This is a genomic window from Dyadobacter luteus (assembly GCF_003383615.1).
GTDB classification, from domain to species: Bacteria; Bacteroidota; Bacteroidia; order Cytophagales; family Spirosomataceae; genus Dyadobacter; species Dyadobacter luteus.
The window spans coordinates 1-115,343 of the sequence record NZ_QNUL01000004.1 but is presented as its reverse complement, the minus strand read 5'-3'; the positions used below and the strand labels follow the sequence as shown (position 1 = coordinate 115,343).

The 115,343-nt window shown below is 43.8% G+C and carries 92 protein-coding genes and 1 tRNA gene (1 of these 93 running past the window's edge); 34 read left to right on the top strand and 59 right to left on the bottom strand.

The annotated features are described in order from the left end of the window. Nucleotides 1-616, top strand: partial view of an amidohydrolase family protein gene (locus DSL64_RS07215; RefSeq protein ID WP_115830003.1) — the 3' end only. It extends 707 nt beyond the left edge of the window; the window shows 616 of its 1,323 coding nt (coding positions 708-1,323); its start codon lies beyond the left edge, outside the window; its stop codon occupies nucleotides 614-616. 75 nt (nucleotides 617-691) lie between these two features. Here DSL64_RS07215 and DSL64_RS07210 read toward each other — a convergent pair whose 3' ends face one another. From DSL64_RS07210 to DSL64_RS07160, 11 genes are all read right to left on the bottom strand, one after another. Further along, entirely contained in the window at nucleotides 692-1,525 is an 834-nt protein-coding gene (locus DSL64_RS07210) for a CvfB family protein (RefSeq protein WP_115830002.1), read from the bottom strand. Between the two features lie 48 nt (nucleotides 1,526-1,573). Next, a complete protein-coding gene (locus DSL64_RS07205; RefSeq protein WP_115830001.1) occupies nucleotides 1,574-3,967 on the bottom strand; it encodes a TonB-dependent receptor in 2,394 nt (797 codons plus the stop codon). A gap of 157 nt (nucleotides 3,968-4,124) precedes the next feature. Next, nucleotides 4,125-4,874, bottom strand: a complete 750-nt coding sequence (locus DSL64_RS07200) for a sugar phosphate nucleotidyltransferase (RefSeq protein WP_158547892.1) — start codon at nucleotides 4,872-4,874, stop codon at nucleotides 4,125-4,127. Nucleotides 4,875-4,897: 23 nt separating this feature from the next. Continuing rightward, nucleotides 4,898-6,046 (bottom strand): aminotransferase class I/II-fold pyridoxal phosphate-dependent enzyme, encoded by a 1,149-nt coding sequence (locus DSL64_RS07195; RefSeq protein ID WP_115829999.1) that lies wholly within the window; start codon nucleotides 6,044-6,046, stop codon nucleotides 4,898-4,900. Next, complete coding sequence (locus tag DSL64_RS07190; protein ID WP_115829998.1) at nucleotides 6,039-7,025, bottom strand: NAD-dependent epimerase/dehydratase family protein; 987 nt, start codon at nucleotides 7,023-7,025, stop codon at nucleotides 6,039-6,041. Before DSL64_RS07190 ends, DSL64_RS07195 begins: the two co-directional genes overlap by 8 nt. Beyond that, nucleotides 7,026-8,183 carry a glycosyltransferase family 4 protein gene (locus DSL64_RS07185; protein ID WP_115829997.1) on the bottom strand — a complete coding sequence of 386 codons (1,158 nt, stop codon included), beginning with the start codon at nucleotides 8,181-8,183 and terminating at the stop codon, nucleotides 7,026-7,028. It lies immediately after the preceding gene. 267 nt (nucleotides 8,184-8,450) lie between these two features. Beyond that, entirely contained in the window at nucleotides 8,451-9,779 is a 1,329-nt protein-coding gene (locus tag DSL64_RS07180) for a TolC family protein (RefSeq protein ID WP_115829996.1), read from the bottom strand. A gap of 49 nt (nucleotides 9,780-9,828) precedes the next feature. Next, on the bottom strand, nucleotides 9,829-12,927 hold the full coding sequence (locus tag DSL64_RS07175) for an efflux RND transporter permease subunit (RefSeq protein WP_115829995.1): 3,099 nt from the start codon (nucleotides 12,925-12,927) through the stop codon (nucleotides 9,829-9,831). A 35-nt stretch (nucleotides 12,928-12,962) separates the two neighbouring features. Then, nucleotides 12,963-14,066 (bottom strand): efflux RND transporter periplasmic adaptor subunit, encoded by a 1,104-nt coding sequence (locus tag DSL64_RS07170; RefSeq protein ID WP_115829994.1) that lies wholly within the window; start codon nucleotides 14,064-14,066, stop codon nucleotides 12,963-12,965. 148 nt (nucleotides 14,067-14,214) lie between these two features. Next, nucleotides 14,215-15,453 carry a chorismate-binding protein gene (locus DSL64_RS07165; RefSeq protein WP_115829993.1) on the bottom strand — a complete coding sequence of 413 codons (1,239 nt, stop codon included), beginning with the start codon at nucleotides 15,451-15,453 and terminating at the stop codon, nucleotides 14,215-14,217. A 56-nt stretch (nucleotides 15,454-15,509) separates the two neighbouring features. After that, nucleotides 15,510-15,935 carry a hotdog fold thioesterase gene (locus tag DSL64_RS07160; RefSeq protein ID WP_115829992.1) on the bottom strand — a complete coding sequence of 142 codons (426 nt, stop codon included), beginning with the start codon at nucleotides 15,933-15,935 and terminating at the stop codon, nucleotides 15,510-15,512. Between the two features lie 85 nt (nucleotides 15,936-16,020). Here DSL64_RS07160 and DSL64_RS07155 point away from each other — a divergent pair, with 85 nt between their 5' ends. From DSL64_RS07155 to DSL64_RS07140, 4 genes are all read left to right on the top strand, one after another. Then, on the top strand, nucleotides 16,021-16,665 hold the full coding sequence (locus tag DSL64_RS07155; RefSeq protein ID WP_115829991.1) for a histidine phosphatase family protein: 645 nt from the start codon (nucleotides 16,021-16,023) through the stop codon (nucleotides 16,663-16,665). A 108-nt stretch (nucleotides 16,666-16,773) separates the two neighbouring features. Continuing rightward, the gene (locus DSL64_RS07150; protein WP_115829990.1) at nucleotides 16,774-17,835 is read left to right on the top strand and encodes a sensor histidine kinase; all 1,062 of its coding nucleotides are present in this window, start codon (nucleotides 16,774-16,776) and stop codon (nucleotides 17,833-17,835) included. Between the two features lie 52 nt (nucleotides 17,836-17,887). Then, complete coding sequence (locus DSL64_RS07145; RefSeq protein WP_115829989.1) at nucleotides 17,888-18,622, top strand: LytR/AlgR family response regulator transcription factor; 735 nt, start codon at nucleotides 17,888-17,890, stop codon at nucleotides 18,620-18,622. Nucleotides 18,623-18,648: 26 nt separating this feature from the next. Continuing rightward, nucleotides 18,649-19,464: a PdaC/RsiV family protein gene (locus DSL64_RS07140; protein WP_115829988.1), complete on the top strand. Its 816-nt coding sequence runs from the start codon at nucleotides 18,649-18,651 to the stop codon at nucleotides 19,462-19,464. 2 nt (nucleotides 19,465-19,466) lie between these two features. On the opposite strand, the gene radC is transcribed toward DSL64_RS07140, so the two are convergent. The 4 genes from radC to DSL64_RS07120 form a co-directional block, all read right to left on the bottom strand. Further along, nucleotides 19,467-20,171, bottom strand: a complete 705-nt coding sequence (gene radC, locus DSL64_RS07135; protein WP_115829987.1) for a RadC family protein — start codon at nucleotides 20,169-20,171, stop codon at nucleotides 19,467-19,469. Between the two features lie 58 nt (nucleotides 20,172-20,229). Next, nucleotides 20,230-21,750 (bottom strand): tetratricopeptide repeat protein, encoded by a 1,521-nt coding sequence (locus tag DSL64_RS07130; protein ID WP_115829986.1) that lies wholly within the window; start codon nucleotides 21,748-21,750, stop codon nucleotides 20,230-20,232. A gap of 87 nt (nucleotides 21,751-21,837) precedes the next feature. Then, nucleotides 21,838-22,584, bottom strand: coding sequence for a zinc ribbon domain-containing protein (locus tag DSL64_RS07125; RefSeq protein WP_115829985.1), 747 nt, complete (start codon nucleotides 22,582-22,584; stop codon nucleotides 21,838-21,840). Between the two features lie 97 nt (nucleotides 22,585-22,681). Beyond that, nucleotides 22,682-23,782: a Nif3-like dinuclear metal center hexameric protein gene (locus DSL64_RS07120; RefSeq protein WP_115829984.1), complete on the bottom strand. Its 1,101-nt coding sequence runs from the start codon at nucleotides 23,780-23,782 to the stop codon at nucleotides 22,682-22,684. A gap of 159 nt (nucleotides 23,783-23,941) precedes the next feature. Between DSL64_RS07120 and DSL64_RS07115 the strand changes: the two genes are divergently transcribed. The 5 genes from DSL64_RS07115 (at nucleotide 23,942) to DSL64_RS07095 (ending at nucleotide 30,302) form a co-directional block, all read left to right on the top strand. Next, nucleotides 23,942-24,018: transfer RNA gene (locus DSL64_RS07115), tRNA-Asp, on the top strand. 623 nt (nucleotides 24,019-24,641) lie between these two features. Then, on the top strand, nucleotides 24,642-25,586 hold the full coding sequence (locus DSL64_RS07110; protein ID WP_115829983.1) for a DUF4249 domain-containing protein: 945 nt from the start codon (nucleotides 24,642-24,644) through the stop codon (nucleotides 25,584-25,586). Continuing rightward, a complete protein-coding gene (locus tag DSL64_RS07105) occupies nucleotides 25,583-27,904 on the top strand; it encodes a TonB-dependent receptor (RefSeq protein WP_115829982.1) in 2,322 nt (773 codons plus the stop codon). Before DSL64_RS07110 ends, DSL64_RS07105 begins: the two co-directional genes overlap by 4 nt. A gap of 13 nt (nucleotides 27,905-27,917) precedes the next feature. Then, nucleotides 27,918-28,544 carry an outer membrane beta-barrel protein gene (locus DSL64_RS07100; RefSeq protein WP_115829981.1) on the top strand — a complete coding sequence of 209 codons (627 nt, stop codon included), beginning with the start codon at nucleotides 27,918-27,920 and terminating at the stop codon, nucleotides 28,542-28,544. Nucleotides 28,545-28,664: 120 nt separating this feature from the next. Further along, complete coding sequence (locus DSL64_RS07095) at nucleotides 28,665-30,302, top strand: ABC-F family ATP-binding cassette domain-containing protein (RefSeq protein ID WP_115829980.1); 1,638 nt, start codon at nucleotides 28,665-28,667, stop codon at nucleotides 30,300-30,302. Between the two features lie 187 nt (nucleotides 30,303-30,489). On the opposite strand, the gene DSL64_RS07090 is transcribed toward DSL64_RS07095, so the two are convergent. The 3 genes from DSL64_RS07090 to DSL64_RS07080 form a co-directional block, all read right to left on the bottom strand. Beyond that, on the bottom strand, nucleotides 30,490-32,004 hold the full coding sequence (locus tag DSL64_RS07090; protein ID WP_115830242.1) for a PQQ-dependent sugar dehydrogenase: 1,515 nt from the start codon (nucleotides 32,002-32,004) through the stop codon (nucleotides 30,490-30,492). Between the two features lie 104 nt (nucleotides 32,005-32,108). Continuing rightward, nucleotides 32,109-33,170, bottom strand: a complete 1,062-nt coding sequence (locus tag DSL64_RS07085; RefSeq protein WP_115829979.1) for an AraC family transcriptional regulator — start codon at nucleotides 33,168-33,170, stop codon at nucleotides 32,109-32,111. A 207-nt stretch (nucleotides 33,171-33,377) separates the two neighbouring features. After that, nucleotides 33,378-34,649: a hypothetical protein gene (locus tag DSL64_RS07080; protein WP_115829978.1), complete on the bottom strand. Its 1,272-nt coding sequence runs from the start codon at nucleotides 34,647-34,649 to the stop codon at nucleotides 33,378-33,380. A 118-nt stretch (nucleotides 34,650-34,767) separates the two neighbouring features. On the opposite strand from DSL64_RS07080, the gene DSL64_RS07075 reads away from it, so the two are divergent. Then, on the top strand, nucleotides 34,768-35,922 hold the full coding sequence (locus DSL64_RS07075; RefSeq protein ID WP_115829977.1) for a DUF2911 domain-containing protein: 1,155 nt from the start codon (nucleotides 34,768-34,770) through the stop codon (nucleotides 35,920-35,922). A 99-nt stretch (nucleotides 35,923-36,021) separates the two neighbouring features. Here DSL64_RS07075 and DSL64_RS07070 read toward each other — a convergent pair whose 3' ends face one another. From DSL64_RS07070 to sufC, 7 genes are all read right to left on the bottom strand, one after another. Further along, complete coding sequence (locus DSL64_RS07070) at nucleotides 36,022-37,131, bottom strand: vWA domain-containing protein (protein ID WP_115829976.1); 1,110 nt, start codon at nucleotides 37,129-37,131, stop codon at nucleotides 36,022-36,024. 109 nt (nucleotides 37,132-37,240) lie between these two features. Continuing rightward, on the bottom strand, nucleotides 37,241-37,669 hold the full coding sequence (locus DSL64_RS07065) for a BrxA/BrxB family bacilliredoxin (RefSeq protein ID WP_115829975.1): 429 nt from the start codon (nucleotides 37,667-37,669) through the stop codon (nucleotides 37,241-37,243). A 153-nt stretch (nucleotides 37,670-37,822) separates the two neighbouring features. After that, nucleotides 37,823-38,134, bottom strand: coding sequence for an SUF system Fe-S cluster assembly protein (locus DSL64_RS07060; RefSeq protein WP_115829974.1), 312 nt, complete (start codon nucleotides 38,132-38,134; stop codon nucleotides 37,823-37,825). A gap of 32 nt (nucleotides 38,135-38,166) precedes the next feature. Next, the gene (locus DSL64_RS07055) at nucleotides 38,167-38,595 is read right to left on the bottom strand and encodes a SufE family protein (RefSeq protein ID WP_115829973.1); all 429 of its coding nucleotides are present in this window, start codon (nucleotides 38,593-38,595) and stop codon (nucleotides 38,167-38,169) included. Between the two features lie 43 nt (nucleotides 38,596-38,638). Further along, nucleotides 38,639-39,874, bottom strand: a complete 1,236-nt coding sequence (locus DSL64_RS07050; RefSeq protein WP_115829972.1) for a cysteine desulfurase — start codon at nucleotides 39,872-39,874, stop codon at nucleotides 38,639-38,641. Nucleotides 39,875-40,084: 210 nt separating this feature from the next. Continuing rightward, nucleotides 40,085-41,401, bottom strand: a complete 1,317-nt coding sequence (gene sufD, locus DSL64_RS07045; protein WP_115829971.1) for a Fe-S cluster assembly protein SufD — start codon at nucleotides 41,399-41,401, stop codon at nucleotides 40,085-40,087. Nucleotides 41,402-41,467: 66 nt separating this feature from the next. Further along, nucleotides 41,468-42,226, bottom strand: a complete 759-nt coding sequence (gene sufC, locus DSL64_RS07040; protein WP_115829970.1) for a Fe-S cluster assembly ATPase SufC — start codon at nucleotides 42,224-42,226, stop codon at nucleotides 41,468-41,470. A 247-nt stretch (nucleotides 42,227-42,473) separates the two neighbouring features. On the opposite strand from sufC, the gene DSL64_RS07035 reads away from it, so the two are divergent. Then, nucleotides 42,474-43,925 (top strand): arginine deiminase family protein, encoded by a 1,452-nt coding sequence (locus DSL64_RS07035; protein WP_115829969.1) that lies wholly within the window; start codon nucleotides 42,474-42,476, stop codon nucleotides 43,923-43,925. 60 nt (nucleotides 43,926-43,985) lie between these two features. Beyond that, complete coding sequence (gene ctlX, locus DSL64_RS07030) at nucleotides 43,986-44,942, top strand: citrulline utilization hydrolase CtlX (protein ID WP_115829968.1); 957 nt, start codon at nucleotides 43,986-43,988, stop codon at nucleotides 44,940-44,942. A 72-nt stretch (nucleotides 44,943-45,014) separates the two neighbouring features. Here ctlX and DSL64_RS07025 read toward each other — a convergent pair whose 3' ends face one another. Then, nucleotides 45,015-45,473: a hypothetical protein gene (locus DSL64_RS07025; protein WP_115830241.1), complete on the bottom strand. Its 459-nt coding sequence runs from the start codon at nucleotides 45,471-45,473 to the stop codon at nucleotides 45,015-45,017. 220 nt (nucleotides 45,474-45,693) lie between these two features. Between DSL64_RS07025 and DSL64_RS07020 the strand changes: the two genes are divergently transcribed. Beyond that, nucleotides 45,694-47,760, top strand: a complete 2,067-nt coding sequence (locus tag DSL64_RS07020) for a TonB-dependent receptor (RefSeq protein WP_115829967.1) — start codon at nucleotides 45,694-45,696, stop codon at nucleotides 47,758-47,760. 132 nt (nucleotides 47,761-47,892) lie between these two features. Continuing rightward, nucleotides 47,893-49,020 carry a radical SAM family heme chaperone HemW gene (gene hemW, locus DSL64_RS07015; RefSeq protein ID WP_115829966.1) on the top strand — a complete coding sequence of 376 codons (1,128 nt, stop codon included), beginning with the start codon at nucleotides 47,893-47,895 and terminating at the stop codon, nucleotides 49,018-49,020. A 243-nt stretch (nucleotides 49,021-49,263) separates the two neighbouring features. Here hemW and DSL64_RS07010 read toward each other — a convergent pair whose 3' ends face one another. Continuing rightward, nucleotides 49,264-49,683, bottom strand: coding sequence for an OsmC family protein (locus DSL64_RS07010; protein ID WP_115829965.1), 420 nt, complete (start codon nucleotides 49,681-49,683; stop codon nucleotides 49,264-49,266). A gap of 179 nt (nucleotides 49,684-49,862) precedes the next feature. Between DSL64_RS07010 and DSL64_RS07005 the strand changes: the two genes are divergently transcribed. Both DSL64_RS07005 and DSL64_RS07000 read left to right on the top strand, forming a co-directional pair. Continuing rightward, on the top strand, nucleotides 49,863-50,459 hold the full coding sequence (locus DSL64_RS07005; RefSeq protein ID WP_115829964.1) for a hypothetical protein: 597 nt from the start codon (nucleotides 49,863-49,865) through the stop codon (nucleotides 50,457-50,459). A gap of 82 nt (nucleotides 50,460-50,541) precedes the next feature. Further along, entirely contained in the window at nucleotides 50,542-51,147 is a 606-nt protein-coding gene (locus DSL64_RS07000; RefSeq protein ID WP_115829963.1) for a DUF1684 domain-containing protein, read from the top strand. Between the two features lie 4 nt (nucleotides 51,148-51,151). On the opposite strand, the gene DSL64_RS06995 is transcribed toward DSL64_RS07000, so the two are convergent. The 3 genes from DSL64_RS06995 to DSL64_RS06985 form a co-directional block, all read right to left on the bottom strand. Continuing rightward, nucleotides 51,152-51,667: a hypothetical protein gene (locus tag DSL64_RS06995; RefSeq protein WP_115829962.1), complete on the bottom strand. Its 516-nt coding sequence runs from the start codon at nucleotides 51,665-51,667 to the stop codon at nucleotides 51,152-51,154. An 86-nt stretch (nucleotides 51,668-51,753) separates the two neighbouring features. After that, complete coding sequence (locus DSL64_RS06990; protein WP_115829961.1) at nucleotides 51,754-52,323, bottom strand: Crp/Fnr family transcriptional regulator; 570 nt, start codon at nucleotides 52,321-52,323, stop codon at nucleotides 51,754-51,756. A gap of 69 nt (nucleotides 52,324-52,392) precedes the next feature. Further along, nucleotides 52,393-52,950 carry a YcxB family protein gene (locus tag DSL64_RS06985; protein ID WP_115829960.1) on the bottom strand — a complete coding sequence of 186 codons (558 nt, stop codon included), beginning with the start codon at nucleotides 52,948-52,950 and terminating at the stop codon, nucleotides 52,393-52,395. A 294-nt stretch (nucleotides 52,951-53,244) separates the two neighbouring features. Here DSL64_RS06985 and DSL64_RS06980 point away from each other — a divergent pair, with 294 nt between their 5' ends. The 4 genes from DSL64_RS06980 (at nucleotide 53,245) to DSL64_RS06965 (ending at nucleotide 57,833) form a co-directional block, all read left to right on the top strand. Then, the gene (locus DSL64_RS06980; RefSeq protein ID WP_115829959.1) at nucleotides 53,245-55,305 is read left to right on the top strand and encodes a BatA domain-containing protein; all 2,061 of its coding nucleotides are present in this window, start codon (nucleotides 53,245-53,247) and stop codon (nucleotides 55,303-55,305) included. A gap of 70 nt (nucleotides 55,306-55,375) precedes the next feature. Continuing rightward, nucleotides 55,376-56,509 (top strand): 5-(carboxyamino)imidazole ribonucleotide synthase, encoded by a 1,134-nt coding sequence (locus tag DSL64_RS06975; RefSeq protein ID WP_115829958.1) that lies wholly within the window; start codon nucleotides 55,376-55,378, stop codon nucleotides 56,507-56,509. Between the two features lie 146 nt (nucleotides 56,510-56,655). Beyond that, nucleotides 56,656-57,144 (top strand): 5-(carboxyamino)imidazole ribonucleotide mutase, encoded by a 489-nt coding sequence (purE, locus tag DSL64_RS06970; protein ID WP_115829957.1) that lies wholly within the window; start codon nucleotides 56,656-56,658, stop codon nucleotides 57,142-57,144. 83 nt (nucleotides 57,145-57,227) lie between these two features. Continuing rightward, nucleotides 57,228-57,833, top strand: coding sequence for a LysM peptidoglycan-binding domain-containing protein (locus DSL64_RS06965; protein ID WP_115829956.1), 606 nt, complete (start codon nucleotides 57,228-57,230; stop codon nucleotides 57,831-57,833). 74 nt (nucleotides 57,834-57,907) lie between these two features. Here the strand turns inward: DSL64_RS06965 and DSL64_RS06960 are convergent, their stop codons facing one another. After that, entirely contained in the window at nucleotides 57,908-60,802 is a 2,895-nt protein-coding gene (locus tag DSL64_RS06960; RefSeq protein WP_115829955.1) for an outer membrane beta-barrel protein, read from the bottom strand. A gap of 156 nt (nucleotides 60,803-60,958) precedes the next feature. Here DSL64_RS06960 and DSL64_RS06955 point away from each other — a divergent pair, with 156 nt between their 5' ends. Beyond that, on the top strand, nucleotides 60,959-61,408 hold the full coding sequence (locus DSL64_RS06955; protein WP_115829954.1) for a GNAT family N-acetyltransferase: 450 nt from the start codon (nucleotides 60,959-60,961) through the stop codon (nucleotides 61,406-61,408). Between the two features lie 22 nt (nucleotides 61,409-61,430). Here the strand turns inward: DSL64_RS06955 and DSL64_RS06950 are convergent, their stop codons facing one another. Continuing rightward, nucleotides 61,431-65,045, bottom strand: coding sequence for a PAS domain S-box protein (locus DSL64_RS06950; RefSeq protein WP_115829953.1), 3,615 nt, complete (start codon nucleotides 65,043-65,045; stop codon nucleotides 61,431-61,433). Nucleotides 65,046-65,134: 89 nt separating this feature from the next. Between DSL64_RS06950 and rsmA the strand changes: the two genes are divergently transcribed. From rsmA to DSL64_RS06930, 4 genes are all read left to right on the top strand, one after another. Next, nucleotides 65,135-65,923 carry a 16S rRNA (adenine(1518)-N(6)/adenine(1519)-N(6))-dimethyltransferase RsmA gene (gene rsmA, locus DSL64_RS06945; protein ID WP_115830239.1) on the top strand — a complete coding sequence of 263 codons (789 nt, stop codon included), beginning with the start codon at nucleotides 65,135-65,137 and terminating at the stop codon, nucleotides 65,921-65,923. Nucleotides 65,924-65,979: 56 nt separating this feature from the next. Beyond that, entirely contained in the window at nucleotides 65,980-67,332 is a 1,353-nt protein-coding gene (gene mgtE / locus DSL64_RS06940; protein WP_115829952.1) for a magnesium transporter, read from the top strand. A 79-nt stretch (nucleotides 67,333-67,411) separates the two neighbouring features. Further along, nucleotides 67,412-68,359 carry a glycoside hydrolase family 43 protein gene (locus DSL64_RS06935; protein WP_115829951.1) on the top strand — a complete coding sequence of 316 codons (948 nt, stop codon included), beginning with the start codon at nucleotides 67,412-67,414 and terminating at the stop codon, nucleotides 68,357-68,359. Between the two features lie 60 nt (nucleotides 68,360-68,419). After that, nucleotides 68,420-69,457, top strand: coding sequence for a glycoside hydrolase family 43 protein (locus DSL64_RS06930; RefSeq protein ID WP_199539343.1), 1,038 nt, complete (start codon nucleotides 68,420-68,422; stop codon nucleotides 69,455-69,457). A gap of 11 nt (nucleotides 69,458-69,468) precedes the next feature. Here DSL64_RS06930 and DSL64_RS06925 read toward each other — a convergent pair whose 3' ends face one another. The 13 genes from DSL64_RS06925 to DSL64_RS06860 all read right to left on the bottom strand — a co-directional run bounded on the left by DSL64_RS06925 (nucleotide 69,469) and on the right by DSL64_RS06860 (nucleotide 89,651). Beyond that, nucleotides 69,469-69,957 carry a thioredoxin family protein gene (locus DSL64_RS06925; RefSeq protein WP_115829950.1) on the bottom strand — a complete coding sequence of 163 codons (489 nt, stop codon included), beginning with the start codon at nucleotides 69,955-69,957 and terminating at the stop codon, nucleotides 69,469-69,471. Between the two features lie 27 nt (nucleotides 69,958-69,984). Further along, entirely contained in the window at nucleotides 69,985-71,409 is a 1,425-nt protein-coding gene (locus tag DSL64_RS06920) for an L-serine ammonia-lyase (protein WP_115829949.1), read from the bottom strand. Nucleotides 71,410-71,630: 221 nt separating this feature from the next. Continuing rightward, the gene (locus DSL64_RS06910) at nucleotides 71,631-74,108 is read right to left on the bottom strand and encodes a zinc-dependent metalloprotease (RefSeq protein ID WP_115829947.1); all 2,478 of its coding nucleotides are present in this window, start codon (nucleotides 74,106-74,108) and stop codon (nucleotides 71,631-71,633) included. Between the two features lie 72 nt (nucleotides 74,109-74,180). Beyond that, nucleotides 74,181-76,721, bottom strand: coding sequence for a zinc-dependent metalloprotease (locus DSL64_RS06905; RefSeq protein ID WP_115829946.1), 2,541 nt, complete (start codon nucleotides 76,719-76,721; stop codon nucleotides 74,181-74,183). A 94-nt stretch (nucleotides 76,722-76,815) separates the two neighbouring features. Further along, complete coding sequence (locus tag DSL64_RS06900) at nucleotides 76,816-77,262, bottom strand: hypothetical protein (RefSeq protein WP_115829945.1); 447 nt, start codon at nucleotides 77,260-77,262, stop codon at nucleotides 76,816-76,818. Nucleotides 77,263-77,267: 5 nt separating this feature from the next. Beyond that, nucleotides 77,268-78,440: an ABC transporter permease gene (locus DSL64_RS06895; protein WP_115829944.1), complete on the bottom strand. Its 1,173-nt coding sequence runs from the start codon at nucleotides 78,438-78,440 to the stop codon at nucleotides 77,268-77,270. After that, nucleotides 78,427-79,071 (bottom strand): ABC transporter ATP-binding protein, encoded by a 645-nt coding sequence (locus tag DSL64_RS06890; protein WP_115829943.1) that lies wholly within the window; start codon nucleotides 79,069-79,071, stop codon nucleotides 78,427-78,429. Before DSL64_RS06890 ends, DSL64_RS06895 begins: the two co-directional genes overlap by 14 nt. A gap of 10 nt (nucleotides 79,072-79,081) precedes the next feature. Continuing rightward, nucleotides 79,082-80,680, bottom strand: a complete 1,599-nt coding sequence (locus DSL64_RS06885; protein WP_115830236.1) for an amidohydrolase — start codon at nucleotides 80,678-80,680, stop codon at nucleotides 79,082-79,084. A 126-nt stretch (nucleotides 80,681-80,806) separates the two neighbouring features. Further along, entirely contained in the window at nucleotides 80,807-82,375 is a 1,569-nt protein-coding gene (locus DSL64_RS06880) for an amidohydrolase (RefSeq protein ID WP_199539353.1), read from the bottom strand. A gap of 263 nt (nucleotides 82,376-82,638) precedes the next feature. Beyond that, complete coding sequence (locus tag DSL64_RS06875) at nucleotides 82,639-84,105, bottom strand: RagB/SusD family nutrient uptake outer membrane protein (RefSeq protein ID WP_199539342.1); 1,467 nt, start codon at nucleotides 84,103-84,105, stop codon at nucleotides 82,639-82,641. Between the two features lie 25 nt (nucleotides 84,106-84,130). Further along, nucleotides 84,131-87,652, bottom strand: coding sequence for a SusC/RagA family TonB-linked outer membrane protein (locus tag DSL64_RS06870; RefSeq protein ID WP_115829940.1), 3,522 nt, complete (start codon nucleotides 87,650-87,652; stop codon nucleotides 84,131-84,133). Between the two features lie 147 nt (nucleotides 87,653-87,799). Next, nucleotides 87,800-88,792: a FecR family protein gene (locus DSL64_RS06865; RefSeq protein ID WP_115829939.1), complete on the bottom strand. Its 993-nt coding sequence runs from the start codon at nucleotides 88,790-88,792 to the stop codon at nucleotides 87,800-87,802. Nucleotides 88,793-89,060: 268 nt separating this feature from the next. Further along, nucleotides 89,061-89,651, bottom strand: coding sequence for an RNA polymerase sigma factor (locus tag DSL64_RS06860; protein ID WP_115829938.1), 591 nt, complete (start codon nucleotides 89,649-89,651; stop codon nucleotides 89,061-89,063). A 231-nt stretch (nucleotides 89,652-89,882) separates the two neighbouring features. On the opposite strand from DSL64_RS06860, the gene dtd reads away from it, so the two are divergent. Beyond that, nucleotides 89,883-90,335 (top strand): D-aminoacyl-tRNA deacylase, encoded by a 453-nt coding sequence (gene dtd / locus DSL64_RS06855; RefSeq protein WP_115829937.1) that lies wholly within the window; start codon nucleotides 89,883-89,885, stop codon nucleotides 90,333-90,335. 39 nt (nucleotides 90,336-90,374) lie between these two features. Then, nucleotides 90,375-90,701: a nucleotide pyrophosphohydrolase gene (locus DSL64_RS06850; protein WP_115829936.1), complete on the top strand. Its 327-nt coding sequence runs from the start codon at nucleotides 90,375-90,377 to the stop codon at nucleotides 90,699-90,701. Nucleotides 90,702-90,789: 88 nt separating this feature from the next. Here DSL64_RS06850 and DSL64_RS06845 read toward each other — a convergent pair whose 3' ends face one another. The 3 genes from DSL64_RS06845 to DSL64_RS06835 are packed head-to-tail and all read right to left on the bottom strand — an operon-like array spanning nucleotide 90,790 to nucleotide 93,049. Continuing rightward, entirely contained in the window at nucleotides 90,790-92,472 is a 1,683-nt protein-coding gene (locus DSL64_RS06845; RefSeq protein ID WP_115829935.1) for a PepSY-associated TM helix domain-containing protein, read from the bottom strand. Continuing rightward, a complete protein-coding gene (locus DSL64_RS06840; protein WP_115829934.1) occupies nucleotides 92,462-92,761 on the bottom strand; it encodes a hypothetical protein in 300 nt (99 codons plus the stop codon). The genes DSL64_RS06845 and DSL64_RS06840 overlap by 11 nt, the downstream gene beginning before the upstream one ends. A gap of 3 nt (nucleotides 92,762-92,764) precedes the next feature. After that, a complete protein-coding gene (locus DSL64_RS06835; protein WP_229216991.1) occupies nucleotides 92,765-93,049 on the bottom strand; it encodes a hypothetical protein in 285 nt (94 codons plus the stop codon). A gap of 577 nt (nucleotides 93,050-93,626) precedes the next feature. On the opposite strand from DSL64_RS06835, the gene DSL64_RS06830 reads away from it, so the two are divergent. Further along, nucleotides 93,627-94,049, top strand: coding sequence for a DUF2147 domain-containing protein (locus DSL64_RS06830; protein WP_115829932.1), 423 nt, complete (start codon nucleotides 93,627-93,629; stop codon nucleotides 94,047-94,049). 253 nt (nucleotides 94,050-94,302) lie between these two features. Here the strand turns inward: DSL64_RS06830 and DSL64_RS06825 are convergent, their stop codons facing one another. From DSL64_RS06825 to DSL64_RS06785, 9 genes are all read right to left on the bottom strand, one after another. Beyond that, a complete protein-coding gene (locus tag DSL64_RS06825; protein WP_115829931.1) occupies nucleotides 94,303-95,073 on the bottom strand; it encodes a metallophosphoesterase family protein in 771 nt (256 codons plus the stop codon). A 1-nt stretch (nucleotide 95,074) separates the two neighbouring features. Next, nucleotides 95,075-96,154, bottom strand: a complete 1,080-nt coding sequence (gene arsB / locus DSL64_RS06820; protein WP_115829930.1) for an ACR3 family arsenite efflux transporter — start codon at nucleotides 96,152-96,154, stop codon at nucleotides 95,075-95,077. 23 nt (nucleotides 96,155-96,177) lie between these two features. Next, a complete protein-coding gene (locus DSL64_RS06815) occupies nucleotides 96,178-97,026 on the bottom strand; it encodes an arsenite methyltransferase (RefSeq protein ID WP_115829929.1) in 849 nt (282 codons plus the stop codon). 57 nt (nucleotides 97,027-97,083) lie between these two features. Continuing rightward, the gene (locus DSL64_RS06810; RefSeq protein WP_115829928.1) at nucleotides 97,084-97,416 is read right to left on the bottom strand and encodes an ArsR/SmtB family transcription factor; all 333 of its coding nucleotides are present in this window, start codon (nucleotides 97,414-97,416) and stop codon (nucleotides 97,084-97,086) included. A gap of 416 nt (nucleotides 97,417-97,832) precedes the next feature. Then, on the bottom strand, nucleotides 97,833-98,903 hold the full coding sequence (locus DSL64_RS06805) for a dipeptidase (protein ID WP_115829927.1): 1,071 nt from the start codon (nucleotides 98,901-98,903) through the stop codon (nucleotides 97,833-97,835). 11 nt (nucleotides 98,904-98,914) lie between these two features. Beyond that, nucleotides 98,915-99,400, bottom strand: a complete 486-nt coding sequence (locus DSL64_RS06800) for a RidA family protein (RefSeq protein ID WP_115829926.1) — start codon at nucleotides 99,398-99,400, stop codon at nucleotides 98,915-98,917. Between the two features lie 152 nt (nucleotides 99,401-99,552). Continuing rightward, nucleotides 99,553-100,875 carry a gluconate:H+ symporter gene (locus DSL64_RS06795; RefSeq protein ID WP_115829925.1) on the bottom strand — a complete coding sequence of 441 codons (1,323 nt, stop codon included), beginning with the start codon at nucleotides 100,873-100,875 and terminating at the stop codon, nucleotides 99,553-99,555. A gap of 42 nt (nucleotides 100,876-100,917) precedes the next feature. Next, complete coding sequence (locus tag DSL64_RS06790; RefSeq protein ID WP_115829924.1) at nucleotides 100,918-102,459, bottom strand: SusD/RagB family nutrient-binding outer membrane lipoprotein; 1,542 nt, start codon at nucleotides 102,457-102,459, stop codon at nucleotides 100,918-100,920. Nucleotides 102,460-102,472: 13 nt separating this feature from the next. Then, nucleotides 102,473-105,679, bottom strand: coding sequence for a SusC/RagA family TonB-linked outer membrane protein (locus DSL64_RS06785; protein WP_115829923.1), 3,207 nt, complete (start codon nucleotides 105,677-105,679; stop codon nucleotides 102,473-102,475). Between the two features lie 251 nt (nucleotides 105,680-105,930). On the opposite strand from DSL64_RS06785, the gene DSL64_RS06780 reads away from it, so the two are divergent. The 4 genes from DSL64_RS06780 (at nucleotide 105,931) to DSL64_RS06765 (ending at nucleotide 108,830) form a co-directional block, all read left to right on the top strand. Beyond that, entirely contained in the window at nucleotides 105,931-106,689 is a 759-nt protein-coding gene (locus DSL64_RS06780) for a DeoR/GlpR family DNA-binding transcription regulator (protein WP_115829922.1), read from the top strand. Between the two features lie 167 nt (nucleotides 106,690-106,856). Beyond that, on the top strand, nucleotides 106,857-107,237 hold the full coding sequence (locus DSL64_RS06775) for a hypothetical protein (RefSeq protein WP_115829921.1): 381 nt from the start codon (nucleotides 106,857-106,859) through the stop codon (nucleotides 107,235-107,237). 66 nt (nucleotides 107,238-107,303) lie between these two features. Next, complete coding sequence (locus DSL64_RS06770) at nucleotides 107,304-107,729, top strand: hypothetical protein (RefSeq protein ID WP_115829920.1); 426 nt, start codon at nucleotides 107,304-107,306, stop codon at nucleotides 107,727-107,729. A gap of 189 nt (nucleotides 107,730-107,918) precedes the next feature. Then, nucleotides 107,919-108,830 (top strand): hypothetical protein, encoded by a 912-nt coding sequence (locus tag DSL64_RS06765; protein ID WP_115829919.1) that lies wholly within the window; start codon nucleotides 107,919-107,921, stop codon nucleotides 108,828-108,830. Between the two features lie 130 nt (nucleotides 108,831-108,960). On the opposite strand, the gene DSL64_RS06760 is transcribed toward DSL64_RS06765, so the two are convergent. Continuing rightward, entirely contained in the window at nucleotides 108,961-109,845 is an 885-nt protein-coding gene (locus tag DSL64_RS06760; RefSeq protein WP_115829918.1) for a WD40/YVTN/BNR-like repeat-containing protein, read from the bottom strand. A gap of 287 nt (nucleotides 109,846-110,132) precedes the next feature. After that, entirely contained in the window at nucleotides 110,133-111,458 is a 1,326-nt protein-coding gene (locus DSL64_RS06755; RefSeq protein WP_115829917.1) for a Gfo/Idh/MocA family protein, read from the bottom strand. Between the two features lie 1,290 nt (nucleotides 111,459-112,748). Here DSL64_RS06755 and DSL64_RS06745 point away from each other — a divergent pair. Continuing rightward, nucleotides 112,749-115,256, top strand: coding sequence for a phosphocholine-specific phospholipase C (locus DSL64_RS06745; RefSeq protein WP_115829915.1), 2,508 nt, complete (start codon nucleotides 112,749-112,751; stop codon nucleotides 115,254-115,256). The last annotated feature ends 87 nt before the right edge of the window (nucleotides 115,257-115,343 follow it).

Below are 115,343 nucleotides of genomic sequence, written 5' to 3'. Positions count from 1 at the left end.
TATAAATCTTCGCCTGGCAGCTATGAAACCTTTGTTCAATGGCTCTGCTAATCTGTACATCCGTGCTGATTATGCGAAAGACATTGTTGAGTCGGTTAAATTCGCCAAGGCTGCAGGTGTACAAAAAATCGTGATCGTTGGTGGAGATGAGTCTTACAAGGTAGCTGCATTTTTGAAAGAAAATCAGATTCCGGTAGTACTTAATCCAACACACAGACTGCCGGGCCGTGTGGATGAAAATGTATATCTGCCTTACGAACTACCAGGTTTGCTTCATAAAGCAGGTGTAAAAGTCGCTGTAACCTATGCAGACGAATGGTGGAGAACACGGAACCTGGCATTTCTGGCAGGTACTTCTTCAGGATTCGGAAACATAAGCAGCGAAGAAGCGCTACAGTTTATTACCCGCAACGCAGCTGAAATCATCGGCGCCGACAAGCAAATAGGTACGCTCGAAAAAGGTAAACATGCTTCTTTCCTTGTATCTCAGGGCGATATCCTGGATATGCGTGGCAATGACGTGGAGATGGTTTTCATCAAAGGTGGAAAGGTTAATCTTGACGATAAGCAAAAACGTCTTTACGAAAAGTATAAAGATAAATATGGCAAAAAATAAAGCCATTGAAGTAAAAAAGGCGCGTCCCGGCAGAGAGTATCTGTCGGGACGCGCCTTTTTACAACTTACTAAAATCTATTTGATAAGGTAAATCCCCTCATCTGCGATGCGGACAATACCTTGCTTGTAAAGTCCTCCAATTGCCTTCTTAAATACTTTTTTACTGATCTGGAAAACTCTGTAAATATCCTCAGGTGAACTTGTATCAGACAAATTCAGAAAACCACCGGCCCTTTTCAGCTCAGACAAAATCTGCTGCGCACTCGGTTCAATATGCTCCCCCCCTGCTTTTTGTAAGCTGATGTCCAGCTTATTTTCAGGACGAATCTTTTTTACATAACCTTTGAGAGAATCTCCTGGTTTCAGATCTCTGAATACTTCGTTGTGATAGATCAATCCTTTGTGATATTGGTTTACAATAGCATTGTAGCCTAAATCTGTTTTCTGCCATACGAGTAAATCCACTTCATCCCCCTCCTGAACCGTCAGTCTTTCATTTTCCAGAAAACGGTCAATTTTTGTCGAGGCGATCAAGCGTGAAGACTTATTGTCCAGATACAGGAATACCACATGCCATTCACCCAATTTCATAGGAACGCTTTGCTCGCGGAAAGGAACAAAAAGATCTTTAATCAGCCCCCAATCCATAAAAGCACCATATTCAGAAATGTCTTTCACTTCCAGGAAAGCAAATTCGTTACGAATAATTTTAGGTGTTTCTGTAGTTGCCACTGGTCTGTCTTCAGAATCCAGATAAACGAAAACCCGGATCGTGTCCCCCACCTGCATTTCGTCGGTCAGGTACTGGTTCGGCAAAAGCACTTCTTCGCCTTCGACCTCACTTAAAAACATTCCGACACTTGTCACCCTCTCAATTGTGAGAAGATTATATTTTCCTATAAAAAGCATTTCCTTTTCCTATGTTAAGCTGCAAAGGTAGCAGTTTAGCGGTTAGAATCATTGTTCATCCCCCATGTCATCTCTGTTCTCTCCGCGTTCTTTCTCTTTAGAGCGGTTCAAACGGTACGAAAAAGTTACAATGAACTGCCTTGCACGCCACTGAAATTCAGATTTGGAATAGTAGCCCTCGTTTTCAACGATACGTCTCTGCATTCTTGAATTCATCAAATCCCTTACACTAGCTGTTATTGTCCCTCTGCCTTTCAGAATATCCCTTGATAAACCAAGATCGATAAAATATTGAGATAGGTCTCTTCCCTGGGTTGTCTTGCGGGGAGCACGGTAATTAAATGATGACTGAAAATCGATATTTTTAAACAGAGTAACTCTGGATGAAATCCGGCCTGTCCATGTGTACGTATCACTACGCAATACCCTGTCAGCATAAACCCCTTCATTCACAGCTCTGAAAAGGTTGGCATTAGCAGTCCACTTCCACCAGTTAAATGGGTCATAGGTAAGATTAAATTCCATACCGTAGGCATTTCCGGTGGAAAGATTGACCGGCATAATACGGGTAAATCCAGTGGAGTCAACAGTTGTAATATTTTCAACAACCCCGAGCCGACGGCGATAATAAACACTTGACAGCAGCGATCCTTTTTCCATATTCAGCAAATGACCCGCCTCCAGAGAGTGTGTAAATTCCGGGTTGAGCAACGGATTTCCGGAGCGGAAAACTCTTGAATCGCTAAAACTAGAGAACGGTAGCAAGTCCCGAAAACCAGGACGGCTTAGCCTGTAACTATAGCTAAGTTGCAGGGTCTGGGCATCTTCCAATTTATAGGATAAATGAAGACTTGGAAAAAGATTGAAGTATTTGCGGTGATTGACCTCATTGGTCTTTTTCAGCTCTGTCAAAATATCTGAATATTCCCCACGTAAACCACCCTGGACAAAGAATTTCCCAAACTGATTACTTGCCATCAGATAGGCGGCATGAATTTTCTCATCGTAAGCCAGCCTGTTATCGAAATCCGGAAGAATAATCCAGTTCATCTGTGCATTTTGCTGATGTACCGAAAAGTCATTATCCAGCAACCTTGTACTGCTCTTCAAACCTGCTTCCAACTTACCGTTTTTCGCGAAAGGATGGATGTAATCAAGCTGAAACAGCCAGTTTTTCTCATCTTCTGTATTGAATGAGCGTTGCACAAGACTATTTCCTTCTCCTATACTTCCCTCATTATATCTTGATGCCTCGGTTTCATCACTGATAATATATTTGGCATCAAAGCTAAGGCTCTGCCCCTTTTTATCAAAAGTCTTTCTGTAGCTCAGTGCAGCTTCAACATTGGTTCTTGGCTCGTTTTCTTCTTCTGTTCTTACAACAGTTCTTGTCAGATTATTATTGAAATCAAAATCTTTGTATTCCAGTCTGGAGCTATTGGAATTTTGAGAATTACGGTAGGAAAGTGTACCTGTGAGCGTATTGTGCTTGTTAAAAAAGTAATCCATTCCTACCGTGAAGTTATTGGAATATCCTCCACGTGTTCTGTCTGTTTTTTGCTCGTACACAAAGCTTGTATCCGCACTTGTATATTCCTGCCGGGAGCTGCCACGTCCGGGGCCCTCCCGATAAAGGTGCCCATAACTGGCAATCAGGTTGATTTTCTCCTTGCGATAATTAATATTAAACGAACCTCCAAGATTAGCAGGATAGCCCGCGGTCCCGGTAAATGATCCGTTGAGACCATACCGGATATTTTTTTTCATTACAATATTGAGAATACCCACTTCTCCTTCCGCATCATATCGTGACGAAGGATTGGTGATAATTTCAATACTTTCGATCAAATCACTTGGTATCTGTTTGAGAGCTTCCACAGGATTCATCCCCACCATTCCGGACTGCTTTCCATCAATCAAAATCCGTACGTTACCGCTTCCCCGAAGAGCCACGTTCCCATCTACATCTACGGTCACAGACGGCATATTGTTAAGGACATCCGAAGCACTTCCGCCTATATTACTAAGATCTTTTCCGATATTAAAAACCCTTTTATCCAGTTGTAGCTCCATCTGGCTTTTCTCGCCTTTTACAACGAGCTCGTCCAGCACTTTTGCATCAGCTTTAAGAGAAATAGTCCCCAGATCCACATTGCCGGATACGACCTTAACATTGGGGACAATTTTCTCGGCCATAGCGAGATAGGAGATTCTCAGATAATAATTACCGGGCTTGGCAGGTATCTTAAAAACACCATTTTCGTCAGATGCCAGGCCACCTGCTAACGTAGAGTCGGCACTTTTAAATAAGGCTACGTTGGCAAACAGGACAGGATTTTTATCGGCGTCCAGTAATTTTCCGGAGATAATGGCATCCTGTTGTGCATACAACTTAGAAAATGACAGGATAACGAAGGTCAGGGGTAGCAAAAGGATTTTCATAACGAATCAATTTTTTGCGCATTCCATTCACATTGAGATTGGAATACATCAGAAATTAAGTCGTTTGGACAGGAAAGTGCCGGTAAGGTTTAATGAAATTCAAAGAAACTTTAAAAATAATATAATATATGATCCAACAAAGTATATACAGACATGGTCAGGATTCTTCCAAAATCTGGGCTTTATCAGAGGAAAGTGTGAGATTTCGTGCCTTCTCCAATGACTCAAAAGTACCCACGTCTACCCAATACTCACCTTCCTGCAAGGGTATCGACACAACATTAAGCCCTTTTGCGAGCGCTGTTTGAACAAGCTCCCAGCCCTCCATCGGTGAGTCCCTGGAAATAAGATCATATACTTTTTTATTAAACAGATACACTCCACTGCTAATCAAGAACCTCAAATCAGGCTTTTCTTCCAAGCGAACCACTTTCCCGTTCTGGTCAGCCACGATTACTCCCCATGGTAACTTTACGGTCTCAGAAGTAGTAAGTATTAGTAAATCTGCATCTTGTTTAACAAATGCTGAAAGTAATCTATCTATTTTGAAGTTGCTGAATACATCTCCGTTGATTATCAGAAAAGTACCTTTTTCCCAATCTTGCCTCAAAACCAATGCCCCTATACTTCCACTCGGCCTATCTTCCCTGATATAATCCAGCTGAGCACCAAATTGAGAACCACATTTAAGCTCGTTGATAATCTGATCGGCCAGATATCCCACAGAAATGTGGGCTGATTTAAACCCGGATGCTATAAGGTGCTCCAATAGATGTACTATCACAGGCTTCCCTTGCACTTCAACCAATGCTTTGGGTCTATTCTCAGTCAGACTTTTCAGCCTGGATCCCTTGCCCCCAGCCATGATTACAACATTAATATTATCGTTAGATGAGTGTGGTGTCATAGATTTCAAACAATTTAAGGCAATCATCGGCGATTAAACTCACGCACAAGAGAGCCTACTTTTTCTAATTGCCCATCTGTGATAGAGGTGGAGCATGGCAGCATCACGCCTCTGTCAGAAATAATTTTAGAATTATTATTCTGCGAAATGTATATGTCCTTGGAAAATATCGGTAACTCGTGAATTGGTAACCATACTGGTCTGGATTCAACTCTGTTATTTCCTAAAAACCTGATCAGCTCGCGGCTATTCCTTACCAACGTCACAAAATGCCAGTGATTCGAATCTGTACCGGCTTCAATTCTCTGAATTTGATCTGCCTGTAAATCAAGTTCATTGCAATAGAAATTATAAACCTTCTTCTTAACTGCAATAAATCTCTCCAATTGCTCCATCTGAGCAGCACCTATTGCGGCCAGAGGATTTACCAACCTATAATTATACCCCAAATCAGAATGGTGATATTCAATACCAGGGCTTTTAGCCTGTGTTATTAAAAAGCGCACTTTTTTTGCAATTTGCTCATCATCTGTAAGTACTGCCCCTCCTCCTCCTGTTGTAATTATTTTATTACTATTAAAACTAATCGTGCCCATTATACCAAATGTGCCGGAGTGTCGCCCATTTTGAACCGACCCAAGAGAACAAGCCGCATCCTCAATCACTGCAAGGTGGTACAGTTCTCCAATAGAAAGAAGTCGCTCCATGTCACACATATTTCCAAGCAGATGGACGGGAACTACAGCTCTGATCCTACGTCTCGTTTTTTTATGATAACAGTAACCATTCTCCAGATACGTCTCACTTTCCAGAAATTCGTTAAGTAGATCCAGATCCAATACCCACGAATCAGACTTAACGTCGATCAAAATCGGGTCCGCTTTCAAGAACTTTACCGCATTTGCCGTTGCCACAAAAGTCAGGTCAGGAACAAGAACCAGATCGCCTTCCTCCACACCCGCAATGATCAAAGCAATATGAAGAGCAGATGTACCGCTACTTACCCCAATCGCAAATCGGGAATTTGTAAAATCTGCCAGTTGTTGTTCGAACAAATTCAAAAATTCGCCCCCTGACAACCAGTTAGAGGCTATAGCCTGCCCGCTGTATTTGATCTCATTTCCATTAAGAAATGGCTCACACAAAGGTATTGAGCTTTCAGAATCAGACATTAGTATACTTAGAGCTAAAAGGTTGGGTAATAACTTTATTTCGCACCAGGTCAGCAATTTCTACTATGCCTTCCGGAACAGTTTTGGATATTTTAAAACCCATTACATCTCTTATCTTATCGAAATTGACCTTATAATCTCTTGGATCGGATACTACTTGATGATAACTCACTTCTAATGTTGGTACCACCTTTGCTATTTCTTCCATCAACATCTTTTTGGTGTAGTTTTGCGTAGAATCTCCGACATTGAAGGCCTGATTGTTGGTCACCAGTTTATCTGTAATAAGCGCGAGTTTGACAGAATTCGCAAGATCTGCTACATGGCAATATGGTCTCCAAAAATTTTCCCCATAAATCACCAATGGCTTAGAAGAAGCGGCGTCACGTGTAAACTCATTTACTGTAAGATCAAATCTGAGCCGCGGAGAAACTCCATAAACTGTTGAGAAACGCAAAATAACACGGGTGATATCATTATTCTCCTGGCTTAAAAGGTATTTTTCAAAGTTTACCTTTGTTTCCGAATATAGAGAAATTGGCCGTAGCTCATCCTTTTCATCTAACAGCTTAGACGAATCGGCCATAATACCATAATTACTGCATGTCGAAGCAAAAACAAACTTCTCAATACCAGCCTCTTCACAAAGTTCATACAAACGAACCGAAGCATCCCAATTTACTTTCAGAGCAAGCTCAGGGAACTTCTTACAAGGAGGTTCTCCGACTATCGCTGCAAGATGACAAACAAAACTTACACCATTAAGGGCAGTCCGAATATCATCATCGTTCAGGAGATCCCCTTTAATAAATTCAAAGTTAGCGTCACCCCAAAAACTCAGCATTGACTCTCCCCCGAATGTGAGATTATCCAGGACAACAACTTTGAATCCATCTGCTAATAAATTCTTTACCAATTCGGAGCCTATATATCCGGCACCTCCAGTAACTAAAACTTTTTTATTATACAAATTCTCCATTTACTTTCCGGTTACTTTAAAAAAGGACTTAACTAGTTCATTTACTATTATATCAGGAGACCATTCAGCTATAATTTTACTACCATTTTTCCCCCACTCATTAAATTTTTCTGTATGGTTCATCATTAAAATTACCTTTTCCAGAAGATCTTTTTCATCGTACGGATTAAACTGAAATCCATTGTGATTATCAATCACTAAATCCGCTGCACTTCCACAACGATCTGATACCAGAACTGGCATTGAATAAACCAATGCTTCGTTAGTAACAAATCCAAAAGGTTCAAATAAACTTGGTAACACGGCAACATCACCGAGGGTATACCTGATAGGAACTTCATACCATTCACATGGATCCATAAAAATTACAGAGTTATTTTTCAGGTCGGAAATCAGGTTGACCAATTTGGGTTTATATCCACCTTCTCCACTCAAAATTAGTCCCCAGCTTTGACCATTCCCGCTTATTTTTTGAGCTTCATTAAATGCTTTGATTAGTTTATCAAGATTTTTTCGCTCAACAAAACGACCTGCATAAACGAAGTTAAATTCCGGAAGTCCCATTTCCTTCTTTCTTTCATTGCGTAGCAGATACTCCGTCTGGTATATCGAGAGCAATGCATCATTATCAACCCCAACATTCCTGATACTTAATATCTTATCCCGTCCAACGCCTAGTTTAAGAGCATACTCCGCAGCCTTCGTCCCAAGGCATACCAAACCATCACAATTACTTAAAAACTTCTTTTTCAGATACTCCTTCCAGGGAATTCGCTGCCGGCTAATTTCATTACTTTCAAAATCCAGAACCAGTTTAACATTGTTCAACTTACAGTATACAAGAACAAACCAATAAGCCAGATCGTAATATCCATTCAGATAAATTACATCCGGCTTAAATGCTCTGACATGTGCCAGTACTCTGAATACTTTTTTAACAAGGCCTATGTCTTCAATAGCCTTTTCGGGGAATAAAACTTTGTAGGGATACTTGTGTACACTTAGATCGGTCTTAAGTGCCAGGCGGCTCCGTTCGCTATAGGCGAGTTGCAGAACAAAAAACTGTACATTTTTTGCAGATAAGCTTTCATGAATACCACAAAAAATTCTGGCCTTATAGTGTGACCAAAGAATGTTGTGTATAGCTAAAATTTTCATAAACTCGATAGTAGGATTTGTATAAATTCTACCATCAATATTTACAAATTTACAACTTACTCATTAGTAGCCTATAATGGTAAGTTGTAGAATGGGTAAACTAAACTTAAATGTTAAGAGGGCAAAATTGTAACCGCAATGTAAATAAATATTCATTAATTAATGCACAAATTGCAATTATTATAACATTACCAGAATATTTCAATTTTACATTTTCAATCCATTCTTCAAACAAGCAGCCCAGAAATAAATAACATAATCAGCAAACTATTCCAGCGTATTACTCAATCTTTTCAATTCAATTTCAGCGGCTTTTGCGGCGTAATTGATGTTGATCATTCGGTAACCTGCGTCTTCGAAACTTCTTTGTGCTTCACGCACATCTATGATCGTAGCCTGGATTAACTTGAAGCGCTGTAGTGTCAGATCAAGAAGTTGCTTACTTAGCTCATAGCTCTGTTTTTGAATTTCGAGTTGTTCGAGAGAGCTTTTATAAGTTTGAAACATTTTCACAGCTCCCGCAGCATAATCTCTTACTACCACATTCCTTTGAATCTGAGCATTTGTAGTATTGATCTCTGCTACTTTTTGCTGACGTTTAAAAATACCGCCATTGTAAATCGGAACGGCTATGCTGATACCGGCATTCGGGCCGTTTGTCTGGTTCAAGAGCGTAAATCCGGCACCACTCTGGTTACGTGAATAATTGTACGCTGTGTTGAGGCGGATGGTTGGATAACGTTGAGCAGCTGTCTCTTTCACAATCAGTTGATTGATCCTCACCTGATGATCCGCAGCTTTAACATCTGCATTTACGCTTAGCCGATCCAGAACCGCATCTACTGCCATATTCTGATCTACTGTAATCGTATCGCTGATCGATACCTGTGTTTTGGCATCAAGGGTCAGCAGCCTCAGTAGTTCTGTTTTAGCCACCTCTGCGATCATCTGCTGGTCCTGCAACGTTTGCCCAAGTGTATTTAGATCAATCTGAGCCTGAAAAATATCGGCATTATTGGCCATACCGGCTTCCTTCCTTACTTTCAGAATATCCAGACGCTGCTGAGAGGCGGCAATAGAAGTTCTGAGCGTATTGACATAACTCAATTGGCGAACGACATCATAATAGCTGGTCTGTACAGCTGCAATCGTATTCTGAATCTGAGAATTAAGCAACTCTGTACTTTGGTACTGCAACTCTGCAAGACGTTTCTTGGTAGCAACTACCCGATTCCCATTGTAAAGAAGAATTCCGGCAGATACTCCTGCCTGTGTATTATTACCCACAGCCCCTTTTCTGCTGATCTCAACCCCCGTATTCAGTTTCTGATTTACATCCGTAACCTGCTCTGTATTCGAAAGCGTCGCAGCGATCACCGGCAGACCACCGGCAATTCCATAATGGTTAAAAAGTGTATTGGCCTCCACATTATTTTTGGCAATCTGAATTTCATAACTGTTTTTTAACGCGGTTGCTATCGCCTCATCCAGCGTCAGCCGGAGACTATCATCGGACTGCCCGAAAGATTTTAATGATACCAAAATTAACGTCATCAATACACTTGATACACCATTCAAAATTGCACGTGGGTTCATGAATAAAACCAATAGTTATTTTTTATAAATATTTTGTTCAGGAATATACTTAGCTCATTACTGCTATTTCTTCTTCCATTTTTTGCTCTTCCGATTTCTTATTATGCTTCGGAGAAATGAATGTGTAAACCGCAGGAATTACAAAAAGAGTGAGTACCAAAGAGAAGGTAAGCCCGCCTACAATCACTACTCCTAGCGGAACACGGCTAGTAGCTGCAGCCCCCAAACTAAGCGCAATAGGTAACGCACCAAACGCCGTAGCCAGACTGGTCATCAAAATAGGACGAAGACGCTGTGTGGCTGATTCGATCGCTGCCTCCATTCGCTGCATACCCTCGTGTTCACGCTTCTGATTAGCAAACTCTACAATCAAAATACCATTTTTAGTAACCAGACCGATCAGCATGATCATCCCGATTTGCGAGAAGATATTAATCGTCAGATTAAACATATACAGACTTAACAGTGCCCCCGCCAATGCAAGAGGTACTGTAATCATGATGATGAACGGATCCGTAAAGCTCTCGAACTGACCTGCCAATACCAGATAAACCAGCAGAAGCGCAAGACCGAAAGCAAAACTTGTATTCGAAGAGCTTTCTTGGAAATCGCGGGAAGGGCCGGTTAACGAAGATTGAAACGTCTCATCCAATAATCGGGCACCAATAGCCTGCATGGCTACGACACCATCTCCCACCGTTTTACCTTCAACCAGTGAAGCCGACACAGTCGCGCTTTTATAGCGGTTATAGTGATAAATTGTTGGCGGACCGCTTTCTTCTTCCATGTGTACAACAGCTGTAAGCGGAATACTCTCACCCCTGTTATTACGCACATATAATTTAGAAATATCTGCCGGCTGGCTACGTTCCGTGCGCTCTACTTGCCCGATCACCTGATACTGCTGACCATTCATGATGAAATACGCAAGGCGTCTTCCACTGAATGCTGATTGAATCGTGGCAGCAACATCAGTAGTGGATAGTCCCAGGTCTTTTGCTTTCAAACGATCGACTGTAAGACGAACCTCAGGCTTATTGAATTTCAGGTTGGCATCCACGTTCTGGAACGTAGGATCTTTACGGGCTTCTTCAAGGAATTTAGGCAATACTTCTGAAAGCTTTTCAAAATCAAGATTCTGTAGAACGAACTGAACGGGCAGTCCACCACGGGAGCCTGAACCTACAGCAATCGTCTGTTCCTGGGTTGCAAAAATCCGGGCATCGTTGAACTGAGGTAATTTCTTGTTAATCGCCATCGCAATATCATTCTGGCTACGGATACGCTGGTCCGAAGGCACAAGACCGATACGCCCCATCCCACTGTTCACTCCTGACCCGCCAAAGCCAGGCGTTGAAGAAAAAGTAAAAGCTTTTTCAGGAATAGAATCGTTAAGGTAATCCACCACTTCATTGGAGATACGCTGCATCTGATCAAAGCTGGTTCCCTCAGGAGCTGTCATATTGAGACGAATACTGTTGCGGTCTTCCATCGGCGCCAGCTCACTCTGCAGATTGGTATATGTAAAATACATCAGAACACCACAAGCCAAAACAACGACCCAGGCCATCCAACGTACGCCCATGAAAGCCTTCAACAAACGATTATATCCATCTTCCATTCCGGTAAAGAACGGTTCCGTTTTATTATAAAACCATCCATGTCCGGAGTTTTTTCTGTTTAAAACTACGTTCAGTACCGGCGTAATCGTCAAAGACACAAAAGCGGAAATCAACACTGCAGAAGCTACTACAATACCAAATTCACGGAAAAGGCTACCCACAAATCCTTCAAGGAAAATCACAGGAAGGAATACAACTGCCAATGTCAATGAAGTAGAAATAACGGCGAAGAAAATCTCCTTACTTCCCTCCAAAGCTGCCTGCCGGATATTCAAACCACTTTCAAGTTTCCTGAAAATGTTCTCAGTAACCACAATCCCATCATCCACCACAAGGCCGGTTGCCAGTACAATACCAAGAAGTGTCAGAATGTTGATGGAGAATCCACAGATGTACATCACAAAGAATGTAGCTACCAGAGATATTGGAATATCTATTAAAGGACGAATTGCAACGAGAATACTTCGGAAGAAAAACAGGATAACAATTACAACCAGACCAAATGAAATGATCAGTGTTTCTTCCACCTCTTCAATCGACTGCCTTACAAGCCTGGTATTATCAATTAATACACTAAAAGTGATATCCGATTTGTTCGACTTCTGGATCTCCGCCAGACGTTTATTAAATTCCTCAGAAATGTTTACATAGTTGGCTCCCGGTTGTGGAATTACCGCCAGACCAACCGCAAGTACTCCGTTGTATTTCCAGCTTTGTTCTTCATTTTCAGGTCCCAGTTCTACTTTGGCCACATTGCCAAGTCTTACAATTCCCGTGCTGTCGTCTTTGATGACCAGATCAGCAAATTCTTTCTCCGTGGTCAGACGACCCATCGTGCGAATGGTAAGTTCGGTATTCGCACCGTATATTTTGCCCGCAGGCAACTCCACGTTTTCAGCACTGAGTGTACTACTGATATCATTGAAGGATACATTGTAAGAATTCATCTTGTCAGCGTCCAGCCATATCCGCATCGCATATCTTTTCTGGCCGAATATGTTGATCGCACTTACGCCATCAATTGTCTGCAAGCTTTGCTGTAAAACGTTTTCAGCATATTCACTCAATTCAAGGATTCCTTTGGACGGGCTTTGTACAGCAAGCAAAAGAATAAAATCACTGTTAGCATCTGCCTTGCTTACAACCGGAGGAGCATCAATATCCTGAGGCAAGTTGCGCTGCGCCTGGCTTACCTTATCACGCACGTCATTGGCGGCGGCTTCGAGATCCGCTTCAAGGTTAAATTCTACCGTGATATTGCTCGTGCCAACTTGGCTGGAAGAGCTGATCGTTTTGATCCCGGGAATACCGTTGATACTTTTTTCAAGAGGTTCGGTGATCTGGCTTTCGATGATATCCGCATTGGCTCCCACGTAGCTTGTACGCACGTTAACAACCGGAGGGTCAATGGCGGGGTAATCCCGCAGAGAAAGAAAGTTATAGCCTACTACACCAAACAGGATGATGAGCAGGTTCATAACCACAGCCAGTACAGGCCGTTTCAATGATAATTCTGAAATATTCATAATGCTGGTTTCAGGGAATAGGTTTGCCGGGTGCCTTACTTGCTTACAACTTTTAAGTCTCTCACACTTCTCACTTTCACTGGAGCATCCGGACGCGTAAACAGAACTCCGGAAACCACAACAGAATCACCAACATTCAAGCCTTTTAAAACTTCAATATATTCCTCCTGACGTACGCCCGTTTCTACATTCACAAACAAAGCCTTTCCATCCTTCACTATTACAACCTTCTTGCTTTTTGCTTCAGGTATGATGCTGTTGGCAGGAATAAGGATGCTGCTTTTCTCTGCGCCTTCGTTCAGATAAACTTTTACAAAAGAGCCCGGAGTAAGCGAGCCGGAGCTCAGTACGGCTCTCACCGTCAGGTTACGTGTGCTTTGGTTTACCTGAGGTTCCGACGCAATAATCCGCGCGGACTGCTTCGTTCCGGAACTTGGATCAACCAACACCTGAACAGCACTTCCTTTCGGCACATAATTCTGATACACCTCAGGTACTGTAAAGTCAACCCTGAGCTGGGTTAACTGCTGCATGGAAGCAATCACGCTCGACGGTGTTACATAGGAGCCTGCACTCACTTTACGAAGACCAATCGTTCCTGTAAAAGGAGCACGCACTACTGTTTTCTCAATCAGCGCCTGGGTATACTGCATATCCGCTTTCAATCCATTCACTGTATTGACGGATATATCATAATCGGCCTGATTTACACCGTTGATATCAATCAGCTGTTTTAATCTTTTTTCTGTCGTTTCAGCAAGGTCAAGCTGCACTTTCAATTTGGTAAGCTGGGCTTCCAGATCTGCACTGTTCACACGAGCCACTACTGTTCCTTTCTGGATAACAGAACCTTCCGGCACACTTAAAAAAGTAAGCAAACCGCTTACCTCTGGCCGCAACTCGGCAAATTCATTTGCTACAACAGTACCATTCACTTCCACCTGATTACCAATCCGCTCCTGCTTTGCAATAATCACGTCAACGGTGGTAGGCGCCCCAGCCCCTTTCTGCTGAAACGTATCTTTTTTCTCTTTACAGGAAACCGAAAAGAGTAGCATACCCGATAAAAAAATAGATGAAATAAGTGGATTAAAATTCAGAATACCTGCACTGGCAGACCGGGCATACTTAGAATTCATAAACGTGATTCGTTTCCGAGGCTTAATGTTAAAAGAGGTATGGTTCAGAGAGTAACAGTCTTTCTATGAAAGAACGTATAAAATTATGGAATTAATCATACCGAATAATCCATATGCTAATATTAGTTAAGTGTTCCGCAAAAAAAATTTACTCGTTTGCTCCGATCACTCTTAGCAAAGTATTGCATTTGAGCTCTGTCTCCTCCCACTCCATATCAGGGTCAGAATCTTCTGTAATTCCACCACCGGCATAGAATGTCGCGATGCCATCTTTCAATCGCATGGTTCTCAGATTCACAAAAATACAAGATTGCCCTTCAACCTGTACCGGTCCCAGAAATCCGCTGTAAAATGATCTGTCGTAACCTTCCACAGCATCAATAAACTGCCTGCTTTCTTTTTTGGGAACACCGCATACTGCGGACGTCGGATGGAGCAATTTGAGCATTGTTGTAGCCAGCTCAGGAAAATGAACAGCCACCGTATCAACATCGAATTCCGTTCTGAGATGGTATACATTGCCTGCAAGTACCGTTTTTGGTCCGGTCTCTGTATATTCCCTCAAACGTATTTTTTTAAAACACTCTACTATATAACGGCTTACAAGCGCCTGTTCTTCAATTTCTTTTTGCCCCCAACGGATGTCATATTTCGGTATGATTTCACCATGTTCGTTGAAAGCCTTTTGTGTGCCAGCCAGTGACATGGTTCTAAAAATCCCGTCGGGCTGCTGAGCAACCAATGTTTCCGGCGTAGCACCCAGCCACATTTCGTTCCGCTGCGGCAAATTTACCAGCGATACAAATGCGTGCTGATATACCTTAGTCAATCTAAAAAAGGCCTTTATCGGCTCAAAACCCTTGTTGATTTCCATCTCACGCGTACGGGACAAAACCACCTTTTTAAATTCTTTATTATTGATAGCAGCGACTGCCAGTTCTACAGTCCTTTTAAATCGCTGTTTGGCATCGTCATATGGGCAGAGCTTTCCGGCAAGGGGCTGATAAGGCAAATCTGCTTCGGTTTTAAGCTCGGTTGCTGTCTGCACTAACCTTTTTACTTCCGGATGCTCATCCCCTAACCTATTGGCAGAATGAGCCGCCCCCTTTTCATCGTAGGAAACAATAATATCCCCTTCCATAAAAAACACCGGATCGTTTTCCTCAAACCCAAAGGGACTGAGCATAAAACCGGAAGGCATTTTCTCCAAATCAGGACTCAGAGACAATTCATTACCTTGAACTGATATCAGTAATTTCACCTCACTTGTATGCGGAAGTTTCCAGATTGCCGAAGGAAAGCCAAGCTTTTGCGCAGCGATCCACAAATCATCAGCACTTAAATCCTCCAAAACACAGACTTCATACCCCGTCTGACTCGAAATCATCTTAGTTTGTTGTAACCTTTGTAACTTTATTTATACTAATAAACTGCAAATTAACGCTATCGGTTTGCATCTACAATAGCAACGGTTAGTCTGCTGATACAAACAAGTTTATTTTCTTCATTCGCGATTTTAATTTCCCATACCTGTGTAGATCTGCCTACATGGATTGGCGTCACCTTTCCATATACAAAACCGCTTTTTACCGAACGTACATGATTGGCGTTAATCTCAAGACCTACAGCATGTTGCTTCGCCGGATCCTTCAGGCAGAGGTATGAAGCAATACTACCCAGCGTTTCTGCCAACACCACCGACGCTCCACCGTGTAATATTCCGAAAGGCTGGTGTGTACGCTGATCCACCGGCATACGGGCAACAATATAATCCGTACCGATTTCTGTAAACTCTATACCCAGGTGATTTGCCAACGTAGGTACGCTCATGGCGTGCAAATCATCAAGTGTTACCGAATTTGTGAACATATCTAAAAAATGTATAAATTTGTATCTGCTATATTAATTCAAAACAAGGTATTTACAAAATTAATATATAAATAATACAATTATTTTGAAAAGAAAGTCTATCTATCTTATCCGTCATGGCGAAACAGATCTGAATCGCCAGGGCGTCGTTCAGGGAAGCGGTGTCAATGCCCCTCTGAATGAATGGGGCGAAGCACAGGCTACTGCTTTTTTTAATGCTTACCAACATGTCCCTTTTGATAAAGTATACACCTCTGATTTAATCCGAACACATCAAACGGTTCGCGGGTTCATCAATCAGGGTATTGCGCACGAAAGCTACGCAGGCCTTAATGAAATATCCTGGGGCATCAGAGAAGGGCGTGAACCCAACACCGGTGACAACAATTACTACCGCGAGCTGACACAGGCATGGAGCAACGGAAACGTCGAGCTTGCCTCCGAGGAAGGCGAAAGTCCGGTGCAGGTAAGAGATCGCCAGCTCCCGGTGATCGAAACGATTCTTTCCCGGCCGCACGAGAGAAATATATTGGTAGCCATGCACGGAAGAGCCATGCGTGTACTGCTTACCACCCTTTTTAAACAACCTCTTTTTAAGATGGATGATTATGGACACAGTAACCTTTGTCTGTATAAAATCAACTATTCTTACGATACAGGCCTGTTTGAAATAGAACTGGCCAACGACATCACACACCTTCTTTCGTTGGAAATACCACAAACCGTTTAAAAGCCGCTTATGTAGGGGCGGTTCCATTGGTGTATTTCCAACGCCATCCAACAACCGCTTTCCTACTTTTGTGACTTCACCGCTGTACAATCTGCGGCCAATATCACCATGTCCAAACGACGTATTTACTGGACCTTGCAAATCGTAGGCTGGATGGTACTGATTCTGCTTGAATTTGTCCCTTACACACTGGAATACGGTTTTGAATCAGGCGTATTGTATTCTGCCATTGCCAATATAGTGCTGGGTATATTTCTGACCCATGCCTACCGACTGGTTCTGAAAAGATGGAACTGGTCTTCGCTGCCCCTGAATCGCCTTGCAATCAGAGTGATTATTTCTGTGCTTTTACTCGGTCTTGTAATGGCATTGATGAATCAGCCGCTGGACCGGCATTATCTGGAAGACAACCTGATGAACCAGCCGTTCCTTTTCTGGGGCTATTATGCTACCTGGTGTAAGAACCTTTTTGCCTGGATCTTATCTTACACTGTTTATCAGTATGTTGAGCAGAACCGCCTTGCAGGCTATGAGAAGATCATGCTGCGGATGTCGATGCGTGAAGCAGAAGCGAAAGTGCTTAGGTCTCAACTCAACCCGCATTTCACGTTTAATGCACTTAACAGTATCAGAGCCCTTGTGTACGAGAATCCTGCCAAAGCACAGGTAAGTATCACGCAGCTTTCCAACATCCTTAGAAATTCCCTCCTGGCCGACAGGCGCAAAACTGTAGATCTGCAGGAAGAACTAAGAACTGTGGAGGATTATCTTGAACTTGAAAAAGTACGCTATGAAGAGCGTCTGAAATATACGATAAGCGCCAATCCCCAGAGCATTTACTGGCAGGTGCCGCCCATGATGTTGCAGACACTGGTAGAAAATGGGATCAAACATGGCGTTTCCAAAGAAATGGGTGGTGGTTTTGTGGAATTGAAAGCAGATATAGAAGAAGACCACCTGTTTATCACAATCAAAAATTCCGGTAACCTTACATCCACCGATTCCAAGTCAGAATCAGGAGGTGTCGGCTTAAAAAATACGGCGGAAAGATTGTCTATCCTATATGGAAAAGCAGCATCTTTCCATATCTTTCAGGAAGCTGATAAAGTTGTTTGCTCAGAAATCAGGATTCCGACCTTATCTGAAAACAACATGATGACTGGACTTTGACAACACTGTTTTATATTCACATTATAAATTTCAATAACCACAAAAACCAGCCATGAGAACCCTGATTGTTGATGATGAACGCTTAGCTCGTAATGAATTAAAAAGATTACTGGAACCCTACACCAGGATTGAGATCGTGGGAGAAGCCGCCAATGCTGAAGAAGCACTTGTAATGATTGAAGATCTTCAGCCGGAATTACTCTTTCTGGATATACAAATGCCTGGAAAAAACGGATTTGAGCTACTTACTTCCATTGAAGGCAAAAGTCCGGAAGTCATATTCACCACTGCTTATGATGAATATGCGATCAAAGCTTTTGAATTTAATGCATTGGATTATCTGCTTAAACCGATAGACAATGAAAGGCTTAAGGAGACCATTCACCGCATTGAAGAAAACCAGTCGCAACCCGAAGCCACACTCCCATCTAACGAAAGAGCAGAGAAGATTCTGGGTGAAACAGATCAGGTTTTTGTAAAAGACGGAGAAAAATGCTGGTTTGTGAAACTGGGTAAAATCAGGCTTTTTGAATCTATGGGTAACTACGTCCGTCTTCATTTTGATGACCAGAAACCGTTGGTGTTAAAGTCACTCAACAACCTTGAAGAGCGCCTTGACCCGAATACCTACTTCCGCGCCAACAGAAAACATATCATCAATCTGCAATGGATCGAGAAGATTGAACCCTGGTTCAGCGGCGGTCTGCTGGTAACTCTTCAGGGTGGAGATAAAATTGAGATTTCCAGACGCCAGGCGATACGATTTAAGGAACTTATGAGTTTATAATACATCACCCCATACTTCAATTCCCAATGCATTTGACCAAATATCTGTTGCCCGCCCTTTTTATCGGCCTTATTGCCTGTAATTCTTCCACCAAACATGAAGATCAGCAAGCGCAGCAAGGCGTAGGATATGGCGAATTTTTAAAACAGCACTTCGGCAAATGTGATACCGTATCCGGCTCGGGAATTTATGCCGATATTGATGTTTGGCTACCTGCGGACACCACGATTGAAGCAGCCAGGAGTATTCGCACACAACTGAAAAAGAAGTTAGTGGAGCGCATCAATTCCTATTCCGACAGCGCAAGTATTGCTAAGAATCCGGAGGCAAAAAATAGTGTAAGCGAGGCCTTCGGAGTTTTTGAAAAAAATTACACCGATTTCAAAAAACAATTTCCCGAAGCACCGGGCTGCTGGTTTGTTCAGCTCAAAGGGGATACAATCATGTCGACAGGAAAGCTGTTGATATACAAACTGGATCACTTCGCCAACACAGGAGGTGCTCATCCGAATACGTTCAGATCCTTACATGTTTTTGATGCTGCTACCGGCACAGAAAAGGCAAGTAAGCTGTTCATCACTGACTCGACTGCCTTGCTGAAAAAAGTAGAAGCAGCGTTTCGTAAAATAGAAAAACTGGATGACTCCGTGAATCTGGAAGAGCAGGGTTATTTTCTTTCGGATCATAAATTCTTTATACCTGCCAACTATGTTTTCACAAAGGAAGGGGTTCTGTTTTATTACAACCCTTATGAAATTGCAGCCTACGCGCGAGGACCAATAGAATTCACAATTCCGTACAACGAACTGGAAGGAATTGTAAAGAAAGACCTCATTTTCTGATATCAGATCAGCCCTGCATCCATAAAGCTGAAGTATCCGTTATCCGAAAAGATGACGTGATCCAGAATCGGAATACCCAACATTTTACCTGAAGCAACAATTTGCTCAGTTAGTTGCTTGTCTGCCTGACTTGCAACTAACTGACCCGAGGGGTGATTATGAACAAGAATAACCGAACTTGCCAGGTTTTCTATTGCCTCTTTGAATATCATTCTGGCGTCTGCAATTGTACCTGAAACGCCACCACTGGAAATTCTCATCGCTTTCATCACAATATTAGCCTGATTAAGCAGCAGTATCCAGAATTCCTCGTGCCTTAGATCCATCAGATACGGCTTCATTTCGTCATAAATATCTTCCGGGCCTTTGATCTTTCTCTTGCGTTCAGCACCAGCATCCTTTCTTCTCCTCCCCAGCTCCAACGCGGCAACAATTGTAATAGCTTTTGCTTCACCTATCCCTTTATTTTTCATCAGATCTTTCACAGTTTGCCGGGCAAGATCATTGATATTATTCCCTACTGAGTTCATAATTCCTTTGGCTACATCTACGGCAGATAGCGATACAGTTCCGGAGCCAATCAGAATAGCGATCAGCTCTGCATCGCTGAGTGCTGCCTTCCCTTTAAGCAATAATTTCTCGCGCGGCCGGTCTTCTTCCGCCCAGCTCAGTATTTTATGGTGATTAAAATAGTCGTTTTCTTCCATAGCAGTTGTACTGGTAAACTATTTGCTACGACGTAATTTAAGGTGAAAGGTCATTGAATTAAACACCCAAAGATGTCAGTGCTGCACGGGCCTTGCTATCGATACTGTTCTTGTACTCGTATTTTTTATAACTCATTGCCAGCTTAAAATACTCAATCGCTTTTATCCTTTGCCCATTTTCTTTGTAGATATATCCCAGCTGCAAAGCAGAACTGGCGCCAAAGCCAACCGAGATTCCCTTGGTCAGATTAACACAACGGATGAAAAAAGGTATAGCCGCATTTTCTCTATCTGCTTTCTGTAAAATCCTGCCCTTTCTATAGTTAAATTCTGCCTTATCGTTCAATGTCGTAAAATTCGCCTCATTCACCTCCTCCAAAAACTCCGTAGCTGTATTCAAAAAACCGCCGTCAGTGGCATATCTTGATTTATACAACACTTTCTGAACAGCCATCATTTTGCCGGAAGTATAGTCATCCGCTACGCGTACAGCCAGTCTGTCAGCCTCTATTATCGCACTGCCTTCTGATTTAATTTTCTCAATAAAAGCCTTCGCTTCTGTATCCCGCCCGGCCAGCCATCGACACATAAACATCTTAAGATTACTATCCTTGATGTAGTTAAAACCCCTGTATCCTGACCGAAACCGCGAGTAGTAATTAAACGCCTTTTCATACTGACCAGACTGCAGTGCAATCTCACCCCTCAGGTAATCCAGAAAAGGAAATGCAATGTATGCCGGCCCGGTCGGAGCGTCTTGCAGCATATGTTCCGCCTCCTTACCTTTTGCTTCCTTCATCAGTGTAGTGGCAGCAAAAAAATGAAGCAGTAGATTATCAGGATTCGATTCGGCCAGTTGCTTTATCTTGCCAAGCTGCCGGCCATCCAGCTGCAAGGTATATGCATGCAATAGCAGGCTCATCAATTCCGCCTCCTGCCTGAACAAAGGTTCCTGATCAGCAACTGTCCGGAGCTCTTCGAGTCCCAATTCAATATTACCTCTGAGTCCCAGAATGCGCGTTACCCAGGTGTAGTTTTCCGGAACCGAACCAATCAATACATGCAGGAATCCCAAAGACTTAAGAGTCGGTAAAAAGGCAGGGAACTTCTTTTTATTTTCATCCAGCAGTTTGTAAGCTTTAATTACCTCCCACGCTCCACTCACCTCATTCCCAAACTTGATTTTCGCAAATGCCCAGTGGAGCCGTATTTCTGCCTGTAAAAAACGTTTATACGGAGAATCGTCAGGTAGTTTCCCTATTGCGGCCAGCCTTTCATCTTCTTTGGCACTCAGTTTTTTGTAAGCATCCCGATCTTCCGTAATCATCAGGGTATGCAGATCAGCATAATTGTCAAGATAAGGCACAAAAGCATTTATACTGTTAGCCCCCCTCTCTTCGTTAATGAGTGATTTTGCAGTCGTAATCCTTAATTTTTGTATCTCAAAATAAGCCTTCTGTAATTTGGGAGTGAACCTGACAGCATATTCCTGGGCAACGGCAGAGCCCCCTGCTAACAGAAACAAAAAGAAAAACGAAATGCTTAAACCGCATTTTCCTGTCCGGCCACTATAACTCATGGATTATATCTTATTTGGAAATCTATTGCTGTAAAACGAAAAAAGGTTGTCCGTAAAGACAACCTTTTAATCAATTCCTTTGCGTTATTATCTGCGCTGGTGAACAGGTGCCCCGCTCTCAACATCCGCGAAGATACGACCGCAGTGCTCACAAACGATCAGTTTTTTACGCTCACGGATGTCAGCCTGACGTTGTGGAGGTACTATACTGAAACATCCGCCGCAAGCTCCTCTTGATACATGCACTACTGCAAGACCGTTGATAGAGTTGTCACGAATCTTCTGATAAGATTTCAACAAACGCTCTTCAATTTTCTTCACGTGTTTTTCACGCTCAGCGATCAATTCTTTTTCCTCATTTTCGCTTTCTGAGGTAATTACCGAAAGTTCGTCCTTCTTAGCTTTAAGATCTTCGTTTCTTTCATTCAAACCATTTTCAGCGCGGTTGGCATCATCTTCTATCAATCTGATGCGAGCCTTTGCTTCGTTGATTTTCTTATCAGCAAGCTGGCCATCCAACTCCTGTAATTCAATTTCTTTGGTAATGGCGTCGTACTCGCGGTTGTTACGAACATTCATTTGCTGATCCTTATACTTCTTAATCAGCTTTTCACCTTCCTTTTGAGCACTTTTGAAACTATCAATTTCAGAGTTTAAGTTGCTGATCTCGCTTTTGAATTTTCCCAGACGAGTTTCAAAGCCTGCGATATCATCTTCAAGATCTCTCACTTCTTCAGGAAGATCGCCGCGCGTTTTTCTAATGTCGTCAAGGCTTGAATCAATTTCCTGCAATTTCAGGAGAGCGTCTAATTTTTGTGCGATTGTATTTTCCATGTATGTCTTTAATGGACTTGTTTCAATGCGTAATTTGGTGAAAGATGGTTTATCATCATGTAATATAACCCTAACAAATACCTTGCAGAATTAATTTCTAAACAAAATACCTGACTGGATTGGTATTGACATCCGACAAACAGAGTGCAAAATTACTAAAAATTCCTGATAAATAGTTATACAGTAAATCTTTAGTAAACACTTCACTTTCGTAATGCCCTATGTCACAGATCATAATATTATTCTCAGCATCAAAAAACTCGTGATACTTATAATCTGCGGTTACGAAAACATCTGCTTTTGCTCTCTTGGCAGCTCCTAAGAGAAAGCTTCCGGCTCCCCCACATACTGCCACCCTTCTGATTGTTTCGCCGGCTGGCGCAGTATATTTCACCACGTTAAGACTCATATTTTGCTTTAACATTGCCAGAAATTCTTCCGACGACAGCGGTTCGGACAACTCCCCCACTGCACCGGCACCTACTTCCTGGTTTTCATTTTCCAGAACCTGCAGGTAATAGGCTACCTCCTCATAAGGGTGCGATTCTCTCAGCGCACGCAGGATGTTTGCTTCTAAAAAAGCGGGAAACATTACCTCACTGCGGTGCTCTGTCACTTGCTCCTGTTCTCCTACTGTTCCGATAACAGGGTTAGCCCCATCGGCAGGCTTGAAGGAGCCTGTACCTTCCGTCTTAAAACTGCAATCGACATAATTACCGATCCGACCCGCACCTGCAGCAAACAGGGTATCCAGCACGGTCTGAGAATTTTCCACCGGACAAAAGAAAGTGAGTTTTTTGAGAATGTTCCTCTTCGGAGCCAGAATACGGAGATTCTGCAAGCCCAGCTTTTCTGCGATCATCGCGTTCACTCCGCTTGCCACATGATCCAAATTGGTATGAATTGCATAGATGGCCACCTGCGCACGGATTGCTTTGATCACCGTGCGCTCCACATAATTGTTTCCGTTAAACCTTTTGAGCCCCTTAAACACAATAGGATGGTGCGCGATGATCAGGTTGCACCCCTTACGCACCGCCTCTTCCACTACTTCCTCGGTTACATCCAGTGTGAGTAATGCGCCTGTAGCCTCGCCGTTGGGTTCTCCTACGATCAAACCTGCATTATCATAATCTTCCTGGTAAGCACCGGGAGCCCACTTTTCCAGCTCAGCAATAATATCTTTTATTTTCAACATTTTTTTTCAAAATACAACTTGTTAATAATCAGAACCATTCGATTCCAGGCGAAATTTATTTACAAATAAATAACAATTTTAAGCCCAAAGGTATTGCATTGAATCATAAAAGCACTACTTTTGCACCACGTTAAACGATAACGATCGGCAACGAAATCTGGTTTGGTAGTTCAGTTGGTTAGAATACATGCCTGTCACGCATGGGGTCGCGGGTTCGAGTCCCGTCCAGACCGCCAGAAAGTAACAAAAGCCTTTAAATCGAAAGATTTAAAGGCTTTTTCTTTTAGCATATACACCAATCTGTTTACCACAGCTATGGCGACCAGCCTCAAAACGGATCACTTTCCACCACAAACAATTCCTTGAAGCTTTCGCAAGCTTAAAAACTCATTGGAAAGTATCTGAAAGAAGAATCTTTGACAACCTCCGGGAATTTTACAACTATACATCATAGTTCCATTAATTCAGGTACGGCGTAGCTGATCGGAAGATATAAAGCCAAATTATAGGTAATGATTAAGTTTTGAATCCCGGTTCCATAAGCAAACTCCTGCCCCCCTGCGCTTATAAATATCTGCCAGTCTTTTTCAAAAAAAATAATCCCATCCAGCTGATAAACAATTCATTAGTTCGACACAGCCGTATTCAGTGAAAATAAATATCCGATGGATACAACCAAAGAGGAACTCCAACGCCTCTTTACATCGGGAAACCAATAAGCAGTAGAAAAAGTGATCTCTAGGCTGACAAATCCTGTCAAAGCCCGCGTAACTATGTAGCCTTAAGTTTATTACTAGCCGAAGGCTGACCCGCAATACCTATAAATACATCATACCCGCAATCTAATTTTACCCTGCACATGAAATTTGTATATCTTTTCCTATTCCTGGTTGTGGCTGGCTGCAAAGAGACCAGTATTGATCTCGACATCCCCTATGCGGGCGACAAGCTGGTTCTTTGGGGGAAACTCAAGAGCGGCTCTCCAATAAGGATACAGGTAACCAAAACCTTCAATCCTGTTGGAGCAGTTCCGGAAGACGTCACAGTTTCGGACGCAAAGGTGGAGCTCGTGGTGGATGGTAAAGAATCTATTGAGCTTTCTCCATTGATCAGTGAAAGTGGCATTTACGTATCTGATCACATAGTGCAGGCGGGAGCAACTTATATTGTTAAAGCTTCGGCTTCTGCACTGCCGACGGCTGAATCTGCACCGGTAGTTGTTCCCTTCGCTTTGCCGGATATTAAAGCTGTCAGAATCCGTAATGTCCCGGGCGAGATCAATCACCAGACACCTCAGGATTTAGTAAGTCTGTATTTTACAGAACAACAGCCTGATACAGAAAGACATTACTCCCTTACATTCATTTCTTACTATGGCAAAGATACTGTGGCTGCCAGCCCATATGGAGCCACGGATAATATCCCTGCCAAGGAAGAGGATTGCCATACCTGGTCAAGGGAGAAAATATCGACCTATTACAGTGAGGTTTTGAAACGTACATTCGATCGTTTTGCCCGGGTGTTTTTAATGAAAAGCAAATGTCTTCCTGATTCCAAGACGCCGATAAAATTCTATGTCGAGTCAGGTCAAGGCAATTTACAGATTAATCCACAGTGGGCGTCCAGGATTACCATGGGTATTGAAGTCGTTACCAAAGAGGCTTTTGATTACGCCAAAATAGAGCACGACCAACCCGAAGGTGTCGATCGCCTCGTGCTTCCTCCAAAAAGAGCTTTGACCAATATCAAAAACGGCTACGGGTTAATTTTTGCTTCTCACGAAAAGGTGATAGAAATACCATGATAAAATATTTAATAATTGCTCTTTTCCTGGTTAACGGTACACGTATTGCTTTTGCTCAGAAATTCATTGTCAGCGGTACTGTGCGCGACGCGGCAAATGGGGAGCTTCTTGTTGGCGCCACAGTCCGAGACAGTTTGTCGCAAATGGGCGTGCAAACCAATACTTACGGATTTTTTAGCCTCGAAATTCCCGCTAACAGCACGTCAATCATAGTCAGCTTTATTGGCTATGCTCCTGTATACATCCGTGATTTTGCCCAACAGAAATTCCCTTTGGATATCAGATTAACACAGGAAAATCTTCTCAGGGAGGTCACAGTGAAAGAAAACAAAAACATAGATGCGCCTATCGGAAGTTTATCTATTACGATGGATAAACTAAAATCTATACCGGCATTACTGGGTGAGGTCGACGTATTAAAAGCACTGAGTTATACTCCTGGAGTTTCTACAGGAACGGAAGGTAGCGCTGGCTTATATATCCGTGGAGGAACACCCGATCAAAATTTAATTTTACTCGATGAAGTTCCCGTTTATAACGTTACGCATTTGGGCGGCTTTTTCTCGGTTTTCAACCCGAATTCTTTAAAATCAGTTGACCTATACAAAGGAGCGTTCCCAGCCCGATATGGCGGCAGGCTCGCCTCAGTGATAGACCTGACAATGAAGGATGGCAACAACCAGAAATTCGGAGGGGAAGTTGGTATTGCCCTGCTCAACCAAAGTCTGACATTGGAAGGCCCGATCATCAAAAACAAGGCTTCCTTCATCGTATCCGGACGAGTTTCCACATTAGGGCTTTCCTCCCTGTTGCAACCCAGAAAGACAAGTGGATACGGGGAAACCAAAAAGTATCGCTTTTATGATCTTAACGCAAAATTCAACTATCAGCTTAACAAAACGGATCAAATCTACCTTAGCTTTTACAATGGCTTTGACAGATTTACAAACGGTGAGTGGAGTGCTATTAATGGACGGAAAACTGAAACGGCCGTGGGAAACAACTGGGGAAACACAACTGCAACACTACGTTATAGCAAAGTGTTTTCTCAAAAGCTTTTTGCAAGATTTATTCTGCTATATTCTAAATACACCAGCGAGCTGACCAATAATTTTGATGATAATCAACCTGATACAGATCCGGTCAGACTTTACAGAAATACCAATGCCGGAGTGACAGATGTAGGTAGCAAAGTTCAATTTGACTACTTCCTTTCCAATAGCGCAAATCTAAAGTTTGGTGCGGACCTCACCAGACATACCTTTAGCCCATTTGTAACAAACAGTAACTACAGTGGGGTACAGAATAATATCGGCAAAGAAAAGCTTCCAGCCACCCAACTGGACTTTTACGCGGATGTCAATATAAGCCTTACCCCTGGATTACATTTTAACCCGGGTCTCCGATACAGCTTGTATCATGTCAATAATAAGACATTTCATAACCCCGAACCTCGCCTGGGACTGAATTGGTCTCTGCCCGGCAGCTGGACAGTTAAAGGCGGATACGCAATCATGAATCAGTATGTTCATCTGCTCACCAACAATGGTTTTGGCTTCGGTTATGATGCATGGCTTCCTTCAACCGACAAGGTTACCCCTTCCGGAAGCTCGCAATTATCAATAGGATTTTATAAGAACATCCCCAAAGCAGGTCTGGAGCTATCTGTTGAAGCCTATACTAAAAAGATGACCAACCTGATTGACTATCCTGACGGCACCAATTTTACCGGTTTGCTTGCTGATTCCTGGGATGATATCGTAATCAAAAAAGGCATAGGACGTGTGAAAGGAATTGAGCTCATGTTGAGTAAAAAGACTGGTCGCTTCAATGGGTGGACGTCCTACACTTTGTCAAAATCGGAAAGAAAGTTCTCCGAAATCAATGATGCGAAATGGTTTCCGATGAAGTATGACAAACGGCATCAATTTACAGCAACTGCAAACCTTGATATTGGTAAAAAATGGAAGTTAAGTGCCAGTTTTATTTACCAAACCGGACATGCTGTTACTTTACCTGAAGCTGCTTTTATTACCAACAACAGCGACGGTCCCAGGTTTATCTATGATAAAAGAAACAACGCCCGAATGCCTGCATTTCACCGGCTGGATATTGGTGCAAGCAAATCTTTGTTAACTCCGCGCAAACGCAATGCAGAGCTGCGACTGGGCTTGTACAACGCCTATAATAGAAATAATCCTCTATACCTGGATCTTAAAGCGGAGCGCAACAGGGATTTTGTACCTACCACAATCGCAGTAAAGCAAGTTTCTTTTTTCCCAATCCTACCCTATATAGGTTACACGCTTAAATTTTAATTAAATATCAGCCATGAAGCCATTACGCCTCTTATCTCTTGCCAGCCTTTTGTTACTTACTCATAACCTGATTGCACAGGATAATGAAAACACCGAACGGATTGAGGTGTCATCAGATAATCCCACTTATAAGAACCTAAAAAAAGGAGATCTTACTTTTTCTTTGAATGTCTCTGCCAGTAATAGCAGGCATATAGCCGGCTGGTCTTTCACACCTCAGGCTGGCTATCTGGTTGCCGACCGTCTGGCCGTGGGACTACAGTTCTCTGTAGCCAATCGATTTTCAAAGATTGGAAGTGGTTGGATGAATCTGAAACGCGGAGGGCTGCGGGAATATGCTCTCACGCCGGAGGTATATGCCAGATATTATGTGCTTCCGTTTAGGTTTACTCCGTTTGTTCAATTGTCATCAGGTTACAACATCGGAAAATTTTCCATAGCAGATACATTTTCAGGCAACAAAGTAGGATTTAGTACCAATAATTTTGTCATGTTCGGAGCACTGGGTTTAAGCCTGAAGACAGGAAAGAACATCGGGATTCAGGCCCAATACAATTTGCCGTTAAGCGTAGATTCGCAGAAAAATTATATGATCAGAGGTAACCGGTTCCGGTTGGGATTATCAATCTATATCAAATAGTTTTTATAGTCATGAAGCTGGCCCAGCTAAACAGTCAGAAAGCAGGAAATGTCAAAAGTTGACTTTTTTCATTTCTTTCAATCGTATAATCGTAGCTTTGCGGCTTCAAACAATGAGAAGATGATTACAGTTGAAAATTTGGCCGTTGAATTCAGCGGTTCTGTCCTCTTTAGCGAAGTTTCCTTCGTTATTAACCCTACTGATAAAATTGCCCTGATGGGTAAAAATGGAGCGGGAAAATCCACAATGATGAAAATTATTGCCGGAGAGCAAAAAGCAAATCGGGGCCATGTGCGAGCGCCCAAAGATGCTGTAATCGCTTATTTACCGCAACATTTACTTACCGAAGATAACTGTACCGTTTTCGAAGAAGCGGCCAAAGCATTCAAGCAGGTGTTTGAAATGCGCGCCGAAATGGACAAACTGAACCTCGCGCTCGAAACACGCACCGATTATGAAAGCGATGAGTACATGGCGATCATCGAACAGGTAACCGAGCTGGGTGAGAAGTATTACCAGCTGGAGGATGTGAATTATGACGCCGAGGTGGAAAAAGCCTTGAAAGGATTGGGATTCAGGCCGGAAGACTTTCACAGACAAACCAAGGAGTTTAGTGGAGGTTGGCGTATGCGTATTGAGCTTGCGAAGATACTGTTGCAAAAGCCTGATCTTATCTTACTGGATGAACCTACAAACCATATTGATATTGAGTCCGTAATCTGGCTGGAAGACTTTTTGGTAAATAAGGCCAATGCAGTAATGGTGATTTCTCACGATCGTGCCTTCATCGACAATATCACCAACCGCACGATTGAGGTGACAATGGGGCGTATTTTTGACTATAAAGCCAACTATTCGCACTATCTGGTATTACGTGAAGAACGAAGATCTCATCAGATAAAGGCTTATCAGGAACAGCAGAAAATGATTGCAGACAATATGCAATTCATTGAACGCTTCCGCGGAACCTACTCCAAAACCAATCAGGTTTCCTCCCGCGAACGCATGTTGGAAAAACTGGAAATCATTGAAATTGATGAAATTGATAATTCAGCATTAAAACTTCGCTTTCCACCTTCCCCAAGATCAGGAGACTACCCTGTTACTGTGAAGGATGTATCCAAATCCTACGGAGACCAGGTTGTATTTAAAAATGCGAGCATGACTATTTCCAGAGGAGAAAAAGTCTCGTTTGTAGGTCGAAACGGGGAAGGTAAATCGACGATGATTAAGGCGATCATGGGGCAGCTGGACGTTGAAGGGACCTGCCAGCTTGGTCATAATGTCAAAGTCGGATATTTTGCACAAAACCAGGCGTCTTTATTAGATCCGAATATGACGATCTTCCAGACGGTGGACGAGGTTGCCGAAGGAGATGTAAGAACCCAGATCAAAAATATCCTGGGAGCTTTTATGTTTCAGGGTGAGGATATTGACAAAAAAGTAAGTGTGTTGTCTGGTGGAGAGAAAACGCGACTTGCCATGGTGAAGTTACTGCTGGAACCTGTAAACCTGTTAATCCTCGATGAGCCGACAAACCACCTGGATTTGAAATCCAAAGATGTTTTGAAAGAAGCACTAAGGAACTTCGATGGTACCCTGGTGCTTGTATCTCACGATCGTGACTTTTTACAAGGTCTGTCTCAAAAAGTATTTGAGTTCAAAGACAAACGCGTAATCGAACATTTTGAGACCATTGATGCTTTCCTTGAACGGAACAGGATCAAGAGCATAGCAGATTTGCAGCTGGCGAAATAGATATTGACATATAGCCTGACAACCTTTATTTTTCAGGAAGTCAGGCTATATAATTTATTTACCGACGTCACCTTTTCGGGTGTTTGATGTTAGTTCTGTTAATATATATGCCATTGAAGATATACTGGAACCGGCAAACTCTTACTATCGACTCCAGTCTTATGATTTTCAATATTGAAATCCCATTCTACAGAGCGGTATTTCTCAACCTTATCAATTTTCCATTCATCTCATCGGAAAGAATGTAAAGTTTGCCCATGGGGCTTTGAGCTACCTTACGCAGTCTCAACCGATCGTCAACAAACAATTCTTCAGCACTTCTGATTCTTTCGCCGTCTACAGAGATTCGCCACAAACTACCCCTGGAGAGCCCTCCAATGATCAAATTTCCATTCCACGCCGCAAATTCATTCCCTTCATAAAAATGTAAACCAGTGGGCGCAACTGTATGCAACCAGGACCAAACAGGATCAGTGTAAACATTTTGCGAGATCGGTTCAGGTGCAAACCCGGCGAAGCGATACTTGCCTGTCGTCTTCATAGGCCAACCATAATTCGCTCCGGCGCGCAGCACATTTATTTCATCCCCCTGATGAGTCCCGTGTTCAGTAAACCATATCCTGCCGGTTATCGTGTTCAGAGCAAGTCCCTGAGCAGCTCTGATACCTAAGGCATAAAGGCCGGGAGTTGATTTCCCGCCAAAGTATGGGTTATCTTCCGGAATTGACCCGTCAGAATTTATGCGATAAATTTTACCTCTCTTATCTTCAACATTTTGAGCTATCGGCAGAGCCGGCTCATCTTTTTCAGTAAACAACCTCTCTCCGATAGTAAAATAGAGTTTCCCGTCCTTTCCAAATACCATCCCACCTCCATAGTGGTGGCGTTCAAAGGTGCGCGGCTCTGCCACAAAAAGAACCTTAATCTGTTGTAGAGAATCATTCAGCAGCAATCCTCTGATGATTTTAGTGGTTTTCCCTTTTGCAGTCTGCGACGCATATGAAAGATAGATGAATTTGTTTTGTTTAAAATCAGGGTCAAGCACTACTTCAAACTTGCCTGAGTTATCGCCAGGATGATAAAAAGCAACGCTATCTGCAATGTCTGTAGGGAAGCCCTTTATCGTTATTTTTTCCTTTTTCTGTAAATCTACCTTAACAAGGTCACCCTCCTTCTCAGAGATCAACGCCTCAGTTTCGGACAAAAATGCTATGCTCCAGGGGCGCTTCAGCCCGTCAATAACAGTTTCCTTTTCAACTTTTATTACATTCGCGTCAAATATTTGGTGCGCCTTTCGGGTAGATACTTTATCGGCGATAACCCAACCTTCGTTGGTTTTCATCAAATTGAAATAGTCGGTAAAGAGATCCTTTGCAGTACTGATTTCTACCTTAGCACTACCCATGTTGTCTGTAACATCAACAGCCACTATTCGTGTAGTCAGATTTGCCGGTCTCTGCCTCGGTTTGAACAAGCTGAGATACTGTCCTTTTGAGAAAACTATAAATTTCCCATCCCGGAAGTTTTTTAAGTGACAGGATTCATGCATGGCCTTACTTAACTTAACTGTATCCCCGGTCGCCCAGCCGTCGAAGTATTGTTGAATAGTATTTTCTATCAATGCTCTTTCGGTGGGGGCTTCCTGCGGAAACGCAAAAAAAGAAGTGGTAAGCAGGCTTAATAATAAGGCAATTTTCTTCATTGGAAAAGTATTTTTCAAGATCTGAGAAATGAATAATTTGTTTCCCAAAAGTGATATATACTTTAACAATCAAAGTGCTATGAGCAGAATTCCGTAGTACGAATTTATAAATTGAGAGTTATCGACTTGCGGTAGGTACTGGGTGTCAACCCTTTAATTTTTTTAAAAGCAGCAAAGAAAGTTGACTTGGAATTAAATCCCACCTCTTCACCTATTGCATCTATGGTTAGATTCGTTTCCTCCGACAATATTTTGCAAGCCTCATTTATGCGGTATTCATTGACAAAATGTGTAAAATGCTTTCCGATATTATCGTTCAGTATCTGCGATAACTGATGCCCTGAAATGTTAATCTCTTTCGCCAGTTCATTTAGCTTCAGGTTAGGATTTCTGTATATTTCAGTATCTGTCATAATCCTTTCCAAACGTGCTATTATCATTTGGGCATCTTCTAAACTGAGCTTTCTATCCACATATTTCGAAGAAGACAGCGACGATAAATCATCCGTTTTCCTGCGATAGAGCAGTGTAAAGGCGATGAGGTAGATAATAAGCGAAAAATACAAGGCCGCTGAAATGTAACTTCCTTTGGTGATGTTTAAAATAGACCAGACATACAAAATGAACAGTAGCATTACGCCTCCGCAAATTGTCAGAACCCATTTTTCATAAGGTTTCACATTTTCCTTACGAACTAACTTTTGAAGTATTGGTATTAATAACAATCCCGACAATGCAATGTACATGCCCCATTGCAGATAAATAAGAGGTATTATGTATTGTCGCCAGAGTTGAGGAAAGCTATCATACGGATAAATTGTACCCCCAAAAATGATAAGGAAAAACCAAAAAATGATTTGTCCAATCCAGATTTCCGGCATTCTTCGGACCTGTCTTACTTCAGAGCTAACGAAGAAATACAGCAAAGGGCCAATCAGCAAACAAGCAGTTAAGCCTACTTGCAGGTATATTTTGGGTAAATTATAATCAAAATTGTACGCTACCGATTTACCGATTCTGATACTTAGCATCACCAACAAAGCCCCCAACAGGTAATTGGACAAGTACTTTTTAGGAGTAAGAAAAATGAAATAAACACCAAGGATTAGGCCATTGAAAGCCCCTAACAAACTAAAGAAGAATAATATTTTATGGCTAAAACTCATACAATTTTCTTTATCAGACCAAATATACAGACTTGTAACCATTAACGGTATGCCTCACAAGACTAGGGTACCGTCATTCCATATATGCCTTCTCGTGGTAAACGTCAGAACCTTTTTATCAAAGGTTCTGAGAGCAGCATAGTCTTCGCCCTGTTCTGTGTCCTCACAGAACAGAAAAAATAAGAACTTTGCAACTGTACGCTCCCTCTACAGCATTCTCACCTCTTCTTTACCCAAAAATCCGGCGCTCCTTACTTCACCACTCCCCTGAAAGCCATACCTTACACCCACAATTTTTCCCGGATCCTTTTCAAACTGTCCGGTATAGGCCTGCTTGCCATTTACAAAAAGTGTCACCTGTTTATCTTTGACTTCGCAACGTACTTTTGCCCAGTCGGTAAAGTCAACGCCCAGACCGGACAGGTCGTTGGTTTTTCCTGAAACGGCTAAATCGGAGAAAGACAGACCCAGTTCACCTACACATCCTTTCGCTGAAAGCTGCATAATATGTACACCATTCGAGCACAGCAGCATAATCATCGTTTGCTGACAAACAGCACTACCATGGTTGAAGGTACTTTTCAATTCAGTTTCGAAGGTAAAATTGCTGGCTGAAAGATTGCCCATTGGTTTCACATAATGCAGGCTTACCGACGGAACCACCTTCTGTAAATCAACGCCCTGCTTTACAAGATCTGTTTCTGTAACTGCCACCACACCATTTTTCCTGATCTGCTGGTCTTTGAAATATACCGGAATGGAATCTCTGTTTATCGTCCCTAGCCATCCTTGTGTTGTGATATACAGATCATGCTCTTTCACTATGGAATCGTTCAAAACCAGTTTGGCGCGAAAGTAGCCGGGATAATAATAGGTACTAGCGTAATGCTGATTGTTCTTATCTACCCGGAAACGAAGCCTTGGATTCCAGCTTTGTTGTATAAAAACACTATCCGCATTCGAGTCAGCCGCATTGTAATTAAAAATGACAGTATTAGGCAGCCCCTGCGCAACCGGACGACTTCCAAAGGTAATCACTCCATACTCCAACCGCTTTTCCCCATTGCGGAATGCCCAATTGCCTGTTAAAAAGACAGTAATAAAAAGTACAGCAATCCATATCCAGTTGGCCTGATTCAACAGATATTTAGACCTTGGTAAGGAAGGCGATATCGGCTCTGTATTTTGAAGTACCTGATTCTCTGCCAACGGAAGCGGTTTACGAAATTCTCTCCAGTTTTCGTATCCCAGAAACCTCGCCAATGTATTCAGGGTAGTGGCTGTCGGAGCACTGTCATAATGTACTTTCCCCCACAGACGTTTTAGGGTACTTGTGCTTAACGCAACCCCAGTTTCATCAGCAATACGTTCCCTGACTGCGTCAAAATCCTGATTCTGCCAATGCGCACTACTCCCCCAACCCAATTTTTCTTCAATCAGGATCAAACACTTCGCAAGCTCTTCTCTCTCATCTAACATTGATAATCAACATGATATAACTTGAACCATTTTGAACACATCCTGATGATTTGTTTTTCAAACCATTTAACACCTTTGTTCCGTCAATTTCAAACCGATCAAAATTACAAAATCTACCATGAAAAAATCGTTAGTATTTACCCTTGCATTATGGATCTTTCAATGTCATGTACTGCTCGCTCAGGAAGATAAATCCAAACGTCCCAGCCCACCTGCAGTAGCAGAACAAACCGTTAATGGTACAACCATCAACATCTCGTACAGTCAGCCCTTTGTTAAAGGACGAGATGTCTGGGATCCGGCAGGACAAGTAGCTCCATTTGGGAAAATATGGCGGACAGGTGCCAATGAAACCACCTCTATTACATTTTCAAACGACGTTCAACTGGAAGGGAAAGCCGTCGCTAAGGGCAATTACGCGCTTTTCACCATTCCCGGCGAAAAGCAGTGGACTATCATTCTCAACAAAACAATCAAATGGGGGGCTTTCAGCTATAAGGAAGACGAAGACATTCTTCGGGTTACAGTTCCGGCAAAAAAAGTAAAAAGCTTTCAGGAAAAGTTTAATATTACTATTAGCCCCAAAGGCATCATCTCGCTCAACTGGGCAGAGCTAAAGGTTGAATTTAAAATCATAACCCCAAAAGGGACTGCCAGCAAAGGAGTAGGTCATGCGAAATCTGCAGTCAGAACAATTAACCTCGTCCAAATTGCCAAACAAAGTGGTTATAAGCTGGAAGGCAGAACCGTTAAAGTACTACCGGATGACCAGGGAGTTCGGCTGGACGAAAGACCTGAATCAGGCGGAGGTATTGCATGGCTGCCAGACACTGAATTCAGTGAAGGAACCATTGAAGTAGACATTCGTGGTAAAGATGTACTTCAGGGCAGCTTCGTTGGTATTGCTTTTCATGGGTCCGGTGCAAAAGACTACGACGCCATCTATTTCCGCCCGTTCAATTTTCAGACTACAGATCCTGTTCGCCGGATACATGCCGTGCAATACATCTCCCTGCCCAATTACGACTGGCCGCTACTCAGAAAGGATTTCCCTGATCAATATGAAAAAGGAATTAATCCCGCTCCCCAAGCCAATGATTGGGTACATGCGCGCATTCTGGTAGAAAAAGATTCTGTACACGTGTATGTAAACAATAATCCTGAGCCAAGTCTGACAGTCGGACTGCTCAACAAGCGCCATAAGGGAAGCGTTGGGCTTTGGGTTGGCGCGGGTTCCGGAGGAGATTTTGCAAATTTGAAGATTAGCAGATGATAGTTCTCACTATGGACTTCTTACTACCAAGACCTGTGTCGTCAAAGAACTCCTATTCAGCCTCAGTCCCGTGGAGACATGGGCCAAGGCAGGAGCTTCCTACTTAACGTTCTTCCTTCGGTTACGCTGAAAATCTTCTAACACGAATCCGCCCAAACCCTGCAGGTTGCTGTAGTAAGCGCGGCCGTTGTTAATCTCTGTAAAATTCTGAACAAATTGCTTCAAATAGGGATCCGTAGCGATCATGAAGGTTGTAACAGGAATATCCAGTTTACGGCACTGCGCAGCGAGAGTGAGTGTTTTATTGATTATTTTCCGGTCCAGACCGAAGCTGTTTTTGTAATAACGGATACCTTCCTTCAGGCAGGTCGGTTTCCCATCAGTGATCATAAAGATCTGCTTGTTACGCGTTTTCTTCCGACGCAGAATATCCATCGCCAGTTCCAGCCCTGCTACAGTGTTCGTATGGTAGGGTCCTACTTCAAGATAAGGCAAATCTTTAAGCTGAATCTGCCATGCATCGTTACCAAACACAATAATGTCCAGGGAATCCTTAGGATATTTGGTGCGGATCAGTTCCGCCAGGGCAAGAGCAACTTTTTTCGCAGGGGTAATCCGGTCTTCTCCATACAGAATCATCGAATGGCTGATGTCAATCATCACAACAGTGGAAGTTGTAGTTTTCTGCTCCCGCTCCACAACTTCCAGGTCATTTTCCATCAGCATAAAATCGCCGATCCCATGATTCACCTGTGCATTTTTAATGGACTCGGTCATCGCAATCTGATCCAGTGTATCTCCAAACTGAAAATTCCGCACATCACTGCTAAGTTCATCACCCGAACCCATATGTGGTGTATGGTGATTACCGCCGGACTTCGATCTTTTTAACTTTCCAAAAATCTCATCCAACGCACTCTTGCGTATACTTTTTTCAGCTTTAGGCGTCATAATCAGCTGACCTCCGCCTTCTCCCTTTTCTTCCGTGATATAGCCTTTCTTTTTGAGGTCATCAAAAAAATCACCTATTCCGTAAGAATCATTGGTAAGGTTGTATTGTCTATCCAGCTGACTAAGCCAGGACATAGCCTCTCCTACGTCACCAGAAGTCATCAGCAGTAGCTGCTGAAAAATATCTAAAAGCTGATCGAACTTGTTGTTCCCGCTTTGCTGGGCTGGCTTGAATTTTGAAAAAAGATGTCCGCGCATGAGAATTCCTGTTTATAAACCGGCGATCCAATATATATTTTTTACAAGACAAACGGCTACTTTCAACAATTGAAAGTAGCCGTAATTTATTCATTTCAGAAAATGAGTACTAAGCCTCCTCTCCGCAATATTCTTCGAAAGCCATTTGCAAGTGCTGAGCAATCATTTCAGCCGAGCGACCTTCAATATGATGGCGTTCTACAAAGTGAATCAACTCACCATCTTTGAAAAGCGCAACAGCAGGAGATGATGGAGGATATGGCAAAGTGTATTCACGCATTTTAGCAACAGCTTCCAAATCAGCACCTGCAAAAACAGTTGCAAGATGGTCTGGCTTGATCTCACTGCGTGTAACTGCAGCGCGAACACCCGGACGGGCAGCACCAGCTGCACAACCACATACAGAATTGATTACAACCAATGCCGTTCCTTTGGTATTCTGCATAAAGTTATCAACCGCTTCAGCAGTTGTCAAATCCTGAAAGCCGGCATCTACCAATTCCGCTTTCATCGGCGCCACTAGGTGTGGAGGATACATATTTTTATCAGTTTAAAGTTAAAAAGCCGTGAGCTATTAGCGGAGAGCAATCAGCTCTTTTGCTTTAACACTCACTATAATTAAAAAAGTCAAATACTACTTTATAAGCTATAAGTTCCGGATTCCTTTACCCCTAACCCTTAGCCCAACAACCTACATAAACCCAAGTTCGAGCTTTGCTTCCTCAGACATCATCTCAGTTGAATAAGGCGGATCAAATGTCAGTTCCAGACTTACATCATTTACACCTTCCACTTCTCTGATCTTCTGCTCTACTTCACTGGGCAAAGTACCTGCCGAAGGACATGAAGGCGATGTCAATGTCATCGAAACAAAAACATTATTCACCGGGAAAATCTTCAGATCGTAGATCAGCCCCAGCTCATATACATCCACCGGAATCTCCGGATCATAAACCTGTTTGATGGCTCTGATAACCTCTTCTCTTAAATCCGATTCTGACATTGTATATATGATAATGCAGGTTGTAAATTATTTTAATTTGCCTCAGTACGTGCCTGGAAAGCCACTCCGTAGGCCCTCATTTGTTTCAGCATAGCAGCCAGACCGTTAGACCGTGTCTGAGCCAGATGCTGATGAAGCCCGATCCGATCCATAAAGTAAATATCGGCTTGTGCTATTTCCTCAGGGGTATGCCCCGAAAGTACCTTCACAAGCATATTCACAAGGCCTTTCACAATAATGGCATTACTATCCGCTTCAAACTTTAGTTGGTCTCCATCCATGTAAGCGTGCAACCACACCAACGACTGGCAACCTTTAATGATGTTCTCTTCGGTTTTATACTGCTCACTAAGATCCGGGAGTTGTTTTCCAAGATCAATGATGTATTCGTACTTGCTCTCCCACTCATCGAACAGTTCGAAATCTTCAATTAGTTCGTCCTGTGCTTCGTTTATTGTCATAAATGATACTTCTTGTTTTAATCCGGGTCAGCGAAAATTGGTCTTAACTAAGCATCCTTTTCACCTTCTGCAAACCGGCGATAAAGCGGTCAACTTCCTCTATCGTGTTGTAAACAGCAAAAGAGGCTCTTGTGGTTCCTGTAATGCCAAATCGTTGCATTAATGGCTGTGTGCAATGGTGTCCCGTACGCACTGCGATTCCCTGCTGATCAAGCAAAACTCCGATGTCCTGATGGTGGATTCCATCAATGACGAAAGAAATAACGCTCACTTTATCTTTTGCATTTCCGATAATACGCAGCCCCTCGATATCCAGTAAGGCCTCGGAAGCATATTTCAACAGATCATCTTCGTGCGCTGCGATATTTTCTTTTCCTAACGCATCCACATAATCCAGTGCAAACCTGGCAGCGACTACATCCGCAATATTCGGCGTACCAGCTTCAAATTTATAAGGTAGCTCGTTGTAGGTTGTTTTGGCAAATGTTACTTCCTTGATCATCTCCCCACCTCCACGGTAGGGCGGCATGGCATCCAGAATCTCCTTTTTACCATACAAAACACCCATTCCGGTTGGTCCGTATATTTTATGCAACGACATGGAATAAAAATCGCAGTCCATATCCTGTACGTCAATGGTGAGGTGTGAACTCGACTGAGCACCGTCCACAAATGTAACAGCTCCTGCTGCGTGCGCCTTCTGAATAATTTCCTTTACCGGATTGATTGTTCCCAGCGCATTTGAAACGTGCACTACAGAAACAATCTTTGTACGTTCCGTCAGCAGCTTCTCGTATTCGTCCATCAAAATCTCCCCATCTTCATTAATAGGAATCACTTTCAGAATACATCCCTTTTCTTCACAAATCATCTGCCAGGGCACAATGTTGGAGTGGTGCTCCATCGTACTGATAATGATTTCATCACCTTCCTTCAGAAACCGGCGTCCGTAAGTCTGCGCTACCAGATTGATACTGTCTGTGGTACCGTAGGTAAAAATAACCTGCTCAGCCAACGGCGCATTGATGAACTTTTGTACACGCCGACGGGTATCTTCGAAAGAAGCTGTAGCTTTTTCAGCCAGGTGGTGAATACCTCGGTGAATATTGGCATTAGAATGCTCATAGTAAGCAGCCAGCGCGTCCAATACCTGTTTGGGTTTTTGTGTAGTAGCAGCATTATCGAAGTAAACCAGCTGTTTACCATTCACAACTTCGTTCAGTATTGGAAAATCATTTCTGACAGAGGTGATATCAAGGATATTTCGGGAAGCTATCATGATTTGTATGTCGGTAACGGAACTGCGCGGGGATTTTCAGGTGCAGATTCCAGGTCTGTCAATCAATTGTAATTGAAAATCTCAGTTAAAAAGTATCCGGACACAGTTGTGATCACCAAAGTGATCTTCGTTTGCATCCGGATTCTCTCTCAACTTTTTATAAAATCGAAAGCTTTTCTGCATCTTATAGCAGGAAAGCCATTATTACTCTTATTTTTTGCTTAGTTTCTCAGCAATTACATTTTCAAGATACTCACGTATCGAGTCAATTTTGATCTGAGAAATTACATCAGCACAGAAAGCATACATCAGTAATGACATTGCTTCATTCTTTGAAATACCTCTTGAACGCATGTAGAACAAAGCTTCCTCGTCAATCTGACCTGTTGTGGTTCCGTGAGAACATTTCACATCATCCGCAAAGATTTCAAGCTGCGGCTTGGTGTTCATGCTGGCTTCTGTCGAAAGCACGATATTTTTGCAGGACTGAAACGCATTCGTTTTCTGAGCATCTTCACGAACAAAGATTTTTCCGTTGAATACACCCTTTGATTTATCACGCAGAATTCCTTTATAAAGCTCGTTGCTTTCCGAATTAGGCTTACGGTGATCAGCAATAGTATGATTATCAACATGCTGAGAACCATCCGGAAAATAAAGACCATACATATGCGCATCGCAATACTCTCCGTCCAAAGCAATATTCAGGTTATTACGGGTGAATTTACCATTCAGCGTAACTGTTCCTGCATAAAAATGCGATTTGTCCTTCATGTTCACCTGCGTGGTACCGATATGGTAGGCATTTTCGCTTTCGTTCTGCACTTTATAGTACTCCACGTGCGCATCACGCTCCACAAATATTTCAGTCACCGCGTTGGTAAATGAGCGCTGTTCTCCCAATGTACGGAAAGCTTCAGCCACTTTTACCTGTGCATTTTTACCAACCACGATAATATTACGAGGCTGACTTGCTACATTCTCCTCACGTGCATCGCTGATAAACCTCAGAATAACAGGCTGTTCCACCACCTGATTATCAGGAACGTGAATAAACAAACCATCCAGGGTAAAAGCTGTGTTTAGTGCAGTAAATGCCTCTGATTCGTCTGTCAGTTCATTGAAATAACGATTCACCAGTTCAGGATTCTGCTTGTACGCATTCTGAAGGGAATCAATAATGATCTTTTCTGTTGAAGAAACGATACTTGAAAGCTCAGGCTTGTATTGTCCGTTCACAAAGTACAGAATGTTAGCCACTTGCTCAGGAATACGAAGATCCTGCAAGTCTGCCAACTGCAACGAACTATCTGCATTAAAGTGATAAGATTCGCTGATCAGCTCCTTTACATTGCTGTATTTCCACTCCTCATTTCTGACCGTCGGGAAACCCAGCTCTTCAAAACGGTGAATTGCAGCACGTTTTTTCTGGTGAAAAGCCGAGCTTGCTTCTCCGTTCATCAGCGATTCCCTCACCTGAAAATCAGCTAATAATTTTGTTTTTAAATCTATTGTTTCGGTACTCATTCCGTAATAAAGTAATTGGTATAGGATTGGTATTCAGAGCGACTCATGGCTTTTGCCGGAATCTGATCAGCCTACTTCTTCTACTTCTGCTTTAATCCAATCGTAGCCTTTTTCCTCCAATTCCAAAGCGAGTTCCTTAGGACCCGACTTCACAATGCGGCCTTTGTAGAGTACGTGAACAAAATCAGGAACGATGTAATCCAGCAAGCGCTGATAGTGCGTCACTACGATAGCCGAACGGTCCGGAGAACGCAGAGAGTTTACACCTTCTGCAACAATACGAAGCGCATCGATATCCAATCCTGAGTCTGTTTCATCCAAAATAGCCAGCTTTGGTTCAAGCACAGCCATCTGGAAAATTTCATTACGTTTTTTCTCACCACCGGAAAATCCTTCATTCAAAGCACGCTTCAAAAGAGAATCGTTCATACTTACCAGCTTTGCCTTTTCACGAACCATTTTCAAAAACTGAGCTGCATCCAATGGATTTTCTCCTTTGTACTTGCGGATCTCATTTACGGCAGTTTTCAGGAAATTGATCGTAGTTACACCCGGAATTTCAACCGGATATTGGAAAGCAAGAAAAATACCTTCAGCAGCTCTCTCTTCAGCAGCAAGCTCCAGTAAATCTTTTCCGTCAAATGTTACACTTCCACCAGTTACTTCATAGTCCTCTCTTCCTGAAAGAACCGAAGCCAAAGTACTTTTTCCTGAACCGTTAGGGCCCATGATCGCATGAACTTCACCCGGCTTCACTTCCAGATTGATTCCTTTTAATATTTCTTTGCCTTCAATCGAAGCGCGCAATTCATTAATAGAGAGCATAATTAATTTATACTTTAATATGTAGTCCGTGGTATTTTACCGCAAAAGTAGTAAGGAATGACGGTATATGAAAATCGCCGACGGACGGGTGATCTTAATACTATACTTTCTACAACCTTTTTAATATTATCCCCGTTCCTTTATTTCGAGATATTTGACGTCCAATTGCTCAGGCTCCCCTTCCACGCTGTGATTAATTTCAATAATAGCTTTTACTTTGCGCCATGAGCATTCCTCAGAATAAACTATGAAAGCGACCCATTTTACGTCTTCCAAAATACATGTAGCCACAGAAACAGCTACTTTAAAAAGATTACTGGTACACAGTCCCGACCGCGGTTTGGGAAAAGTAGTGCCATCTAAAGCCCAGGACTGGCTCTTTGAAGACATCGTGCACCTAGACACGATGCGTAGAAGTGAATATGATTATTATATCAAATTGTTGCTCTACTTTCTGGACCCAGCCAAAATCAAGGGAAAGCTGAAGGAAATCGACGCCGACACCTCACGCGCCTTTTACATTCCGGGTACCGAAACATATTTCAACTCCGACAAAGTCATTGACATTCAGCAATTGCTGGGAGAGATTCTTAAAAATGATGTCGTCAGGGTTAAACTGACCGCTGCAATATGTGGTATTGAGAAATGTACCTATCATACCCAGAGAGAACTGGATGCAGTAGATGCTCACGAGCTGGCCAAGATTTTCATTTCCGGGTCATATGCCGACGACAGGATGTTGTTTGCCCCACTTCCGAATCTGATCTTTATGAGGGACATCGGAATTGTGATCAATGACCATATACTATTGAACAAACCTGCAAAAAGCGCACGCACCCGAGAGTCTATTTTGGCGCAGTTTGTATTTTTCTACCATCCCATCTTTGCACATATCAGGGAAAAAATTCTGGAAATACCCGATAACGAGAGACATTTTCTGTTACCCGACGATGAAAAGGCAAGTGACTATCATAAATGCACGCTGGAAGGTGGCGATGTAATGATGGTGGCTCCAAGACATTTATTGATCGGTTGCAGCGAAAGAACTTCGATCTACGCTGCTCAACAGGTCATGAAAATGCTTTTTGAAAAAAACATTGTAGATACTATTACGATTATCAAAATCCCAAAAAAAAGGGATTACATGCATATCGATACGATCTTCACTCAGGTCAAAAAGAATATCTGGGTACTACTCGGTTCGCTCGCGCGAGTTGGGGATGAATCCCGCAAAAAGGACGTACTACACTTTTTTGGTCCGCAAACTACAGGCAACGAGTTCAAAATACTTCAGTTTATCAAAGGACTTGAACATAAACCTATTGAAATAGAAAACCTGGAAGATTTACTGACAGACATCAGCAGAAACGACCTGGGCGCCACAGAAGACGTTAAATTTATTTATTCAGGCAATAACGAATTCCCGTACGGAGAACGTGAACAGTGGACCGACTCTTGTAATCTGTTGGCGTTAAAAGATGGCGTTGTGGTTGGCTACGATAGAAATGACAAAACACTGGAAGCATTTACTAAGGCTGGTTTCAGGATCATCAGCGCCAGTGATCTGATCAATGAATTTGAGCAGGGAACACTCTCGCCCGAAACACTGACGGACACCTTTATCACACTTCCTTCCGCTGAGCTTTCCAGAGCACGGGGAGGTTCGCACTGTATGAGTATGCCCCTGTTACGTGAATAAAAATCTAGGAATAAGAACATTTGATTTGTAAATTGCAGTAACAGCTAACCACCGACTCCTATGAGAACTATCACTTCAACAGCACAAATTCAGCCCCAATCCACGGCTCAGATCATGATGATCCGGCCCGCACAATTCGGTTTCAATGCTGAAACAGCGGCAAGTAATGAATTCCAGGATGCCAGTCTGCAAGGAACAGAGGAACATGAAGTTCAGAAGTTGGCGCAGGAAGAGTTTGACCTGATGGTTTCCCAAATGGAAAAGACAGGTGTGAATGTCCACATCTTTGAAGATAATGAAGATTTGCACCGCCCCGACGCGGTATTTTCCAATAACTGGGTTTCATTTCACCAGAGCGGCAAGGTCGTTCTGTATCCTATGATGGCTGAAAACCGTAGAAATGAACGTCGCAGGGATATCATAGAAGAACTCGAAAAAAACTACAAAGTCGAAGAAATTATTGACCTGACTTATTTTGAGAAGGAAGGCAAGTTTCTGGAAGGAACCGGAAGTATGGTGCTCGACAGAAGGTATAAAATTGCTTACGCCTGCTTGTCTCCTCGTACACATCCCGATGTACTGAATGCTTTTGCAGATGCGCTTGGATATGAACTGGTTATGTTTTCAGCTTCTGACGAGAATGACAAAGCCATCTATCATACCAATGTGATTATGTGCGTGGGAGATATCTTTGCCATTGTTTGTCTGGAAGCAATCAAAGATCCCGACGAACGTTTCCTGGTGCGCTCTACTCTTGAAGAGACCAACAAGTATGTTGTGGAAATCTCCCTGGAACAGGTACATCATTTTGCGGGCAATATGCTGATGATCAGAAATCGGGATCAGGACAAATTTCTGGTCATGTCAACCCAGGCATACGAATCCCTGACCAAAACCCAACGCGAAATTCTAAATGATTATGCCCGAATCATACACAGTGATCTATCAGTAATAGAACATCACGGTGGGGGTTCTGCGAGATGCATGATGACAGAAATTCATTTGCCTAAGAAATAGGCATTTAACCATCAACAAACAGGCTCGCAGGTCAATTCCTGCGAGCCTGTTTGTTGAATTTATAAGATTGAGTTAATCTTTCAAATCCGCCTCTACTTTATCAATCTTAGCCTTTGTTTTGGCTTTGAAATCATCCCATTTTTCGGCTGTTTCTGCCTTTGTGTCGTTCCAGGAAGCCTTCAGCTCATCTCTCTCTTTATTAAGCTCCTTTTTACGCTCCTGCCATTTTGCCTTTTCTTTGGCAGTAGCCTTGTCCATTTTGGCATCTGCTTCCTCTATTTTTCTGTCGATTTTGGCAACTGCGTTATCGATATCAGATTTGAGTGCGTCTTTGTCTTCTTTCACTTTATCCTCAAATTCGTTGCCTGCCTCTTTGATATCTGCTTTCGCATCAGCAACATTTTCATCCATATCATTTTTTGCCTCTTCTACGGTTTCGTTTGCCGAGTCTTTGGTTTTCTCGGAGCAACTGGTGAAAGTAAGCATTCCCAACATCATTACAGATGCTCCCCAATAAGTGATCTTTTTCATTTCAGGTGTATGTTTAAGTGAACGATTTAGTCCATGATACGATCCATAGAAAAACCACTCCAATGCCTTTTTAATATGTTCCGGCACTAAAATTGTAGAAAATGCTCCGCAAAAGCGCCCCGAAACGTTATTCGTTTCAGCGACCTATTCCCGCAATTTTGGATACCTTTGCAAATCAGAAACTCCACTTTAAAATCTGCCCGGTTACGGGTCAATCATCATGCCAAAAATCTATCTTGCCAGCTGTCTGTTTATTGCATTATTTACTTCAGGGACAAAAACGGCACTAGCGCAGACAGATACTACACAGACAAAGCAGCTTGGCGAAGTCACGATCAATGCATTCGAATCAAAAGCTACTGCATTGTCTACATCCGCCTCGGTAGGACTCATCACCTCGCGGTCGCTTGAACGTTTCTCAGCAGTGAGCTGGACAAACTCAGTGAATGCCATAGCAGGTGTGAGAATGGAGGAACGCTCACCCGGCAGCTACCGCTTTTCCATTCGGGGCAGTATGCTCAGATCTCCGTTTGGAATCCGGAATGTCAAATTTTACTGGAACGGCATACCATTTACAGATGCCAGTGGCAATACTCCATTAAACACATTGGATTATAATGCTGTACAAAGCATGCAGATCATCAAAGGTCCGGCAAGCAGTATTTACGGCGCAGGAACAGGCGGTGTTGTTCTGCTAAGAAGCACCACAGATAACCAGCTTAATCGAATCGAACAGAGTGTCGGAGTGGGTAAATACGGATTTCAGAGTCGCAATACCACCCTACAGGTAGGAGGAATTGCTATTCAGTACGGACATACACAGCAAGACGGTTATAGAAACCATAGCGCAATGGGCAGAGATGCCATTCGTTTTTCCTCTACCGGCAAACTTGGAAAAAAAGGTACGATCAGTTTGTTAGGTATGTATTCAGACATCCATTATCAAACGCCGGGGGGGCTGAATCTGGCTCAGTTTCAAACCGATCCTAAACTGGCACGCCCTTCCACCTCAGCTATTCCCGGGAGTGAAGCGCAACGCGCTGGTATATACACTAAAATGGCCTTGTTGGGAGGAAACTATGTCCTCAATATTTCTGATAAATGGTCGCAATCCAATGCGCTCTACCTTACTACAACTGACTTTGCCAATCCTTTCATTTCCAATTTCGAAAAGCGTGATGAGCAGGGCTTGGGTGGCAGAAATATGTGGCAATACAACGGACAGCTAGCTAACATCCAAACAAACTGGACCAGCGGTTTTGAATGGCAGTACAGCAAGTCAGCGCAAAGAAATTACGACAATAAAGGCGGAGTTGCCGACAAGCAGCAAACAGCAGAAGACATAAGAACAACCTCGTTATCGGTGTTCAGCCAGGTTGAGGCAGTTATTTTGAAAGATCTTACCGCTACCGCCGGACTCAGTTACAACACCTTTAAGTACACTTACGAGCGCTATTTTCCGTTGCCATTCAGCAACGAAAGCCGCAGCTTCGATGGCGTTTTCATTCCACGGGTCGCATTGAACAAAGTGATTGATAAAACCTGGGCAATTACGGCATCCTACAGCCGGGGCTTCTCACCTCCTACCCTTCAGGAAGTGAGACCGTCAGCAGGAGGATTCCGACGTGATCTGGATGCAGAAAAGGGTGTGAACACGGAGCTGAGCATTCGCAAAATCAGTAAAAACTTCTCCGGAGAAGTAGGTGTATATAGCTTCGGACTTCGGGAAACGATTGTGAGAAGATCTGATGAGTCCGGCTCGGAATACTTTGTTAATGCCGGAAAAACAAGGCAAAACGGATTGGAGTGGAACGTATCTTATGATTTCCTGACCGCTTCTTCTGCTCCTCTGACTTTTAAAGTGTGGAATTCCGGTACTTGGACCAACTATACTTTCCGCGAGCTATCCCAGGGTGAAAACAATATCAGCGGAAAATTCCTACCAGGCGTACCAAGGTTCAGCCAAAATACGGGTCTTGATATTTTACTTCAATATGGCATTTCGTTGTTTGCCACTTATCAGCATGGCAGTGCTATGTTCCTGAATGATGCCAATACAATTAAAAACACCCCCTATCACCTATTTACGGGGAGAGCAACCTGGAAAAAAAGCTGGGGAGGACATCTGTATAGCGAACTTTCTGTATCTGCCGAAAAAGTAAATGCAGGTATTTACAGTCTTGGCTTCGACCTGAACGCATTCGGCAACCGCTACTACAACGCCGCTCCGAAAAATAATCTATGGGCAGGTGTGAAACTTGGCTGGGAATGGGGAAGAAAAAATTAGGAGTGAGAAGTGAGGAGTTAAGAATGAAGAATTAGAAATGAAAAGTAGGCACTTGTAATAAATTGGATGATTACGGAATTTTTTCCAGCTCAAACCCATTAACAATTCACCATTAACAATTCACTATTCAATTTGCATCTCTACCTCCATATACCATTCTGTACGCAGGCGTGTCATTACTGTGATTTTCATTTCAGCACCAATACAGCTAATACGGCAGTTATCGTAGAGGCAATAGCCAAAGAACTGGTAATGAGAAGGCAATATCTCCCCTCTGCCAGGCTTGAAACGATTTACTTTGGCGGGGGAACACCATCCTTACTCGATGAGCAGGAGCTGGATTTGCTCATGGTAACAATCAGAGAACATTTTGATGTAATCCCACAGGCTGAGATTACTTTGGAGGCCAATCCCGATGATTTGAACAAAGAAAAACTTAGACAGCTGGCAAATGCGGGCATAAATAGGCTGAGCATTGGAATACAATCCTTTCACCAGCCTCATCTGGAGCATTTGAATCGTATTCACTCTGCATTTGAAGGCGAACAATGTGTGAAAGAAGCGCAGCAGTTGGGGATTTCCAATATCTCCATTGATCTTATTTATGCTATTCCTGCCGAAAATCATGATATTCTGAAAAGTGATATTCAAAAAGCTGTAGGTCTGGGGGTAAGTCATCTTTCAGCCTATTGCCTGACGATAGAGCCACAAACTGCGTTCGGATCATGGCTGAAAAAGAAGAAAATTAAACCAATTGATGAAGAATTTGCCGCACAACAATTCGAAATCCTGATCGATTCCCTGGCTCAAAATGGGTTTGAGCAGTATGAAATCTCCAATTTTGCACGCAATGATCAGTACAGCAGACACAACAGTTCTTACTGGAAACAGCGTCCTTACCTGGGTGTCGGCCCAAGCGCCCACTCCTATAATGGCACAAGCCGGGAATACAATGTTTCCAATAACAGCAAATACCTTGCTGCTATATCAAATGGGACGATCCCAGCCACGCAGGAACTGCTTTCTGTGGCAGATGTAACGAATGAATACCTGTTGACAGGTCTGAGAACAAAATGGGGAGTTAACTTAAAAAAGTTGGGTACATTATCAGCACAGAGATTCGCAGTAGAGAGCTCTGCAGCCTTGAAAGATTTGATTAACAGAGAATGGATCATTATTCAACATGATACGATTCTGTTAACTCCGGCCGGCAAACTCTTCGCAGACCGAATCGCAAGTGATCTTTTTATAGAAGATTGAGATATTGTCAAAAAAAACCGATTCTGCATAACTCGAATCGAGCACATATCTGCCAGATTGAGCTTGTCGAAATCAACAAATAGTATCGAAGACCCCGTCAGATTGAGCCTGCCGAAATCCAGTCAACAACACATCAACGAACTGTAAATCAACAATATGTTTACTACGCCGCACCTAGAACCGAAACAATAAAAAAGGATGAGTCCGAAAACCCATCCTCTCTAAAACGACTTCCAGCGTTTATTACGCTAACTCTGCGTTCAATGATATCTCAGCATTCAAAAGCTGAGAAATCGGACATTCTTTCTTCGCTTTTTCGGCTATCTCAGCAAATTGTTCAGCAGTAATATCAGGAATCTGCGCTTTCAGATCAATATGGCTTTTGGTAACCTGCCCTTTCGACGGATCCAATGATACTGTGGCAGTTGCATCTAGTTCATCAGCTGTGAAACCTGCTGCATTCAGCTCAAAACTCAATTTCATGGCAAAACATCCTGCGTGTGCAGCTGCAATAAGCTCTTCAGGATTTGTACCTTTACCCTCAGCAAAACGGGTATTGAAAGAGTATTGTGTGTTTTCCAGAACGGTGCTTTGTGTGCTGATAGTACCAGCTCCCTCTTTACCAGTGCCTTTCCAAACGGCGGTTGCTTTACGATTAATCATTTTTTTTATCTTTTTTAAAATAATGAATTGTTTTAACGTTCTATTGCAGTTAAAGTACAATGGAACGCTGTTCTACGCAAATTAATTAATTATTAAAGTTATGCCGAAGCAACCAATCCGGTCTCGGAGGCATCCATTTAGTTAATGAATCGTTAACGTGCGTTTTCAGATTAAACCTGATGGATACGATTCCATCAAACCGACAATTAAAACTTAAAATCACTTATATCTATTACATCATGAAAAAGCTTCTTATCCCTTTCATATTCGCAATCGGCGTCTTGTTTCAAAGCTGCACCGGCCCACGAGGTCCTGAAGGCCCAGCGGGGCTGGATGGTCCGATCGGACAAACATTTGAGCTTGAAAAAGTTAATTTTGTTGCAGGACAAAACTGGAAAGTAATGGGAGAGTTCAGTTCCGCAAATATTCGCCTGGAGGATTCTGATGTGGTCTTGGTTTATATTCTGTGGGCGGTAGATGGGAATCTTCCTGTATGGAGACTGGTACCTCAGCCTATTGATATGCCAAGAGGTGTTTACTACAATTATGATTTCACACCAGTTGATTATACCTTACAAATTGATGCTCCTTCTAATGCCATCTTGAATTCACTATCAGCGGATGTGACTCAAAATCAAACATTTAGAATCGTTGTGCTACCTTCTGACTGGTCAGCTAGAAAATCAGGCCCTGGAGTAGATTACAGCGATTATGAAGCTGTTAAGAAATATTTCAATCTGGACGATTCAAATATTCAAAAATTAAGTGCACAATAATTGCAGTGCTGGCACTAATTTTTTAACATTGAGACACATAACTGATCCGGTAGTATTGGCTACCGGATTTTTTTAGAACTCAATGAAAACACTTCTGCACATATTCCTGATAGCTTTTGGCTGTACCTGTCCTTCGATAGCGCAGGAATTCGCCAGGCATACTGATGACTACCGCGACAAATACCGCGAGGAGTTTACAAAAACACCCAATTCTCCGCTTAGCAAGGACGATCTGAAATATCTTCAGTTCTATGCGCCGGATTCAACTTATCAGGTAAAAGCACACTTTGAAAGAACCCGTCATAACCGACCCTTTGGAATGCCTACCTACAGTGGCGCTCAGAAGACTTTTGTCAAATATGGGGTTCTTCGTTTTAAAATTGAAGGCAGACGTCATAAGTTATATGTATACCGCAGTCTGGGTCTGGAAACATTACCTCAGTACAAAGACTATCTTTTTGTTCCCTTTAAAGATAAAACGAGTGGCAAAACCACTTACGGCGGCGGACGTTATCTTGATCTGAAAACTACGGAAATAAAGGATGGCTCCTGCATGCTCGACTTTAACAAAGCATACAATCCCTATTGTGCATACAGTGAAGGATTCAACTGTCCGATTCCGCCTAAGGATAACGTGCTGATGATATCAATCGCAGCAGGCGAGAAGAATTTTACGAAGAAGCATTAACCGGCTACCTGGACTCCCAGCCGCTGACAAGTTTCCCATTCTCATATTCACTTATTTTCCATTCCGCTGTAAGCATATTTCTGAAGATAACTCTTCCTGTAAACCTGCCTCGATCAACGGGAGTATTCAATATAGCATTATTGTAAAATGTGGCAAGATAAGCCGTGTAGTTTTTCGTCGCCCGAAACATCAGATACCTGCTGTATCCCTGTACATTCCCATTGCTGATCTGCTCATTTAACTGTGTATGGTAAATCCCCGGAACAAGTGCGACATAAGCGAGGTAGGTACTGTCATTTACTTTTTCGCTAACCACTCCACTCCACTCAGGTTTCCATCGTACCTGAAGCGTGTCATTGACTCTGTCAACAAGTCTGGTAAGATGACCTTCTCTTTCAAAAAAGAGTTGCAGGGAAGCTCCGTCGGTTTTCAGGACTGGATCTACCTCTTCAGATTTCTCCCCACAGCCTGTTACCAGGACTGTCAATAATAACAACAAAGCAGTAAAGTGATTTTTCATAACCCGTTTTTAATTGCACAGCCCAAAAGTATACCCACTGTTACTTACGTCCTTTGATAATTATCAAAATCGTATTGTGCTAGCTATTATTTTTTATACGTTGATCTGATTCTGCTCAAATGCTCCTGCGAAATCCCCAGATAGGAAGCAATATAGCCCAACTTGGTTCGCTGAGCTATATCAGGAATTTGCAGAAGCAATTTTTCATATCGCTCTTCCGCACTACAAAATGCGAAGAGCTTCATACGTTCGTCCAGTAACAGGTAGTTGTGTGTAATCATCAGTCTACCTAAACGCTCTACCACAGGAAACTGCTCAAACACTGGTTCAATCTTATCGAACTGCAGACTCCATAATATTGAATCCTCTGTAAGCTGAATGTTATAAAATGAAGGCTTTCCACTGAAAAGGCTATCAATGGCACTCGCGATCTGGCCCTGTGAGGCAAACCACGCCGTCACTTCTTTCCCATCCTTGTAATAGAATACTCTCGCAATACCTGACTCCAGATAATGAAATTCTTTACAGATATTGCCCTGGTCGAACAGCAACTCCCCTGCCTTGACTTCCCTTCTGATTGTAATCCTTAATATTGCCTCCTGCACATCTCCGGTTAGTGGAGTAAAACTGTTGAGATAACGTAAAAATGCATTCATGACAAAACCGATTACAATCCAAAGTATTGGTTAGCAAAAAACCCGGCGTGAACCGGGTTTTCAACTTTTTTATTTCTCTGCTTTCAGCAATTCTTTCTGTTTAAGAATACGTTCAAAAACTTTTATATCATGTTCCGATGTAAAAATCGAGAACGGCAGGTGAACGAACTGTCCCTTTGAGATAACAAGTACATAAGCATCCTTGTCTTTATACCCTTCCAGAATCTGTTCCCACTTCATGATATTTCCCTCTTTATGATTCAACTTCATCAAAATCTGACGACTGTCGAATTCATAAGAGAATTTTTCAAACATGGGTTTATACTGGGCAAGCTGGGTGATACCTGTAAACTGAATAACCCAGAAAAGGATATAAAGCAACGTACCCACAAAGACAGTGATATATACCCAATAATTAGGATACACACCTGTAATCCCCAGAATAGCATTGATTAAAATAAGTGCAACAGGTACCAATACCCACTTGATCTGCGTTTTGAAAAAATAACGCATCGCAAGAGTAATGTACTTTTTGGTAGGTAGCGCATACTTTTTAGTACGAACCGCCGCCGGATTCGTTGGCATTTGATAAACAGGCTGGTGTTTGTTCACCGATACTTTGGCCATAATTCAAAATAAAAATTAAGCAGTTTCTTTATTGTTAGCAATCCGATGTAAAGCTACAGGCTCAACGGCGCTAAAATGAAGTGCAAAGTTAGAAAAAACCATCTGACTTATGCAGAAAGCATTTGAAATAAAAAGCAGTTACCAGAATTTAGTGTAATTTGCGGTAATACCGCTTTCTGCTTTCGGCCATCAGCTTTCAGCACTTTATTTAAAGGAGCCCATTTGCATTGATGCGCCTTCAGCCCGATTGCCGACAGCCGAAAGCAAATAAGCACTTTAACTATCCTGCCCGTAATGAATTTTTTGTTCCCTGGATTTCTTTGGGGTTTGCTTGCCATAGCCATTCCCATTGCTGTACATATTTTCAATTTCCGGCGTACAAAACGCGTGTTCTTTACTAATGTGGCTTTTCTTAAAGCGGTGGATACGCAAACAAGATCAGTTCGAAAAATAAAGCACTGGCTCATTATGGCAGCCAGGATACTGGCTATTGCCTGCCTGGCATTTGCATTTGCTCAACCTTATCTTCCCGGCAAAGCAACGACTGCTGCGCAACAAAAAGGGATAACAAGTCTGTATCTTGACAATTCAATGAGCATGCAAAATGAAGCCAATTCAAAGCGCTACATTGATCTTGCCACCGGACATTTGAGCGACCTGCTGGGACTTTTTAAAAATGCTACATCTCTGCAACTCGTTACCAACGACTTTTCTGCTCAGGAGCAGGCACTTTACCGCGCTGAGAAAGTACGCGACTTACTTACTGCCGTAGGACTTTCTCACACTCCCAGAACACTGGAAGATGTACTCAAACGACAGCAAAACCTGATAGCCAGACATCAGAGCTCAGGAAAAAATCAGCTGTTCTGGTTCTCGGATTTCCAAAAAAGTACTGCCGGCAATCTGGCTGACCTTAAAATTGACACAACCAATCAACTCTTTCTTGTACCTGTTCAGACTGTAGCCGAAAAAAATATTTATGTAGATTCTGCCTGGCTGAACACCCCGTTCATCAGAGAGCTTCAGAACAATGTATTGTTTGTAAAAGTAAGTAATGCAGGAAAAGAAGTTGCCAAAAATGTAGTGCTCAAACTCACCCTGGACAATACACAAGCGTCTACAGCCTCGGTTACTGTACCTGCAGGCGGCTCCGCTACGGCGCAGTTCAACTTCAATCTCACGGGCAAAGGTTACAAAAAGGGTTTGATCACATTTGACGATTTCCCTGTCACCTTCGACAATAACTATTATTTTGTTCTGAACGCATCTCCTCAAATCAGGATAGTACATATTTACGGTCAGCAAAATCCAGGCAATCACATTCAGAATGTATATGCAAATGACAGTCTGTTTTCTATTAAAAGCTATAGTGTAAGCAATCTGGATCCGGGCATGGTAAAAGATGCAGATATGGTGGTACTTGAAGGTGTGCAGCAACCCGGAGGCACACTTACTCAGGAATTGCTGACATTCATTAATGCAGGTGGGAGCGTTTCTGTCATTCCACCTTCCGAACCGGATCAAAATGCCTACCAGACTTTTCTCCGTGGCTTTGGTATCAACGGGCTTTCTTTAATCAAAAATCCGTCTCAGGAAACTTTGCCCATGACAGCTCCGGATCGTAACAACCCGTTTTTCAGTGATGTGTTTGAAGAATCAGTGCGGCAGGAAACTAATTTAAACCTGCCTTCCGCTGCTCCCGTCTGGTCGTGGCCGTCTGCCGGCCAGCAGCTGCTTGGACTCAGGAACGGCCAGCCATACCTGACCCGTCTGACACAGAGAAAGGGTAAGGTCTACCTCTTTGCCTCTCCTTTCCAAAATGAATATGGTTCCATGGCACAACATGCCATTTTCGTTCCGGTCATGTACAAGATAGCCGCCATGAGCGTACGTGCGCAAAGAACAGCTTTCACCTTTGACGAAAATCCGATTACATTGCATATCGACTCGGTCACACCCAATACAACTTATAAACTAAGACGCGATAAAACCGAAATCATTCCCGTTCAGCGAATGGCAGGCAATCAGCTCCTGTTGGAAATTCCACAGGGAGATCAGTTGGGAGAAGCTCTTCAGGCGGGCTATTTTGAGCTGATCAGTGACAATAAGGTGCAGCAGGTTATCGCTTTGAATCATAACAATTCTGAATCCAAACTTGAATATTATTCTCCTGAGGAACTCAAAGCCGCTTTTGCCCGACAAAAAAACGTGCAGGTATTCGATAGCCTTACTGACGATGCCTTTGCCAAAGAGTTTCAGCAGCAAAATCTGGGAACAAGTTTGTGGAAGTACTTTTTGTATGCGGCCCTGTTCTTCCTTTTGGTTGAAGTACTTTTAATAAGGTTTAAAAAGTAAAAAAACGGATAGGGTTTTCTGTTTATCACTTTTTACCCCAACTTTGTACCAAACATTATTTTATTTATAAATGCTTTCATCCCGAATAGGAATTCTTGGTGGTGGCCAGTTGGGACTCATGCTCCTGCAGGCCGCTATCGACTGGAATCTTGATATTCATGTTTTAGATCCTGATCCTGAGGCTCCCTGCCGCAGAATTGCTCCAAAGTTTACGCAAGGTTCACTGCAGGATTTCGATACTGTTTACAATTTTGGCAAAGACCTTGATGTCATTACCATCGAGATTGAAAAGGTCAATGTAGAAGCGCTTGAAAAGCTTGAATCGGAAGGTAAACGGGTTTACCCGCAACCTGCTGTCATCCGCCAGATACAGGATAAAAGAATCCAAAAAGTTTTTTACACTGACAAAGGACTCCCTACTGCTGATTTTATATTGACAGAAAACCGCGCATCGGTAGGCGAACATCTGGATTTCCTTCCTGCTTTTCACAAGCTTGGACGCGACGGATACGATGGTCGCGGTGTGCAGCGCATCGCTTCGGAAGCTGATCTTGACAAAGCATTTGACCAGCCCGGACTTCTTGAAAAAGCGGTTCCCTTTGAAAAAGAACTGGCAGTTATTGTTGCAAGAAACCCTTCAGGAGAAGTGATGACCTTCCCAACCGTGGAAATGGTTTTTCATCCTGAACTGAACCTTGTTGAATATCTTTTTGCACCGGCGGAAATCTCTGAAGAAACAGACCAGAAAGCACAACTGATCGCGCGGCAGACAGCGGAAGCATTCGAGATTGTCGGTCTTCTCGCAGTAGAATTGTTTTTAACTCCGGAAGGGGAAGTACTGATTAACGAAGTGGCTCCCCGTCCACATAACAGCGGGCATCATACCATACAAGCCAATGTAACATCGCAGTACCAGCAACACTGGCGGGCTATTCTGGATTTGCCGCTGGGCAGTACAAAGGCGTACGGACCATCAGCTATGGTGAATTTGCTTGGGGAAGCAGGCTTTGAGGGGCCTGCGGAATACGAGGGCATGGAAAAGCTGCTGGCTACCCCGGAAGTTTTTCCATTTTTGTACTGGAAAGCGATTACCAAACCTTTCCGAAAAATGGGGCATATCACCATTATGGATGATAATATCAGTGCGCTAAAAGAAAAGGTTGCATACGTTACAAAAAACATCAAAGTGATCAGCAAGTCATGATAAGTAGCTGTTGGCAATTAGCTGTTAGTTTTTTTTAAGCAAATGATTAATAGCACATTACAAAACAAAACAATGTAAACTAGCTTTCTGCTAGTACTTACATAAGTGACCTGTGAACACTGTTTCACTCTAAATCAATAAAATAAATGGTTGGAATTATCATGGGCAGCCTTTCGGACAGAAAGGTGATGCAGGAAGCTGCGGATGCACTAAAAGAACTGGGAATAGCGTTTGAAATGGAAATCGTTTCGGCTCACCGCACACCGGAGCGGATGCTGGAATATGGTGCTTCGGCACGTAGTCGTGGCCTTAAAGTAATAATAGCGGGAGCAGGTGGTGCGGCGCACTTGCCAGGTATGGTTGCGTCACTTACTTCTCTGCCTGTGATCGGGGTTCCTGTTCTTTCCAGCAATTCGATTGACGGTTGGGATTCGGTTCTTTCCATCCTGCAAATGCCTTCGGGTGTGCCGGTAGCGACGGTAGCTCTCAATGGCGCCCGTAATGCGGGAATTCTTGCAGCACAGATTATCGGAGCAAGTGATCCGCAAACCGCCGAAAGACTTGACGCATTTAAGTCCGGACTTAAGGAGAAAGTTGCTGTGATGAACTCAGAATTAAAAAATCTGATTGATTAATAAAGGCTCTTTACTATTTTCGTAAAGTAAATACCATCACTTTGTAATAGTACAACCACAAAAAATAGAACTGCCTGTTAGCAATGGAAGACGAATTCCCAAAGAAAAGAAACGTACGTCCGGTTGAAAAATCGAACCTCCCAATAATCACTTTATCGGTACTTGTCCTTCTTGTTCTGGCAATGCTTTATGTGGGCTATGAATATATCTCTGATAGTTCATCTAATTCTGAAGAGCTTACCTCTGTAGTGGTGGATCCTAATCCTGAAACCGAACTCGCAGAGCCAGTAGAAGAAGAACCTCAGCCAATCACGAGCACAGAGAAGACGGAACGTCCTGAGCCTGTGAAAGAAAAGGTTAAAGAGGTTTCTGCTTCATCTATCGGCGGCGAGCAGATTACTCACAGCGTGAAAAGTGGGGAAACTTTCTCCAGTATTGCTGCCCGTTACAACCTGAAACTGGAAACTTTGAAAGGTCTTAATTCTTCTGTTTCAGATGTAAAAGCAGGTACTACAAAGTTAAAGGTGCAGGTCAAAACCATTCACACGGTAGGGCCTGGTGACGTACTTCGTGTAGTTGCTGAAAAACATGGAGTGACCAAAGATGCGATCATGAAGGCAAACGGAAAAACAAAAGATTTTGCCGAAAGAGGCGAAAAGCTGATCATTCCGTTTCCTCAGAAAAAATAGTATTCTTTCTAGTAATAGAAAAAATGGGATCGCAATCAACTGCGATCCCATTTTTGTTTCTATCAACTGCTCTTTCAGAAACCTCTTCCCCCACTCCCAGGTCCACGGTTACCACCTCCGGGAAAACCACCGCCCGGGAAACCACCCGGTCCATCGAATTCTCTTCTATTGGTTGGAGTTGGCATCTTACCAAAGTTTCTCAGCGTGTAGGTGAATGTAAGCATTGCATATTGCGTAAGCACCTGGCTGGTCATATCCTGCACGTAGGTCTCGGTCACATTACGGGAAATGCTATTATTTTGTTTCAGTATATCAAATACAGTCAGCTTCAATTCCCCCGCATTGTTCTTCAGGAATTTCTTACCAACGCTTGCGTTCCAGAGCGTAAAGTTTTGATTGTAACCCTCTCCCAATCCACGGTAGGACTGATTGTTCACGTCGGTCTGCACCACAAATCCTTTGCCGAAGATCCAGTTTACCCGTCCGCTGATACCGGATGTGTAATAGTTGTTATTCATCTGAGGCTGAATCGTGTTACGAACAACATTGTAATTCCCTGAATATGAAAGTGTAAAATCCAGATTTTCGCTGATGTTACTGCTTACGACCAAACCTTGCGACACAGCATAGGTATTCGAAAAGTTCGATACATTATTGATCACCCCAGGAGAGCGCACATAGTTGAATCCGGTTGTAACGTTGACATTCAGCTTCAAAGGTGCAACTGGTTTTCCGTAGGCTATCAGAGAACGGGCATTCCAGCTACCATCGACGTTGATCGGCGAAGTAAGCTTAGCTCCCTCTTCCAGAACAATTCCGTTCGGAAGTGTAGTTGGCTGGCGTGCAATAAAAGTCGAATTCACAATGGCATTGTTCGTTTGGGTTACAAAGATCATCGCATTCAGACTGTAAGGACGGCTCGCGCCGGCAAGTGAATAGCGAACATTCAGATTGTTCCGATACTCCTGTTTCAGGTTAGGATTACCCGCCGTAAGCGCCAACGGATTACTGTTGTCTACCACATTTTGTAATTGCGTGATAGAGGGCTGATTGGTTGAACTGCGGAAGAATGTACGGAACTGAGTGCCCGACTTTGATCGGTACATCAGCATAAAACTAGGCAACACATTCGTAAAAGTCTGATCCACGGTTGCATTGCGCGGTGCCAACTGTTGGCTGTATAGATTTGCGTTCTGAAAATCAACACCAAAATTACTGGTCCATTCGTTTTTTCTGAGGCGATAAGAAATACCGGCTCTGTTAGTCGTGTAACGGTTGTCAAAATTGTTTGTCAGCAACGTATCCAGACTGGCGTAAGAATTATCATCAAAATTAAGGTTGTAGGTTTCTCTTGCCGAGTTGCTGTTGCTGAGCGTAAAGTTGTAATTCAGCTGCAGTTGTCCGTTTTTACCGACCGGCTCTGTATAGACCAGATTACTTCCCAGCGTAGTTCCGTCGGAACTTGTCAGGTTTTCCTGATTGATGGTATCACCAGGCATCTCCAGATTAGTAAAATAAAGGTTCTTTGAATACAGACGCCCTACTCCACTGCGGTCATTCATTTGTGTATTTATATTCAGTGATATACTACGCCCTCTTTTCGCGAAAGCATGGCGATACAAAATATCATTTCCGAAATTATAACCGCTCGTGTTGTTAGTCCGGTTGATATCCGCACTGTTGAGCAGGCTACCATTAGCCAGGCTTGTAAGCCCTACTTTCATGCTCGCAGAATTGTTGTCCTGAAAGCTTAATCTTGGTGTTATGATCAGGGTATTACTTTTGTTGATATTGTATTCAATTCTGAAATTGACACGGTGATTCATGTTTGTGCTGGACGTACGGCTCGTGTCGTTATAGAACTGGTTACCTCCACCGCCTTGCAGGAAGTATTCCTGACGCGTAGTCTGATCGTTGGTATTGTTGGTACGATTGAAAAAATAACTTCCGGTAACATCAACCTTTGTTCCGAATTTATTTGAATAGTTCAATCCCAGCGAATTGGTACCTGTGATACCGCTCTGACCTCCAACCATAAAATTGTTAGATCCTCCCCCGCCGGCTCCGCGACCACCTCCACCTGAATTACCACTGCTTGTTACTCCCAAGAGGTCCTGACTGGAAAAATTCTGATTATTAATATTGTTGCTGAGTCCGATAAGCGATATACGCTGATTGCCTTTGAAATAACTAACGTTTCCACCAGCCTGATAACGGTTATCAAGTCCGTAGCCTGCAAACAGTTTACCAAACTGGCCCACTTTACGATCCGCTTTGGTTACGATATTAATTGTTCTCTGCGCATTTCCATCATCAAAGCCGGTAAACTGCGCCTGATCACTGAGCTTGTCAAAAACCTCAATCTTGTCTACAATTTCGGCTGGGAGTGATTTCAATGTCAAAGCGGCATCTTCTCCAAAGAAGGGTTTACCATCAACCAAAACACGATTTACAGTCTCTCCGTGAGCAGTTACCGTACCATTGGTCACTGTAATACCCGGCATTTTCTGGATCAGATCCTCGGTCGTCGCGTCAGGATTCGTTTTAAAAGCTGCTGCATTGAACTGCGTGGTATCGCCTTTCTGCTCCATGGCTGTTACCTGCCCCACTACCTTCACCTCTTTCAGGTTAGCAACTGCTTCAGTCAGTTCGAAAGTACCCAGATTTTGCACATCCGAATCAACAGTAATCTTCCTGATCAAATCGTTATAGCTCAGATAAGATATCTTAATCTGATAAGTGGTCTTTTTAGTCAATCCGTTGAAAGAGAATTTCCCTTTCTCATCTGTGGTTACATACTCCGGTTTTGCATCCGGGGTATCGCGGCTCACCGCAACGTAGGCACCTACTACCGGACTCTTGTCTGTACTGTCAACAACCGTTCCAGTAATCTGTGCATTTTGTGCCTGTGAAGATGCAGAGTAACCGCTGCAAATCACAAATAGGAGAAGAGTTAATAATCTTTTCATGGTTCTTGTAAAGGTTTATGCAGGGTTAGAGCTGCATTTTGTAAAAAAGTTTAAACCCGTTTACAATAATCCGTCACATACCGCTCGTTTCTCGTTTTTTACCGATGAAACACCCAACTTTACCGACGAATTAAACTCATTCATTCAGTAACATTAATGAAACAATACACCATTGAGCCAGCTTCAGTGAAGGATTACCCACGTCTGCTTTCTATATGGGAAGCTGCAGTAAGGGCTACACACGATTTTCTTCAGGAAGAACATATCACTTTTTATAAACAGCAGATTCCCGGGCTTTACTTCCCTGCTGTTTCGTTATTTATCGCCAGAGGTGATGATAAAGACATCGCGGGATTTCTTGGACTGACAGCAGACAATATCGAAATGCTGTTTGTTGATCCAATCCATTTCGGAAAAGGCATCGGAAAACAACTTACCCAATTTGCAATTGCAGAAAAGGGAATCAGAAAAGTAGATGTGAATGAACAGAACCCACAGGCGCTGGGATTTTATCAAAGAATGGGATTTATCATCAGTAGCAGATCACAAACAGATGCAGAAAACAATCCCTTTCCTATCCTGCATTTGGAATTGGAAAGGGATTGATAAGAGTTACTTTAATTGGAGCTTACCCCAACCACTCCTTCAACAACTCCTCATAACTTTCCAAAAACAAAGCATAGGCTTTTTCCAGCTGGGGAAGGGCTTCGGAAAGTGTGCTGGTATCGTCGGATTTGAGTCGCCATTCGGCATCACGGGCAATTTCGGCAACTTGTGATACGCCTACGGTTCCTGCACTTCCTTTCAGTGTGTGCAGGTTACTTTTTACTGTCGGAATATCATTTTCAGCAAAAGCTGTTACCGCTCCGCTCACAAGTTCATTGGATTCTGTTACAAAATCTTCAAATACGGAAAGTACCAGATCTGCTCCGCCAATGCCGTTGAGCTGATCAATGATTTCTTTATCCAAAACCGGTAAAGTAACTTCCTGAACAACACCTACTTTCTTGATTTCTACCTGAGGACCCTGATCAGTATCTGTAATAAGTTCTCTTACTTTATAAATCAAAGTCTGCGCACGGATCGGTTTGGCCAGGTAATCGTCCATACCCTGACTGATAAACCGGTCGCGGTCTTCCTTCATAGAATAAGCGGTCATGGCTACAATCGGAGGTAAATCTGAAAAGCGTTTCTTCAGTTCTACCGTTGTTTCTACGCCGTCCATATCTGGCATCTGTATATCCATAAAAATGATGTCATACATACCGTTCCCCGATTTCACTTTCGCTTCTACCTTATCAATAGCCTGGAATCCGCTTTCTGCCAGATCCACAACGCAACCTGCCTTCTTCATGATTTCGTTGGCCACTTTGCGGTTTACGGCGTTATCGTCTACCAGCAAAATATTGGGGTGATAATCTGAGAAGACATTCTCAATAGGTAATTCTTCAAGTTGTTTTGCCTTACTTACCTTCACCTGAGTGGTTTCCCTGGTCTCAAACGTAAACCAGAACGTGCTCCCTTCTCCAGGTACGGAATCGACACCTATAGAGCCATTCATCAGCTCACATAGCTGCTTGGATATAGCAAGTCCAAGTCCAGTACCGCCAAACGATTTACGTGAAGAATTGTCCAGTTGAGTAAAGGAAGTAAACAGAATCTGTCTGTCCATCGCACTGATACCAATTCCCGAATCCTGTACTTCCACCTTGATCTTATTAAAATCACCGTCCCTTTTGACTGAAGTCAGGAACACCTTTACGGCACCGTTTTCAGTAAACTTCAAGGCGTTTGAGGTTAAGTTCGAAAGGATTTGCAGCAGTCTTGTCTGATCAGCTTTTATGTATTTGGGAAGATCCTGAGCAATGTAATACGTGAGTGTATTCCCCTTATTTTTAGCAGTTTGCCCAAACAGAGATACCAGTTTCAAAAGCAACTCCTCTACCGCAATCGGAGATTCATGAAGCTCCATTTTCCCGGCTTCAATTTTGGACAAATCCAGGATATCGTTCAGGATATTCAGAAGCGTTTCCGAAGATCGTTTGATTGTAAGCACATAATCCTTCTGTTCCACGTTCAGCGGCGTCTCTCCCAACAGGTCAATCATACCGATCACCCCATTCATAGGCGTACGGATCTCGTGGCTCATGTTGGCCAAAAATCCCTCTTTCACCTTCAGAGAACGCTCCGCATGTTCTTTGGCTTTGAGCAGTTCCTGTTCATTACGTTTCAGCTCAGTGATATCGCGTGCAAGTACTGCTACCTCCGCAGGCTTTCCTTTATCATCTACAAAAAGAAGCATGTTGACCATAAACTGGCGCTCGGTACCATCTTTTCTGTTTAAGGTGATCTCAAAGTTTCGCAGACTTCTGCTCTTGCGGAGACGGATCAACGCAGAATGAATTTTTTTACGATCCATAAAAAACTCTGTTATCTGACGCCCGATAACTTCATCGGGCAGATAACCAAGCCTTTTCAAAACCGACTGGCTAATCATCGTAATCGCTCCGTGCCGGTTGATACGGCAATAAATATCCTGAAGATTCTCAAAAATTCCACGGAAAAGCTCCTCGCTATGGCGAAGAGAAAGCTCTGCCTCTTTCCGGCGGGTAATATCCCTGGCAATACCTGACACCTCCTCAATCACGCCCTGGGCGTAACGAATTGGATTCAGGTAAAACTCCAGCCACATCTCACCTCCATCTTTTTTATCGATTCTGAATTCGAAGTATTGAGGTTCTCCACGCAGTGCCTGCCGGTATTTCGCATCCAGCGTACGACGGTTATTGACACCCACCATTCTCCAGCCAAATTTTTCGGCACTCACGTTCAGTGTTGGCCTTACACCTACTTCTGATTGGATAAGATCTGCATAATTTTTATTGAAGGAAGTCAGATGAAGCCCTTTATTGACAGACCAGATCAGGTGTGAGCTGCTGTCAAAAATTGCGTTAAGCCTCGCCAGGTATTTGCTCAACTCCTCTTCACTTTGTTTTCTGGCAATAGCGATCGCCACCTGTCCTGAGATAAACTCTAGTAGCTCCAGATCGCGGGCATCAAACATTTTGGTATCGTCGTAGGATTTAACCCCGATAATCCCCGTAACCCTGTCACCAATCCGCAGAGGCACACACAACAGCTGCTGAGGCGTTACTCCGTACAAATGCAAACTATTGGTCTGAGCCAGTTCTTCTATATCATCGCCAGACAAAAACAATGGTTTGTTGGAAGCAATGGCATATTCAGTGACTCCATTTCCAAGTCTTCGGCGCGTAAAACGAACATTTCCTTTGAAATACTGATCTACATAATAAGGGAAATAAAGGTAACTCTGACTCGGATCATAAAGAGCAATAAAGAAGTTTTTTACATCAATGATCTTGCCCAGTTCATCATGTATGGCATGGTAAAAATCATCAAGATTCTGCGTATTAACAGTCCAGTTGGCAATACTGTAATATAAATTCTGTGCTTTTTCAGCCCGGATCTTTTCCGTAAAATCATTAAGGATACAACGGTAAGCGGTCGGCTTCCCGTTGTCAAAACGGCAATTGACACTACCTGTTACAAAAACCTTTTTCCCCGCCCGGTTTACAAATACGCTTTCAAAATTCGGATTTGGATTCCCTTCTTCTATCAGTTTAAGCTGCGCTTTGGCCTCTTCAATATGTTGCGGATGAATGATGTCATCAATTCGCATCGAAGCAATTTCATCCAGTCCGTAGCCAAGCACTTCCCGCCAGGCTTTATTTACAAAAATGAATTTCCCGTCAATAGCCACCAGCTGAATCAGATCGCTCGTATTATCTACCAGATCCTGCAGCTGCGAATTGGATTTGGCAATTGAGGACTCCATACGGCGCCTGCGCGTGATGTCGTCCCCTACCAGCGTAACACATTTGACCTCATCATTTTCAGTCTGCATCAGCACTGAATTAATAGAAAAAGTCCGAAGCGTACCCTTGTTGGCCAGGAAAGGAACTTCTCTCTGTTCCAGTTTCCGTTTGCCTTGTATTCCCTCCTCCAACATTTGTCTGATTTCGTCTGCTTCCTCGTGCGGAATCAGCTTATCGAACAAGCTGTGCCCCACCAATTCCTGTTCGGACCAGCCGGTTTTCATCAGGGCATGGGTGCTGATATTTTTAATGATAAAATCAGGCGAAAAAGTTATCCCAATCAGATTGAGATACTGTAATGTATCGTGTATAGTATGCCAGTCGGTCTGGGAAGAAATCATTTCCATAGTTTCCCGTGCTCGTATTTTTAAGGTTCGTTCCTATTCTTAAGTGGATAAATCTACGAATTAAGACGTAATTTTGCCTCGTGAACAGAATTTATAAAAATCAGAGCGACTCGAAAGTGCGCGCCAAAAAGCATTTAGGCCAACACTTTTTAAAAGATATGAACATTGCACGCCAGATCGTTGACGGCCTGACGTTGCATGGAGGCTATAATAAGGTTTTGGAAATAGGCCCCGGAATGGGCGTATTGACTCAGTTTTTGCTGACCAAAGAAACCTACCAGACCTACGTGATTGAAATAGACACCGAGTCTGTAGCCTATCTTAAAAAACATTATGAAGAACTAACGCCACGTATCATTGAGGGTGATTTTCTGAGGTACAATACCAAAGAGACCTTCTCTGAGAAGTTTGCGATCATCGGGAATTTCCCCTACAATATATCGTCTCAGATTTTTTTCAGGGCGCTTGAAATCCGCGACCAGATTCCCGAGATCGTTTGTATGCTTCAGAAAGAAGTAGCCCTACGCATCGCTTCGCCTCCGGGGAATAAAGATTATGGCATTCTGAGTGTGCTGCTTCAGGCATTTTATGATATAGATTACCTCGTTTCCGTGCCTCCCGGGGCTTTCGATCCTCCTCCGAAGGTTCAATCTGGCGTGATCCGGCTTAGACGTAATGCAGTGGAAAAGCTCGACTGCAACGAAAAAATGTTTTTCCGGGTAGTAAAAACTGCGTTTAACCAGAGAAGAAAAACACTCAGGAATGCGCTCAGACCTATTGGAGAAATGCCTGATCATCCGCTGCTTACCAAACGCGCCGAGCAACTCAGTGTAGCTGAGTTCGTAACACTGACCCAGCTTGCAGAAAGCATTCAGTAACAATAGTAACAGAATTTGAAGGCTAAAACCAGCCTCGCCGCTAACAGAACAGAGCAATGACGTTTGAACTCACCAAGGAATACGTAGATCATATACAGGAATTAATTGAAAGAGGAGATTCCGAAGGCATAAGAGAACAGATGGAGGGTCTTTTCGCCGCAGATATTACAAGCCTGCTTATCGAACTGGATACTGATCAGGCCAAATATCTGGTGACGCAACTGGAAACTACCACCGGTGCTGAAATTCTGGCTGACCTAGATCCCGGAGAAAGACGTGATTTTCTGAAAGCCTTTACTTCTCAGGAGATTTCACGTTATGTGAATATCTTCGATTCTGATGATGCCGTGGATTTGCTTAATGAGCAGCCCATTCAGGTACGTGAGGAGGTCATCGCGTTGCTGGAAGACCGCGAACAAGCTCGTTTTATTCTGGATCTGCTGCACTATGATGAAGATGTGGCGGGAGGTTTGATGCAGAAGGAGCTTGTAAAGGCGAATGTCAACTGGACTGTAAACGAATGTATTGAGGAGCTCCGTAAGCAAGCTGAAGATGTTGGCCGTGTGTATGCAGTATATGTAATTGACGACAACGGTATTCTGCTGGGACTCCTTTCACTTAAGAAAATTGTACTGGCACATAAGAATACGAAAATCCAGAGTCTGTATGACAAGGATGTAATTTTCGTAGAAACGTATCGCCCTGCTGAAGAAGTGGCCGAACTGATGCAGAAATATGACCTTGACACGCTTCCGGTTGTGAACGTACAGGGTAAATTGCTCGGACGCATCACAATTGATGACGTAATTGATGTAATTACCGAACAGGCAAGCTCTGATACAATGGCGATGGCCGGTATTACCGGAGAGGTTGAAGAAGATGATACAATTTTGCAGCAGACAAAGGCGCGTCTTCCCTGGCTTTTAGTTGGTATGATGGGAGGAATTCTGGCTGCTAAATTCATTGGTTTTTTTGAGGGTGACCTGAAAGTTGTTCCAGCCATGGCAGCGTTCATTCCGATTATTGGTTCAACTGGTGGCAACGTGGGTATACAAACTTCTTCATTGGTTTTGCAAAGTCTGGCCGACAAGAGCGGACTGGATTCAGGTCTGGGCTACCGCCTTTTAAGGATGCTCGCTATTGCCCTGATTAATGGGCTTATTATCAGCAGTATCGTTTTCGGATTCAACCTACTGATTGGCAATGAAATACAATTGGCACTGGTAGTGTCCGCAGCACTGATGTCAGTAGTATTTCTGGCCTCATTCATGGGGACTGTGACGCCTATTGCGCTCGAAAAAATAGGTATTAATCCTGCGGTTGCGTCCGGTCCATTTATCACAACTGCCAATGACCTGATCGGTTATGCGGTTTACTTCGGACTGGCTCATTTGCTACTGGATCTTTAACCTGCTTACTGTATCAGGCCAACCCCGATTTGAGTAAACAATACATATCAGTCGCTTTCGATAGCATAAAACGACTGATATGAAATTATTTCTGACGACTATTTTTGCCTTATTGAGCTTTATTGTAGTAAATGCTCAGCAGCCGGTGGACAAGCAGATATACCTTGCAGATCCGGCCATTTTCTTTCATAAGGGCACCTATTATTTGTATGGAACTGTTGAGGGGAACGCCGATGCAGGCTTTCAGGTATACGCTTCCCCCGACCAGAAGAACTGGACAGATAAAGGATTTGCGCTGAAAAAAGGAGAAGCCTATGGCGACAAGGGTTTCTGGGCGCCGCAGGTATTTGAACACAAAGGCCTGTTTTACATGGCTTATGTAGCCAATGAAAATATCGCTATAGCCGTATCAGACAATCCGCTGGGGCCATTTCAACAAAAAGATAAAAAACCACTTGCTGCCCCGGTAAAACAGATTGACCCTTTTGTTTACTTTGACACCGATGGACGGATTTACCTTTACCATGTAAGACTACAGGAAGGCAACAGACTTTTTGTGGCCGAAATGAAGAGTGATTTATCAGAAATCATGCCCGAAACCCTGCAGCCGTGCCTGCACGCAGAAGAAGGTTGGGAAAACACTACTCATGCAAAATGGCCGGTTGCGGAAGGACCAACGATCCTGAAAAAGAATGACCTGTATTACCTTTTTTATACGGCCAACGATTTTCGTAATCCGGATTATGCTGTAGGTTGTGCTACAAGTAAAAGCCCTATGGGTCCATGGACCAAATACAGCGGCAACCCGATTTTGAGCAGAAAAGACATTGGACAAAATGGCACAGGTCATGGCGACTTTTACTTTGATCAAAAAGGGGCACTTCATTACGTTTTTCATACCCACAACTCACAATCAAAGGTTGCTAAAAGAAGAACTGCAACGATAGACGTCAGTTTAGAAAAAAGCAAAACCTTCAGCAGGCCTGTAGTGGATTACAAAAGCTTCCGTTTTTTAACCACCAAATGACCGGATAAGGTAAAAAACGACTACGACTTCTTTTACTATCTTAAACCAACTTAACCGAAAATGAAGAAAACCTGGAAAGGATTGCTATTGGGCTGCCTTTTGGCCGTAAGTTCAATGGTGTCCGCACAAAAGACATTTACCAACCCACTACTACCCTCGGGGGCGGATCCATACAGCATTCACAAGAATGGCTATTACTACTACACCCATACCGTGCAGAACAAACTGATGCTATGGAAAACAAAAAACCTGGCCGACCTTGCAACCGCGGAGAGCAAAACGATATGGACTCCTCCGGCAGGCACAAAATATAGTAAGGAACTATGGGCGCCAGAGCTGCACTACATCAACAAGAAATGGTATATGTATTTTGCCGCAGATGATGGCAAAAACGATAATCACCGCATGTACGTGATCGAAAATGCGTCAGCAGATCCGATGCAGGGAGAATGGACTTTCAAAGGGCAGGTTGCCACACCCGACGACAAATGGGCGATTGACGGTGATATTTTTGAAGTGAAGGACCAGTATTACATGATCTGGTCGGGATGGGAAGGCGACAAAAACGGCCAGCAGAATATATACATTGCGAAAATGGATAATCCCTGGACCATTTCCGGAGAACGTACCAAAATTTCGGGCAGTGATTACGAATGGGAAAAACACGGCGATCTGAACGACGCGAATAACCCGCCACATGTGAACGTAAATGAAGGCCCTCAGTTTCTGAGAAACAAGGATAAAATTTTCATCATTTACTCTGCAAGTGGCTGCTGGACAGATTTCTATGCACTGGGAATGCTCCAAACTACGATCTCCTCAGATTTGATGAAAGCCAGCTCGTGGAAGAAATCTGCTGAACCGGTTTTCAGGCAATCTGCTGAAAACAAAGTATATGCACCGGGACACAATTCGTTCTTCAAATCTCCTGATGGAAAAGAAGACTGGATACTTTACCACGCCAACGCAGAACCCGGACAAGGATGTGGCGGCTTCCGCTCTCCGCGTGCGCAGAAATTTACATGGAATAAAGACGGCACACCGAACTTTGGCATACCAGTAAAAGCAGGAACTAAACTGGCAGTTCCTGCTGAATAAAATTTATCTGGTTACTTTTTCGCGTAACTGGCCGGATTAAGGGAAGCGGGTGCCCACTGCTGGAAAAATTCAAGCACTTTGGCAGGGTCGTGCCCCTTCCCTTTTTCAAGATAGGCTGAGTTCTGCGTATGGATTCTTTTCCCCTTTCCATCCAGAATCACAAAAACGGGAAAACCAAAACGCTGGGGATAATCCAGACCAGCGAGTACATCTTCATTTTTATTCTCCGGACTGTAATTAACATGCAGCATTTCGTAATTACTATCCCGAAATGTTCTCAGCGTGTCATTTCCATTCACGAGTCTGTCAAACAAAATACACCAGCTGCACCAGTTACCTCCTATTTGCAGCAGTACATGTTTGTTAGTCTTTCCGGCTTTCTCTACCGCCGCCGCGATCTGCGTTTTCGCGTCTGCCTCAGGATGATAAATAGTGGGTTTCTGAGCTAAAACTGATGCAGAAAAGAGCATCATCATCATACTAAAAATGGTAGCTTTCATTAGATGTAAATTTGTCTGTTGATCTTTTTAACATTCACTCAAACTGATCGGAATATTAACCGCCAGTCCTCCCTCTGAAGTTTCCTTATACCGGTTATTCATATCAAGCGCTGTTTCCCACATGGTGTTTACCACGTTGTCCAGCGACACCTTTGCATTATCGGGATCACTTTGCAACGCGAGCTGACAAGCCGTTATCGCCTTGATTGCCCCCATCGTGTTGCGTTCAATACAGGGTATCTGCACCAGGCCGCCTACCGGATCGCAGGTCATCCCCAGGTGATGTTCCATAGCAATTTCCGCCGCCATCAGACATTGCTGCACACTTCCACCCAACACCTCTGTAAGTCCGGCTGCAGCCATCGCCGATGAAACACCAATTTCAGCCTGGCAACCACCCATTGCCGCGGATATCGTAGCGCCCTTTTTGAATATGCTGCCAATTTCCCCAGCTGTTAAAAGAAAGCGAAAAACGCCCTGTTCATCTCCTTCACAAAATGTAATATAGTATTGAATAACGGCCGGAATCACACCAGCGGCTCCATTGGTCGGGGCAGTTACTACACGGCTGTACGATGCATTTTCTTCATTCACTGCCAGTGCAAAACAACTTACCCAATCGAGGGTATACTTGAATCCGCTGCCGCCATTCTGGATGGCAAGTAACCAGTCATCATAATCCGGGCAAACTTTCCCTTTCAGTAGCTTCTGGTTCAAATCTGCTGCGCGGCGTTTTACATTCAAACCACCAGGAAGCACTCCCTGCGTTTGAGAGCCGTGAAAAATACTGGAACGCATCACATGCCAGATATTAATGAGCTCTGTACGTATGGTGTCTTCACCACGCCAGTACCGCTCATTTTCCAGTACAATTTCCCATATCGGCCGGTGACACTGCCGATGCCATTTCAAAAGATCGGCTGCGTAATCAACAGGATAAGGAAGAATCGATGTCTGTTGCTCTTCCGGTGCAGCACCTTCCTGAATCACAAATCCTCCGCCAATGGAAAAGTAGGTCTCAGTGATTTCTGTCTGATCTTTACAAACTGCTGTGAAGGTGAGCCCGTTGGGGTGAAACGGTAGGGACTCTTTCATACAGAATACCACATTCTTTTTCGGTAAAAACGAGATCTCAATATTTCTATCCAGTGAGAGCGTCTCTTGTTGTGTAATACCTGCAAGAATGCTGTCGATATCAGTTGTAACTATAGTAACCGGGTCGTATCCTGCTAATCCAAGTATGACGGCGATATCTGTTCCGTGTCCTTTACCTGTTTTGGCGAGGGAACCGTACAAAAATACGTTCACGGATTGTACATGCTGAAGCCCCACGGATTGACGAACTACATTCAAAAATTGCTGCGCTGCCCGCCAGGGGCCAAGTGTATGGGAACTGGAAGGGCCAATTCCAATTTTAAAAATGTCAAATACTGAGATACGCTCGTCGTTCATGGTGGTTCAGGTTATTTATAATCGCGGGATTGTTCCCAATCCTGTTTATGCTGGTTTAGTGCCACAAGATACCATGCCAACGCCGTTTCAGCTTCATATCTATGTGGATTTCTACTATAAAACAGGCTCTGCAAATCTATTGTTCACAGAGCCTCTCTTTAGCTTATTTCTATTTAAATAACTGTTGGTATAATTCCTACATTGCCCGTCTTACTGACATTTCATATAGCAGGGCCCGCGGGCATCTGAGCAGGCTGCAATGGTTTGAACTTATCCGGGTCTTTTTCAAATTGACTGATCTGAAGCAGACTGAAAAGTATATCGCCTTTCAAACGGGTATCGGCTGTGCTTTTCTGATCACTCATCCATACCTTCAGATTGTCGATCTGAGCTAAAATAGTCGCTTTCACATTGTCTGACGCACCCGTTTGAGCGGCCACCCCTAGAAGGGTTTTCAAATAGACCTTTCTTACCATACTCTGTAAATCCGCTCTATATCCTTTCTCGGCAGGAGCTTTCCATATCTTATCGTTCAATTTTTCAATCACCGATATCAACCCCGGCTGTTTATCATCTCTTCCGTGGTATTCCAAAAGTCTGGCAGCACGTTCATGATCCAGAATAAGCGAAAGTGTTTGTCCGGCAAGTGATTCTGCCGCTCCGACAGGATCGAATGTAACGCCCGTGTACCCTTTGAAATTCTCCTGGTTTCTTGCATAGCCAATCGGATACGGAGGAAGATTCTTGATTACACTTTCAGGAATAGCCAGTTCTTCTGCTGAGATAGAACTGATTAATGCATCCAGCGCCTGCCACTGCTGAGCGGGATCAATCATTCCTGTAACAGGTTGCCCATCACCGCGAAGGGCATATCTGAAATCGAGCCCTCCCAGTAAATTTGTCGCAGCCTCAATCTGATAACGGTGCAGTAAATACAACGGAACCAGAACCTCTTCCATGGTAGCCATGGGACGCCCTTCAGGAATCGTTTTTTCAGAGAATACCGACAAGGCCTTTTTACGGATTTGCATGAGTCTGGTCAGCTCGGTAACCGCATCATTGGTATTGTCCCAATGGGCAGAATTGGGATGAATGCCAAGATCAAACATAAAAATATGTCCCTGACGGATAGACTCCCGAATGATTTTATCAAGCTCTGCTTTCTCATTCTGATTTTTGCCAAACTCAGTGTAACCCCATATGATCGCCCGTTTATCATAGCTTCCTATTCCTTTCGCATAAGCTTCAGAGATATCCATAGAGCCATCCGCTTTCATGGTTATTTTCGGGAAAGGGTAATCCGTCACCGAAGACCTGTCATTCGAACTTGACATATGGTTGTGATACATGCCCAGCGCATGGCCAACCTCGTGTGCAGCCAGCTGCTTCATGCGGGCCAATGCCTGATCAACTGCTTTTTTTGCAGCTGACTTATCATCACCGTAAGGCTGGGTCAATCCCTGCAGGATGAGAAAATCCTGCTTGTCGCGCATCGATCCTAGTGTAACCTGCCCCTTGATGATTTCTCCTGTACGCGGGTCAAAAATGCCGATTCCATTTGAAAAACCACGTTGCGGGCGGTGTACCCAATTGATCATGCTATAACGGATGTCCATCGGATCGGCACCGTCCGGCAACTCTTTCACCTGAAATGCATTGATAAAACCCGCAGCTTCAAATGCATCATTCCACCACGAAGTGCCTTCTATCAATGCTTTTCTGATGGGTTCCGGCGCTCCTTTATCTACATAAAACACGATGGGCTTAACCGCTTCACTTTTGGCAGCTCCCGGATTTTTCTTTTCCAGCCTCCATCGTCTGATAAACTTCTTTAAGACAGGCTCATCGGTAGCGGTAGAGAAGTCAAGGTATTCCATGGAATTATAACCAGACCTTGGATCAAACGCTCTGGGTTTATAATTCTGATCGGGTAGCTCGATAAATGAGTGGTGATTTTTTAGCGTGATGGAACCCGGATCCGGCGCTTTTGCAGGTGTGCCCGGGCCACCGCTGAAAAAACTACGCTCACCCGTCCCCGCTCCTGCGAAAGTCAGCAATGCCTCAAACTCTGTATTTTTAGGAAAACTTTTGGTTCTTTCAATAGCGATTGCCGACCTTGATTCATCCACTCTGTATACATTCCCTCCACCTGCAACCGGCGCACCCGGCCTGCTAAAACCGCTGCTTCCCAAACGGGCACCCGCATTCTGACTGTCACGGAGCAGAAAGGACGTAATGTCGATCAGCGTTTTATCGCTTTCTCGCAAATCCGGTTTAAATCCCCAGATCACCGACTGAGGAAAAGACTCTGAAACAGATTTTTTCTCCGCCTCTCCACCGCTGTCAGCACGGTAGTCGTAATTAGGAAGAGTCAGAAAAATCTTTGGCCCTACTTTGATAAACTTTACAATCCTGTATCCTCCTACCGTACCTCTGTCCCCGGCTCCGCCTCCGCCTTCCGGCATGGCATTTACATACAGAAATTCCTTATTGAGCATTTTATCAGGTATTTCCAGCAGAACTCTCCCCTCCTTTTCATCGTAGTAAAAAGTAAAATAGCCCTCATTTTTGTTCATACCCTGCGTCCGGACAGCAAGGCTGGGCGAAGCTGATATTTTTTGTCCGGCAGTTGAACTCTGGGCGAAAACACCCGAATTTCCGATAAGTAAACCCGCCAATACAGGTATATATAACTTCATTGCGATTGTCGTTTTCAGTAAGAAAATAACCCCGGCGATTGTGCCGGGGTTAGGGGTATGCGAAACAGTTTGTTAGTTGTCAAAAACCTCATTTCCTTCTGAGCACCGAAGGAAATCCATATGGCCCATAATCGGTGCCCCGGGGGGCATAGCAGTCACTGATGCTGGCTGGAATTTGTCAGGATTCTTGTGGAATTCTTCAATCTGAGCTAAACCGAACATCATATTCGCTTTTTGTTTGGCAGGAGCAGCTGCCACTTTTTCTTTGATCCAAGATCCCAGCTCATCCACTTTCAGCAGCGCCTCACCACGTACATTTTCGGGAGCTTTTGCATTCGCAGCCAATGAAAGCAGGTATTTCAAAGAAAGATTGTTCACTAATGTTTGCAGTTCTCCTTTGTAGCCGGCTGTCGCAGGTGCTTTCCATGTACTTTCCAGCAACTTGTCGATCACCGGCATCAACCCAGGCTGTTTGCTATCACGTGCATTGTATTCGATCAGTCGGGCTGCACGTTCTGCATCCAATAGATAAGACAATGTAGTTCCTGCGGCAGATTCTGCAGCTGCTATCGGATCAAAAGTGGGCCCGGTATGTCTGTCGAACGTTTCGAGTCCTGCAGGATAACCGGAAGGTCTTGGCGGTATCTTCTGAATGAGCCCTTCCGGAAGTGCTAATGCATCCGGCGTAATGGTGCTCAACAGCGATTCCAAAGCTCTCCACTGTTCTTTTGGTTCTACCATTCGCGTTGTAACCTGACCGTCATTTTTAACCGCATGCGTGAAGTACAACCCTCCCACTGATTTTGCAACAGCTTCGATCTGATAACGATGTAACAAATAAATAGGAACGAGCACTTCTTCGATGGTCGCCATAGGCTCCCCTTTGCGTATTGCCTTTTCTGAGAAATTATCCAACACCTTACGCCTCACTGCAAGGATATTGGTCATCTGATCTATCGGATTTGAACCATCATCCCACTGGTGAGAAGTCGGGTGCGTGTTGCCTCCGATATCCGGTATGTAGATAAATCCTTGTTTAAGGGTTTCCTGCATAATCTTTTCCAGACCTTCCTCCTCTTTGCCTGCAGGAAACTCAGTATAACCCCACATCACTGCACGCTTATCCCAGCTTCCGATTCCTTTGGCATACGAATCTGAAATGTCTATCGTGCCATCCGATTTAAGGGAAAATTTAGGGAAAGGATAATCCATTACCGAAGCCCTGTCTTTCGGACTTGCGGCGAAATTGTGGTTGAATCCGAGCGTATGGCCAATTTCGTGCGCGGAAAGTTGTCTGATCCTGGCCAAAGCAAGTTCCTGCATAGCCTTCGAAACAGGTTTTCCATCTTCATACGGCTGCAACAAGCCCTCTGCGATCAAATAATCCTGACGATGACGGTCAGAACCTAACGTAACTACACCCTTAATAATCTCACCAGTACGAGGATCCAGATAAGAAGAGCCAAATGAGAATCCGCGCGGACTCCCATTTCTGTTTACCCAGTTCACAACGTTATAACGAATATCCATCGGGTCTGCGCCCTCCGGAAGCTCTTTTACCTGAAATGCATTTTTGTATCCGGCCGCTTCAAATGCTTCATTCCAGAACGCCCCACCTTCGATCAAAGCTTGTTTTACCGGTCCGGGAGCACCGCGATCAATATAATACACAATTGGTTTTACCGCCTCACTTGGGGCAGAGCCGGGATTTTTCTTTTCCAGTCGGTGTCTTCTGATAAATCTTTTGACAATCGGCTCATTCATAGGCGCCGAAAAATCCATGTAGCTAAACATGCCAAAAGCCGATCTCGCGTCGAACCTTCTGGTTTTGTATTTATCATCAGGAAGTTCTACAAAGGACTGATGCATTTTCACACTTACAGCACTCGGATCGGGCGCCAGGCCAGGTCCACCACCGAAAAAGCCGGTATTCGGACTTCCACCTGTGAAAGTAATTAACGCTTCAAATTCAGTATTTTTGGGAAAGTTTTTTGTGTTTTCAAGGTACAATACCGAACGGGTTTCATCCACTCTGTACGAACCACCTCCACCAGCAGGCTGTGGAACCGTTACGGGTCCCGCAGCCCTTCTTACGCCCAGCCGGGCTGCAATATTCTGACTGTCGCGCACGATGAACGGAGTAAGATCAATCAATACTTTATCTCCTTCTACTGCGGCAGGAACGAAACCCCATATGACAGATTTTGCGAAAGCACTTTCAACTGCTTTTTTCTCGTCGGGATTTTCTGTGATCGCACGGTAACTATAAACCGGTTCAACCAACAAGATCTTCGGGCCTACCTTTACAAATTTGGCGATGGCTGAAGAAGCTTGCCCGCGTTCCGGCCCGCCACTACCTACGCCGTCTGTAAGAGAAGAAAAATAAAGAAATTCTTTCTCCAGCTTATCTACTTCCAGAAAGATTTTCCCTGTTTTTTCGTCATAGTAAAAATTGAAATAACCCTCATACTTTTTCATTCCCTGCGTGGCAGCAGTGATTGACGCAGCCGGAGTTGCCTGCGACCTTGCAGCCGGCGCAGCGGCGGGCGTTTGTCCGTGAGCGATTCCTCCAGCTGCCAGTATAAGCGCGAGCATATTGTAGTTCAACTTCATAATTAGATATTTGTGATTATGGGTTAGCTAATGATTTATTCTTGTAAATAGGACAAAGCAATTTTATCATGCAAAGAAAAACGACTAATTCAGGTTACTTTACCAACTCGGCATTCAGAAGAAACACCTCGGAGCGGTAATCACCAGACTGATTCAGAAGAAGCTTCCCCCTGATTTTGACAGGTTTATCTGTGTAGGTCATTTCCTTTGCCATCTTCACCTCCACCATGGAAGGAATATCTCCTTGCCCGCAATAAGGACACTGATCCATCGGCACAACGGCAAGCATAAATTCTTTGTGATTCAAATCGGCATTAATCGGAATGATATATCCCGGCAACTCTACCACTTTGTTTTGCATTGATTGTAATTTGGCAGGAAATGCTGGTACCATCTTGTAATCTTTGTTTTTCTTGTAAGTCCTTTCAGCAATCATTTTCCAGGTCGAATTCATTAAAGGGATGTGCGTGGGAGGCTGAGCATTCGCTTGTAACGTCACACCCAAAATCATTAATAAAAACAGGATCACTTTTCTGAACATAGTCTTTAACCTTTTGAAATAGTTGATGAAATATCAGTTCTGTAAGCTTGTATGCCCGGAACAACAGCTGCAAAAAATCCTATCAGCATGCCACTGCCAACCAGATAAAACTCTTGTGGCAAAAGCTTCCAACCTGTCAGGCGCGCCTGAGCAGAATCCTGGAAATAGCCGATCAGCTCCATACCTGTGTGTCCGAGCCACAGTCCGATTACCGAACCTATTGAAGTAAGTATTGTCCCTTCAAGAATTACAATGCAAAACAACTTACAGGCAGAAGCGCCCAATACACGCATCACCGCCAAATCATATTTTCTTTCCTGTAAAGAATTATAAAGACTCACAAATACACTCACTCCTGCCATCAGCATAATCGCGATCGCGAACCATTGCAGGGTTTCTATACCGATACCAATCAGAGAAAACAAACGGGCACTTTCTTTTGCCGGAGAAGCCGCCTGCATAGACGTGGATTTATTGATCATCGCCGGCAAAAGAACCATGGCCATTCTCGAACGATATTGAATCAGCAGCGAAGTAATCTCCTTCTCCCGATGATGCTCTTCATTTCCGTGCATTTTCCATATACTTTCAATACTGGTAAGCACCAGATGATCAGCACTGCTACCGGTTGGTTTAAGTATACCTTTTAAAATATAAGCGTGTTCTTCGTGGATGTCCTGCGCTGAACTCAGTCCATGTGAACCATACAGCTTATCACCTACTTTCAACCGGGCAACACGGGCCACTTCTGCTCCGACAACTACCTGAAAATTATCTTCCCAGAACTTACCGCTTGCAAGTTGCAAGTCATGCAGATTAATAAAACTGGTATCTGTCCCTACAATCCGAAAACCTTCATAATTATCGCCCAGAGCAAGCGGAACTACACGGCTTACAAGGGGATTACGGCTAATTGCTTCAGCCTGTTCTAAAGGAATGTTTCCGGTCGGGAAATCAACAAAATAAATACTGCTCAGGATTAGCTGAAGCAGGCTACCTTTCGCCCCTACCACCAGATCTATTCCTTTTGCATTTTTACTCAATTTTTCACTTACCTGTGTAGTACTGAGTAAAAGCAATGTAAGAATCCCTACACCAAATGCAATCAGCAGCACATTCAAAAAGAAGGTGAGCTTGTTGACACGAAGATTCTTCCAGCTTATACTAACGGGCGTCATTCAAAGTAAGGTTATACACATTTGAAAAGGCAGGTTTTACCCGGTCATCATGCGTCGATACGAGCAAAGACGTGTTGTGAGAATTGGATAAATCAAGCAGTAACCTCAGTACCGTATCCGCATTCCTGTTATCCAGACTGGATGTAGGCTCGTCGGCAACAAGTAATCCTGGCCGGTTGATCAGCGCCCTGCCGATGGATGCGCGTTGCAACTGCCCCTGACTGAGCTGCTGCGGATAACTAAATGCCTTGGATCCGATTCCCAATTCCTGAAGCATTTGATTCACTTTTTTTTTATTTTTTGGTAAACCGGCAAAGGACTGGGCCAACAGCAGGTTCTCCTGAATGGTCAGACTTTTGATCAGATGAGCCTGTTGAAAAACGATTCCTATATTTCTTCCTCTGAAACGATCCTGAGCAGCGGACGAGAGTGAATAAATATCAGTGCCGTCAATGGTCACCTTTCCGCTTGCTGGTTTGAGAATGCCTGTCAGTATATGCAGAAAAGTTGACTTTCCACTTCCCGACTCTCCTGTTAAGAGCCATTTTTCTCCCGCACCAATACACAGGTCACCGAAAGTCATGCTTTCAGCGCCTGCATATTGATAAGAAACTGCTTTAACATCCACCATTTTAAACTAATTACTTACCAGAGCCTGATGATTTTTCTTCTCTTACAGTCGGATATTTGATACCCAGCTGCTCCAGATAAGTGCCATATTTAGAAGGATCATAGTAATACTTTTTCATCTCAGGCCTGAACTCATTCATAATTTTTTCATTCAGATATATGGCGGGCTTGTCCGTTTTTGAGATCAGTGCCGTGTATTTGGTATCCTTTGTCTGCACATCATTGAAATAAGTCCACGCACTTTTGATCACATCAGGCTTCACAAACAAATCAAGTAAAGTCATAGCCTGCACTTTGGCTGCTGCCGTTACACCTTTGTGTGCAATGGGCGTAGCCATGGCAATCGCATTGGCCCAGTGGTGACCAGGCAAACCAGGAATATTCGCAGGGAAGCGTAAGGTAATTGTAGGTACGTTCCAGGAGATATCGGCAATATCATCAGAGCCTCCACCGCCCGAAGACGCAGTGGCCGTAGGTTTTGCAAGAGGACTAAGTGTGGTAGCCAACCCTTTTGTCGAAAGCAGTGAATCGCCTTCAGGATTCTGCATTTCCTTCTGAGCCGCTTTGGCCAGTATCTGATCAGCTTCAGACCATTTTGGTAAACCTACAGCCTTGATATTTTCATACATAGCTTCTGCCAACGGCTTATTGAAATGACCCGGCCACGCGCTGCCCAGTACCTCATAGCTCATTTTCGCACCCGTCATCTGTGCCGCTGCCTCAGCAATACGGATACCGTCATTGTACATTTCCACGATTTTAGGATAAGTTCGCTCCCGGAAGTAGTACCAAACCGAAGCTTTCGATGGCACCACATTAGGTTGGTCGCCGCCATCGGTTATCACATAGTGAGAGCGCTGAGTGGTCTGCATGTGTTCACGATGGTAATTCCAGCCAATGTTCATCAGCTCGACAGCATCCAACGCACTCTTTCCACGCCATGGGGCTGCACCTGCATGAGATGCCTGTCCTTCAAAATTGAACCGGGCCGAAACCATTCCATTTCCTCCTCCATCGCCATAGGAAACTGACATATTGTTACCCACGTGCGTAAAAATGCATGCGTCCACATCCTTGAAAAAGCCATCACGAACGTAGTACGCTTTTGTCCCAAGCTGCTCTTCGGCCACACCAGGCCAGACCATGATCGTACCCGGAAGTTTTTCCCGTTCCATGATTTTTTTCAGTGCCAGTACAGCGGTGATATTTAACGGCTGACCTGAATTGTGTCCTTCGCCATGTCCCGGAGCACCTTCTACAATCGGATCATGGTAGGCAACGCCCGGCTTCTGGGAAGCCTTGGGAATACAGTCGATATCACTGCCAACTGCGATGAGTGGTTTACCTGTTCCCCATTTAGCCGTCCAGGCAGTAGGAATGCCAGCAATACCCATTTCAATCGTAAAACCATTTTTACGCAGAATGTCAGTCAGGTATTTGGAAGTTTCGTATTCCTGAAAGCCCAATTCTCCGAAGCTGAAAACCATATCCACCATCTCCTGAGTGGCCTTTTGATTCGCATCAATTTCTTTGGCCAGTTCGGTTTTCAGCGCATCAATTTTAGCCGGTGTCATTTTTGTCTGCGCCGTTACCTGTGAAGGCAAAGACATGGCTGCTCCAATAATACAGGCAGCTGCATATCGCCGGACAACAGCAATTGAAAAGTTATTTTTCTTCATGATCCTAAAAGTATTTTTGGCTTTTAAAAAGCTGGATTAATCTTGCCTTAAACTCCACTAATTACCACCGCCGGTTGTGGTGCCTGCTTTATCCTCCCGCACGGTAGGATATTTAATACCGAGTTGCTCCAGATAAGTCGCGTATTTGGATGGATCGTAATAATACTTCTTCATCTCAGGCCTGAACTCCTCCATGATTTTTTTATTGAGATGGATCGCCGGCTTATCCGTTTTTGAGATCAGAGGTGTATACTTCGTGTCTTTGGTCTGCACATCGTTGAAGTAAGTCCAGGCATTTTTTAAAATTTCCGGCTTCACAAACATATCCAGCAAAGTGAGTGCTTCAGCTTTTGCACCGGCTGTCACTCCCTTATGGGCAATAGGTGTAGCCATGGCAATCGCATTGGCCCAGTGGTGACCAGGCAAGCCTGGAATATTGGAAGGATAATTCAATACGATAGTCGGTATGTTCCAGGAAATATCAGCGATATCATCCGAGCCACCACCACCTGCCGAAGGTGTAGTAGCAGGCTTTCTCAATTGACTGAGCGATGTACTCAAACCATCAAAACCTTTACCCGGCTCTGTCGGGCTTTGCATTTCTTTTTGCAAAGCTTTGGCCAGTTTCTGATCTTCCTCACTCCATTTGGGTAAACCTACCATCTTGATATTTTCATACATGGCCTCAGCAATAGGCTGGTTCATATGTCCCGGCCATGCACTTCCCAGTACTTCGTATTTCATCGTTGTCTTCGTCATCTTGGCAGCCGCTTCCGCGATCCGTTTCCCATCTTCAAACATCTGCATGATTTTCGGGTAGCTGCGTTCACGGAAATAATACCAGACCGAAGCTTTTGAAGGGACTACATTGGGCTGATCGCCACCGTCGGTAATTACATAATGCGAACGCTGCGTTGGTTCCATGTGCTCGCGGTGATAGTTCCAGCCAATGTTCATCAGCTCCACCGCATCCAGAGCACTTTTCCCTCGCCAGGGAGCTCCGCCTGCATGCGATGCCTGTCCTTCGAAATCATAGCGCACCGAGATCATCCCTACCATGCCGCCATCTCCATACGAAGTACCCAGATTGTTACCTACGTGTGTAAAAATACAAGCGTCGACATCTTTGAAATAACCATCACGGACATAATAAGCTTTGGTAGCCAGCTGCTCTTCTGCAACTCCCGGCCATAGCATGATCGTACCGGGAATTTTCTCCCGCTCCATTACTTTTTTCAAAGCCAGTACGGCAGTCACGTTCAGCGGCTGACCAGAATTATGTCCTTCTCCATGTCCCGGTGCGCCTGCCACAATAGGATCGTGGTAGGCAACGCCGGGCTTTTGGGAAGCTTTGGGAATGCAGTCAATATCACTGCCTACTGCTATTACCGGCTTACCCGATCCCCATTTTGCAGTCCACGCAGTAGGTACGCCCGAGATACCGTATTCGATCGTAAAACCATTTTTCTTTAAAATATCCGTCAGGTATTTTGATGTTTCTACTTCCTGGAAACCAAGCTCTCCGAAACTGAATATCATATCCACCATTTCCTGAGAGAACTTCTGGTTCTTGTCAATTTCTTTGGTGAGCTCCGTTTTGAGTGCATCAATTTTTGCCGGGGTCATTTTTGTTTGTGCTTCCGCACTAGTCGACAAAAACGCCAGGGTACCTGCCAGACAAATCCCTTTGGACAAAATATGTTTGTAGTGAGCAATGCCACGTAAATTCCTTTTCATGAAGAACAGATTAAAGGTTTAAAATCAGTTATCAGATTGTACTCAATCATCTGCGAAAACAGCTAACGGGGAAGCGGAAATGCCGGTTTAATCCCGCACACTTTCAACTATTGACTTCCCCATTGCCTTTCCAACAGCGTTTACCAACTTCTTTACAAAAGCTTATTGGTAGAAAGCTCAGAATTAGGAATCGGGAAAATATACTCCGGTTGTGTGGGAGCTATTGATGGAGCCGAAAGACCACCACTTCCCTTGGCAGGAATCGTTAGCAGATTTCTTGTAAGATCATTCGACCTGAAACCTTCTCCCAAAAGCTCTATCCTTCTTTCGATCAGAATGGTTTTTACCAGAGCATCCGCTGTTGCTGTTGCACTTGCCGGGAATTCGTATGTGGCATCAGACCGCTTTCTGACTGCGTTCAAAAGTGCCGTGGCCTTTTGCAGGTCGCCCATTTTGGCCGCAGCTTCAGCGTAGTTGAGCAATACCTCGGCGTATCTGATCAATGGTACATAATCCAGCGTCGGGTTGGTCTGGTTGTATTTTTTCAGGTAACTCAGCGTTCCCGAAACCCTGACGAACTCTGTTCTTCTTGTATCAGTGGCCCGCCATGTAGCATCACCCAAAATTCCGGACGGATTCAGATTATACTCCACGTTCTGGTTATAGATGTATGCCAAAGAATTTTGACCGCTGATCAGGTTCAACGCAGTCATTGGCATAGAGAAGATGGACTCAACAGTCGTGAAGTTTGTAGTGAATACAGGAGCGATGCTGGACTGTAATGCATGCCTCACGCCGGTTGCTGCAGTGAATGGCGCCGTATCGGACACAATCTTTTTAGACTCTTCCACCACTTTGGCATAATTACCCATATTCAGATAGACTCTTGTTTTGAGTGCGATAGCAGAGTTTTTATGAGCTCTTGTCGTGTTCAGCAGCGCAGTTGAATAGTTCAATGGCAGGTCTGTCTCAGCTGCTTCCAGATCAGCAAGAATCTGAGCATATACCTGCGCCACAGTACTTCTGGCAAGATCATTGTTAGCTGGCGTTTTTTCTCCCTTCAGACGAAGCGGTATACCCGGGGATGCTCCCTGATCTTTGGTGAAAGGTTGTCCGTAACGCGTGATCAGATTGAAATAACCAATGGCTCTCACAAATTTGGCTTCTGCAAGATACTGTGCAGCTGTGGCTGCGGGAACGGCATCGGGATGTTCAGCCAGTCCATCAATGATCAGGTTCGCAGCATTAACCGCCGTATACGCCGTACCCCAGGCAGACGAGGCATCATTAGAACCTGAAGTTACAGTATGACTCCAGGCATCATAGCCGGTAAATACGTTCTGAGTACGGTTAATAAACTCCTCTCCGCGGATATCTGCCAGCATCAGATACCTTCCTCCCAGAAAACTACCATTTTTCAAAGCCGCGTACATCCCATTGACCTGTCCAAGAACCCGCTCAGGTGTATCAAACAGGAAGGCATCCTGCAGAGAAGTATCAGGTACCGGGTTCAGAAGTTCTTTTTCATTACAGGAAACCAGAGCCGGACCTAACGGAAGTACCGCTACCGCCAGTTTAAGTGCAAATGTTCTTATCGGATTAACATTGATCTGTTTCATAATCATAAATAAGTTTTTGAGGATATCAGAATCCGAGATTCAAACCGAATGTAATTGTACGCCCCTGCGGAATTGAGTTTTTGTCAACACCAGGGGTAGTATTGGAATTACCATTTACTGAAATTTCAGGATCCGTACCTGTGTATTTAGTCAGGATAAATGCGTTGAAGACCTGCGTATAGAGCCTTACAGAACTGATCCCGATTTTGCTCAGGGCAGGCGTTGGCACTTTGTATCCCAGAGAAACAGACTGTAATCTCAGGAAATCGCCTTTTTCAGCATTTTCAGAAATAGGCCATGATGAACCGTTGGAAAGCAAATCACCATACACCACGCGCGGGATATTCGTCACCTGACCTGGCGTTGTCCAGCGTTCAAGCACCTCGGTCGTATTATTCCAGAAACGCTGGTCGCGCCATGTCCCTTTCGTTCCGTTCATAACCAGGTTACCGCCTGAGTAGGTGAAATTGACACCCAGATCAAAATTTCCGTATTTGATAGTATTGATAAACCCACCATAGTACGTTGGCAGCGCGTTACCCAGCAGGTAGTAGTCATTCACCCCGATAGCAGGTGCTGCCGTACCGTCAAGGTAAGTCCAGCGGCTACCTCCTGATGGTACAACGTGACTGTACTGAACCCTGTCGCCGGCACCGTTGATAAATACGCGCTGACCGTTTTCAGGATTTACTCCATCTGTTTTCGCTCCATACAAACTACCCACAGAATAGCCTACACGCGTGATATTGGTTGCTTCGGCAGCGGTAGATGTGGTTCCTACAAGTTCGGTACCTGCTCCGTAGAGCTCAGTAACCTTATTTTTATTTTTGGTATAGTTAATGCTCGTGTTCCAGCTGAACTTACCTCGGCGGATAATGCTGGCATTGATACCCAGTTCAAGACCGCGGTTGTACATGCTACCGATGTTCATCAGAATCGCATCTCCCGGAATCCCCTTGGAAGGAGACTGTGGCACATTCAGAATCAAACCGTTCACGCTGTTTGCATAGTAAGTCGCTTCCAGTTGAATCCGGTCATTGAGAAAACTCAGATCCGCGCCAATGTTGGTCTGGTTACTGGTTTCCCAACCCAGATCAGGATTTCCGCCCTGGCTGAAATTCCAGGTAGGTACAGCTGCATAAAGTGATGACTCGTACAAAGCCAGTGAACCGAATGCACTAACACCAGAGTTACCCACCCGTCCCCAGCTCGCGCGAAGCTTCACGCTGCTCATAATGTCGGCCAGTGCAGAGGATTTATAAAACTCCTCCTCCGACAAGGTCCATCCACCGGATACCCCTCCGAAGTTTCCATATTTCTTACCACTACCCAAAGCTGAGTTTCCGTCGCGGCGGTAGTTTAAGGTGAAGAAATAACGTTTGTCGAAATCATAGGTAAAACGAGAGAAGAAAGACACAAGCGCACTCTGAGTCAACACGTTTGCCGTAGGGGCAATCTGGCCATAGCTTCCCTGAATCTCATTGAAGAAAGGATCTGACAACTGCGTACGGGTAGCTCCCCAGCCTGAAGTATTAAATTTCTGAATGTCATAACCGGCCAGAAGAGAAACATTATGCTTCGTAGCAAACGAGGTCTGATAGTTCAGCGTGCTTGTCCAGTTCAGGTTATTGATCAGCCTGCTGCTGTTGGTTGCACTTCCGTTGGTTGAAAAACCTGGACCGTGTACAGGACTGTTAAATGCCACATTCTCTACTTTGAGACGGTCCATGGCATAATTAAATTTATACTGAAGGCCTTTCACAATCTTTACTGTAGCTCCGAAATTGGCAATGATACGATCATTTTCAGAGGTGTATTTATTCAGATCCAAAAGGGGGATCGGGTTGTAGAAGTTGCTGGCAACGTTGTTATTACCCATACCCATCGTATTGGAATTACTCAAATTATAGGAACCATCGGGATTCACAGCATATACGTTGGGTGCAGAAAGCCACGCCAGACGAGCCGAACCTACCAAACCAAAAGCATTCCCTGACAGAGATCCTGTATTGGGTGAAGAATTCAGACTGGTATTGTAATTGATATTACTCGAAAATGACAACCACGAATTCAACTTATGGTCCACATTAAAACGGGCAGCTTTTCTGGTGAATTCATTAGTTTTAAGAATCCCGCTCTGATTGCTGTAATTACTCGAAAAATAGTACTTCGTAGATTCTGAACCACCCGAAATGCTTACGCTGTGATTTTGCGAAAAACCTGTCTGGTATACTTTATCGTACCAGTTGGTGTTCACAATCGAGCCGTCTTCATTGTATGTAGGAAAAAACAGTGCAGAGGCGACGGCATCATTGTTGGCATTTCCACCTAAAATTTTGGCATTCATAACTGCCTCATTTTTAATGGTCATAAACTGTTCCGCGTCCAGCATCGTTGGCAAACGCGTAGCTCTTGTAGCACCTGCCCAGCCTTCATAAGTAACCTTTGCTTTTCCTGTCTTACCGCTTTTGGTAGTGATCAACAATACACCTGCAGCAGCCCTTGAACCATAAATAGAAGTAGAAGCCGCATCTTTCAATACATCAATTGACTCGATGTCAGCCGGATTAATATCACCAAGCGGGTTATTGGCAACAGTTGAGTTGGCAGAAACATCGCCGGTATTGATAGGAATGCCATCCACAACAATAAGCGGATAAGAACTCAGAGAAATCGAATTAATCCCTCTGATCCTGATTACTGGAGCATTATTCAAAACACCATTTGGCTGGCCTATGCTTACACCGGTCGCGCGTCCTGCTAAACCCTGGTCAAAACTCTGAACAGGCATATCTTTCAGCTTTTCTCCTGAAACACGCGCTGCCGAACCCGTAAATTCCTCCTTCGACATTGTGCCATATCCCACGACCATCAATTCACTCAACTGACGTGTACTTGCTGCCAATTTGATGTTCAGGGCAGTCTGGCTACCCACTGTAATTTCCTGCGCGACATACCCTACATAGGAAAACACAAGCACCTGAGTTCCTTTGTCCGAAACTTTCAGGCTGTACTTCCCCTCCATATCGGTGATAGTCCCCGTCGTTGTTCCTTTGATCAGTACCGACACACCCGGTAACGCGTCTCCGTTTTCCGAGTCTGTAATTATACCCGAAATCTCCTTGTCGGCCATCTTTGATTCTGCAGAGGGTAGTTCTGTCCTAAGCAGGCCAGTCATTTTGGTCTCCTTCTCAATGATAACAACAGTACCCTTTTGTTCCCGGTAAGCAAGTTTGGTAGGGCTCAGCATTTCGTCGAGCACCTCGTCGACACGCTTTTTGCTGGCATTGATATTGACCCTGTAAGGTGCAATCAGATCTTCATTGTAGACAAAACGAAAACCTGTCTTTTTATTAATAACCCCGAGCGCATCTTTAAGACTTTTGTCTTTCAGCGTAAGATCAATTGTCACCTCCTGAAGGCTCTGTGAGCGTGATGGTCCCGCCTGCAATCCGGAATGCGCTGAAACAACCAGTAAAACAAGGAAACAGGAGAATTTGAGTGTCCATTTAGTAATGGACAGTAAACTACTGGTACAATTTTTCATACCTTTGAATGTGTTTTGGGTTAGTCGTTAAAACATTAATTCAAACATTTGATAGCTGGTCAGTTGGTGATTGGCGTTACGTTCTGATCTGTCTATCCAAGCATTCCGGCGGGCTTCTGTTCGCCGGTTTATTTTTTGTATTGTCTTCTACATAGGCATATTGTTAACGGATTTTCTCTTTTTACTTATCGTCACTTTATTGTCTTCAATTTTGTAATTCAAGCTGTTAGCCATAGTAAGCAGCTCCAGTATATGGTCAAGCGAGTCGGAATAAACAAACTCCGCTGATGCTCTGTACTCCCTGACACTTTCATCCGACAGCGACACATGCACATCAAACTTATTTTCGATCACCGCCAGAATATTACCAAGTGACTCATTGTCAAAAAGTAATTTCCCGGCTGTCCACGCTACCGAATTCGCACTGTTGACAGCCACCTTCTTTATTTCCCGCGTTTTCAGATCAACACTGACCTGCTCATTCGGAAGTAAAACCTTTGTAATCTTCCTGGTATCATTACAAACTGACTTCTCAACTGCCACCTTACCTCTTGTAACGGTAACCTGTACATTTTGCAGGTGACTGTAGGATCTGATGTTGAACGCCGTACCTAAAACCTTTGTCGTTGTACCCGCAGCCGACACCAGAAAAGGACGTTTTTCATCTCTTTTGATATCGAAGTATACCTCACCCTCTACCAGGATTACCTTCCTTGCATCCGGCTCGAAACTGGCCGGGTATTTGACCGACGTCGACTCATTCAACCAAAGCAAGGATCCGTCAGAAAGCTTTATTTTCTTCTTCTGATTTTTACCTGTGCTAACGCTCACCAGACTACTTTCATAAACGAATTCGCTCAATGCAAACCTGTTCAGCAGTGCAAAAACACCAATACCGATAATCATCAGCAGACCAGCTGCTATTTTAAAAGTATTGGAAGTCAAACCCGAGAAATGTCGGGGCTTATGTTTAATCACTTTCGGCACCTGGTCGTACTTCTCGTCACGCAAATTCCTTTCAAGTATCTCATCCAATTTCCCCTGCTTCAGTAAATGAAAAAAGGCTTCCATCTCATCCTGTCTGAGGTTGTTGTTAATATATCTCTTAACCAGAATTTCCAGGAATTGCTTCTCTTCCATGTAGCAGGGATTTACAGTAGTAAGACGAATAACTTCAAAAACAGGGTACCTCAAATATTAAAAAAAGACAAAATATTTTTTTTCAACCACACTAAACAAACCAAAGTACACCTATTTGATAAACAGATATTAACTAATATTTTAAACAAAAATTAGCATCAAAACGAAGTAGTCAAAAACTAAAAATATTTATATTACACAAACATACCCTTCCACCCAGTTCGCAGGATTGCAAAGAGGAATGAACTACTACAGGTGTGAATGGCGATCAGACGATCGGAGCGAAGAACAGAGCAATAAGAGAGAACGAAACACCGAAGCTTTTCTGAGCAGAGTATTTGAGAAGTCTGATGATTTTTACCATGTGTTTTTTTATGGCATTTCTGGATATACCCAATGCTTCGGCAGCTTCATCGTAGGTATAGTCCATGTCACGGCATAGCCTGAACACCTCTTGATTTCGGGGTGACATACTATTTAACACCTCAGCCAGATACTGTCTGTATTCTTCTGACTGGAAAGCATCTTCAACACTATTGTAATTGTGCTCAGCTGAGCGAATGATGCTTTCTTTGAGTGACTGTTCAACTGCAGCGTGCCTCAGGAAATCAAGAATATGATTTTTTGCCACCTTGTACAGATAGGGCCTGAACGCGGCAACTTCGCTTAGATATGCTCTCTTTTCCCACACCTTGATGAAAATCTCCTGACACAAGTCATCGGTGTGGTCGTATGTCTTGACAAATTTCAAAACATATCGCTGAATCTCGGAATAATACTGATTGTACAATGCATCAAACGAATCTCTATCTCCCAGAGATACTTCATTCAATAAGGCAATTTCATCGATTTTAGCCATCTTTGACAACGCTTTTGGACTTTCAGAATTTCATACCGGCTTACTAAGATAGCTAGATAATTATAATTATTTCAACATTTCAAAAATTCCTTTTTCTTTATTCCGCCATTTCAATAAAATACATTAGCATAATTATGATTTTTATGAGTTATGTCAAATATTATTCTGAATCACCAAAATCCTGACGCTTATTTAAAACAATTCTGACAATTCGACACCTACTAATTTCCAATGATAGCTGTAATACAAAGAGTTCAACATGCCTCTGTAACCATCGACGAAAACATAGCCGGACAAATCAATACCGGGCTGCTCGTACTGCTGGGCATAACCCACCACGACACCACCGAAGACCTTGAATGGCTGGGCAAAAAGATTATCGGACTCAGAATCTTCAGCGACGAAGAAGGAAAGATGAATCTTGATCTGAAATCGGTGGACGGCGACATTTTGCTTGTCAGTCAGTTTACATTACACGCAAGCACAAAAAAGGGAAACCGTCCTTCGTTTATAGATGCCGCCAAACCTCAGGTTGCAATTCCCTTGTATGAGCAAATGATCACTTTCCTGCAGCAACAAACAGGAAAAACTATTCAGTGCGGTCAGTTCGGAGCGGATATGAAAGTAGCGCTTCTGAATGACGGCCCCGTAACTATTGTCATTGATTCGAAAAACAGAATCTGACGACTAACATAATTATCTTAAAACATTTATTTGGATACAATGACTATCGAAGAAGCACAACAGCAGGTGGATACCTGGATCAAAACATACGGGGTCCGTTATTTCTCTGAACTGACAAATATGACGATACTGACCGAAGAAGTAGGAGAACTGGCCCGGATTATGGCCAGAACTTACGGTGACCAGTCATTTAAAAAATCTGATCTGGGAAAAGATCTGGGTGATGAAATGGCAGATGTACTCTGGGTGTTGATATGTCTTGCCAATCAGACCGGTATTAATCTCACCGAGGCATTTGAAAAGAACATGGCTAAAAAGACAGGGCGCGATAAAGACCGGCATCAGGCTAATGAAAAATTGAAATAGCCAGTACGGCCAGGATATCAAAGACAATCCCCAACGCTTCACAAAAAAAGTGAAAGCGTTGGGGATGTTTATATACCCGATAATGGATTCAAGCCTGCTTTACTTCAGCTACAGAAACTGGTTTCTTTTTCTTTACGTCCAATACCTTGAAAGGTTTGGCCTCTTTTCTGACGCGTTGGTATGCAAACAGGCAACAAACGAAAATTGTCAGGAAAAGTGCATCAATAAAGAAAATGTCAAAAGCGCCCATTTTCCAGCTCGTCCACATCCACAGCCCGGTAGAAACGCCATTGGCAATCGGCACACCTGCGCAGAGCACAATCGAAAGCAACAATGTATGCGCGTTCATGATCGGGAAATTACGGCGGATGATCAGATACACCGACAATACCAGCCAGCTGTAAAAATAGGTATGGTAAATCGCTGACTGATCCACTTTCGGAAGCACTTTCAGCATAATGAATGTAAATGCAGTCACAGGAAGCATACTCAGACACGTGGCCAGAAATACATTGCTTGCCCAGAAATTGAACTTGCGTTTATGTGCATCTGTACTCACTTTGTCACGCGCCACAAACCAGATCAGAATACCCGAAATTATCACCGCGCATCCCATCAGCCCTAGCACAAAAAATACGATACGCAATGGCTTGCCTCCAAAATCACCGAAGTGAAGATGATAAATTAAACTTTTAACGCCATCTATATAGTTGCTGTCGGTTATGGGTGATTTTTGAGCCAGGATTTTTCCGGTTGCTACCTGAAGATGCACAAAACCGGATCCTGCAAAATTGGATTCAGGGTTAGGTTTGGCCTCCATGGTCAACTGCATGTTTTCATCCATATAGTTCCGGATGTGGACGCCTGTGATTTTGCTGCCTTTCCACTCTTTCTGCCATTTTTTCACAAACGCATCCAGATCGAAGTCTTCCTTAATGGGCTTGTAAGTATATTCGGCAGCCATATTCCTGTTAAACTGCAGACTCTCGTAAAGCTTTTCTGAATTGCCCTCATACAGCAGGTTACCAAATGGGGTCAGGATTACGTAATTCACAATCAGCACTACGCCTGTTACCGCAAACACAAACTGAAACGGAAAACCGATCACACCTAAAACCGTATGCATATCCGTCCACACAGTCTTCCATTTGCTCCACGGCCTAAAGAGGAAAAAGTTGGATTTGATCTTGTCCCAGTGAAGCAGCAGACCCGTTATCAACGCAAAAAGAAAAAGAAATGAAACGATTCCGGCGATCAGGTAACCCATCGGCGTACCGATACTAAACGGAAACACCTGGTTGAGCTGCGCCAGAAAGTGCAGACGGTACAAAAACTCACCCATGTCATAGGCCTCTGCGTAATCGCCTGCTGCTTTTTTGTCGGTGAAGCTGTACAGAAAGTATGCTGAGTCGTCATCACCTCCCCTTCGCCCCCTTTTACGCTCCTGATTTTCAGACTTGGGTTTGGGCCTGGTTACTGTCGTATCTGCCGAAGCACTCATGTTTACATAAGTACCCTGTTCCTGCCTCTGAACATAAAAATCAAAATTACGCCCTTGTAAATTGTATTTACCGCTAAGAGAGTCAATAACAGGATTGAAAGTGAGCTCCGATTTGCGGGCTACAGTCGATCTTCCTTTTTGCCACGCTGATATATCATCCTTGAAGAAAGAGAAAGAGCCGGCAAAAAAGATCACATAGAGAATGGCAGCGATGAAGATGCCACTGATTGTATGGGTGTGAAAATAGATGTTATATTTCCTAGGATCCATGATGTAGATTGAAATTCAGCAGATAAGGCAAAGAGAACACAAGGGTCATCAAGAGGTAGATAGCCCACACTTTCCATACATTTTGCGCTATGAAGGCATACAGCAACAGGCAGGCCCAAAGTATATAACCCGTGAAATAGGCAGTGATTATCACATTTTCCTTTGGAAAAAAAGCGGTGAGACAAACATGCAGGCTCATCATTACGGCATAACCGCCTAACGACCCTGCAAGAATTTTGCTAAGCCGCAGCCATGGTGATTTGGTCAGGTATTTTTTATTGGCAGGCATAGGTCAGTGAATGAGTAATTCCAGTGCAAGTGAACAGATATAGAGAATGGTGATACCCTTCACCCCGAGGTAGTGAAAAGGGAAAAATAGTACGGAAACAGAGCCGGATGCCATCAGGATCACAACAGTAGCAAACAGACCGCTTCCCCACCCCAGTGCAACCACACACAGGATTGCGCCCAGCAGGAACAAGGCTCCGGTGATGCATCTGCTATAGGCTGGATTAGTGGCCGCTGTAGCTAAAATGTGATTTTTATCAGGCCAGGCTACACGCTTTGAGGTATTCATCCAGAATAGGAAGCCACACAGAAAAAGTAAACAAATAGTACTGAACATTAGGATTATTATTGAAATGAAGTTTAAGCTCATTGCCGGCTTATGCTTTTGGCAGAAAAGCCAGGAAGACAATCAGTTTATTTATAAAAATGTGTCAAAGCCACGTCCATGCGAAAATGGTCAATTGCCAGGCACCGCAATTCGTTTTCTGAAATCCTAAGGTGCCAACCCGGTTTTTTTCCCGAAGAATCAGGTGAAATTTGACGGTTCACATTTACCGGTCAGATAAGAAAGCTTTGTAACTTAACTGACCGTCATAATATCTGGCAGAGCACATTAAAACTGAGTTTTACCAAATATTATAATTAGACCAATTTTAAATTAATGGCAAATATATGTAAAATTTCATGTCTGTTAGAAATCGGCAGGGTTTTATCTAAAAATGAAAATAATTTGGCAGGATTATACAAGGAGCAATTTAAACCTGCACGCCTGCCAGCCATTGGATTATTGATTAAACTCCAATCAGAGAAGTGATGGCATCACTTTTTACAAAAATCTAACTTACAGTATCAACCGACAAATAAAGATGAAGCAATACCTGATTTTAATACTATTCTCTTTTATTACATCAACAGGGTTCGGGCAAACCGCGGAGGCCGACAAAATTCTGGGAACCTACAGCACAGAAGGCAATAAAGGCAAAGTCACCATCAGAAAGGCAGGCAATACATACAACGGCACTTTGATATGGACTAACGTACCCGATGCAACCGATAAGAATAATCCGGACAAGGCAAAGAGAAGTAATAAGCTTGCCGGAACAGAAATCGTTAAAGACTTTACGTATTCCGGCAACAATGTTTGGGAAAAAGGTACGGTCTACGATCCGGAAAGCGGAAAAACATATAGTGGAAAAATCACTCTGAATAAAGATGGCAGTCTGGGAATGCGAGGCTTCGTAGGTATATCCGCCTTCGGAAGAACGACAGTATGGACAAGGGAGAAGTAACCGACTTCTGTATTTATCCTTCACCCACGATTAGCAAGACGCATTGGCTATCGCTGTTTTCGGAATGGGATTGATGCTACCAGTCTCAACGGCAATATTATTCAACGTGTCTTCTGCAGCATATCTTAAATTTTGGCGAATGTCATTAAGTAGTTTTCAAATTAGATGAATAGCAAGGCTGCTTTTCAATAACAATTGGTCTTAACGAATAACTGCCGTTTTTTATAGGTCTTGGTAAGCCAGTGTTTACATATTATCCTTTACGCAACATGTCTGCATACTCATTGGGAAGCGGACTTTCCTCAACTGCTTTTGCTGCTTTTTCGATATCGTAGTCAAAGCGGATGAACTCAACCTGTATGCTGTTCTTATTTTCCAATGTACTATCCGGGCTAATGGTAAGAATTACATAACCACCCCTTGGATCCTTGTCTTTCGGTTTCCCGACGGATCCGATATTGACAGCATGCCTGAAATGATCGCTGCCTGTCACACCTGAATTTAAAATACGGTGATAGGGCTGGTGCGTATGGCCAAAGCACATAATATCAGCCCCCGCATGTTCCATAATCCGCAACATGCTTTTTTCGTCGCGGTCTTCAAACAAGTATTCATTGACTTTCCGGGGACTGCCATGAACGAGGAGCAGATTAAATTTATCTTCATTCAACTGGTATTCCAGCCTGATGTGTGCCGGTAGCGTCCTCAGGTAATTACGTTGCGGCTCTTTTATCACTTCGTTGGTATAGGATATAGAAACCTTACCCATAGCCTTTTCTTCATCTGTCTTGTAAGCACAACCACAATCATTGCTTGAACGGCCAATACCCCAGTCGTAATTGCCGGCAATGGTCGGGATTCCGCGTTTACGGATTTCATCGATCACTTCGTTGGGCCATATATTATATCCGACCAAGTCGCCAAGACAATACATGGCATCGATATTGCGGGTTTCCACATCTTTAAAAAATGCTTCAAGTGCCGGAAGGTTTGCGTGGATGTCTGAAAATAAGGCGATTTTCATCTTAGGCTATTGTTGAGGTTTTTGAATAATATTTTTTACGGAGCCAGAAGGCGAGATTGACCAAAGCAATCAGTGCCGGCACTTCGACCAAAGGGCCAATAACACCGACAAATGCCTGACCTGAATTGATGCCGAACACGCCAATAGCGACAACAATGGCCAGTTCAAAATTGTTGCCTGCAGCAGTGAATGCAATAGATGCACATTGAGCATAATCGGCTCCTGTTTTCTTACCGGCAAAGAAGCTGACAACAAACATGAGGATAAAATAGATAACCAGCGGTACAGCAATACGTACCACATCAAGAGGAATCTGCACGATCAGTTCACCTTTCAGGCTGAACATTAACACGATGGTAAACAGCAAGGCGATCAGGGTAAAAGGTGAAATAAATGGTATAAACTTATCCTCGAACCAATCTTCACCTTTCAGCTGGATCAGCGTATAGCGGCTGACGACGCCAGCTGCAAAGGGAATCCCTAAATAAACCCCTACACTCCCGGCAATCTCACCAATCGTAATATCCACATCCAACCCTTTTACACCAAACAATGGTGGCAGGACCGTAATGAAAACATATGCATAGACACTGTAAAGCAATACCTGAAAAATGCTATTCAGGGCAATCAAACCAGCGGCGTATTCCCGGTTGCCATCTGCCAGTTCATTCCAGACTACTACCATTGCGATACACCTGGCAAGCCCTATCAGGATGAGGCCTGTCATATATTCGGGATATCCACGCAAGAAGGTAATGGCTAAGATAAACATGAGTACCGGACCGATGACCCAGTTAAGTAAAAGGGAGGTACCCAACACCTTGGTATTCCTGAATACTTCGCCCATTTTCTCATATTTCACTTTGGCCAGTGGCGGATACATCATCAGGATCAAACCGATTGCCAGGGGGATATTGGTTGTTCCACTTGAGAAAGAATTAATAAAACCCGAAGACGAAGGAAAAAAATATCCGATGCCCACACCGACAGCCATTGCCAGGAAAATCCAAAGGGTCAGATAACGGTCCAGAAAACCCAGCTTTTTCCTTTCGTATGCGGGTGCACAATTATTCGCTGACATATAATGATATTAATTTAAAAAGACTAACTGCAACAGCTCGGAGCGCAGCAAGCCTCGGCTGGCTGTAAGGGTTTTTCTGCATATACGGTAACACTGAAAATACCTGTATTACCTGATTTAAAAGCTGCAATGCCCTGCTCGTTCAGATAGCTACGCAGTATATCATCAGGTATGGTGATCGCCTTTTGCTTTTGCACCAGGATATTCTTAAAACCATTTGATCGGATCAGTTGCAGATACTCGTTCTTTTGAATGGCACCGGACACACAGCCTGCATACATTTCAGCAGCTGAGCGCAACTCATCAGGAAGGTCACCAACCAGCACCACATCAGAGATACTGAAATGCGCCCCCGGCTTTAAAACCCGAAATATATCCCTGAACACACTATCTTTATTGGGCACCAGATTCAACACACAATTGCTGACAATAACATCGGCAATGTTTGCAGATACAGGCATCTTTTCAATATCACCCTGACGGAATTCGACGTTATTAAATCCACGGGCTTCTGTATTGATCCTTGCCCTGTCTATCATGGCAGGCGTAAAGTCAATACCGATCACCCGTCCTTCACTGCCCGTTTCAGCGCGAGCAATAAAAGCATCATTGCCTGCACCGCTGCCCAGGTCGATTACGGTATCCCCTTTTCTGATTCTGGCAAATTCCGTCGGTAGCCCACACCCAAGCCCAAGGTCGGCATCCGGATTGTACCCTTCTATTTCGGTATAATCGTCACTCATGATGTTATAGATCTCGGTGGAACAACCCGTGGCACCACAGCAAGATGATTCATTGGTTTCCTTGTCCTGTAAAGCAATTTCACTATACTTCTGCTTTACGATTTCCTTCAATTGTTCTTCAGTTTGCATATCTGTTTTAGTTAATCGTAATATTGCATTATTGCGATTGATTTAAGCAAAAAAATTTTAGCAGCAGTTACCGCCTGACAGGTCAACTTCTTTAAAGAAATTACTGAACAAGGCATGGTACTGGTTCCATACTTTCGGATTGATACAGTAGCAAACGCTTACGCCTTCAATAGTCCCCTGAATGATCCCGGCAGTTTTCAATTCCTTCAAATGCTGGGAAGTTGTTGCCTGCGCCAGGCCAAGCTCTTCGACAAGGTCCCCGCAAACGCAGGCATTCTTCCGGACGAGGTATTGCAGTATTGCAATCCTGGCAGGATGGGCAATCGCTTTGGCCATCGCAGCCAGTTCGTTTTGTTCCTTTGTAAATAAATCTGTTTTGGTAGCACCCATATCTGTATCCCTAAATTGCATCGCAATATTACGATCAAAATCTGATTGAGCAAATTTTTTCAAGAATTTACATAGATCTATCTGACCATCTCAATGCTGTTTTGACATTTCGCGTTGAAATAGCTACATGTAAAAAAGTCATCATGTACCGATTGATCAGCGAATGAACATTCTGCTTTCTAATTGTGGAATTCTGTAAAATCTTCATTCTCAACTTTGCTACCAATATTACATACATGACGGTATTTCAGAAATGGTACAGCCATAATTCCTATTTATTTTTTGAGTTAGCAACTCAACAATACAAAAAATCCAGGAAAACGACGCTTCCTGGATTTTGTACAATATCAATGCTATCAAAAGGTTACCTTTTAAGCTACTACTGAAATACTCCCGTCAGAAGACAGAGATTATACCTATTTCCAGTTCTTTCTCAAAAAGCGCAACCAGTTGCCATGCATTACGTTTTCTATATCAGTGGGTGTATAGCCTCTTTGTTCAAGAATAGTCGTAACTTTCTGTAAATCAGCAATCGTCTCCAGATCGTAGGGACCCTGTTCAGTACCAAAAGCACCATCCAGATCTGACCCTATACCAATGTGCAGCGCATTACCGGCCAACTGACAAATATGGTCCAGGTGATCTACCATCACTGCCAGATTGCAATTCATACCCTTGGGCGTAGATGTTCCTCTGACCCAGTTGGGTACCATCATCCATGCATCCAAAGCACCTCCGATCACTGCACCACGACTGATCAATTCCTTAATCTGTTCGTCGCTGAACTGACGGTTGTGATTAACCAGGCTTCGGCATAGATTATGGCTTGCCCACACCGGTCCGTTGAAATGATCCATTGCCTCCCAAAAGCTATCGTCGCAAAGATGTGTAGCGTCCAGGATTATATTAAGCCGTTCCATTTCTCTAAGCAAATCCTGTCCGGCCTTGCCCATAAAACCAGTCGCATCAGTCCCTTGTGCATAACGTCCAGGGCCGTAATGTGCGGGCCCTATCGCACGCAGACCATAATTATAAGCTCGTTCCACGTGCCCTAGTGTCACCAGCGAATCCGCTCCTTCCAGGCTGAGAATATATCCAATTGGTTTACTGTCGTTTGGCGTTCCATCATTCCACAGAGCCAGATGTTTCTCCAGTGATTCCAGATTATTTATCTGAACCATTTCACCGCATTCTTCCATGCTTTGATACCAGGCAATCTGTGCCTGCGTCATCGCCCAGGCTTGCTCAGGTGAATTCCAGCCGGGTATCAGACTTCCGGGTTTTACAAACCGCGCGATTTGTGTAGCCACTACCAAACCAATTTTGCCTTCCCGCAGCGCAGGAAACGTAACTGTCCCCTTGGCTCTGTCAGGTTTGTCGGTCATTCCTTCTTCCCTCGCCCGAACGTCGGTCACCGGTAACCTCAAATCGCGGTTCCATTCAACCGCATTCATACTCAGGTCAAGATGGGCATCGAATATAAACATAGGCTTGTTAATTAGTCGTGTAGTTCAAACAAGGCTTCAACCTCCACCGGAATATTGTCAGGTAACGAACCCATTCCAACTGCGCTACGTACACCGATTCCGTTTTCGGTACCGTAAATATCTGCAAAAAGTTCGCTGCAACCATTGATTACGTACGGATGACGCTCAAAATCTGCAGTACAATTTACCATTCCCAATATTTTAACAACACGCTTAATCCTGTTTAAGCTGCCTACATTCTCCTTAATCGTAGAAAGCATGGTCAATCCCACCTGACGTGCCGCCAATTTCCCTTCTTCGATATCCATATCACTTCCGATCCTACCGATAATCAGGCTCTTATCATCACGCACCGGTCCGTGTCCTGACAGATATAAATATTTCCCGTCGACCAGGCAAGGCTTGTATACGCCCAGTGGCGTGGGTGCCGGAGGCAAAGATAAATTCAATGCTGCAAATGCCTCTTCCGGGCTAACGATGGTTGCTTCAACACTCATACTATCTGATTTTTAATTTATTAACTATTATAACTAAGCTTGCGCCCTATTTGCTCTGTCTATTTCAATTTGCGTTGTTTTCACTGCACTCAACGCGAAACTTCCAAAGAGCAGCAGGATTAATATTCTTTCAAAACATAGAACTGTATTAATTAAATCAGAGCATTCAACACTAGTATACTACAGAGACCGACGATGGATATAATGGTTTCCATTAACGACCAACTGCGAATTGTGTCTTTAATACTCAGGTTGAAATATTCCTTGAACAACCAGAATCCTCCGTCGTTCAAATGCGAAAACATAAGGCTGCCCGCCCCTATTGCAAGAACTGCAAGTTCAGGATTCACTTGTTGTTCTATCAACGTCGGCGCTAAAATACCAACTGTGGTAAGACCTGCAACCGTAGCAGATCCCACGCAAACACGAATTATCGCGGCCATAAACCAGGCCAGGATCAGTGGTGAAAGCGAAGCATTTTTGAGCAGAGAAGCCAACTCATTATTGATACCACTGTCAGTCATGATTTGCTTAAAAACACCGGCACCTGCAATCACCAGAAGAATCCCGGAAACAGATTTGAAGGCCTCTTCGCATGATTTGGAAAGGTAAGCAACACTTTTTCCTCTTTTTACACCTAAGAAAATACCTGCAAACAACACAGACAGCAACATTCCGAACCAGGGAAGCGCAATAAGGGCAAGCAAGTTGGAAGCCAAACCTTCTTTTGGTATCTCAGATAATGACCGGATGCCGGAAGTTGCAATCAGTAAAACAACAGGCAACAGCGCCGCAGCTATACTAATTCCTAAACCGGGCAGTTCATGAGCAGGCCGCGGTTGCAGGTTAAAAAAGTCGGTACGAGGAACCGCCTTCATGGTTTTAAGTGTGCGTCCAAACAGCGGGCCTGCCACTACAATAGAAGGAATAGCTACAATAATGCCATAAATCAGTGTTTTACCAAGATCCGCATGCAGCTGACCCGCGATAGCGGCAGGCGAAGGATGAGGTGGCAAAAACCCATGCGCTACTGACAAAGCAGAGAGCATGGGTATGGCTATGTACAAAAGTGGCAGTCCTGTGCTGCTGGCGATCATAAAAATGAGCGGAATGACGATCGCGAAACCGGCATTGTAGAAAAGCGGGATTCCGATGATAAAGCCTGAAAGCATCATCCCCCACTGAATTCCTGATATACCGAAAAACTTTACCAATACGTCTGTAATCTTTTGCGCTGCCCCACTATCAGCTACCAGTTTCCCCAGCATAGCCCCGAACCCTATAATCAGAATCAGATCGCCTAGCGTATTACCAATTCCCTTTTGTACCGATGCACTTATATCTATGACCGTCATTCCCGCTACTGAGCCGAGTAGTACCGATACCAGCAAAAAGGAGATAAATGTATCCAGTTTAAGTCCGGCAATCAGGTATACAAGCAACAGGATGGCAACAACGGTCGATAGAATCAGCATGGGTCAGGAAATAGTTGATCAATAGTATGTATGGAGACAGGGCTATTGTTTGTCCCACCAGATACGGGTCATAAGATCGTCCGTACCTTGTCTCTGAACTGCCTCGTCATAAGCTACCCGGTTAAGCGTCTGTTCACTTACAGGATACAGGAACCTGCGGAATATTCTTCCTCCCGTGGCATTTCCGGGATATACATTAGGTATCAGCGCCGGATAACCCGTGCGGCGATAGTTGTTGTACACTTCCTGCGCATCCGGGAACAGACCAACCCAGAACTCCTTGTAAATCTGCTCTGTACGTTGCGCTACAGTTCCTGCAGTATTGAAAGGATGCGCAGCTACATAGCTGTCGACACGCGCCTGACTGATGACATTGGTAGTACCACTGATCAAATCCCATTGTCTCATGGCAGCACGGATACCTGTTTCATACAAAGCCGGTGCAGTTTCAGTAGTATACCAACCTTTCAACGCTGCTTCAGCAAGCAAGAAGTTGGATTCTGCTACGGTGAAAAGCAATAAGGGAGCATCCTGTTTCAGGACAGTTGTCTGTTTCGGCTCCGAGTAAGTAACAAAATCGGCAGGTTTCACTCCGTTGATACCGGCAGACATCCCCTTTTGAATCGATTCATCGGAGCTAGCCACACCATTGACGTACACTACAGAAAGTACACCTAGCCGGGGATCATTATTTGCTTTCAAAGCACTAATAAATACATCCTGATATTTTCCTCCTTCTGTATTATTGCTCCCGTCGGCACGCATATAGTTATCATTCAGCAGTTGCCATGCAATCGGGTTTTTGTTAATATTCTGCCCTCCCGTCGTATAGCTTACTTTTGCAATATCAGCGTATTCTCTGATCACACCACCTGCAATCGCCTTGGTTACCCAGCTTTGTGAAGCAGTGGCATCCACTTTGCTTAAACGCATACCCAGACGCAGCATCAGCGAATAGGCAAACTTTTTCCACTGCGTGATATTACCCTGGTAAATCAGATCAGCACCACCAAAAGATGCAGCACTCGATGCATTCAGACTCGTTGCTGCTGCTTCCAGCTCATTGAGCATATCCGGATAAATCGTGCTTTGCGTATCGTATTTAGGCTGAAAAATGGAAAGGTTATAGCCCTGCCCCGCCTCTGAATACGGGATATCACCATACAGATCCGTCAGGCGGCTGAAGCAATATACTTTCCAGATACGCGCCATGGCATACATATTCACACGCGCCGGATCATCTTTCAAAGCCTTGATCACTTCTCCGATCTCATTGATCTGGGCCGGGTAGGCATTTGTAAAAACACCACCGGTTGCATTGACCTGAGATGCCACATACTTTGATCCGAAACCTTCCACATCATTATAGCTGGTGGTGTACTGCATCAGACCGAACAGAAGCGCACCTTTGTTACCGCTGAACTGAGCTCCATCATAAATCGCTTTACTAAATATGTAGGGCGTATTCGGAACCGTCACCGCATTAGGATTTGTGTTCAGCTCTACGAAACCTTTATCGCAGGAAGTAAGCAAAAGCGTGCTGCAGGCTGCGAGTAATGTATATTTTAAGAATGATTTTTTCATTGCTTTTCTCTTGTTAGAATTTCAGATTCAGATTCACACCAAATGAGCGGGTACGAGGCAAACCAATTGACTCAATACCTTGTGCAGCTCCACTGGTCAAACCCTGCTCAGGGTCGAAATTGTCTGTCTTTTTATACAGAATCAGAAGGTTACGTCCTACCAGCGAAACATTTGCCGATTGTACACCCACCGCCTTTAGGAAACCGGCCGGCAATCGGTAGGACAGGATCACCTGACGTAGTTTCACAAAACTTGCATCGTGTACAAACAGCTCCGTATATCTGTTCAGGTTGTTGTAGTAGGCTGCGCGCAGGTTGGCTACAGGTACAGTGTGCGAATATTCAGCACCGCTTGCAGTCACACCTTCCAGAAGCAATCCGTTTTCACGGCCAGGCAAAGTAGATTTCATCAAACCAAGACGGGTTGCATACACCTCCATTACTGAGAATACTTCGCCACCGAATTTACCATCTACCAATACATCCAAAGAGAAGTGTTTGTACTTGAAGGTATTTGTCAGACCCATCGTGTAAGGATGTACCCCATTACCCAGGTATTGGTTATTGTCTGTTTGTACCGGCAGGTTTGAGTTGGTATCATAAATGATTCTCCCCTGCGTATCTCTTGCCATGCGGTATCCGTAAATCCCACCAAAAGGCATATTTACCTTGTTATTGATCAAGGCGTTTCCGTTAGCAGATCCACCGATTGAAAAAGTTTCTATTCCATCAGCCAGCTTCAACACTTCACTTTTGTTATAGGCAAAGTTAAATCCGGCATCCCAGGAGAAATTACCCTTTTGAATGGGCGTCACCTCCAATAGCAATTCCACACCTTTGTTGCTCAGCTCACCGGAGTTCAAAATCGCGCTCGTATATCCCGATGCTAATGAAATAGGTACACTCACAATGTCATTTGTTGATTTTTTATCATATACCGCCGCATCCAGATTCACACGCCCTTTGAACAGACGCGCGTTCAAGCCGAATTCGATCGTGGTTGAAGTAAATGGTTTCAACGTAGCATTGGTAATCGAAGCAGAGCTCACATTTTGCAAAGGAACTGAACTTGCACTTGGTACGGCACTGTAAGCCAGATTGATCGCGTAAGGATCAGGACCACCGCCACCTACCTGCGCCCATGATCCGCGAAGCTTCAGCACATCAATAGCTCTTGGCATCGTGAAGATATCCGACAACATAAGACTGCTGGCAAAGCTTGGATAGAAAATACTGTTGGCAGTAGGACTCAATGTAGAGAACCAATCCTGACGACCGGTTGCCGTTACGAACCAGATACTCTTGTAGTCAAAATCCACTGAACCAAACACCGAGTTGGTTTTGATATTCGTTTCTGTCGGCACGGCGGAAGCAGTGGACAGGTTGGAATAACTATAGAAATAAGGAACTGTAAAACCCTGACCGGTAAAATCAAACTGGTTCATGGTGAACTGACGCGCATTTGCACCCAACATGGCCGAAAAACCTACAGACTCACCAAATTTGGTGTTGTAGTTCGCTGTCAGCATGCTATTGGTTTCTGACACATCGGACTTAATGCCATCATATTGTCCCTGAGGAATATACTGCCCTCCGGTCGGCTGAATACTTGTAAAATTGTAGTTATAAAAGTCGCGGGTTGTAGTTGCTTTAACAGTCAGGTTTTTCAGGATGTCATAAGAAATTGACGCCTGCCCGATAAAACGGTCTTTGGTATCCTCCTGTTTGAATTTATTAATAAAGAAATAACCGTTGGTAACAATACCTGCATCATTCCAGATGATCTCATTTCCATTCGCATCATGTCCGGGTTGAAGCCAGCGTACATCCACTGTATTGGCCACTTCATAAGCCATCCAGTTCGGGTTACCCAAAGCATCCCCTGCAACAGGCCTGTTTTTACCTTTTTCACGGTTGTACTGCACTACGGCCTCTGCTTTCAAACGATCACTCAGGTTTGCAGAAATGTTAAGACTTGCCGTTTTGCGATTATAGGTGTTGGAAGGCAACACACTTTTTGCATTCAGATCCGCAAGCGAAAGGCGATACATTACTTTTTCGCTCCCACCTGAAAGTGCAACCGAATGCGTTGAAGTAGTTCCTGTCTGATAGAAATTTTTCAGGTTGTCCTTTTGTGCTGTATAAGGGTGGTTCTGCCCATCGGCTGCCATGTAATTGGTATTTCCATCAATTCTGGCTCCGAAAGAACGGCGACCGCTCGCCTGCGCTGCAGCGAGTGTGGTTGGCATAACACCGCCATCGCCCTGCCCGTATTCATATTGAAAATCGGGAAATACAGAAACGTTTTCCATCGTGTAAGTTCCATTGTACTCCACTCCGATTCCTTTCTGAGCCTTTCCTTTTTTGGTAGTGATCAAAATAACCCCATTGGCTCCACGTGAACCATACAAAGCTGCTGCCGCACCACCTTTCAATACTGTCATCGATTCGATATCATCCGGATTAATGGCTGCAATACCATCTCCACGGTCGGTACCTGCTTTCGTACCTAATCCGTTCACCGTTGAACTTCCACCTGGCACACTGTTATCAATCGGCATGCCGTTGATTACATAAAGAGGCTGACTGTTGCCTGTCAGAGAACCATTTCCGCGGATAACGATCCGGCTGGAACCACCAGGCCCGGTAGACAAACCAGTCGCATTCACCCCGGCAATTTTACCGGTAAGCGCATTGGCCACGTTATTTTCACGAGCCTGCGTAAACTGCGATCCGCTTACCTCGGTTACGGCATAACCCACAGCTCTTGCATCCTTTTTCATACCAAGGGCCGTAACGACAACCTCGCCCAACTGCTCAGCATTCTCCTTTAACTTCACTGATAGTGAACTCTGGTTTTCCCCCACTTCCACTTCCACTTCCATGGTTTCAAAACCAACACTTCTTACGACCAGAACCAGCTTTTTTCCGGCATAGCTGTCGGGCAGGCTAAGTTTGAAATTACCATCCACATCAGTAATAACACCTGCGTTAGGATTGTCCTTCACAAGCACGGTAGCTCCGATAACCGGTGTTGCATCTTTTGCAGAAACCACGTTGCCGGAAATTTCCTGAGCGGCTAAAACATTCCTTGAAACTTTCACTAACTCCACTCCTTTCCCATTAGCTGCAACTCCCCCGAGGAGGCTAAAAGCCATAAATCCTGCAAGGGAAAGGCCTAGTAAGCTCCTGGTGTCTTCTAAATGTCGATTTTTTTTCATAGATATTGGTGATTTACAAACTTAGGTTTTTTGCAAATTATGCAAACATATTCCTGCATTATTAAAACAAACATAGAATATAATTCCAAGTTTAATGCATTATTTGCAATATAATTTTTAAAACAACCAAATACAATCACAAAATATCACCCATAATCGCAAATTTTGCATATATAAGAAGCCTTTTGGGTTAAAATATGCATTTTTCATACCTTTGTTTATTAGCCATCATCCATGACTCCTAACACCCGATGTCCATTAGCCTCTTAAAAAAAGAAAGGAAGGATCTCATCCTGAAAGAGATCAACATACACACGCGGATTTCTCTGACAGAGCTGACTGAAAAACTAAACGTTTCGGAAGATACCGTCCGTCGCGACGTGAACGAACTGGCAGAAGAAGGAGCGATTATCAAGATTCGCGGAGGTGCCATGTCCAAAGCGTATCACCATAATTCCAACCTCAAAGAAACTTATGCACATTCCCAGAAAGAGATCATTGGGAGCAAAGCGATGTCGCTCCTGAAGCCAGGAATGCTTGTTTTGATTGGTGGAGGTACCACCATTCGTGAGTTGGTCAAACTCATACCTGATGATTTTTCGGCAACGTTTATGACGGTCAATCCACTCACTGCGGTAGAGTTACTGGACAAGCCCAATATTGAAATTTTGCTGATTGGCGGGCAGGTTTCCCGTTACAGCCAGATGATGGTAGGCGGTGAAGTGCATCAGCGCCTATCTGAAATAAAAGCCGATCTGTGTATCATAGGAACCAACGCCCTGGACACCCAGGGAGGGCTCACCGATTCGGACTGGGAAACCGTACAGGTGAAAAAATCGATGATAAAAGCTTCTGCAAAAGTTGCGGTTCTTTCTATTTCTGAAAAGCTCAATTCGGTGATGAAAATGAAAGTAGCCGACCTGCAGGAGATCGACTATCTGATCACTGAACTACCCTCTGATTCTCCTATGCTCTCGTCGTTTAAGAACGGAAAAACGGAGGTTTTGTAACTTCCGGAAACTACAGCGCACCAACAGCTTTTCATCCAGATATACCAGCCATCTCAAAGTTTCATAAGCTACTTGGAGATGTCTGGATATTTTTTACCCCCTACTACAACCATTGGCATACTTGAAATGTCATAGCTGAGTACGAAATATTACCAAACGCAAAGGCTATGAAAATCAGTACTTCTTCATTTTTGCTTATCGTTCTATTAACCGGATGTAACAAAATAGAGCCCGCGAAACCAACTGCTTGCAGCGATCCTCAGTTTGGCGGAGGAACCAGATCCCGGTATTTGGATAATGTTAAGACATATGTTTTTGCTCATACCGGCACCAGGGCTGACAGCAGCAAGGTTATCTCTTACTTTATCAGAAATCCGGATTCCGATTCAGAATTGTCACAGGTATATATCCCCTGTAATCTACCTGAAGAATATCAAAAAGATCAACTCTCCATCAGGTTTAGTGGCTACACACTTTATTTCCCGGGAGATGAATATAGAAACTCAATCTGTTCAATCGTTGAGATCACTAGTATCAAGGCCAGGTAGGGCGTCTGTAACCTCCATCTTGCCTCAAAGAAAACTAAATTCTTAATCTGTAAAAGACTTGGCCTTATGAAAAAACTACTATGTGTGTTGATGCTACCTCTCTTGCTAATCACCTGTAAAAAAGATGACCCCGAGCCAGAGCCTGAAATTGCGTCCATTGTGGGAAAATGGAGACATATCGCATACGAAACTACGGTTGACGGAGAAAAGGTTTGGGTTCCCGCTGAGCCACAGATCCAAACGATCACATTCAGGTATGATGGACTTATCCTTGCCTCAGACGGCCTGCCTGGTTGTTGCAGACCGAAGTCGTATCATGTGAACGGAGTTTTTTTCAAAGTAATACCGAAGACCACGGTTCCCGGTAACGCACAATGTGCATTCGTGGACTGCATTGGATGTGAAACATGGGATATTGAACAAGCAGGAAATGACCTTATTATAACCCTATGTGAGCCTACGAGTAGCAGGTCAAAATACATCAGGGAATAGTTGCGAACAGTAGAAAAGCGGGTGAGAATTTTTGCTTAAGTTACAATCCGGATGCAACCCTGTTTGTCATAATACTGTCTGACGAAATGAATCCATGGAAGTGCATATGTATAGCCAATAGCGTTACAGTGCTATTGACTATAACAAAAGATACTCTTAGGAATCATTTTACAACTTAACCATTAACAAATGCGACCTATTCAAGTTTTCAGAAATGTATTACAAGTTTCGGTAGTCTGTCTGTCATTCCTTGCATGCAACGAGCCACTCCCGGAAGAGCAAGTCGAAAAGACACGGACCGGACAAGTTCCGCTTTCTATTGACTACAACGAAGTCGGTGGTTCGCTTTCCAATCTGATTTACCGCGCGAAGTTTGCATACAACAATTCCGGACAATTGGTGTCAGTCACAGACAGCGTACTGACGCCTAGCGCTACTCCCAATGGACGAGCTTTGCCGTGGGTTAATTTTTACTATCAACAAGGGAAACTTTCAGAGATTGTCCTGCGGTCCAATGCTATTTATTTTGATCAGTACAATCCACAAACCGATCAGAACGCTTCACGATTTTATTTTGAATACAGTGGTAACACAGTGAATGTACGGCAGGCAGTTGGAGCAAAACAGCTGCGTAAATTTGATTTCAAGACTGATGAAAACGGGTTCCCTGTCAGAAATAATGTAGTGTATGGCTCCACATTTTTGGATGCCGCCGGTAATATTGACTATGTGGCAGAAACGAATGCTGCAAAGGAGAGAAACCCACTTGGAGCCTGGGAAGTCATTGACAGAAAATTTGATAATAACAAAAACATTTTCTCAAACAGCAAAGAGTTTCAGATACTTGGTGTGGTACTGGCAGTGTCAGACTGGAATTTGACCACCAGCTTTATACCCTATCTGGGTATTCTTACTACCAATAATGAGCTTAGCAAAACTGTAAGATATTGTAATACCACTGATGGATGTCGCCCTGCGAGCAAGGTAGAAAGCGAAACCCCTTCTGTCGATGAGAAAGGATTTCCTACACTTCGTCTTACGCAGGTAGGCGCTATGGGCCGTCATCAATATGTTGTTACCTATCAGAAAGGCAAGAATTAAATTTGGTTTGTCCTTCACTATTAAATACAATTCCCGCGGAAAGACCAAGACTTTCCGCGGGAATTGTATTTTTGTATTCCTCCAAATCTTTAAGTTTTGGAAGAATACCGGTACTGGTTCGATCTGGCTATCAGCATCCTCCCTCTTTGGCCAAAGCATAGATCACGTTGTCCGAAACCGATAAATTGAAGACCTTGCCATCAACTGCAGGAAGCAGCAGCTTCCAGGTTTTCCCTTTATCTCCCGATCTGAAAACGCCTGCCGGATGGCCGCAAAATAAGTATTTCCCAACCTCAGTAATTGAAGCAATGAACTCGCTCGCAGGTAGACCAGCATCAACAGGCTGCCAGCTTTTGCCCTCATCGTAAGACGTCCGCACCCTTCTGGTTCGCGAGGTGGTATTGTAAGTAATTGAAGCAAATCCACCTTTAATGTTCTGTATATCAATACCCACACCTCCTTCGCTCAGAACATCCTCCCAATGTTCGCCATCATCAGTCGACCGAATAATTCCGCTGGGACTCGCAGCCATCATAATACCACCGGACTCGACAATTTTCATGACCCCGCCACGGCTATACACCTGTTTCCAGGTTGTACCGTTATTTGTAGATTTGAACAGGCCGCCGTCACAACCGATAATGGCAACTCCACTTGCTGTTTCAACGACAGTCCGCATATCTTTCCTTGGGAAACTTGCAGCAACAGCAGGCCACGAAGCCACTCCGTTTTCATTCAACGGAGACTGACTGCCTTGATAGAATACGGGCATTTCTGTTTGGACAGAATCGCTACTGGTATTATTTGTAACCGTGGAAATTTGCCTTGGGCTCATATCCTGCCAGGTATCTCCTCCATCGACGGATTTAAAAATGACATTCATTGCGACAGGCTTATCTCCTTTCTTATTAAGAACACTATCTTGCTGTGCAGCCAGACCCAGCGACGTAGTAGTCGGATAAAACGTGCCGGTGAACGGCAAAATCAGCAAAAGAGCCGGGATGTATACTTTCATTGCTATAATTGATTTGGTGAAACAACAGCAGCAAAAATAGGAGGCGTCAATTAGCTCCGCGCCCCGAAATCGCAAAAGCTTGTAACGGATATGTAAAAGTTTGTAAAACAGCTAACAGCTTGTCCTGAGCGAGATTTTCACCTTAGTTAAAGTTGGGTTTAACCCATCACAATATCAGTTGTCTTAGCAAAAAAACAGGCACACCGGTGATGGCATGCCTGCTATTATAAATCCTGAACCGATCAACACAACAGCAACAGGACATTGAGTTTTGAAAGCGCAATCGTTTAGAACTTCCGATACACGCCACCCAGATACTGATTGGCTTCCTCCTCCGCGAACTGCGCCTTTTTGGCATCCCAGTGCAGCGTTTTGTTAGGAAAACGACCGGCAATAACACCCAGCAAAATGGTTTCCGTTAATCTGGAAGCATACGAGAATGGCGCACTGCAGGTTGCTTTGCCCAGGCAGGCATCTACAAACTCATGGTAGTGCTTATGCGATTCTGAGCTGTAATCGCGCACCGGTCCACCCAGCTTGAATGGCGTAACATCAATCTCCTTATACGCACCATCTACGATCAACTTGGGGAATATCTGAAAATGAGGCAGATATAACCTTCCTTTTTCTCCTATAAACATCGCTCCCTGGTCATGTAAATCCTCGCCGTCCGGAAGCATCAGGTCTTCACGCTGCTTGTCGGCGCCCACGCCATCGTACCATACCCATTTCAGCGTATCTGCCGTGTATTTCGTACCAGGAAATTCATAGGTCACCATGTTTTTTTCAGGATATCCGAAGCCATTCGGTTTTCTGCAATTGGTTGTGATCGTCCTTGGTACATCCAGCTGCAGGGCATTGTACGGTGTATCAAAAATATGTACACCCATATCGCCCAGGGTTGCGCAGCCGTAATCCACCAGCTTCCGCCAGTTGCCGGGATGGTAAAAACCTTCCTTATATGGTTTTTCAGGTGAGGTTCCCTGCCACAAATTCCAATCCAGGTTTTCTGGTACCGGATCACCGCTTGCAGGTGCAGGGCCGTTGTATCCCCAGTTTTTTGGTGACCATGCCCTTACTGTGTGTACTTTCCCGACAATACCTGATTGGATGAGTAAAGTAGCCAGTTTATAATCGTAGAACGAATGTACCTGAATACCCATCTGCGTCACCAGCTTCTTGTCTTTGGCAATTTTATCCATTGCCCGCGCTTCTTTTACGTAGTGCGTCAGCGGTTTTTGGCAATACACTGGTTTGTTCATTTCCATAGCCATCATGGAAGCCGGCGCGTGGGTATGGTCTGGCGTAGAAACCACCACGGCGTCAATCTCGTTGCTCATTTCTTTGAGCATTAAACGGTAATCCTTGTACGTTTTAGCATTCGGAAACTTGGCGCTCACCTCCGCCAAAACTTTAGAATCAACGTCGCAAAGTGCTACAACATCCACATTCTTGTGAATGGATATGGAAGCCAGATCCGCCTGACCCATGCCACCTAAACCAATGTGTGCCGTTCTCAGCCTCTTGTCTGCAGAAAAGGACCATGATTCAGTGGGTAATATTGCGAGGGAAGACAATGCCGCAGCATTTTTTAGGAAATCTCTTTTGTTCATGAATAAAAAGGCTGGTTATTGAAGTTAGAATTTAGGTGTACAACAGTGCATCTGAACCCTGCCGGTAAACAGATAACCGGTAAGTCAATCCATCAGGCTACTGACAAACCTAAAATTGAACTGTTTTCGGGTGAAATGCAAGATGTGAATAGGAATTTTAAAGTTCATAGCTGTCACCAATTGCCGGATTCCGATATCCCTGACTTTCCTGTCATCAACATGCTTACTGAATCGCCAACCATTGTGCACCGATTGAATAACACATGCTACATTTCACTCAACAGGCAGTCATGTAAAAACGATTGTAAATCCGAATGGAACACACGCTACGCTCCTCTCAGCCGGAAATGATGACGGCGTGATGATCAACTCCAACAACCATCAATCTTACAGCAGAACCATCCCTTTGTCCTCCTCCTATCGCCGCAGGCAATCCAATCCTAAGTACACAAATACATTGTGGCTGTTTACTGAAACGGATTCTATACCTCAACGATAAAGATGCAGGAATTGCATAGTAACATCATCACAGGAAAATCGAGCTTCATACTCCGCCTCAGATAAATAACTGAGTATAACATCCGTAACTATGAAGATAGTATCGATTATAAGCTACGCACCTTGAAAGAACTCAGTCGGACAACACAACCAGATGACAAGCCCCTCCAGAAACAGCTCTGGCTTTCAACATAATTCATCAATAAAACATTGAATACAAACCATATAGACAACCCAATAATTACGTAATTCCCTGTATAAAAAGCCTCTACACTACAAAGAAAACAGCAAAACCTTTACCATTCACAAATTCAGAAGTTGATCCGATTCTATTAATCACTGTTTTTATCTTTCAGCTCCATTTGGCTTCCACACTTGATGGTGTAATGAACGGACACCCCGACTAGGTTTCTTCATAACGCAGATAGGCTTTCCTTAATCAAATTGATTGGGAATTATGACTAGCAATAGAAAATAAAACAAAGCGAACATGCATAGCCTACTCAACAAAGTCGATCAGGTAATCTATTTCAATCCGTTGCGGGTCTGCCGACAGAGCTGCATTTGATATACACCAAAAGACAACAAAATGATAATCAAGGTAGCTTTGATCAAAGCAAACAGCGCACTAATCTTGTAAGATGCGCGGGGAAAAGTGGGTGACGAAACTCGCGAAATCTGTTCCGCTCTACAAAATGTAAATCATTAGTAATCTTCTTCCGGTGGTGTCACTTTCGGAAAAAAGATCTACTAGGTTATAACTCACTTATTAATTATCAATTATTCGGGTAAATGGATTCCAGAAGAGATTTTCTAAAAAAAGCAACCCTACTGGCGGGTACAGGCGCGCTTGTTAATAGCATGCCAAACGTGATTCAGAAGGCCCTGGCTATTAACCCGGCACCAGGCAGCACTTTCTACGACGCCGAACATGTCGTGTTCCTGATGCAGGAAAACCGCTCGTTCGACCATCAGCTTGGAATGTTACAAGGTGTGCGCGGCTTCAACGATCCAAGGGCGATCGAGCTGGCAGATAAGAATAAAGTTTGGTTCCAAACCAATCAGGATGGAGACACCTATGGTCCGTTCCGGCTTAATGTGAAAGATACAAAAGTGGCATGGATGGGATCAATACCTCACGGATGGAGTGATCAGACGGATGCGATGAATAATGGAAAGTATGACCGCTGGTTGGATGTAAAAGCACCCCGCAATAAAAAATACGCCCACATCCCCCTCACAATGGGTTACTGTGACCGCTCAGATTTTCCTTTCTATTATTCGCTTGCCGATGCATTCACCGTCTGTGATCACAACTTTTGTTCGAGTATCACCGGCACACACCCCAACCGTTATTATTGGATGACGGGCACGATACGGAACAGAAATGAACCATCAGGCATGGCACACGTATGGAATATCAGCAACTATGAGTATCCTGAACTGGAATGGAAAACCTATCCTGAACGCCTGGAGGAAGCCGGAGTCAACTGGAAGGTTTACCAGAATGAAATCACGATGGGTTATGGTTTGAAGGGCGAAGAAAGTCAATGGCTTAGCAATTTTGGCACGAATGTACTTGAATATTTTAAAGCCTATAATGTCCGTTTTCACGAGGGTGGGATTGTCAACCTTGAAACCAAGCGACAAACCGTTATCCAGACCATTGCAGATCTGGAAAAAGAAGCGACAACAGATACCCGCGCGTTACAGCGGTTAGCTGCAGCGAAAAGACTTTTGAATAATATCGTAACAGCGCAAACCAAGTTCAACGAGGATACCCTGGCGAAGTTATCCGACAGGGAAAAAAGCCTGAACGATAAGGCATTCTCCATCAATTCCGGCGACCAGCATTTCCATGAACTGACCTCGATGCAGTATTCAGACGAGGGCACCGAGCGTACCGTGAATGTTCCCAAAGGCGACGTCTTTCACCAGTTCAGGCAGGATGTAAAAAATGGAACCTTACCAACCGTTTCCTGGCTTATGCCCCCTGCCCGGTTCTCAGACCATCCCGGTGAACCTTGGTTCGGCCCCTGGTACGTGAGCGAGGCCATGGAGATTTTACTTGAAAACCCGGAGGTTTGGAAGAAGACAATTTTTATCGTAACCTACGATGAAAACGACGGCTATTTTGATCACTTGCCACCATTTACTGTGCCTAACCCTTATAAAGACAACACCGGAAAAGTGTCGGCAGGTATTGATCCTAAGATGGATTTTGCATTGGCCAGCCAGCAGACAAATCCGTCAGCCACTCCGGCAAACCTGAGGGACGCACCGATCGGACTCGGCTATAGGGTTCCTATGATTATCGCCTCTCCCTGGTCACGAGGAGGTCATGTCAATTCAGAGGTTTTTGATCACACATCTTCTTTGCAATTCCTTGAACATTTTTTGGAAAAGAAATCGGGCAAAAAGATCACTGAGGAGAACATCACGAAATGGAGACGGACAATTTGCGGCGATTTGACTTCTGCATTCAGGCCGTATAACGGAGAGAAAATCGAAAAACCTGTCTTTCTTCAGAAAAAAGAATTTATAGAGGGAATCCATCAGGCGCAATTCAAGCAGGCGCCCGAGAACTTTCATAAAATTAGTAAGCAGGAACTGGTAAGACTGAACGGCGGTGAGAAGAAAACGGAATTATTTCCAACTCAGGAAAAAGGTGTCCGACCAGCTTCTGCATTACCTTATGAGCCTTTTGTAAATGCGAAAGCTGATCAGGCAAACCAACGGCTTGAACTCACCTTCAAAGCAGGCAACCGTCTTTTTGGAGCAAAATCCAGTGGGATTCCTTACAGAGTATACGCAATGAAACCCTTCAAAAAGGAAGTCCTCCGCTCCTGGGATTACAGCGTAGCCGCCGGAGATGAATTGAGCGATGAATGGAATCTGGCCGATTTTGAAAATGGTGACTATCACCTCCGGGTTTATGGACCAAACGGATTCTATCGTGAATTTCAGGGAAACCGATCCTCACCTAAATTGAACATTAGCTGTGAGTATGAGATCAAATCGGCTAAACCTACCGGGAATATTGTGATTTCAATTGAGAATCGCGATACAAGATCGCATCAAATCAGTGTGGCTGATAACAGTTATAAAACGGGGACTAAAACAAAAACAGTCCCAGAGGGCGGTAAACTTGCTGTAGCATTTGATCTAAAGAACTCGTATCAGTGGTATGATGTCAGCGTGAAAATTGCGGGTTTTCCCGGTTTTGAGCATCGTTTTGCAGGCCACGTGGAGACCGGAGCTGTAACCAAAACAGACCCATTAATGGGCGGGGTGGTTTAAGTTGTCACAATACTAGTGATGCGTTAACTTTTAAAAAATTCTTATAACACGTTGTAAATAAATTAATTATGAACGTTCTTTGATTTT

What these genes read in the sequence shown, in the direction of transcription:
- DSL64_RS07210 (WP_115830002.1), bottom strand. Translation starts at nt 1,525, where the DNA reads ATGCTTTTTATAGGAAAATATAATCTTCTCACAATTGAGAGGGTGACA.
- DSL64_RS07205 (WP_115830001.1), bottom strand. Translation starts at nt 3,967, where the DNA reads ATGAAAATCCTTTTGCTACCCCTGACCTTCGTTATCCTGTCATTTTCT.
- DSL64_RS07200 (WP_158547892.1), bottom strand. Translation starts at nt 4,874, where the DNA reads ATGACACCACACTCATCTAACGATAATATTAATGTTGTAATCATGGCT.
- DSL64_RS07195 (WP_115829999.1), bottom strand. Translation starts at nt 6,046, where the DNA reads ATGTCTGATTCTGAAAGCTCAATACCTTTGTGTGAGCCATTTCTTAAT.
- DSL64_RS07190 (WP_115829998.1), bottom strand. Translation starts at nt 7,025, where the DNA reads ATGGAGAATTTGTATAATAAAAAAGTTTTAGTTACTGGAGGTGCCGGA.
- DSL64_RS07185 (WP_115829997.1), bottom strand. Translation starts at nt 8,183, where the DNA reads ATGAAAATTTTAGCTATACACAACATTCTTTGGTCACACTATAAGGCC.
- DSL64_RS07180 (WP_115829996.1), bottom strand. Translation starts at nt 9,779, where the DNA reads ATGAACCCACGTGCAATTTTGAATGGTGTATCAAGTGTATTGATGACG.
- DSL64_RS07175 (WP_115829995.1), bottom strand. Translation starts at nt 12,927, where the DNA reads ATGAATATTTCAGAATTATCATTGAAACGGCCTGTACTGGCTGTGGTT.
- DSL64_RS07170 (WP_115829994.1), bottom strand. Translation starts at nt 14,066, where the DNA reads ATGAATTCTAAGTATGCCCGGTCTGCCAGTGCAGGTATTCTGAATTTT.
- DSL64_RS07165 (WP_115829993.1), bottom strand. Translation starts at nt 15,453, where the DNA reads ATGATTTCGAGTCAGACGGGGTATGAAGTCTGTGTTTTGGAGGATTTA.
- DSL64_RS07160 (WP_115829992.1), bottom strand. Translation starts at nt 15,935, where the DNA reads ATGTTCACAAATTCGGTAACACTTGATGATTTGCACGCCATGAGCGTA.
- DSL64_RS07150 (WP_115829990.1), top strand. Translation starts at nt 16,774, where the DNA reads ATGTCCAAACGACGTATTTACTGGACCTTGCAAATCGTAGGCTGGATG.
- DSL64_RS07145 (WP_115829989.1), top strand. Translation starts at nt 17,888, where the DNA reads ATGAGAACCCTGATTGTTGATGATGAACGCTTAGCTCGTAATGAATTA.
- DSL64_RS07140 (WP_115829988.1), top strand. Translation starts at nt 18,649, where the DNA reads ATGCATTTGACCAAATATCTGTTGCCCGCCCTTTTTATCGGCCTTATT.
- radC (WP_115829987.1), bottom strand. Translation starts at nt 20,171, where the DNA reads ATGGAAGAAAACGACTATTTTAATCACCATAAAATACTGAGCTGGGCG.
- DSL64_RS07130 (WP_115829986.1), bottom strand. Translation starts at nt 21,750, where the DNA reads ATGAGTTATAGTGGCCGGACAGGAAAATGCGGTTTAAGCATTTCGTTT.
- DSL64_RS07125 (WP_115829985.1), bottom strand. Translation starts at nt 22,584, where the DNA reads ATGGAAAATACAATCGCACAAAAATTAGACGCTCTCCTGAAATTGCAG.
- DSL64_RS07120 (WP_115829984.1), bottom strand. Translation starts at nt 23,782, where the DNA reads ATGTTGAAAATAAAAGATATTATTGCTGAGCTGGAAAAGTGGGCTCCC.
- DSL64_RS07110 (WP_115829983.1), top strand. Translation starts at nt 24,642, where the DNA reads ATGAAATTTGTATATCTTTTCCTATTCCTGGTTGTGGCTGGCTGCAAA.
- DSL64_RS07105 (WP_115829982.1), top strand. Translation starts at nt 25,583, where the DNA reads ATGATAAAATATTTAATAATTGCTCTTTTCCTGGTTAACGGTACACGT.
- DSL64_RS07100 (WP_115829981.1), top strand. Translation starts at nt 27,918, where the DNA reads ATGAAGCCATTACGCCTCTTATCTCTTGCCAGCCTTTTGTTACTTACT.
- DSL64_RS07095 (WP_115829980.1), top strand. Translation starts at nt 28,665, where the DNA reads ATGATTACAGTTGAAAATTTGGCCGTTGAATTCAGCGGTTCTGTCCTC.
- DSL64_RS07090 (WP_115830242.1), bottom strand. Translation starts at nt 32,004, where the DNA reads ATGAAGAAAATTGCCTTATTATTAAGCCTGCTTACCACTTCTTTTTTT.
- DSL64_RS07085 (WP_115829979.1), bottom strand. Translation starts at nt 33,170, where the DNA reads ATGAGTTTTAGCCATAAAATATTATTCTTCTTTAGTTTGTTAGGGGCT.
- DSL64_RS07080 (WP_115829978.1), bottom strand. Translation starts at nt 34,649, where the DNA reads ATGTTAGATGAGAGAGAAGAGCTTGCGAAGTGTTTGATCCTGATTGAA.
- DSL64_RS07075 (WP_115829977.1), top strand. Translation starts at nt 34,768, where the DNA reads ATGAAAAAATCGTTAGTATTTACCCTTGCATTATGGATCTTTCAATGT.
- DSL64_RS07070 (WP_115829976.1), bottom strand. Translation starts at nt 37,131, where the DNA reads ATGCGCGGACATCTTTTTTCAAAATTCAAGCCAGCCCAGCAAAGCGGG.
- DSL64_RS07065 (WP_115829975.1), bottom strand. Translation starts at nt 37,669, where the DNA reads ATGTATCCTCCACACCTAGTGGCGCCGATGAAAGCGGAATTGGTAGAT.
- DSL64_RS07060 (WP_115829974.1), bottom strand. Translation starts at nt 38,134, where the DNA reads ATGTCAGAATCGGATTTAAGAGAAGAGGTTATCAGAGCCATCAAACAG.
- DSL64_RS07055 (WP_115829973.1), bottom strand. Translation starts at nt 38,595, where the DNA reads ATGACAATAAACGAAGCACAGGACGAACTAATTGAAGATTTCGAACTG.
- DSL64_RS07050 (WP_115829972.1), bottom strand. Translation starts at nt 39,874, where the DNA reads ATGATAGCTTCCCGAAATATCCTTGATATCACCTCTGTCAGAAATGAT.
- sufD (WP_115829971.1), bottom strand. Translation starts at nt 41,401, where the DNA reads ATGAGTACCGAAACAATAGATTTAAAAACAAAATTATTAGCTGATTTT.
- sufC (WP_115829970.1), bottom strand. Translation starts at nt 42,226, where the DNA reads ATGCTCTCTATTAATGAATTGCGCGCTTCGATTGAAGGCAAAGAAATA.
- DSL64_RS07035 (WP_115829969.1), top strand. Translation starts at nt 42,474, where the DNA reads ATGAAAGCGACCCATTTTACGTCTTCCAAAATACATGTAGCCACAGAA.
- ctlX (WP_115829968.1), top strand. Translation starts at nt 43,986, where the DNA reads ATGAGAACTATCACTTCAACAGCACAAATTCAGCCCCAATCCACGGCT.
- DSL64_RS07025 (WP_115830241.1), bottom strand. Translation starts at nt 45,473, where the DNA reads ATGAAAAAGATCACTTATTGGGGAGCATCTGTAATGATGTTGGGAATG.
- DSL64_RS07020 (WP_115829967.1), top strand. Translation starts at nt 45,694, where the DNA reads ATGCCAAAAATCTATCTTGCCAGCTGTCTGTTTATTGCATTATTTACT.
- DSL64_RS07010 (WP_115829965.1), bottom strand. Translation starts at nt 49,683, where the DNA reads ATGATTAATCGTAAAGCAACCGCCGTTTGGAAAGGCACTGGTAAAGAG.
- DSL64_RS07005 (WP_115829964.1), top strand. Translation starts at nt 49,863, where the DNA reads ATGGATACGATTCCATCAAACCGACAATTAAAACTTAAAATCACTTAT.
- DSL64_RS07000 (WP_115829963.1), top strand. Translation starts at nt 50,542, where the DNA reads ATGAAAACACTTCTGCACATATTCCTGATAGCTTTTGGCTGTACCTGT.
- DSL64_RS06995 (WP_115829962.1), bottom strand. Translation starts at nt 51,667, where the DNA reads ATGAAAAATCACTTTACTGCTTTGTTGTTATTATTGACAGTCCTGGTA.
- DSL64_RS06990 (WP_115829961.1), bottom strand. Translation starts at nt 52,323, where the DNA reads ATGAATGCATTTTTACGTTATCTCAACAGTTTTACTCCACTAACCGGA.
- DSL64_RS06985 (WP_115829960.1), bottom strand. Translation starts at nt 52,950, where the DNA reads ATGGCCAAAGTATCGGTGAACAAACACCAGCCTGTTTATCAAATGCCA.
- DSL64_RS06980 (WP_115829959.1), top strand. Translation starts at nt 53,245, where the DNA reads ATGAATTTTTTGTTCCCTGGATTTCTTTGGGGTTTGCTTGCCATAGCC.
- DSL64_RS06975 (WP_115829958.1), top strand. Translation starts at nt 55,376, where the DNA reads ATGCTTTCATCCCGAATAGGAATTCTTGGTGGTGGCCAGTTGGGACTC.
- purE (WP_115829957.1), top strand. Translation starts at nt 56,656, where the DNA reads ATGGTTGGAATTATCATGGGCAGCCTTTCGGACAGAAAGGTGATGCAG.
- DSL64_RS06965 (WP_115829956.1), top strand. Translation starts at nt 57,228, where the DNA reads ATGGAAGACGAATTCCCAAAGAAAAGAAACGTACGTCCGGTTGAAAAA.
- DSL64_RS06960 (WP_115829955.1), bottom strand. Translation starts at nt 60,802, where the DNA reads ATGAAAAGATTATTAACTCTTCTCCTATTTGTGATTTGCAGCGGTTAC.
- DSL64_RS06955 (WP_115829954.1), top strand. Translation starts at nt 60,959, where the DNA reads ATGAAACAATACACCATTGAGCCAGCTTCAGTGAAGGATTACCCACGT.
- DSL64_RS06950 (WP_115829953.1), bottom strand. Translation starts at nt 65,045, where the DNA reads ATGGAAATGATTTCTTCCCAGACCGACTGGCATACTATACACGATACA.
- mgtE (WP_115829952.1), top strand. Translation starts at nt 65,980, where the DNA reads ATGACGTTTGAACTCACCAAGGAATACGTAGATCATATACAGGAATTA.
- DSL64_RS06935 (WP_115829951.1), top strand. Translation starts at nt 67,412, where the DNA reads ATGAAATTATTTCTGACGACTATTTTTGCCTTATTGAGCTTTATTGTA.
- DSL64_RS06930 (WP_199539343.1), top strand. Translation starts at nt 68,420, where the DNA reads ATGAAGAAAACCTGGAAAGGATTGCTATTGGGCTGCCTTTTGGCCGTA.
- DSL64_RS06925 (WP_115829950.1), bottom strand. Translation starts at nt 69,957, where the DNA reads ATGAAAGCTACCATTTTTAGTATGATGATGATGCTCTTTTCTGCATCA.
- DSL64_RS06920 (WP_115829949.1), bottom strand. Translation starts at nt 71,409, where the DNA reads ATGAACGACGAGCGTATCTCAGTATTTGACATTTTTAAAATTGGAATT.
- DSL64_RS06910 (WP_115829947.1), bottom strand. Translation starts at nt 74,108, where the DNA reads ATGAAGTTATATATACCTGTATTGGCGGGTTTACTTATCGGAAATTCG.
- DSL64_RS06905 (WP_115829946.1), bottom strand. Translation starts at nt 76,721, where the DNA reads ATGAAGTTGAACTACAATATGCTCGCGCTTATACTGGCAGCTGGAGGA.
- DSL64_RS06900 (WP_115829945.1), bottom strand. Translation starts at nt 77,262, where the DNA reads ATGTTCAGAAAAGTGATCCTGTTTTTATTAATGATTTTGGGTGTGACG.
- DSL64_RS06895 (WP_115829944.1), bottom strand. Translation starts at nt 78,440, where the DNA reads ATGACGCCCGTTAGTATAAGCTGGAAGAATCTTCGTGTCAACAAGCTC.
- DSL64_RS06890 (WP_115829943.1), bottom strand. Translation starts at nt 79,071, where the DNA reads ATGGTGGATGTTAAAGCAGTTTCTTATCAATATGCAGGCGCTGAAAGC.
- DSL64_RS06885 (WP_115830236.1), bottom strand. Translation starts at nt 80,680, where the DNA reads ATGTCTTTGCCTTCACAGGTAACGGCGCAGACAAAAATGACACCGGCT.
- DSL64_RS06880 (WP_199539353.1), bottom strand. Translation starts at nt 82,375, where the DNA reads ATGACCCCGGCAAAAATTGATGCACTCAAAACGGAGCTCACCAAAGAA.
- DSL64_RS06875 (WP_199539342.1), bottom strand. Translation starts at nt 84,105, where the DNA reads ATGAAACAGATCAATGTTAATCCGATAAGAACATTTGCACTTAAACTG.
- DSL64_RS06870 (WP_115829940.1), bottom strand. Translation starts at nt 87,652, where the DNA reads ATGAAAAATTGTACCAGTAGTTTACTGTCCATTACTAAATGGACACTC.
- DSL64_RS06865 (WP_115829939.1), bottom strand. Translation starts at nt 88,792, where the DNA reads ATGGAAGAGAAGCAATTCCTGGAAATTCTGGTTAAGAGATATATTAAC.
- DSL64_RS06860 (WP_115829938.1), bottom strand. Translation starts at nt 89,651, where the DNA reads ATGGCTAAAATCGATGAAATTGCCTTATTGAATGAAGTATCTCTGGGA.
- dtd (WP_115829937.1), top strand. Translation starts at nt 89,883, where the DNA reads ATGATAGCTGTAATACAAAGAGTTCAACATGCCTCTGTAACCATCGAC.
- DSL64_RS06850 (WP_115829936.1), top strand. Translation starts at nt 90,375, where the DNA reads ATGACTATCGAAGAAGCACAACAGCAGGTGGATACCTGGATCAAAACA.
- DSL64_RS06845 (WP_115829935.1), bottom strand. Translation starts at nt 92,472, where the DNA reads ATGGATCCTAGGAAATATAACATCTATTTTCACACCCATACAATCAGT.
- DSL64_RS06840 (WP_115829934.1), bottom strand. Translation starts at nt 92,761, where the DNA reads ATGCCTGCCAATAAAAAATACCTGACCAAATCACCATGGCTGCGGCTT.
- DSL64_RS06835 (WP_229216991.1), bottom strand. Translation starts at nt 93,049, where the DNA reads ATGAATACCTCAAAGCGTGTAGCCTGGCCTGATAAAAATCACATTTTA.
- DSL64_RS06830 (WP_115829932.1), top strand. Translation starts at nt 93,627, where the DNA reads ATGAAGCAATACCTGATTTTAATACTATTCTCTTTTATTACATCAACA.
- DSL64_RS06825 (WP_115829931.1), bottom strand. Translation starts at nt 95,073, where the DNA reads ATGAAAATCGCCTTATTTTCAGACATCCACGCAAACCTTCCGGCACTT.
- arsB (WP_115829930.1), bottom strand. Translation starts at nt 96,154, where the DNA reads ATGTCAGCGAATAATTGTGCACCCGCATACGAAAGGAAAAAGCTGGGT.
- DSL64_RS06815 (WP_115829929.1), bottom strand. Translation starts at nt 97,026, where the DNA reads ATGCAAACTGAAGAACAATTGAAGGAAATCGTAAAGCAGAAGTATAGT.
- DSL64_RS06810 (WP_115829928.1), bottom strand. Translation starts at nt 97,416, where the DNA reads ATGGGTGCTACCAAAACAGATTTATTTACAAAGGAACAAAACGAACTG.
- DSL64_RS06805 (WP_115829927.1), bottom strand. Translation starts at nt 98,903, where the DNA reads ATGTTTATATTCGATGCCCATCTTGACCTGAGTATGAATGCGGTTGAA.
- DSL64_RS06800 (WP_115829926.1), bottom strand. Translation starts at nt 99,400, where the DNA reads ATGAGTGTTGAAGCAACCATCGTTAGCCCGGAAGAGGCATTTGCAGCA.
- DSL64_RS06795 (WP_115829925.1), bottom strand. Translation starts at nt 100,875, where the DNA reads ATGCTGATTCTATCGACCGTTGTTGCCATCCTGTTGCTTGTATACCTG.
- DSL64_RS06790 (WP_115829924.1), bottom strand. Translation starts at nt 102,459, where the DNA reads ATGAAAAAATCATTCTTAAAATATACATTACTCGCAGCCTGCAGCACG.
- DSL64_RS06785 (WP_115829923.1), bottom strand. Translation starts at nt 105,679, where the DNA reads ATGAAAAAAAATCGACATTTAGAAGACACCAGGAGCTTACTAGGCCTT.
- DSL64_RS06780 (WP_115829922.1), top strand. Translation starts at nt 105,931, where the DNA reads ATGTCCATTAGCCTCTTAAAAAAAGAAAGGAAGGATCTCATCCTGAAA.
- DSL64_RS06775 (WP_115829921.1), top strand. Translation starts at nt 106,857, where the DNA reads ATGAAAATCAGTACTTCTTCATTTTTGCTTATCGTTCTATTAACCGGA.
- DSL64_RS06770 (WP_115829920.1), top strand. Translation starts at nt 107,304, where the DNA reads ATGAAAAAACTACTATGTGTGTTGATGCTACCTCTCTTGCTAATCACC.
- DSL64_RS06765 (WP_115829919.1), top strand. Translation starts at nt 107,919, where the DNA reads ATGCGACCTATTCAAGTTTTCAGAAATGTATTACAAGTTTCGGTAGTC.
- DSL64_RS06760 (WP_115829918.1), bottom strand. Translation starts at nt 109,845, where the DNA reads ATGAAAGTATACATCCCGGCTCTTTTGCTGATTTTGCCGTTCACCGGC.
- DSL64_RS06755 (WP_115829917.1), bottom strand. Translation starts at nt 111,458, where the DNA reads ATGAACAAAAGAGATTTCCTAAAAAATGCTGCGGCATTGTCTTCCCTC.
- DSL64_RS06745 (WP_115829915.1), top strand. Translation starts at nt 112,749, where the DNA reads ATGGATTCCAGAAGAGATTTTCTAAAAAAAGCAACCCTACTGGCGGGT.